Origin of the sequence: Bradyrhizobium sp. AZCC 1678, from assembly GCF_036924765.1 — a bacterium.
GTDB classification, from domain to species: Bacteria; Pseudomonadota; Alphaproteobacteria; order Rhizobiales; family Xanthobacteraceae; genus Bradyrhizobium; species Bradyrhizobium algeriense.
Window position 1 is genome coordinate 1,924,599 of the sequence record NZ_JAZHSE010000001.1, and the last position, 113,893, is coordinate 2,038,491.

The 113,893-nt window shown below is 63.5% G+C and carries 103 protein-coding genes (1 of these 103 running past the window's edge); 52 read left to right on the forward strand and 51 right to left on the reverse strand.

The window, feature by feature from the left end; all coding sequences use genetic code 11:
- From V1294_RS09180 to V1294_RS09190, 3 genes are all read right to left on the reverse strand, one after another.
- On the reverse strand, window positions 1-130 hold the beginning of the coding sequence (locus V1294_RS09180) for a TRAP transporter large permease (protein WP_334496500.1). Its footprint begins 1,178 nt before the window's first position; 130 of the gene's 1,308 nt are visible here — the first part of the coding sequence; it begins with the start codon at window positions 128-130; the stop codon falls past the left edge of the window.
- Window position 131: 1 nt separating this feature from the next.
- Entirely contained in the window at window positions 132-677 is a 546-nt protein-coding gene (locus tag V1294_RS09185) for a TRAP transporter small permease (protein ID WP_108520340.1), read from the reverse strand.
- A 205-nt stretch (window positions 678-882) separates the two neighbouring features.
- Window positions 883-1,662, reverse strand: coding sequence for a DNA-binding transcriptional regulator (locus V1294_RS09190; protein WP_334496501.1), 780 nt, complete (start codon window positions 1,660-1,662; stop codon window positions 883-885).
- A gap of 135 nt (window positions 1,663-1,797) precedes the next feature.
- Between V1294_RS09190 and V1294_RS09195 the strand changes: the two genes are divergently transcribed.
- Genes V1294_RS09195 through V1294_RS09225 form a run of 7 tightly spaced genes read left to right on the forward strand, consistent with a single transcriptional unit; the run spans window position 1,798 to window position 8,923 of the window.
- Window positions 1,798-2,616 (forward strand): HpcH/HpaI aldolase family protein, encoded by an 819-nt coding sequence (locus tag V1294_RS09195; protein ID WP_334496503.1) that lies wholly within the window; start codon window positions 1,798-1,800, stop codon window positions 2,614-2,616.
- Window positions 2,600-3,532: a hypothetical protein gene (locus V1294_RS09200; protein ID WP_334496505.1), complete on the forward strand. Its 933-nt coding sequence runs from the start codon at window positions 2,600-2,602 to the stop codon at window positions 3,530-3,532. The genes V1294_RS09195 and V1294_RS09200 overlap by 17 nt, the downstream gene beginning before the upstream one ends.
- A 28-nt stretch (window positions 3,533-3,560) precedes the next feature.
- On the forward strand, window positions 3,561-4,532 hold the full coding sequence (locus V1294_RS09205; protein ID WP_334496507.1) for a DUF6282 family protein: 972 nt from the start codon (window positions 3,561-3,563) through the stop codon (window positions 4,530-4,532).
- 58 nt (window positions 4,533-4,590) lie between these two features.
- The gene (locus tag V1294_RS09210) at window positions 4,591-5,670 is read left to right on the forward strand and encodes an alpha/beta hydrolase (RefSeq protein WP_334496509.1); all 1,080 of its coding nucleotides are present in this window, start codon (window positions 4,591-4,593) and stop codon (window positions 5,668-5,670) included.
- A gap of 42 nt (window positions 5,671-5,712) precedes the next feature.
- Complete coding sequence (locus V1294_RS09215; RefSeq protein WP_334477297.1) at window positions 5,713-6,681, forward strand: Bug family tripartite tricarboxylate transporter substrate binding protein; 969 nt, start codon at window positions 5,713-5,715, stop codon at window positions 6,679-6,681.
- An 11-nt stretch (window positions 6,682-6,692) separates the two neighbouring features.
- Complete coding sequence (locus V1294_RS09220; protein WP_334496512.1) at window positions 6,693-7,454, forward strand: SDR family NAD(P)-dependent oxidoreductase; 762 nt, start codon at window positions 6,693-6,695, stop codon at window positions 7,452-7,454.
- Window positions 7,455-7,504: 50 nt separating this feature from the next.
- A complete protein-coding gene (locus V1294_RS09225; protein ID WP_334496514.1) occupies window positions 7,505-8,923 on the forward strand; it encodes an aldehyde dehydrogenase family protein in 1,419 nt (472 codons plus the stop codon).
- Window positions 8,924-8,949: 26 nt separating this feature from the next.
- Here V1294_RS09225 and V1294_RS09230 read toward each other — a convergent pair whose 3' ends face one another.
- Entirely contained in the window at window positions 8,950-9,879 is a 930-nt protein-coding gene (locus V1294_RS09230) for a GlxA family transcriptional regulator (RefSeq protein ID WP_334496516.1), read from the reverse strand.
- Between the two features lie 163 nt (window positions 9,880-10,042).
- On the opposite strand from V1294_RS09230, the gene V1294_RS09235 reads away from it, so the two are divergent.
- Complete coding sequence (locus V1294_RS09235) at window positions 10,043-10,873, forward strand: dienelactone hydrolase family protein (RefSeq protein ID WP_334496517.1); 831 nt, start codon at window positions 10,043-10,045, stop codon at window positions 10,871-10,873.
- A 1-nt stretch (window position 10,874) separates the two neighbouring features.
- On the opposite strand, the gene V1294_RS09240 is transcribed toward V1294_RS09235, so the two are convergent.
- From V1294_RS09240 to V1294_RS09270, 7 genes are read right to left on the reverse strand one after another with little or no spacing between them, the layout of a single operon-like run.
- Window positions 10,875-11,402 (reverse strand): MarR family winged helix-turn-helix transcriptional regulator, encoded by a 528-nt coding sequence (locus tag V1294_RS09240; protein WP_334477303.1) that lies wholly within the window; start codon window positions 11,400-11,402, stop codon window positions 10,875-10,877.
- A gap of 18 nt (window positions 11,403-11,420) precedes the next feature.
- Window positions 11,421-12,149 carry an SDR family NAD(P)-dependent oxidoreductase gene (locus V1294_RS09245; RefSeq protein ID WP_442895328.1) on the reverse strand — a complete coding sequence of 243 codons (729 nt, stop codon included), beginning with the start codon at window positions 12,147-12,149 and terminating at the stop codon, window positions 11,421-11,423.
- A 12-nt stretch (window positions 12,150-12,161) separates the two neighbouring features.
- Window positions 12,162-12,674 (reverse strand): aromatic-ring-hydroxylating dioxygenase subunit beta, encoded by a 513-nt coding sequence (locus tag V1294_RS09250; RefSeq protein WP_334477305.1) that lies wholly within the window; start codon window positions 12,672-12,674, stop codon window positions 12,162-12,164.
- A gap of 1 nt (window position 12,675) precedes the next feature.
- On the reverse strand, window positions 12,676-13,989 hold the full coding sequence (locus V1294_RS09255) for an aromatic ring-hydroxylating dioxygenase subunit alpha (RefSeq protein ID WP_334496519.1): 1,314 nt from the start codon (window positions 13,987-13,989) through the stop codon (window positions 12,676-12,678).
- Between the two features lie 11 nt (window positions 13,990-14,000).
- Window positions 14,001-14,966: a PDR/VanB family oxidoreductase gene (locus V1294_RS09260; RefSeq protein WP_334496520.1), complete on the reverse strand. Its 966-nt coding sequence runs from the start codon at window positions 14,964-14,966 to the stop codon at window positions 14,001-14,003.
- Window positions 14,967-14,968: 2 nt separating this feature from the next.
- Window positions 14,969-16,513 carry an indolepyruvate oxidoreductase subunit beta family protein gene (locus V1294_RS09265; protein WP_334496522.1) on the reverse strand — a complete coding sequence of 515 codons (1,545 nt, stop codon included), beginning with the start codon at window positions 16,511-16,513 and terminating at the stop codon, window positions 14,969-14,971.
- Window positions 16,510-18,672, reverse strand: coding sequence for an indolepyruvate ferredoxin oxidoreductase subunit alpha (locus V1294_RS09270; RefSeq protein WP_334496524.1), 2,163 nt, complete (start codon window positions 18,670-18,672; stop codon window positions 16,510-16,512). The genes V1294_RS09265 and V1294_RS09270 overlap by 4 nt, the downstream gene beginning before the upstream one ends.
- Window positions 18,673-18,950: 278 nt before the next feature.
- On the opposite strand from V1294_RS09270, the gene V1294_RS09275 reads away from it, so the two are divergent.
- The 7 genes from V1294_RS09275 to V1294_RS09305 all read left to right on the forward strand — a co-directional run bounded on the left by V1294_RS09275 (window position 18,951) and on the right by V1294_RS09305 (window position 25,507).
- Entirely contained in the window at window positions 18,951-20,123 is a 1,173-nt protein-coding gene (locus V1294_RS09275) for an acyl-CoA dehydrogenase family protein (RefSeq protein ID WP_334496526.1), read from the forward strand.
- Between the two features lie 40 nt (window positions 20,124-20,163).
- Window positions 20,164-20,568 (forward strand): RidA family protein, encoded by a 405-nt coding sequence (locus V1294_RS09280; RefSeq protein ID WP_334496528.1) that lies wholly within the window; start codon window positions 20,164-20,166, stop codon window positions 20,566-20,568.
- Window positions 20,569-20,608: 40 nt separating this feature from the next.
- Complete coding sequence (locus tag V1294_RS09285; RefSeq protein ID WP_334496529.1) at window positions 20,609-21,736, forward strand: cupin domain-containing protein; 1,128 nt, start codon at window positions 20,609-20,611, stop codon at window positions 21,734-21,736.
- Between the two features lie 113 nt (window positions 21,737-21,849).
- Window positions 21,850-22,761: a fumarylacetoacetate hydrolase family protein gene (locus V1294_RS09290; protein WP_334496531.1), complete on the forward strand. Its 912-nt coding sequence runs from the start codon at window positions 21,850-21,852 to the stop codon at window positions 22,759-22,761.
- A gap of 9 nt (window positions 22,762-22,770) precedes the next feature.
- Window positions 22,771-23,418, forward strand: a complete 648-nt coding sequence (locus tag V1294_RS09295; RefSeq protein WP_334496532.1) for a flavin reductase family protein — start codon at window positions 22,771-22,773, stop codon at window positions 23,416-23,418.
- Between the two features lie 23 nt (window positions 23,419-23,441).
- Window positions 23,442-24,533, forward strand: a complete 1,092-nt coding sequence (locus V1294_RS09300; RefSeq protein ID WP_334496534.1) for an NAD/NADP-dependent octopine/nopaline dehydrogenase family protein — start codon at window positions 23,442-23,444, stop codon at window positions 24,531-24,533.
- Entirely contained in the window at window positions 24,530-25,507 is a 978-nt protein-coding gene (locus tag V1294_RS09305) for a 3-hydroxybutyryl-CoA dehydrogenase (RefSeq protein WP_334496536.1), read from the forward strand. The genes V1294_RS09300 and V1294_RS09305 overlap by 4 nt, the downstream gene beginning before the upstream one ends.
- Window positions 25,508-25,601: 94 nt before the next feature.
- Here V1294_RS09305 and V1294_RS09310 read toward each other — a convergent pair whose 3' ends face one another.
- Genes V1294_RS09310 through V1294_RS09325 form a run of 4 tightly spaced genes read right to left on the reverse strand, consistent with a single transcriptional unit; the run spans window position 25,602 to window position 30,308 of the window.
- Entirely contained in the window at window positions 25,602-26,315 is a 714-nt protein-coding gene (locus V1294_RS09310; RefSeq protein WP_334477319.1) for an ABC transporter ATP-binding protein, read from the reverse strand.
- Window positions 26,312-28,081, reverse strand: coding sequence for a branched-chain amino acid ABC transporter ATP-binding protein/permease (locus tag V1294_RS09315; protein WP_334496538.1), 1,770 nt, complete (start codon window positions 28,079-28,081; stop codon window positions 26,312-26,314). The genes V1294_RS09310 and V1294_RS09315 overlap by 4 nt, the downstream gene beginning before the upstream one ends.
- Window positions 28,078-29,121, reverse strand: a complete 1,044-nt coding sequence (locus V1294_RS09320; protein WP_334496541.1) for a branched-chain amino acid ABC transporter permease — start codon at window positions 29,119-29,121, stop codon at window positions 28,078-28,080. Before V1294_RS09320 ends, V1294_RS09315 begins: the two co-directional genes overlap by 4 nt.
- A gap of 38 nt (window positions 29,122-29,159) precedes the next feature.
- Window positions 29,160-30,308, reverse strand: a complete 1,149-nt coding sequence (locus tag V1294_RS09325) for an ABC transporter substrate-binding protein (RefSeq protein WP_108520542.1) — start codon at window positions 30,306-30,308, stop codon at window positions 29,160-29,162.
- 140 nt (window positions 30,309-30,448) lie between these two features.
- Between V1294_RS09325 and V1294_RS09330 the strand changes: the two genes are divergently transcribed.
- From V1294_RS09330 to V1294_RS09360, 7 genes are all read left to right on the forward strand, one after another.
- Window positions 30,449-31,288, forward strand: a complete 840-nt coding sequence (locus V1294_RS09330; RefSeq protein WP_334477323.1) for an alpha/beta fold hydrolase — start codon at window positions 30,449-30,451, stop codon at window positions 31,286-31,288.
- Window positions 31,289-31,794: 506 nt separating this feature from the next.
- A complete protein-coding gene (locus tag V1294_RS09335) occupies window positions 31,795-32,595 on the forward strand; it encodes an aspartate/glutamate racemase family protein (RefSeq protein WP_334496543.1) in 801 nt (266 codons plus the stop codon).
- Window positions 32,596-32,604: 9 nt separating this feature from the next.
- Window positions 32,605-33,033: an organic hydroperoxide resistance protein gene (locus V1294_RS09340; RefSeq protein ID WP_334496545.1), complete on the forward strand. Its 429-nt coding sequence runs from the start codon at window positions 32,605-32,607 to the stop codon at window positions 33,031-33,033.
- A 26-nt stretch (window positions 33,034-33,059) separates the two neighbouring features.
- The gene (locus tag V1294_RS09345; RefSeq protein ID WP_334496547.1) at window positions 33,060-34,238 is read left to right on the forward strand and encodes a thiolase family protein; all 1,179 of its coding nucleotides are present in this window, start codon (window positions 33,060-33,062) and stop codon (window positions 34,236-34,238) included.
- Window positions 34,235-35,476 (forward strand): SDR family NAD(P)-dependent oxidoreductase, encoded by a 1,242-nt coding sequence (locus V1294_RS09350; protein WP_334496549.1) that lies wholly within the window; start codon window positions 34,235-34,237, stop codon window positions 35,474-35,476. The genes V1294_RS09345 and V1294_RS09350 overlap by 4 nt, the downstream gene beginning before the upstream one ends.
- Window positions 35,477-35,505: 29 nt before the next feature.
- On the forward strand, window positions 35,506-36,291 hold the full coding sequence (locus V1294_RS09355; RefSeq protein WP_334496551.1) for a cyclase family protein: 786 nt from the start codon (window positions 35,506-35,508) through the stop codon (window positions 36,289-36,291).
- Between the two features lie 27 nt (window positions 36,292-36,318).
- Window positions 36,319-37,476: an ABC transporter substrate-binding protein gene (locus tag V1294_RS09360; protein ID WP_334477332.1), complete on the forward strand. Its 1,158-nt coding sequence runs from the start codon at window positions 36,319-36,321 to the stop codon at window positions 37,474-37,476.
- An 18-nt stretch (window positions 37,477-37,494) separates the two neighbouring features.
- Here V1294_RS09360 and V1294_RS09365 read toward each other — a convergent pair whose 3' ends face one another.
- Window positions 37,495-39,114, reverse strand: coding sequence for an AMP-binding protein (locus V1294_RS09365; RefSeq protein ID WP_334496553.1), 1,620 nt, complete (start codon window positions 39,112-39,114; stop codon window positions 37,495-37,497).
- Window positions 39,115-39,287: 173 nt separating this feature from the next.
- Here V1294_RS09365 and V1294_RS09370 point away from each other — a divergent pair, with 173 nt between their 5' ends.
- Window positions 39,288-40,931 (forward strand): ATP-dependent acyl-CoA ligase, encoded by a 1,644-nt coding sequence (locus V1294_RS09370; protein WP_334496555.1) that lies wholly within the window; start codon window positions 39,288-39,290, stop codon window positions 40,929-40,931.
- Window positions 40,932-40,948: 17 nt separating this feature from the next.
- On the opposite strand, the gene V1294_RS09375 is transcribed toward V1294_RS09370, so the two are convergent.
- Window positions 40,949-41,467, reverse strand: a complete 519-nt coding sequence (locus V1294_RS09375) for a MarR family winged helix-turn-helix transcriptional regulator (protein ID WP_334496557.1) — start codon at window positions 41,465-41,467, stop codon at window positions 40,949-40,951.
- A 339-nt stretch (window positions 41,468-41,806) separates the two neighbouring features.
- Here V1294_RS09375 and V1294_RS09380 point away from each other — a divergent pair, with 339 nt between their 5' ends.
- From V1294_RS09380 to V1294_RS37920, 5 genes are all read left to right on the forward strand, one after another.
- The gene (locus V1294_RS09380) at window positions 41,807-42,322 is read left to right on the forward strand and encodes an acyl-CoA thioesterase (RefSeq protein WP_334496559.1); all 516 of its coding nucleotides are present in this window, start codon (window positions 41,807-41,809) and stop codon (window positions 42,320-42,322) included.
- 225 nt (window positions 42,323-42,547) lie between these two features.
- Window positions 42,548-42,802, forward strand: a complete 255-nt coding sequence (locus V1294_RS09385) for a DUF3551 domain-containing protein (RefSeq protein WP_334477342.1) — start codon at window positions 42,548-42,550, stop codon at window positions 42,800-42,802.
- Between the two features lie 101 nt (window positions 42,803-42,903).
- Window positions 42,904-44,544, forward strand: coding sequence for a phosphoglucomutase (alpha-D-glucose-1,6-bisphosphate-dependent) (gene pgm / locus V1294_RS09390; protein WP_334496561.1), 1,641 nt, complete (start codon window positions 42,904-42,906; stop codon window positions 44,542-44,544).
- Between the two features lie 269 nt (window positions 44,545-44,813).
- The gene (locus V1294_RS09395) at window positions 44,814-45,140 is read left to right on the forward strand and encodes a hypothetical protein (protein WP_108520433.1); all 327 of its coding nucleotides are present in this window, start codon (window positions 44,814-44,816) and stop codon (window positions 45,138-45,140) included.
- Window positions 45,141-45,231: 91 nt separating this feature from the next.
- Window positions 45,232-45,648 (forward strand): helix-turn-helix domain-containing protein, encoded by a 417-nt coding sequence (locus tag V1294_RS37920; protein WP_442895435.1) that lies wholly within the window; start codon window positions 45,232-45,234, stop codon window positions 45,646-45,648.
- Window positions 45,649-45,706: 58 nt separating this feature from the next.
- Here V1294_RS37920 and V1294_RS09400 read toward each other — a convergent pair whose 3' ends face one another.
- On the reverse strand, window positions 45,707-46,261 hold the full coding sequence (locus V1294_RS09400; RefSeq protein ID WP_145963705.1) for a hypothetical protein: 555 nt from the start codon (window positions 46,259-46,261) through the stop codon (window positions 45,707-45,709).
- A 68-nt stretch (window positions 46,262-46,329) separates the two neighbouring features.
- On the opposite strand from V1294_RS09400, the gene V1294_RS09405 reads away from it, so the two are divergent.
- Together V1294_RS09405 and V1294_RS09410 are read left to right on the forward strand one after the other, a co-directional pair.
- A complete protein-coding gene (locus V1294_RS09405; RefSeq protein WP_334496563.1) occupies window positions 46,330-47,691 on the forward strand; it encodes a YcaO-like family protein in 1,362 nt (453 codons plus the stop codon).
- Window positions 47,692-47,728: 37 nt separating this feature from the next.
- Window positions 47,729-49,837, forward strand: a complete 2,109-nt coding sequence (locus V1294_RS09410) for a BTAD domain-containing putative transcriptional regulator (RefSeq protein ID WP_334496565.1) — start codon at window positions 47,729-47,731, stop codon at window positions 49,835-49,837.
- Window positions 49,838-49,855: 18 nt separating this feature from the next.
- Here the strand turns inward: V1294_RS09410 and V1294_RS09415 are convergent, their stop codons facing one another.
- The gene (locus tag V1294_RS09415; protein WP_334477352.1) at window positions 49,856-50,269 is read right to left on the reverse strand and encodes a hypothetical protein; all 414 of its coding nucleotides are present in this window, start codon (window positions 50,267-50,269) and stop codon (window positions 49,856-49,858) included.
- A gap of 42 nt (window positions 50,270-50,311) precedes the next feature.
- Window positions 50,312-51,871, reverse strand: a complete 1,560-nt coding sequence (locus V1294_RS09420) for a hypothetical protein (RefSeq protein WP_334496567.1) — start codon at window positions 51,869-51,871, stop codon at window positions 50,312-50,314.
- A 388-nt stretch (window positions 51,872-52,259) separates the two neighbouring features.
- On the opposite strand from V1294_RS09420, the gene V1294_RS09425 reads away from it, so the two are divergent.
- Together V1294_RS09425 and V1294_RS09430 are read left to right on the forward strand one after the other, a co-directional pair.
- Complete coding sequence (locus tag V1294_RS09425; protein ID WP_334496568.1) at window positions 52,260-54,917, forward strand: M1 family metallopeptidase; 2,658 nt, start codon at window positions 52,260-52,262, stop codon at window positions 54,915-54,917.
- Between the two features lie 102 nt (window positions 54,918-55,019).
- Window positions 55,020-55,895 carry a dihydrodipicolinate synthase family protein gene (locus tag V1294_RS09430; protein WP_334496569.1) on the forward strand — a complete coding sequence of 292 codons (876 nt, stop codon included), beginning with the start codon at window positions 55,020-55,022 and terminating at the stop codon, window positions 55,893-55,895.
- A 2-nt stretch (window positions 55,896-55,897) separates the two neighbouring features.
- Here the strand turns inward: V1294_RS09430 and ftsH are convergent, their stop codons facing one another.
- A complete protein-coding gene (gene ftsH, locus V1294_RS09435; RefSeq protein ID WP_334496571.1) occupies window positions 55,898-57,739 on the reverse strand; it encodes an ATP-dependent zinc metalloprotease FtsH in 1,842 nt (613 codons plus the stop codon).
- 321 nt (window positions 57,740-58,060) lie between these two features.
- Here ftsH and V1294_RS09440 point away from each other — a divergent pair, with 321 nt between their 5' ends.
- Together V1294_RS09440 and V1294_RS09445 are read left to right on the forward strand one after the other, a co-directional pair.
- Window positions 58,061-59,164: a S1C family serine protease gene (locus tag V1294_RS09440; protein ID WP_334496573.1), complete on the forward strand. Its 1,104-nt coding sequence runs from the start codon at window positions 58,061-58,063 to the stop codon at window positions 59,162-59,164.
- A gap of 148 nt (window positions 59,165-59,312) precedes the next feature.
- Window positions 59,313-61,634: a xanthine dehydrogenase family protein molybdopterin-binding subunit gene (locus tag V1294_RS09445; RefSeq protein ID WP_334496575.1), complete on the forward strand. Its 2,322-nt coding sequence runs from the start codon at window positions 59,313-59,315 to the stop codon at window positions 61,632-61,634.
- 206 nt (window positions 61,635-61,840) lie between these two features.
- Here the strand turns inward: V1294_RS09445 and V1294_RS09450 are convergent, their stop codons facing one another.
- Genes V1294_RS09450 through V1294_RS09460 form a run of 3 tightly spaced genes read right to left on the reverse strand, consistent with a single transcriptional unit; the run spans window position 61,841 to window position 65,066 of the window.
- The gene (locus V1294_RS09450) at window positions 61,841-63,037 is read right to left on the reverse strand and encodes an acyl-CoA dehydrogenase family protein (protein WP_334496577.1); all 1,197 of its coding nucleotides are present in this window, start codon (window positions 63,035-63,037) and stop codon (window positions 61,841-61,843) included.
- A 12-nt stretch (window positions 63,038-63,049) separates the two neighbouring features.
- Complete coding sequence (locus V1294_RS09455; RefSeq protein ID WP_334496579.1) at window positions 63,050-64,198, reverse strand: acyl-CoA dehydrogenase family protein; 1,149 nt, start codon at window positions 64,196-64,198, stop codon at window positions 63,050-63,052.
- A gap of 19 nt (window positions 64,199-64,217) precedes the next feature.
- Complete coding sequence (locus tag V1294_RS09460) at window positions 64,218-65,066, reverse strand: enoyl-CoA hydratase (RefSeq protein WP_334496581.1); 849 nt, start codon at window positions 65,064-65,066, stop codon at window positions 64,218-64,220.
- 161 nt (window positions 65,067-65,227) lie between these two features.
- Here V1294_RS09460 and V1294_RS09465 point away from each other — a divergent pair, with 161 nt between their 5' ends.
- Genes V1294_RS09465 through V1294_RS09475 form a run of 3 tightly spaced genes read left to right on the forward strand, consistent with a single transcriptional unit; the run spans window position 65,228 to window position 67,248 of the window.
- Window positions 65,228-65,836 carry a LemA family protein gene (locus V1294_RS09465; protein ID WP_108520460.1) on the forward strand — a complete coding sequence of 203 codons (609 nt, stop codon included), beginning with the start codon at window positions 65,228-65,230 and terminating at the stop codon, window positions 65,834-65,836.
- 21 nt (window positions 65,837-65,857) lie between these two features.
- The gene (locus V1294_RS09470) at window positions 65,858-66,748 is read left to right on the forward strand and encodes a TPM domain-containing protein (protein WP_334496583.1); all 891 of its coding nucleotides are present in this window, start codon (window positions 65,858-65,860) and stop codon (window positions 66,746-66,748) included.
- 2 nt (window positions 66,749-66,750) lie between these two features.
- Window positions 66,751-67,248, forward strand: a complete 498-nt coding sequence (locus V1294_RS09475; protein ID WP_334496585.1) for a TPM domain-containing protein — start codon at window positions 66,751-66,753, stop codon at window positions 67,246-67,248.
- Between the two features lie 246 nt (window positions 67,249-67,494).
- Here V1294_RS09475 and V1294_RS09480 read toward each other — a convergent pair whose 3' ends face one another.
- The 3 genes from V1294_RS09480 to V1294_RS09490 all read right to left on the reverse strand — a co-directional run bounded on the left by V1294_RS09480 (window position 67,495) and on the right by V1294_RS09490 (window position 69,772).
- Complete coding sequence (locus V1294_RS09480) at window positions 67,495-68,109, reverse strand: glutathione S-transferase family protein (protein WP_334496586.1); 615 nt, start codon at window positions 68,107-68,109, stop codon at window positions 67,495-67,497.
- 242 nt (window positions 68,110-68,351) lie between these two features.
- Window positions 68,352-69,164, reverse strand: coding sequence for an MBL fold metallo-hydrolase (locus V1294_RS09485; protein ID WP_108520469.1), 813 nt, complete (start codon window positions 69,162-69,164; stop codon window positions 68,352-68,354).
- A complete protein-coding gene (locus V1294_RS09490; protein ID WP_334496587.1) occupies window positions 69,161-69,772 on the reverse strand; it encodes a Crp/Fnr family transcriptional regulator in 612 nt (203 codons plus the stop codon). The genes V1294_RS09485 and V1294_RS09490 overlap by 4 nt, the downstream gene beginning before the upstream one ends.
- A 1-nt stretch (window position 69,773) precedes the next feature.
- On the opposite strand from V1294_RS09490, the gene V1294_RS09495 reads away from it, so the two are divergent.
- Together V1294_RS09495 and V1294_RS09500 are read left to right on the forward strand one after the other, a co-directional pair.
- On the forward strand, window positions 69,774-70,817 hold the full coding sequence (locus V1294_RS09495) for a hypothetical protein (RefSeq protein ID WP_442895329.1): 1,044 nt from the start codon (window positions 69,774-69,776) through the stop codon (window positions 70,815-70,817).
- A 90-nt stretch (window positions 70,818-70,907) separates the two neighbouring features.
- Window positions 70,908-72,422 (forward strand): hypothetical protein, encoded by a 1,515-nt coding sequence (locus tag V1294_RS09500; RefSeq protein ID WP_334496588.1) that lies wholly within the window; start codon window positions 70,908-70,910, stop codon window positions 72,420-72,422.
- 13 nt (window positions 72,423-72,435) lie between these two features.
- Here V1294_RS09500 and V1294_RS09505 read toward each other — a convergent pair whose 3' ends face one another.
- On the reverse strand, window positions 72,436-73,083 hold the full coding sequence (locus tag V1294_RS09505; RefSeq protein ID WP_334496590.1) for a glutathione S-transferase family protein: 648 nt from the start codon (window positions 73,081-73,083) through the stop codon (window positions 72,436-72,438).
- A 107-nt stretch (window positions 73,084-73,190) separates the two neighbouring features.
- Between V1294_RS09505 and V1294_RS09510 the strand changes: the two genes are divergently transcribed.
- Window positions 73,191-73,787 (forward strand): TetR/AcrR family transcriptional regulator, encoded by a 597-nt coding sequence (locus tag V1294_RS09510; protein ID WP_334496592.1) that lies wholly within the window; start codon window positions 73,191-73,193, stop codon window positions 73,785-73,787.
- Window positions 73,788-73,842: 55 nt separating this feature from the next.
- On the opposite strand, the gene V1294_RS09515 is transcribed toward V1294_RS09510, so the two are convergent.
- On the reverse strand, window positions 73,843-75,048 hold the full coding sequence (locus V1294_RS09515) for a CaiB/BaiF CoA transferase family protein (protein ID WP_334496593.1): 1,206 nt from the start codon (window positions 75,046-75,048) through the stop codon (window positions 73,843-73,845).
- Window positions 75,049-75,144: 96 nt separating this feature from the next.
- Complete coding sequence (gene putA, locus V1294_RS09520; protein WP_334504569.1) at window positions 75,145-78,150, reverse strand: bifunctional proline dehydrogenase/L-glutamate gamma-semialdehyde dehydrogenase PutA; 3,006 nt, start codon at window positions 78,148-78,150, stop codon at window positions 75,145-75,147.
- Window positions 78,151-78,405: 255 nt separating this feature from the next.
- Between putA and V1294_RS09525 the strand changes: the two genes are divergently transcribed.
- Window positions 78,406-79,065 carry a hypothetical protein gene (locus tag V1294_RS09525; RefSeq protein WP_442895330.1) on the forward strand — a complete coding sequence of 220 codons (660 nt, stop codon included), beginning with the start codon at window positions 78,406-78,408 and terminating at the stop codon, window positions 79,063-79,065.
- A gap of 146 nt (window positions 79,066-79,211) precedes the next feature.
- Here the strand turns inward: V1294_RS09525 and V1294_RS09530 are convergent, their stop codons facing one another.
- From V1294_RS09530 to V1294_RS09540, 3 genes are all read right to left on the reverse strand, one after another.
- Window positions 79,212-79,412 (reverse strand): cold-shock protein, encoded by a 201-nt coding sequence (locus V1294_RS09530; RefSeq protein ID WP_028351035.1) that lies wholly within the window; start codon window positions 79,410-79,412, stop codon window positions 79,212-79,214.
- A gap of 362 nt (window positions 79,413-79,774) precedes the next feature.
- Complete coding sequence (locus tag V1294_RS09535) at window positions 79,775-80,014, reverse strand: hypothetical protein (protein WP_334496595.1); 240 nt, start codon at window positions 80,012-80,014, stop codon at window positions 79,775-79,777.
- A gap of 199 nt (window positions 80,015-80,213) precedes the next feature.
- The gene (locus V1294_RS09540; protein ID WP_334496596.1) at window positions 80,214-81,947 is read right to left on the reverse strand and encodes an adenylate/guanylate cyclase domain-containing protein; all 1,734 of its coding nucleotides are present in this window, start codon (window positions 81,945-81,947) and stop codon (window positions 80,214-80,216) included.
- 260 nt (window positions 81,948-82,207) lie between these two features.
- Here V1294_RS09540 and V1294_RS09545 point away from each other — a divergent pair, with 260 nt between their 5' ends.
- Window positions 82,208-83,713, forward strand: a complete 1,506-nt coding sequence (locus V1294_RS09545; RefSeq protein ID WP_334504574.1) for a glycosyltransferase family 39 protein — start codon at window positions 82,208-82,210, stop codon at window positions 83,711-83,713.
- 592 nt (window positions 83,714-84,305) lie between these two features.
- Here V1294_RS09545 and V1294_RS09550 read toward each other — a convergent pair.
- Window positions 84,306-84,632, reverse strand: coding sequence for a hypothetical protein (locus V1294_RS09550; RefSeq protein ID WP_334496597.1), 327 nt, complete (start codon window positions 84,630-84,632; stop codon window positions 84,306-84,308).
- 145 nt (window positions 84,633-84,777) lie between these two features.
- On the opposite strand from V1294_RS09550, the gene V1294_RS09555 reads away from it, so the two are divergent.
- Window positions 84,778-85,377 carry a LabA-like NYN domain-containing protein gene (locus V1294_RS09555; protein WP_334477379.1) on the forward strand — a complete coding sequence of 200 codons (600 nt, stop codon included), beginning with the start codon at window positions 84,778-84,780 and terminating at the stop codon, window positions 85,375-85,377.
- A 140-nt stretch (window positions 85,378-85,517) separates the two neighbouring features.
- Here the strand turns inward: V1294_RS09555 and V1294_RS09560 are convergent, their stop codons facing one another.
- The 3 genes from V1294_RS09560 to V1294_RS09570 all read right to left on the reverse strand — a co-directional run bounded on the left by V1294_RS09560 (window position 85,518) and on the right by V1294_RS09570 (window position 88,160).
- Complete coding sequence (locus V1294_RS09560) at window positions 85,518-86,861, reverse strand: sensor histidine kinase (RefSeq protein ID WP_334496599.1); 1,344 nt, start codon at window positions 86,859-86,861, stop codon at window positions 85,518-85,520.
- Complete coding sequence (locus tag V1294_RS09565) at window positions 86,858-87,538, reverse strand: response regulator transcription factor (RefSeq protein ID WP_334496601.1); 681 nt, start codon at window positions 87,536-87,538, stop codon at window positions 86,858-86,860. Before V1294_RS09565 ends, V1294_RS09560 begins: the two co-directional genes overlap by 4 nt.
- 196 nt (window positions 87,539-87,734) lie before the next feature.
- Window positions 87,735-88,160: a hypothetical protein gene (locus tag V1294_RS09570; protein WP_334496603.1), complete on the reverse strand. Its 426-nt coding sequence runs from the start codon at window positions 88,158-88,160 to the stop codon at window positions 87,735-87,737.
- Here V1294_RS09570 and V1294_RS09575 point away from each other — a divergent pair.
- Complete coding sequence (locus V1294_RS09575; RefSeq protein WP_334496605.1) at window positions 88,132-88,779, forward strand: MipA/OmpV family protein; 648 nt, start codon at window positions 88,132-88,134, stop codon at window positions 88,777-88,779. The two genes, V1294_RS09570 and V1294_RS09575, sit on opposite strands and share 29 nt — an antisense overlap.
- A gap of 8 nt (window positions 88,780-88,787) precedes the next feature.
- Complete coding sequence (locus V1294_RS09580) at window positions 88,788-89,558, forward strand: hypothetical protein (RefSeq protein ID WP_334496606.1); 771 nt, start codon at window positions 88,788-88,790, stop codon at window positions 89,556-89,558.
- Window positions 89,559-89,680: 122 nt separating this feature from the next.
- On the opposite strand, the gene V1294_RS09585 is transcribed toward V1294_RS09580, so the two are convergent.
- The gene (locus V1294_RS09585; RefSeq protein WP_334496608.1) at window positions 89,681-90,712 is read right to left on the reverse strand and encodes a YcjF family protein; all 1,032 of its coding nucleotides are present in this window, start codon (window positions 90,710-90,712) and stop codon (window positions 89,681-89,683) included.
- Window positions 90,709-92,172: a YcjX family protein gene (locus V1294_RS09590; RefSeq protein WP_334496610.1), complete on the reverse strand. Its 1,464-nt coding sequence runs from the start codon at window positions 92,170-92,172 to the stop codon at window positions 90,709-90,711. The genes V1294_RS09585 and V1294_RS09590 overlap by 4 nt, the downstream gene beginning before the upstream one ends.
- Before the next feature lie 272 nt (window positions 92,173-92,444).
- Between V1294_RS09590 and trhA the strand changes: the two genes are divergently transcribed.
- Entirely contained in the window at window positions 92,445-93,143 is a 699-nt protein-coding gene (gene trhA / locus V1294_RS09595) for a PAQR family membrane homeostasis protein TrhA (RefSeq protein WP_334496612.1), read from the forward strand.
- 27 nt (window positions 93,144-93,170) lie between these two features.
- A complete protein-coding gene (locus V1294_RS09600; RefSeq protein WP_334477390.1) occupies window positions 93,171-93,965 on the forward strand; it encodes an SDR family oxidoreductase in 795 nt (264 codons plus the stop codon).
- 120 nt (window positions 93,966-94,085) lie between these two features.
- Here the strand turns inward: V1294_RS09600 and V1294_RS09605 are convergent, their stop codons facing one another.
- A complete protein-coding gene (locus tag V1294_RS09605) occupies window positions 94,086-94,535 on the reverse strand; it encodes a hypothetical protein (RefSeq protein WP_334496613.1) in 450 nt (149 codons plus the stop codon).
- A 120-nt stretch (window positions 94,536-94,655) separates the two neighbouring features.
- Here V1294_RS09605 and V1294_RS09610 point away from each other — a divergent pair, with 120 nt between their 5' ends.
- A complete protein-coding gene (locus V1294_RS09610) occupies window positions 94,656-95,270 on the forward strand; it encodes a hypothetical protein (protein ID WP_334496615.1) in 615 nt (204 codons plus the stop codon).
- Between the two features lie 66 nt (window positions 95,271-95,336).
- Here V1294_RS09610 and mdlC read toward each other — a convergent pair whose 3' ends face one another.
- From mdlC to V1294_RS09630, 4 genes are all read right to left on the reverse strand, one after another.
- Window positions 95,337-96,959, reverse strand: a complete 1,623-nt coding sequence (gene mdlC / locus V1294_RS09615; protein ID WP_334496617.1) for a benzoylformate decarboxylase — start codon at window positions 96,957-96,959, stop codon at window positions 95,337-95,339.
- Between the two features lie 223 nt (window positions 96,960-97,182).
- A complete protein-coding gene (locus V1294_RS09620; protein WP_334496619.1) occupies window positions 97,183-98,037 on the reverse strand; it encodes an FAS1-like dehydratase domain-containing protein in 855 nt (284 codons plus the stop codon).
- On the reverse strand, window positions 98,034-99,164 hold the full coding sequence (locus tag V1294_RS09625) for a CaiB/BaiF CoA transferase family protein (RefSeq protein WP_334496620.1): 1,131 nt from the start codon (window positions 99,162-99,164) through the stop codon (window positions 98,034-98,036). The genes V1294_RS09620 and V1294_RS09625 overlap by 4 nt, the downstream gene beginning before the upstream one ends.
- A gap of 10 nt (window positions 99,165-99,174) precedes the next feature.
- Window positions 99,175-100,341, reverse strand: a complete 1,167-nt coding sequence (locus tag V1294_RS09630; RefSeq protein ID WP_057855345.1) for an acyl-CoA dehydrogenase family protein — start codon at window positions 100,339-100,341, stop codon at window positions 99,175-99,177.
- 127 nt (window positions 100,342-100,468) lie between these two features.
- Between V1294_RS09630 and V1294_RS09635 the strand changes: the two genes are divergently transcribed.
- Entirely contained in the window at window positions 100,469-101,392 is a 924-nt protein-coding gene (locus tag V1294_RS09635; RefSeq protein ID WP_334477401.1) for a LysR family transcriptional regulator, read from the forward strand.
- Window positions 101,393-101,808: 416 nt separating this feature from the next.
- Here V1294_RS09635 and V1294_RS09640 read toward each other — a convergent pair whose 3' ends face one another.
- The 6 genes from V1294_RS09640 to V1294_RS09665 form a co-directional block, all read right to left on the reverse strand.
- Window positions 101,809-103,449 carry an acetolactate synthase large subunit gene (locus V1294_RS09640; protein WP_334496622.1) on the reverse strand — a complete coding sequence of 547 codons (1,641 nt, stop codon included), beginning with the start codon at window positions 103,447-103,449 and terminating at the stop codon, window positions 101,809-101,811.
- Window positions 103,446-103,991, reverse strand: coding sequence for a peptide-methionine (S)-S-oxide reductase MsrA (msrA, locus tag V1294_RS09645; RefSeq protein WP_334496624.1), 546 nt, complete (start codon window positions 103,989-103,991; stop codon window positions 103,446-103,448). The genes V1294_RS09640 and msrA overlap by 4 nt, the downstream gene beginning before the upstream one ends.
- A 215-nt stretch (window positions 103,992-104,206) precedes the next feature.
- Window positions 104,207-105,406, reverse strand: coding sequence for an adenylate/guanylate cyclase domain-containing protein (locus tag V1294_RS09650; protein WP_334496626.1), 1,200 nt, complete (start codon window positions 105,404-105,406; stop codon window positions 104,207-104,209).
- Window positions 105,407-105,630: 224 nt separating this feature from the next.
- Window positions 105,631-106,074: a PaaI family thioesterase gene (locus tag V1294_RS09655; RefSeq protein ID WP_334477406.1), complete on the reverse strand. Its 444-nt coding sequence runs from the start codon at window positions 106,072-106,074 to the stop codon at window positions 105,631-105,633.
- The gene (locus V1294_RS09660; protein ID WP_334477407.1) at window positions 106,071-107,345 is read right to left on the reverse strand and encodes a cytochrome P450; all 1,275 of its coding nucleotides are present in this window, start codon (window positions 107,343-107,345) and stop codon (window positions 106,071-106,073) included. The genes V1294_RS09655 and V1294_RS09660 overlap by 4 nt, the downstream gene beginning before the upstream one ends.
- A 39-nt stretch (window positions 107,346-107,384) precedes the next feature.
- Window positions 107,385-108,656 carry a cytochrome P450 gene (locus V1294_RS09665; protein ID WP_334496628.1) on the reverse strand — a complete coding sequence of 424 codons (1,272 nt, stop codon included), beginning with the start codon at window positions 108,654-108,656 and terminating at the stop codon, window positions 107,385-107,387.
- Between the two features lie 210 nt (window positions 108,657-108,866).
- Between V1294_RS09665 and V1294_RS09670 the strand changes: the two genes are divergently transcribed.
- The 3 genes from V1294_RS09670 (at window position 108,867) to V1294_RS09680 (ending at window position 112,598) form a co-directional block, all read left to right on the forward strand.
- Window positions 108,867-110,039, forward strand: a complete 1,173-nt coding sequence (locus tag V1294_RS09670; protein WP_334496630.1) for an isovaleryl-CoA dehydrogenase — start codon at window positions 108,867-108,869, stop codon at window positions 110,037-110,039.
- 146 nt (window positions 110,040-110,185) lie between these two features.
- Window positions 110,186-111,343: a DUF898 family protein gene (locus V1294_RS09675; RefSeq protein ID WP_334496632.1), complete on the forward strand. Its 1,158-nt coding sequence runs from the start codon at window positions 110,186-110,188 to the stop codon at window positions 111,341-111,343.
- 121 nt (window positions 111,344-111,464) lie between these two features.
- Entirely contained in the window at window positions 111,465-112,598 is a 1,134-nt protein-coding gene (locus V1294_RS09680; protein WP_334504576.1) for a M48 family metallopeptidase, read from the forward strand.
- Between the two features lie 11 nt (window positions 112,599-112,609).
- On the opposite strand, the gene V1294_RS09685 is transcribed toward V1294_RS09680, so the two are convergent.
- Window positions 112,610-113,608, reverse strand: coding sequence for a LysR family transcriptional regulator (locus V1294_RS09685; RefSeq protein WP_334496634.1), 999 nt, complete (start codon window positions 113,606-113,608; stop codon window positions 112,610-112,612).
- Window positions 113,609-113,893 lie beyond the last annotated feature (285 nt).

Here is a 113,893-nt window from a genome sequence, read left to right on the forward strand (position 1 = left end):
GAATGGCGCCGCCGGCGAACTGCATGCCGGCCCATCCAGTCGCCATCAAGGCGACGCCGATCCAGACGCCGGCACCGAGCAGCAGCGCAAGAAATCCGAGCAGGATAGCGGCGATGGAGAGAAGCTCCATGTCAGACCCCACTCTGCATGGCGCGTTCGACGATCTCCTCGGCACTCGTCGGCTTCGGCAATTCGTAGCGCGGCGCGAAGCCGCGCAGGACATGGACCAGCTCATCCACGAAAGCGATGAAGAGTATCACCAGCCCGCCACTGTAGCCGAGCTGCGGAATCCACAGCGGCACCGCGATGACGCCTTGCGAAATGTCGGAAAATTTAAGGGATTGCCAGGTCATGATCGCAGCATGCCACGCGAAAAAGCCGATGAAGCCGACGCCGACGAGGAGCGCTGCGATCTCGACATAGTGGCGGACGTTGTCGTTGAGGCGATCGATCAAGAGGCCGACGCGGATCATCTCGCCGTGCTTGAAGGTATGCGCGAGCCCGAGGAAGGCCGTCGCCGCCATGCACCAGGAGATGAAATCATCGCCCGCCGGAATATTGACGCCGAGCGGCCGGCCGCCCGACAACAGCAGCATCAGCACAAAAATCGCAATCAGGAAAAGTCCGGCGAGATAGCCGGAGAAAAGGTAGATTCGATCAAGAAACACGCGGATCATACTGTGTCCTTCTCCTCGCACGCCTATTGCCCGCAAGCAATAGTGGTGCCACTTCCGGTAACCGTCCGCTTCCGGAAAGAGTCTATCGATCCTGGCCGTGGGCGAAAGCGGACACCGAAATCAGTCCCCGGAAGACGCGACAGGGTTTCGGAATTGCTCCGGGCCGTCAAGGCCGACTCACGACGGATACGGTCAAGCGCAGCCTCTATTGCTGCAGCGACGAAACACTTGCGGCGATGTTGTCGGCCAGCGCCTTCACAAGAGGCACGTAGCGCTGGACGACGTCCGCGCGGTCGAGCGCCGAGGTGAAATAGGTCATGCCGACGGTGGCGAGCACGCGCTGGTTGACGATGATGGGAAGTGCGATCGTGCCGGACGAGCGCGGCTCCACCATCGGGTCGCGTTCGGCGAAACCTTGCTTGCGGATAGCGGCCAGCAAGGACAACGCCCGCTTTCGCTCCGTGGCGAGTTTGTCTTCGCTCTCCTGCGAGCGTGTGAGCATGTCGAGCAGCATTGACCGCTCGCTCATGGGGCAGAATGCCAGGTAGGCGCGCCCCAGCGCCCGCCCGAGCAGGCTGAGGTGCATGTTGAGGGTGCCGTGAAACGGCGAGACCGGGCTGTCGGGAATGGTGCTGAAGCGGACCACGACAGAACTCCTGTCGAGGACGGCGATGGCGATTGGCCAGTGATATTGTCGCGTGAAGGCGAGCGCCCATGCGCGCGCGGCCTCGACCACCAGCGGATCGCCGTGAAAGCCGTTGCTCAGCGATTTTACCCGGGAAGCTACCGCGTAACCGCCCTGCCGCCGGTCGTTGGCGGCATAGCCCATCGCGCATAGCGACTTCATCAACCGCACCACCGTCGACTTCGGCAACCCGGTCGCCTTGTGCAGGCGGTCGATCGAGGTGACGCGGTGGCGATTGAGTTCCTCCAGCAGCAGGAGCGTGCGGGAGGCGGCTTCGACGATGTCGGATTTGAGCGGCATTTTGAAATTCCACCTGGTGGAACGCATTGAATTAGCTATGGCCCACCGCCGCCCGCGCTGCAATGGTTTTCGCCAAGCCACGTCGGAATCCGTCTTCTGAGGACGGCCCCGAGCAGATGGCGGGGAGGAACAGCCGTGTCCGGAGACGTCGTCAGGCCGCATTTTTCGTCATTCCGCCACCGCTTTTCCGCGCGGCAGACCGTCGTCGGCACGTTCATCAAGACGCCGACCACGCATGCTACCGAGATTTTTGGCGCGCTCGGCTACGATTTCGTCGTGATCGACGAGGAACACGCGCCGATCGACCGCGCGATGACCGATATCATGCTGCTCGCCGCGCGCGCCAGCAACCTCGCCGGCATCGTGCGGGTGTCGTCGGACGATCCGGCCAAGATCCTGTCGTGCCTCGACTGCGGCGCAACTGGCGTGCTGGTGCCCCACGTTGCGACGGTCGAGAAGGCGCGCGCGGTTGCGGCCGCCGCGCGATACCGCGGCGGACGGCGCGGCTATTCCGGCTCGGCCCGCGCCGGCGCATATGGCGGCACCCCGATGTGGTCCCTTGTCGATGAACAGGATGCATCGGTCTGCGCGATCGCGATGATAGAGGATCCTGAAGCGCTCGATCACATCGACGCCATCGCTGCCGTCGACGGAATCCACGGGCTCTTCATCGGCCGTGGCGATCTCACCGTTGCGCTTGGCGCCAAGTCGTCGGCCGACGCGTCCGTGAAGGATGCGGTTATCAGGATCATCGCGGCGGCAAAGAAAGCCGCCAAGCCGGTTTGCGTGATGGTGGCGAGCGCGGCGCAAGCCAAGGATTTCGCCGGCCTCGGCGCCAGCGCCTTCATCATCTCGTCGGATCAGGGCCAGATGCGCCGGGCCGCGGCGCAAACGCTGACCGATTTCAAAACCCTCGTTCAAACCACGGATGGCTCACATGTATCACAGCTCTGATCCCCGCGCGGCGCTCGCCGCTGCTCCGGTCGGCACCAAACCCGCCGCCACCCACTTTGCGGGCGCGGAATATGCGAAATTCTACGAAACGCCGCCAACTGAGAATCAAAACGGCGCGCGTACCTGGTACGCCCGCGGCCAGAATTTCATCATCGCCTATAGCGACGCCGACAAGGGCGCCTTGCTGAGCCGGACCAACCAGCCCGACGAATATGTCGTGCTGCTTCCTGATCCAGGTGCGGGCGCCGAGATCGTGTGGGGCAACGAGCGTAAGGTCGTCGGCGGTCACTCCATCAGTTTCGTGCCGGCGGGCGCAAGCTCCGTCACGCTGCTAGGCGCTGCCAAGGTGGTGCGCATGGTGACGACGCGATCGGAAGATCTCGCAATGCTGTGCTCCAACGCCGCGTCCTACGCGACGCCGCATCCCAATCTGCCGCCGTTCGAGCCGTGGCCGGAGGCGACGGGGGGTCCTAAAATCCGTACCTACAGCCTCGACGTCGCGGCAACGCCGGGCCGGTTCGGGCGGATCTTCCGCTGTTCGACCTTCATGGTGAACTTCCTCGAGCCGAGAAAAGGCCCGCGCGATCCGAGCAAGATGTCGCCGCACCACCATGACGATTTCGAGCAATGCTCGCTGGCGCTGGCCGGCACCTTCATTCATCACCTGCGCTGGCCATGGACGACCGACATGGCCCAGTGGCGCGACGACGATCACGAGAGCTGCGGATCGCCTTCGATCGCCGTGATTCCGCCGCCCTCCATTCACACCTCGCAGGCCGTCGATCCCAAGCTCAATGTTCTCGTCGACATCTTCTGCCCGCCGCGCATGGATTTTTCGGCCAAGCCGGGCTGGGTGCTGAACGAGGACGATTATCCGATGCCCGTGCAAGGCCCCGCCGGCAAATCCGCTGCCTGATACGTTTTCAATCGAAAGGGCCCCCACCATGGCCGACAAGCAAGTGTCCTATCCAACCACCGTGCCGTTGCCGACGCTGTCGCGGGCGGCTGAGGTCGCCGAGCTTCTGGTCGGTGCGATCGATCTGCACTGCCATAGCGGTCCGGCGGCCATGCCACGCATTCTCGATCATCATGAGGAACTGCTCGATGCGGCGGCCGCGAAATTCCGTGCCGTGCTCTACAAGGATCACTTCTACGCCGGCATGGCGCATGCGATCCTCTTGGAGAAGTTGTTTCCCGAAACCAATGTGAAGCTGTTTTCAGGCATTGTGCTGAACAATGCGTCGGGCGGCATCAACCCTCACGCCGTCGACCATGCCATCAAGCTGGGCGCCAAGATCGTCTGGATGCCGACGCTCTCGGCGGCGAACCATATCAACGCCATGGCGGCCGGAAACTCGACCTTTCCAAAGACCGCGCAGAAGATGCTTGATCCGATCCCGCTTTCCGCGCTCGATGCGAACGGCAAGCTCACGGATGACACAAAGAAGGTCATCGACCTCATTGCCGAGGCGGACATCATCCTGGCTGGCGGTCATCTGCCGGCCAGCGAGTTGCATATCCTGTTCGACGAGGCGGCGCGGCGCGGCGTCAAGAAGATGATGGTCAACCACCCGACCTATATTGTCGGCTGCAACGACACCGATATCCGCCAGTTGGTCGCGCGCGGCGTCAAGATGGAACATTCGATCTGCATGTTCATCGAGGGTAAATCCTTAAAATACAGCCCGGATGATCTCGCGCACCTGATCGAAGTGGCCGGTGTCGACAATACGATCCTGTCGTCCGACCTCGGGCTGCAGGGGTCGCAGCGTCCGGTGGATGGCTTTCGCAGCATCACGCAGATCCTGCTTGATCTGCAAATGCCGAGCACCGCCATCAGGAAGCTCGTCAGCGACAACGCCGCACGGTTCCTGAATCTTCCGATGAGCCAGTCGGCCGCGCAGAACGCCGCATAGCAAGACAAGCGCAAAGACCGCGAGAAGCGGCGCGCACCATTTGGGGAGGAGGCAGATCATGAGTTGCGGTGGACGCCGTTTGAAAGGCTGGAAGCAGTTGCAGCCGTTTGCTGCGGCATTGCTGTTCGCTGGACTAAGCAACGCGACCGTCGCCGAAGAGGGGCGCAAACCACCGAAGCCGCCGATCATCCTGGAATCGACCGGCGCGTATGAAGTGGGCGGCAAGGTCGTCGCCAAGCCCGGTGATCCCAGCCAGACGCTCTCCTGCGACCACGGCTACGTCGAGTATTTCATCCCCGCGAAGAGGCGCAGCGTCGGCCTGATCATGTGGCACAGTTCCAGCACGAAGGTGTGGGAAAATCGCTGGGACGGCGGTGAAGGCTACAAGAGCATTTTCCTGCGCAGGGGATATCCGGTTTACCTGTGGGACGGTCCGCGCGTCGGTCGCGCGAACTGGAGCTGCGAGCCGATCACCTACACGCCTGATTATTTCGATCAACGCAACTTTGCCGCCTGGCGTTTCGGCCTGACCCACCTCAACTGGCATCCGGGCCTGCAGTTTCCGACCGCCGACAAGGAAGCCTGGAATCAGGCGACGCGCGCCCGTTACGACGAGTTCGATACACTCGAGAATGCATTGCTGCAGGCGGAGGCCGGCGGCCAGGCCATCGACAAGATCGGCCACGTCATTGCCGTCACCAATTCCGCGGGCGGCTGGCGCGCGTTGTTGTCGGCACTGAAGGCAAAAAGCGACAACATGAAGGGCATCGTTGCCTACGAAACCCCGGGCTTCGTCTTCCCGGAGGGCGAGGGGCCCGCGCCCAAGCCGGATGCGCCATATGGTCCCAATGCCGTGCCGCTGGCCGAGTTCATGAAGCTGACGAAGTTTCCGATCCAGATGGTGTTCGGCGACTACACCGACACGCGACCCATCTGGAAAACCTCAGTCGAGGTGGCGAAGACCTTCTGCGATATCGTCAATCGTCACGGCGGAGATTGCGAGGTTTCGCTGCTGCCCGACGCGGGCCTGCGTGGCAACACGCACATCGCCTTTGCCGATCTCAATAACGAAGCCGTTGCGGACGAATTATCCAAATGGTTGGGCCGCAAGGGCCTGGACAAGTTTGCTGCAGAATAAGCGCTGGTGCCAACGCGAGCCCGTACGCAATTCGGAGGAAACATGCGCCTGCTCTCTTTCGGCCTCGTCGGCCTCGCATTAGCCATTGCGCCATGTCACCACGCCGTCGCGCAGGAGTGGCCGAACCGTCCGGTTACCATGGTGGTGCCGTTCCCGGCCGGCGCCGCCGTCGACACGCTGGCGCGCGCCGTCGCGCACGCGCTGAGCGAAGATTTCGGCAAGCAGTTCATCGTCGAAAACCGTGCGGGTGCGGGCGGCAATCTCGGCGGGACGGCGGTCGCCAAAGCGGCTGCCGACGGCCATACGTGGCTGTTCGGGACTCCGGCGCCGATCGCGCTCAACAAGTTCATGTACAAGGGCCTGGCTTACGATTCCGAGCGCGATTTCATGCCGGTCGTGCTCGTCGCCAAGTCTCCGTTGATTATCGCGGCGACATCAGACTTTCCGGCGAAGACGCTTCCCGACCTGATAGCCTATGCCAAGCAGAACCCGGGCAAGGTCAATGTCGGCCATCCCGGCAACGGCACGCTCGGGCACATTACCTCGGCGCTGATCCAGCAGTTCGCCGGCGTGGAGATGACACATGTGCCTTATCGCGGCTCGGCGCCGCTGATCACGGATCTGCTGGGCGGACAAGTCAACGTCGCCATGGATTTCATGCCGACCTATCTGCCGCTGGTGGCTAGCGGCAAGGTCCGCGCGCTGGCCGTGACGACGAGCCAGCGCGTCGCGCAACTGCCCGATGTGCCGACGGTGCAGGAAGCGGGATTCAGGGGATTCGAGGCGACGGCGTGGTACGCGATCGTAGCTCCCACCGGAACGCCGCAGGACATCGTGGGCAAGGTGAACAATGCGGTGAACGGCTTCCTCAGGAGCGACAAGGGCAAGACCATCCTCGAACAAAACTCGCTGCAAGGCGTCGGGGGCTCTCCCGACGACCTCAAGGCATTCATCGACGGCGAGCGCACCAAATGGCGTCCCGTGATCGAGGCTGCAAAGATCACGATGTGAGGCCGCCATAGATGACTGCTATTGAAATTCCTGCGCTGTCGATTCCGAAAGTTGCGCTCGTCACGGGCGGCAACAGTGGCATCGGCAAGGCGACGGCGGCGCGGCTTGCCGCCATGGGGTCGGCTGTCGTGGTCGGCTACAACAGCCGCCGCGGGCAGGCCGAAGAGGTGGTCGGGGGCTTGCAAGGCCGCGGGCATCTCGCGATGCGCATCGCGATCGACGATCCGGCTTCCATCTCCGAGGCCGCGGCGGTCGTGGACAAGCAGTACGGGCGGCTCGATGTGCTGGTCAATTGCGGAGGCGCCACCACCCCTGTGCCCGCCGCCGATCTTGACGGACTGACGGACGATATCTTCGACCGGACTGTTTCGCTCAATCTGCGCGGGCCATTCGCCATGGTTCGCGCCTTTCGTCCGCTGCTGGAACGCGGCAGCGGAGCGGCCATCGTGAACATCTCGTCGATTGCGGCGCGCACGGGTTTGGGCAGCAGCCTGGCCTATCTGGCGGCAAAAGCGGGCGTCGACGCGCTCACGATCGCGCTCGCGAAAGTACTCGCGCCGAAGATCCGCGTGTTCTCGGTTTCGCCGGCCGGTGTGGATACGGATTTTGTCGCCGGCCGGAGCCGCGAACAGTTGCAGAAGATTGCGGAAAAATTGCCGCTGGCCCACGTCACCACGCCCGATGATGTCGCAAGGGCGACGGTAGCCTGCATCGTCAACCTGACCAGCTCGACGGGAATTGTGGTGCCGGTGGACGAGGGTAGGCACCTTTAGAGCGGAAACACCAATCACGCCGCAGTGGCTGATGTCACGGATAGGGGACGATGGAAAAATTGAAATTCTACATCGACGGCGCCTGGGTCGATCCAGCCACGCCCTCAACCCTCGGAATAGTCAACCCTGCGACGGAGGAGACATTCGCGCAGATCAGCCTGGGCTCGAGGCTGGACGTGGATCGGGCCGCCAAGGCGGCGCGCCGCGCTTTCGCGACGTATTCCGTAACTGATGTCAAAGGGCGTCTGTTCTGGCTTCAGAAGATCATCGAGGGCTTTAGGGCGCGTCTGCCGGAGCTGGCGCGGATGATGACCCTGGAGATGGGCGCGCCCATCACGTTTGCCACCGAGCGCCAGGCGACCGTCGCGCTGTTTCATTTCGAAGAGGCTGCGCGCGTGCTTGCGAACTACAGGTTTGAGGAGCGGATGGGGAACGGGATCGTCCGCCGCGAACCGATCGGTGTCTGCGGATTGATCACGCCGTGGAACTGGCCGTTGAACCAGGTTGCCTCCAAGGTCGCGCCGGCGCTCGCCACCGGTTGCACCGTCGTCCTGAAACCCAGCGAGATCGCGCCGCTCAGCGCGATGATGTTTGCGGAGATCGTCGACGCCGCGGGTGTCCCGGCGGGCGTCTTCAATCTCGTTAACGGAGACGGGCCTACGGTAGGCGAGGCGATTGCCGCCCACCCCGAGATCGACATGGTGTCGTTCACTGGGTCGACAACGGCCGGCGTAAGGGTGGCCAAGCTTGCGGCGGATACGGTCAAGCGCGTCGCGCAGGAACTGGGCGGCAAATCCGCCAATATCATCCTGGCCGATGCCGACGTGAAAGCTGCCGTGACCCAGGGCGTTCACGCCTGTTACACGAACGGCGGCCAAAATTGCCAATCTCCGACGCGCATGCTTATCCCTCGCGCGCAGCGGGACGCGGCATTCGCGGCGGCGCGTGAGGCTGTCGACACGATCCGCTTAGGCGACCCGCTCGATCCGGCGTCCACCATGGGGCCGCTGGTGAACCAGGCGCAGTTCGAGAAAGTGCAGGACCTCATCCAGTCCGGCGTTGACGAAGGGGCGACGCTGGTGGCCGGCGGAACGGGGCGGCCATCCGACGTCAACCGCGGATACTATGTTCGCCCGACGGTGTTCGGTGACGTGACGCCGCACATGAAGATTGCACGCGAGGAGATCTTTGGCCCGGTGCTATCGATCATGAGTTACGACACCGAGGACGAGGCGATCGAGATCGCCAATGACACGCCGTTCGGATTGGCGGGTTTTGTGCAGTCCAGCGATCCTGATCGCGCTCGCACCGTCGCCAACCGCATCCGCGCCGGGCGCGTCTATCTCAACGGCGCGCCGTTCGACCGCAGCCTGCCGTTCGGTGGCTACAAGCAGTCCGGCAATGGGCGTGAGTTTGGAGTCTTCGGGTTTGAGGAATATCTCGAGGTGAAGGCCATACTCGGCTACTGAGGCTGGCGCATCGCGAGCGAAGGCACTCAGGCGGCGGGACGGAAATGTCCGGGCGGGTGTTTCGTATCGCGCCGGATCAGCCGGCGAAGCGTGGAAGGCTCCGCATAACCGACCTGCCGCGCGATCTGCCCGACAGACAGGCGCGTGGTCTCAAGCAGGAATCGTGCGGTCTCCAGCCTGATCCGTTGCACGAACTGAATCGGTGAGACGCCGCATGTCGCTGCAACTCGCCGGGCAAATGTCCGTGGCGCCAACGCGACGGCTTCGGCGAGTTCCTCTATCGCAAAGTCGCGCGCGATGTTGTCGCGCACCCATTTCTCGGCCTTGGCAATCCTGGGGTCCTGGCTCGCCAGATAGTTGATCGCCATGAACGGCGCCTGCGAGCGCCGCCCGTCCAGCAGAAGATAGTTGGCGCAGGCTTTCGCCAGGCTTGGTCCTGCAAACCGGCCGACGACCGCAAGCATCAGGTCCATCTGCGCCATGGCTGCGCCGCCGGTTGCGATCGGCCAATCGGCGACCACCATCTGCTCCGTCAGCAGTTCGACGGCGGGATAGCGCTGCCGGAACAACGGCGCGAACCACCACGTTGTGGTTGCCCGCCGGCCGTCGAGCAAGCCCGTCTCCGCCAGCAGGAAGGTGCTCGCGCAGGACGCGGCGAGCATGGCACCCCGTCCGTGCGCCCGCCTCAGCATGTCGCCCGCGTGGCGGCACGCCGGGCTCTTCAACTTCACGTCCAGTGCGTCCGCCGTCGCCGTGCCAAGACCGGGGACGATGACGAGTTCGATTCCGCGCAGGTCGACGCTGCTGCGGCGGGATCCGCAACTCACCGTCGTAACCTTGAAGGGCGGAACGCGCTTCGCAGCACTGATGCGGTTGGCCGTTGCCATCACATCGTGGGTGATCGCCGCGCTCGAGGCCATGCACCCCTCGATCTCGACAACCGCGATTTTGGTCATGTCAAAAAATACCCGATTAATGTCAATTTTGACACTAGCCTGCCGACCTCGAAATCGCAATGATATCCGTGAAGACATCGCCCGGAGAGCATTGGCTGCAGGCACTTTCAGCCCTGCGCTATGGCCCTGTCCGGTATTAATCGACCAACAAGGAATTGCGCCGATGCCGAAACGGTCCATGAAGCAGGACGATCCGCTTGAGGATTTCACGCGCCGCGATATCACGCTCGATGGCGTCAGCAAGGTCGTCTACGTGGCCGGCGCAGGGCCTGCCGTCATCGTGATGACGGAGATGCCGGGCATCAGCCCGCACGTCGCGCGGTTTGCCCGCTGGGTCCGCGACGCCGGCTTCACCGTCTACATGCCGTCGCTGTTCGGCCGCGATGGTGCCGTTCCAGGCGCGGAGGAAGGCGCCGCGATCTTTCAGCGCGCCTGTGTGAGTGCCGAGTTTCGCGCTTTGGCCGCAAACGAATCCAGTCCGGTGACAAAATGGCTGCGTTCGTTGGCGCATTTTGCGCATGGCGAGTGCGGCGGCCCCGGCGTCGGCGCCATCGGGATGTGCTTTACGGGAAATTTTGCGCTGACCATGATGCTCGAACCGTCGATGCTGGCGCCGGTGCTCTCGCAGCCGTCGCTGCCGCTGAACAATCCGGCAGGTATTGAAATCGCACCCGACGAAGTCAGGGCCGTTCGCGAACGGCTCGACAGGGAAGATCTGACGGTGCTGGCCTATCGCTTCGCGGGCGACAAGTTCTGCATGGCGCAACGCTTTGCGGCCTATGCGGAGGCGCTCGGTGATCGCTTCATCGGGCGGGTGCTTCCGGACAGCGCGGCGAATACCGATCTTGCGCCGTTCTTCGAGCGCCACGTCACGACCCCGCATAGCGTCGTCACCGCACACCTGATCGATGAGGCCAGCCAACCGACGATCGCGGCCCGCGATGAAATTCTGGCGTTCTTCAAGCGCAGGCTCGCGCCTTCGCCTGGGGTCTAAGTCAGGAATGCTTGTCGAGGCGCCGCTTGAGCAGCGTCAGATGTTGCAACAGATCCGACTGCGCGACGTGTGACAGTTCGCCGATCAGGGCAATCACCCATTCCTCATGCCGGCGCGCCATCCGGCTGAATTCCCTGGCGCCTTCCTGCGACAGGCGCAGGCGGAAGGTGCGGCGGTCCTCGGAATCGACCTCGCGATGGATGAAGCCATCAGCTTCCAGCTTCTGCACCAGCGCGGTGATCGCACCGTTTGAAACCATCAGGAGGTCCGAAACCTCGGACATGGTCGCGCCTTCAGGCTTGCGCGTGAGCTGTGCCAGCAGGTCGAAGCGGGCCAGCGTGGTGTTGAACTCCTTGCGTAGCCGGGCGTTCAGCGCCTTCTCGATGCGGGTGGCGCAGGACAGCAGCCGCAGCCAGATCCGCAATTCCAGATGCGCGCCGTCGGATTCGTGCGCCGGCTCGACCGGCCGCAACGCTTGCCCGCGTGCGCTCTTCGGGGATCGGGCCTTTCGTTTGACTGTGGCATCCATGGCTTAGGTCTCACCGGGCTAGATGGAAATCGATCCGATGCTGGCTCCGCCGCAGACATACAGCGTCTGCCCGGTGATGAAGTCGGCATCAGGTGAACTGAAGAAACTGACCGCGCGCGCGACGTCGGCCGATTTGCCGAGGCGGCCAAGCGGAATCGACTGTGCCAGCTTCCTGGCGCGCTCGGATTCCGGCGACATCACGCTTTCGAACATCTCGGTATCGCCGATCGGGCCGGGTGCGACGACATTGACGGTGATTCCAAAAGGGGCGAGTTCCAGCGCCCAGGTCCGCGCCATGCCGATGATGCCGGCCTTGGTCGCCGAATAGACCGTGCGCGTGGCGGCCCCCAGCGCGGCGCGCGACGACAGCAGCACGATGCGGCCGAAGCGAGCCTGTTTCATGCCCGGCAGCGCCGCCTGCGCCAGCGCAATCGCGGCGCCGAAATGCAGTTGCGCTAATGCGCCGACGTCCTCGTCGGCGACCTCTTCCAGCAGCTTGGCGCGGATCGCGCCGGCATTGTGCACGACGTGGGTGATCGCAACCTTCGCAGCGATCTCGTTCGCTGCCTGCCGCGTCGCAGCCGCATCGAGCAGGTCGACCTCGCGCGAGGAGAGTTTTGGATGGCTCCAGTCGGGCTTGCGCCGCGACAGCGAGATCACGTCATAGCCCTCGGCCAGGAGTCCGCGCGCGATCGCAGCGCCAATGCCGGTATTGCCGCCGCTTACGATCGCCGTGTGGTGGACCACGCTCATTCTCCGTCACATAAAGAGCTGGATGTTGCCGAAGGCAGCATCGCAATTGATCAGGTCGACGCGCTTCAGCTTGATCCTCAGCTTGCCGTCTTCGACGCTCAGATGATGCGTCGCCCAGGCCGCATAGAGCGTCTGCTCTTCCAGGCGAGTCTCCACATAATGCATCGCCGTCCAGGTGACATAGCTGTTGGCGGCGGCGTCGCGCGAGTCGACCTGCGGCGTCTGCAGCACGTGATGGCAGCGGCTCTTCGGCTTCTGGCTGAAGGTCCGCGCGCCCTTGAGCCGTTCGACCCGGATCGAGAGCAGCAGCTTGTCCTCGTACATCAGCGAGCAGGTCAACCGCGGATCGGTTTGATTCCATTCCAGCGGCATCCAGTAGAAGGCGTCGTCGGCGTACATGTCGAGCCATTCGTCGAAACGCTGCTGGTCGATCAGCCGCGCCTCGCGAACCACGAAGTCGATCAACTCCTGATCGGTGGGGACCGCATTCTTAAGTGGAGCCTCGGCGAGCATGCTCATGTCACATCCCCATCGTCATGAACTTGGACCAGGCCCGGAACTGATGGCGCATCGGCCACTCGCTGGTCCCGTTGACCGCCACGTTGGTCTGTCCGGCTTCGTCGGGGCTGTAGAGGCGCTGCAGGTTCACCCACTCGTTGCCGTTCGAGTGCAGGCCTTCCTGCGCCCGTTCATACATTTCGAGGTCGTCATGGCCGACGATGGAGGTCGGCGCATTGATCAGCCGGTTGTACATCAGCGTGCGTTCGAGCAGCATGTCGGGCGCATCGACGAGCTGGAACGTCCAGGACTCGACTAGCGTCTTGTTGGCCGCGATCGGCTTGAAGTGCCGCAACAACTGGATCGGTCCCTTGATCATGATGTTGGGGAAATAGACGGTGTTGTGCCGGTTCTCGCCGAGGATAGCCTTGGCGCGTTCCTCGCCATAGGCGGCTGTCATCTTCTCGAAATAGCCGGGCACTGCCGAATAATCGGAGTGGATCGAGTGGTGCACGCCGGTATGGCCGTGGCCGTTGTCCCAGATCCGGATACCCATGTTCTCGAAGAACTCGTACGGACTCATGAAGGGGGCGATGATCTCGACCGCCATCGGCTTTTTGGTGCCGGGCGGCGCCTTCTTCCAGACCTCGACCACGGTGCCGGCGGAGGATTCGTGCGCGACCATCGGATGGCAGGTGTCGGTCTGGTTTTCGACCAGCATCTTCCAATTGCAATTGTGCATGTAACGCAGCACGCCGCCGGCGACCTTGAGCTGGCCGGCCGGCGAACGGTCGATCATGTTGTCGAAGCTCGACAGGCTTTCGCCGAAGAACTCCTCGAAATCGACGCCGCCGTCGTTGATCTTGGCGAACACGAAGCCGCGATAGTTGCGGACGTGGCGCACTGGCGCCATGCCAGGCGCGGCGTGGCTTTGCTCGAAGCCGGTGTTCTCGTAGCCCTTCTTCAGGGGGATCGCGAGCAGCGAGCCGTCGGTCTTGAAGCTCCAGGCGTGGTAGGGGCAGCGGAAGAATTTTCCGGTGTTGCCGCAGGTCTCGGACGTGATGCGCGTGCCCTTGTGCGGGCAGCGGTTGTGCAGCACGTGCACCTTGCCGTCGGTATGGCGGACCAGCAGCACCGGCTGCGTGCCGATCGTGGTGCCGAAATAGTCGCCGGCATTGGGGACCTGGCTGTCATGGCCGACATAGACCCAGCTGTTCGGGAACATATGCTCCATTTCGAGCTGGAACACCTCTTCGCTGACATAGACGTCGCGGTGAACCTCCTGCTCGCGGACCAGCGCGCGAAGCGCAGCGGCGTTGCCGGCGTATCGGGTCATGCGTTCCTCCTTCACAGGTCGAGCACGAGTCGCTTGGTTTTCGCGCGCGAAACACAGATCTGCATCACCTTGTTCGACGCCTTCTCGCTTTCGCTCAAGATGTAATCGCGATGATCGGGAATACCCTCGATGACCGTGGTCTGGCAGATGCCGCAATCGCCGCGCTTGCAGTCATGCATCGGGTCTTCGCCGGCCTCGAGCAGCACGTCGAGGATGGTCTTGCCGGCAGGAATCTCGTAGACGCGACCGCTGCTCTTGAGTTCGACCTCGAAACCGGCATCGCCGGACTTCTCCTCGGGCGCGGTGAAGATTTCAAAATGCAGCCGCCCTTGCGGCCAGTTCAGTCGCTTCGCCAGCGCGATGGACGCTTCGATCATCGGCAGCGGCCCACAAAGATAGAGCGGCACGTCGGGCGCGAGCCGCGTCATCAGGCTCTCGAGGTCGAAGAAGCGTCCGGCTTCGTCGTCGGCGTGGATGGTCGCGCTTGCGCTGGCCAGTCGCTCGATGTCGCCCAGAAAGGCGAGCTCGCTGCGGCTGCGTCCGGCGTAATAGAACGAGAATGGCCGCTTCGCCGCGCAGAGTTCGCAGGCCATCGCGAGCAGCGGCGTCACGCCGATGCCGCCCGCGACAAGCGCGACTTCGCCCGCACCCACGCCGAGCGGAAAGTTATTCGCAGGCGGCGAGATCGTCAGGCGATCGCCGGTCTTGAGACCGTGCATGAAGGTCGAGCCGCCATGGCTTTTGCTTTCCTGTAGCACGGCGATGCGATAGGCGGCGGGATGTTCGGCGGCCGCGCGCGGTGAATTCGTCTCGATCAGCGAATAGGAGCGCCGGCCGACATCGGGCAGATGGACGTCGATATGGGCGCCCGCGGACCAGCCCGGCATCGGGGCGCCGTTGGCGCGCGCGAGCACGAATTCACGTATACGCGGCGTGAGCGCTTCGGCCTTCGACACCACGACTTCGAATTGATCCATCCTCAGGCGTCCTCGAACAGCGTATCGACGGTGCGCAACGCGCCGTCGAGCTCAGTGCCATCGGCGTCCTTCAGCGCGACCTTGGTCAACCGCTGCACCCATTCGGCCGCATCAGACCGGCCGGCCAGGCGCTCGGACGCCAGCATGACCTTGTCGAATTTCGATTCACCGCGGGAATGCGTGTCCGAGTAGCCGCCGACGAGGCGGCGGGCCTCGCAAACGGCGGTCGCGAGCGCTGTATCACTCGCGGCGAACTTCCGGACGCGTTGCGCCCATTGATCGAGATGGCGCATCTCTCGCGAATGCCGCAGCATGCGCCGACGGAATCGCCGCAGGCCGGCCACGCAGTACAGCATTAGAAATGCCGACGGCGCCGTCGTGCGGAGTTTGCGTCCACGATCGATCAGCCGGGCGAGCCGCTGGCTGCGCTCGAGTTTTTCGCCAATTAGCGGTGGTAAGAGCCCTGCCATTTCCTCGATCCGTGGATGGAAGAATTCGGTGATCCCGAGGATCTGGTCGTCGCCGGCCCGCGCCTCGCGGCGCACCCGGTCAAACCGTCCTGCACGCGTCTTGAGATCGGCTACGCGGATGACGTCGTCATAGGCCATCGCGATGGCAAGATACTTCGCAAAGGCCTGCATCAGTCCGATCGCGTCGCGCGGCATCGCTTCCAGCCGGTCGAGATATTCGCTGCCGTAGGCGACGTCCTGATAATCGACCACCCGCTGCAGGCCGGCCGCGACGATGCCGTGTATCTCAACCGGCAACTGCCGCGCCCGCGCGACCAGCGCGTCGTAATCGGTATGGCCGATCGGTTCGAGGCGCGGAAAGCGTTTGGCGAGCGGCGGTTTTGCCGTCGGTTTGATCTTGGGATCCTGCTTGAGCGTGGCAACCGCCCGCTCGCGGCCGGCGGTGAAGGCGCGCAGGCTGGCATCGACGCCGACACCGGCTGAGCGGATCGTGGCCTCAAAATCCTCGGTCGTAAAGGGCAGGGCGCCGGAGCCCGCGAGCGCACCGAACAACACCGAGGAGACCACGCTGCCGGTGGCATCCGCAATCTCGGACATGTCGAACGCGATGAAGCGGTTGGCGGCGACATTGGCCGCCTCATAGACCTGCGACGCGTCGGCGGTGCCGTCGCCGGGCGCGGTCTTCTCGCTCACGGCCAGCGAGCGGTGCGAGGAGCCGATCAAAAGCGTGCGGTCGGGCGAGACCAGCCCGCGCAGGATGGCGCGGCCGGCCTCCATCAATTCGGCGCCGATCACGATGTCGACCTTGCCCGGCGCCGGCATCATCGACAGCACGGGGTAACGATCCGGCTTGCCGGCGTCGGGCGCGATCATCTCGATGTAATAGATGGTGGCGCCGGTGCGCTGGGCGACGCCGGGCACCGACGTCGATTGCGCGAACCAGCCGCGCCGCTCGGCCAGCGCTACGATCCAGTCGACCAGCACGCCGCCGCCCTGGCCGCCCATCGCGAGCACCGCGACGGTGATGGGGCGAGCCTGACTGAGCGCGATGGAGGAGGGGGCGACCGAGACGTTCATGCCGCCTCCTGCTCGAACATGACCCGCCGTCCCGCCCGCCAGCGCTGCAACGCGCCGATCATCCGTTGCCAGATGCGGTCGAGCCGCGCTTCGAAGGCGGTCGGATTGGAAACGACGTCGGCCCGGTAGAAGGAGGGACACAAGACGGCAGCGTCCGCGACCTCGCCGCAATGGCCGCAGCCGACACAGCTATTGTCGACGGCGGCGACCGGATTGTCCTTCAGGGGATCGCTGGTCGGCTTCACCGACAGCGACGGGCAGCCGGACAGGCGGATGCAGGCGTGGTCGCCGGAGCAGGTGTCTTCGTCGACGCCGAAGCGCTCGCGCACGATGCGCTCGCCGCGCTTGGCGGCGGCCGCCACCAGCGGCTTCACGCGCCGCTGCTTGTTCAGCATGCATTCCGACGAGGCGACGATGATCTTCGGTCCCTTCTCGTCCGTCGTCAGCGCCTCGCGCAGGGTGTCGCGCATGCGCGTGACGTCATAGGTGCGGTCGATCTGGCGCACCCACTTGGCGCCGACGCCCTTCACCGCTTCGACGATCGGATGCTTGGTCGAGCGCGAACGGTTGTCGGCGCGCGAGGACGGGATGTCCTGGCCGCCGGTCGCGGCCGAATAGTAATTGTCGACCACGACGATCACGCCGTCATGCTGGTTGAAGACGGCGTTGCCGACGCCGCTGGTCAGGCCGTTATGCCAGAAGCCGCCGTCGCCCATCATCGAGATCGAGCGCTTGCTCGCCGGAACGTTGAAAGCCGAGGCCGATGCAGGACCGAGTCCGTATCCCATGGTGGTGGCGCCGATATTGAACGGCGGCAGGATCGAGAACAAATGGCAGCCGATATCAGCGGCGATATGATGCGGGCCGAGCTCCTTTTCCACGAGTTTCATCGCGGAAAAGATCGGCCGCTCCGGACAGCCGGTGCAGAAGCCCGGCGGTCGCGGCGGCACCACGTCGGCCAGCGCGCGGATCTTGTCGTCGACCTCGACGCGGTCGATGTTCGGCGCACGCGCGGAATCCGGCAGCGCATCGGAGCGCCAGCGGCGGATGAAGGCGCCGATCGCTGCGCCCATGACTTGCGCGGTGTATTCGCCGGCCATCGGAAACAGATCCTTGCCGTGCAGCTTGGCCGGAATGTCGGCGTTGCGCAGGATCTTGTGCAGCGCCTGCTCGATGAACTCGGGCTGGCCTTCCTCGACCATCAGCACCGCCTTCTTGCCGCGGCAGAAGTCGATCACCTCGCGGTCGACAATCGGGTAGGTCACGTTCATCACATAGAGCGGCACCCGCGTCTCGCCCCAGATATCGGCAAGGCCAGCCTCACGCAGCGCGGTGATGACGCCGTTATACATGCCGCCCTGCATGATGATGCCGATATCGTCGATATCGCCGTCAAACGTCTCGTTCATGCCGCGGGCGTGGATGAATTCGACCGCCGCAGGCCAGCGCTGCTCGATCTTCTCCTTTTCGTGCAGGAACGAGGCGGGCGGCAGCACGATACGGTTGGTGTCGCGCGACGGCGCATCGAGCGCGCGGGAAAGCGGAAAGGCAGGGCGGACGTTGTCGCGGGTGGCGAAGCGGCCATGGACATGGCAGGCACGTATCCGCACCTCCAGCATGACGGGCGTATTCGACGCCTCGGATAGTTCGAAGGAATCGTGCACGGCCTTGACGATCGACGCCACGTTGGGCCGCGGATCGACCAGCCAGAGCTGCGACTTCATCGCAAAGGCGTGCGAACGCTCCTGCATGATGGAGGAGCCTTCGCCGTAATCCTCGCCGATGATGATGAGCGCGCCGCCGGTCACGCCGCCCGAGGACAGGTTGGCGAGCGCATCGGACGCGACGTTGATGCCGACCGGCGCCTTGAACGTGACCGCGCCGCGGATCGGATACATCACCGAGGCGGCAAGGGTGGCCGCCGCCGTCGCCTCGCTGGCGCTCGATTCAAAATGCACGCCGAGGTCGGAAAGGATGTCCTGCGCGTCGGACAGCACGTCCATCAGATGCGAGATCGGCGCGCCCTGGTAGCCGGCGACATAGCTGACGCCGCATTCGAGCAGTGCCTTGGTGATCGCCAGGATGCCTTCGCCGCGAAATTCCTGGCCGGCGCCGAGCTTCAGGTCCTCCACCTCGCGCGCGAAAGAGCGTTCTGCCATGCTCGCCTCCTCGGCCTTGCGGGGAACTCCGGACGACCGAATATAATTTTAGACATCAAACAAAAATGATGTCAATCAAACTTGCGGGTTTGGGCACGGCAAAACATCCTTCGCGCATCTATCTGCAGTTTTGCAGCCTATTTCGCAGGCTTTGTGCACAGCCGGCCGGCTCAGGCGCCAGATCGGCTCGCTTGACATGATATTTTAGCCATGAAACATTATTGGCACGCGTCGCGCTTGGTGGCGTACGCTAAAAGCGGCCTTTGCGGGAGACTGACATGACCCCGGTTTCGCAGTTGCGCGGGCCGTCTCGCGAACATCTCGCGTGGCCGTTCTTCGATTCCCGTCACGGCGAATATGCGGCAGTGCTCGATGCATTTGCGGCCGGTCTTGGCGATACGCACGGCGGCGACGTCGATGGGACTTGCCGTTCGCTGGTTCGTAGCCTTGGCGCTGCAGGATTGCTGGAGGCGTCGGTCGCGGACGATCGGCCCGATGCGGTGATCGATTCCCGGCTGATCTGTCTGGCCCGCGAGACGCTGGCCTGGCACAGCGGGCTCGCTGATTTCGCCTTTGCGATGCAGGGACTTGGCACCGGGGCGGTGGCGATTGCAGGCTCGCCTGAATTGCGCGCGCTGGTGCTGCCGAAGGCGCGGCGCGGCGACTGGGTCGCGGCCTTTGCCCTGTCGGAGAAGGAAGCCGGTTCCGACGTTGCCGCGATGGCCTGCAGCGCGCGGCGCGAGGGCGACCACTATATCCTGGATGGCGAGAAGACCTGGATTTCCAACGGCGGCATCGCCGATGTCTATACGCTGTTTGCGCGAACCGGCGAGGCGCCGGGCGCGCGGGGCATTTCGGCTTTTGTGGTGCTGCCGGATGATCCCGGGTTCTCGATTGCCGACCGCATCGACGTGATGGCGCCGCACCCGCTGGCGACGCTGCGTTTCGATTCGTGCCGGATTCCGGCGGCGCGGCTGTTGGGCTCGCCGGGCGAAGGTTTCAAGATCGCGATGCGTACCCTCGATATCTTCCGCGCGTCGGTCGCAGCCGCAGCACTTGGCTTTGCCCGCCGCGCGCTCGATGAGGCGACAGCGCATGCGCGGAGCCGGCGGATGTTCGGCGGCGTGCTGGGCGACCAGCAATTGACGCAGGCAGCGCTCGGCGACATGGCGGCGGGTGTCGACGCCAGTGCGCTTCTCACCTATCGGGCGGCCTGGCGGCGCGACGTGCAGAAAGCTTCCACGACGCGCGAAGCGGCGATGGCGAAGATGGTCGCGACCGAAACCGCGCAAGAAGTGATCGACCGCGCCGTGCAGATGTTCGGCGGCCGCGGCGTGCGCTCCGGCGAGATGGTCGAGCAGCTCTATCGCGAGATACGCGCGTTGCGCATCTATGAAGGCGCGACCGAAGTCCAGAAACTCATTATCGGACGCGACGTCCTGAAAGCCTAGCTGCGGGCGTCCAGTCGCGTCCTGCTACGGGAGTTAAGAAATGTTCGAGTTCTTGCAGCCGCCCGGTTGGGCCAAGCCGAGCGGTTATGCGAACGGCATCGCCGCCCGCGGCAAGATGATCTTCGTCGCAGGCCAGATCGGCTGGAACGAACAATGCAAGTTCGAGTCCGACGATCTGGTGGCTCAGATCGGCCAGACCCTGAAGAACGTCGATGCGGTGGTGCGTGCCGGCGGCGCCGGGCCCGAGCATATCGTGTCGATGACGTGGTTCCTGCTCGATCGTAAGGAATATTCGGCGCGCCTGAAGGAAATCGGCATGGTCTATCGTGACGTGATAGGCCGGAACTTTCCGGCCATGACGGCGCTGCAGGTATCGGGGCTGATCGAGGATCGCGCCAAGGTCGAAATCCAGGCGATCGCGATGATACCTGATCAGATGAACTGACAACGCGACGCCGGACAAGGCGCCAGTACAGGAGGGCGACATGGCAACGAAAGCTCGTGAAAACCACCGGGAAGACGTGGCCGGACGGGCCAATGTCGAGGATACGCCTGAATTGCTCGCCTACTATGACCAGCTCGAAAAGCTGGAAGCGGGCGCGCTCTGGACGGTCGCGAACAAGATCGAGCCCTGGCAGCCCAAATCGTCTTCCGTTCCGGTCTTGTGGCGCTACGAGGACCTCCGCGCGCACGTGTTGCGCTCCGTCGAACTGGTGTCGCCCGAAAAGGCCGGGCGGCGCGTCATCTACCTGAACAATCCCGGCCGGCGTGAGCACGCCGCCGCGGTCGGCTGGCTCTATTCCGGCCTGCAGGTCATGCATCCGGGCGAGGTCGCGTCCGCCCACGCCCATTCGGCGTCCGCCCTTCGCTTCATCATGGAAGGCGAGGGCGCCTACACCATCGTCGACGGCCACAAGATGACGCTCGGCGCCAACGACTTCGTGCTGACGCCGAACGGCACCTGGCATGAACACGGCGTCTCCAGCGACGGCACGCCCTGCATCTGGCAGGACGGTCTCGACATCCCGCTGGTCAATACGCTCGAAGCCAACTTTTACGTGGTCCATCCCGATCTGCAGCAGAGCGTCGGCTATCCCGTCGACGACATGACGCACACCTGGGGCAATCCCGGCCTGCGTCCGGCAGGCGCCGAATGGTCCAAGGGATATTCGCCACTATTGAAATATGAGTGGGGTCCGACCTACGAGGCGCTGCAGCGCTACGGCAAGGCCACCGACGGTTCGCCGTATGACGGCGTGCTCATGAACTATGTGAACCCGGTGACCGGCGGTCCGGTGATGCAGACGATCGGCGCGTCGATGCAGATGCTGCGGCCGGGCGAGAGCACGCGCGCGCATCGTCACACCGGCAGCTTCATCTATCAGGTCGCCAAGGGACGCGGTCACTCGATCATCGACGGCAAGCGCTTCGACTGGAAGGAGCGCGACATCTTCTGTGTTCCGTCATGGGCCTGGCATGAACATGTGAATGCCTCCGCCAGCGAGGACGCCTGCCTCTTCACCTTCAACGACCTGCCGGTCATGCACGCGCTCGGGCTCTACCGCGAGGAAGCCTTTGGCGACAATGGCGGGCGGCAGCCCCTCGTATCCTAGAGCTTCGGTTCTGATTGAATCAGAACCGAAGCTCTAGATTCTTGTTTTGACGCGTTTTCTTCACGCGAACCGGTATCCACTTCGCTTGAAAACGCTACAGGAGGAGAGAAACAGTGCGCCTCGTTACCTATCGCAGCACAGTTGAGGCTGCAGCCCGTCTTGGCGCCGTCGTCGGCGATCTGGTCGTCGACGTTGAGAAGGCTGGCCAGCATGCCGGGGCTTCCCTTCCGTCATCGATGCTCGACTTTATCGATCTTGGGCCGCCCGCGCTGGCAGCGCTCAAGAAGATATTGAACGAGGGCAAGGATAACTGGCCGGTAGGCGCCGCTTTGCCGCTGGCGAATGTCAGGCTGCTGGCGCCGATCCCGCGTCCCCGCAAGAACATTTTTGGTATCGGTCTCAATTATGTCGAGCACGTCGCGGAGTCGTCCCGCGCCCTCGACACGGCAAAGGACCTGCCCAAGCAACCCATCATCTTCTCGAAGCCGCCAACCAGCGTGATCGGGCCTGACGAGGCCATCCATCACAACAAGGCGATCACGCAGCAACTCGACTGGGAAGTCGAGCTTGCCGTCGTGATGGGACGAACCGCACGGCGGGTGTCGGAGGCGGAAGCACTCAGCTTCGTGTTCGGCTACAGCGTGATGATCGACATCAGCGCCCGCGACAATCGCCGCGCCGGTCAATGGATCTACTCCAAGGGACAGGACACCTACGCGCCGTTCGGGCCGTGCATCGTTACGGCAGACGAAATCACCGATCCGCACGCGCTCGATCTCTGGCTGACGGTGAACGGTGTCGAGAAGCAGCGCTCCAACACGCGCCACATGCTGTTCAAGGTGCCGCTCCTGATCGCGGATATTTCCGCCGCGATGACGCTGGAGCCGGGAGACATCATCGCAACGGGCACGCCCGAGGGCGTCGGCGCCGGGCGCTCTCCGCAGGAATGGCTGTGGCCGGGCGACGTGGTGGAAGCGGAAGTCACGGGCATCGGCCGGCTGCGCCATCCGGTGGTGGCGATCTGAGAGGCCGGCATGATCTTCGACATGGAGACGCTGGAAGCGCAGAACCGCTACAAGATCCTGACGGCCACGGTGACGCCGCGGCCGATCGCCTGGATCACCACGCTCTCCGCGAGCGGCGTGATCAATGCCGCGCCTTTCAGCTTCTTCAACGTGATGGGGCATGAGCCGCCGACGGTCGCGATCGGGCTTCTGGCGGGCTCGGAGCGGTTCAAGGACACGGCGGCCAATATTCTCGATACCGGGGAATTCGTCGTGAACCTCGTTGGCGAAGCCAACGCCGAGGCCATGAACATAACCTGTATCGACGCGCCGCCCGAGATCGATGAACTGACGCTGGCCGGACTGACGCCGGCTGCCTCGCAGGCGGTGCGCCCGCCGCGTATCGCTGAATCGCCAGTGTCGTTCGAATGCCGGGTCCTGACCTCGCTGGTGACGGGGCCACGGCAAACCGCCGTCATCGGCCGCGTGGTCCGCGCCCATGTCGATGACACGGTGATTTTGGACAAGGAGCGCTGTCACATCGATACCCAGGCGCTGCGCCTGATCGCCCGCATGCACGGCAGCGGCTGGTATGCGCGCTCCTCCGACCTGTTCCAGATCGATCGGCCGACCTGGGCGGCGTGGCAGGAAAAGAACGTCAAGGCGGAACCGGCGTAAAGGGTCTGAAGGGGAGAACAATCTTGAAGATCGCAGTGTTGGGCGGAGGGAACGGTTCGTTCGCGGCCGCCGGCGACTTCGCATTGGCCGGTCACGAAGTCCGGCTGTGGCGGCGAAATCCCGGGGATGTCGAGGCGCATCGCGCGCAGGGCGGCACCATAACGGTCATCGATCGGTCGGGGCGGCGTGATGCCCGGCTGGCTATGATCACGTCGTCGATTGCGGAAGCCATTGACGCCGCGGATCTCATCCTCTGCCCGGCGCCGGCCTTCGCGCAGCCTGCGATCGCCGAACTGGCCGCGTCGCATTTGCGCGACGGCCAGGTCGTGTTCCTGCCGCCCGGCACATTCGGCTCCTACATCTTTGCCCGCGCCGCGCGGGATGCAGGCAACCGCGCCGAGATCGCAACCGCGGAGACCGGGACCCTGCCGTGGCTTGCGCGCAAGCAGGGTCCTTATGCGGTCCGCATCTCGGGCCGGGGCGCGCGGTTGCCGACCGGCGTATTTCCATTACGCCTCGAACCGCATGCGCTGGGCGTGATCGAACGCGCGTTTCCGAACGCGATCGAGCCATGCGGCGATGCGCTCTCGGGCTCGCTGATGAATGCCGGTCCGATCATCCATCCGCCGCTGATCACCATGAACGCCGGCCCGATCGAACATTTCGACAAGTGGGACATCCACAAGGAAGGAACGCAGCCGGCCATACGCCGTGTTACGGACGCACTCGATGCCGAACGCATCGCCATCCGCGAGGCGCTTGGCTACAGAGGGCCGCATTTTCCGTTGGCCGACCATTATGCGAAGGAGGGCGAGCCCTGGATGTATGCGCGCGACGCGCACGACCAGCTTACGGATTCCGGCGATTGGTCGGAACGCCTCGTTCTCGTCGAGCATCGCTACATGCTGGAGGATTTGCGGCTCGGCCTGTCGTTCCTTGCATCGGTGGCAGGTCTTGCGGGCGTGCAAACGCCGCTCGTCAAGGCGTTCCTGGCGATCGGCTCCGCCATCACGGGGCAGGATTTCGCGACCGACGGCCGGACCTTGTCCTCGCTCGGGCTTGGCGCGCTCGACCGGACTGCGTTGCAGGGCCTGCTTAAGGAGGGCTTTCGATGAAACCGGTCATCGGCTGCCTCGGCGCCGGGCGAATGGGTCGCGGGATCGCCGTCGTGTTCGCTTTCGCCGGCCATCAGGTCGTCATCGTCGATTTCAAGCAGCGGGAAGCCGCGGCGTTCGATGTGCTCGCGGCCGAGGCGAGAGCCGAGATCCGCTCGACCCTCGAAATCCTGTCCAGGATCGATCTGCTCCCGAAAGAGCTGGTGGGCACGATTGCCGATCGGGTCACGGTCGTATCCAGGCAGGAGGCCGGTTCGGTGTTGCCGCGCTGTGACGTGGTGTTCGAGGAAATGCCCGAAATCTTGGCGCTGAAGCAGGCGGCGCTCGGCGAAGCTTCCCGCCTTGCCGGCCCCGGTCCGATCATTGCCTCGACCACGTCCACGATTCTGGTCGACGATCTCGCCGGCTCGATCGAACATCCCGCTCGCTTCCTCAATGCGCACTGGCTCAATCCTGCGTTTCTCGTGCCGCTGATCGAATTGTCCCCGGGACGGCTGACCGCACCCGAGGTCACGGCACGCCTGAAGGCGCTGCTCGAAGGGATCGGCAAGGTGCCGGTCGTGTGCGCGGCACGGCCGGGCTACATCGTGCCGAGAATCCAGTCGCTGGCGATGAATGAAGCCGCCCGTATGGTCGAAGAGGGCGTCGCATCGGCGGAGGATATCGACAAGGCGGTCATCCACGGTTTTGGATTCCGCTTTGCGATCCTCGGCTTGCTCGAATTCATCGACTGGGGCGGCGGCGACATCCTGCATCACGCCAGCAACTATCTGGTCGGGGCGCTCGGCGATAACCGCTACGCAGCGCCGCCGATCATTGCGACGAATATGCGCGAGGGACGAATTGGCATGAAGACCGGGCAGGGATTCATGAACTACGAAGGTGTCGATCTCGCCGCCTATCGCGAGCAGCGGCTCGCCGCCTTTGCCTCGGCGTTGCGCGCCATGGGTCTTGCGCGCGAACCCGTCGCGTAACGCGCGCTGTTTTTGCTACTAGTTCTGGTATGTTCGGACGATGCGAGGCCCCATTTCTACTTTGCATGGGGTTGTTTTCGTAGTTTTGGTCCCGCTAGTGCCCGCCGAGATAGGCGGCGATCAGCTTTGGATCATGGATCAACGTGTCCGCCGGCCCGGACTGGATGATCTCGCCGGTCTCCAGCACATAGCCGTAATCCGCGGTCTCCAGCGCGGCGCGGGCGTTCTGCTCGACGAGCAGGACCGAGACGCCGAGGCTTCGCAGCGAGGCGATGGTGCGGAAGATTTCGCGGACGATGAGCGGCGCGAGGCCGAGACTGGGTTCGTCGAGCACTAGCAGTTTCGGCTTCGCCATCAGCGCCCGGCCGAGCGCCAGCATCTGCCGCTCGCCGCCCGACAGCGTGCCGGCGGCCTGCTTGCTGCGCTCTTTCAGCCGGGGGAAACGGTCGAACACGTCGTCGAGGCTTTTGCGTGTCGTCGAGCGGTCGCGCAGGCTGTAGGTGCCGAGCAACAGGTTGTCGGCGACTGACATGTCGGCGAACAGCTCGCGCTTCTCGGGCACAAGGCAAAGGCCGCGCTCGACGCGGCCCTCGACATCGATCCGCGCCAGATCGGTGCCTTGGAACACCATCCGTCCCGTGGACTTCAGCAGACCGATGGCGGCCATCAGAAGGGTAGTCTTGCCGGCGCCGTTCGGGCCGATCACGGTCACGATCTGTCCTTCTTCGACCGACAGCGAGACATTGCGTACGGCTTCCACCTTGCCGTAGCCGACCGACACATCCTCAATCGAAAGCATCTGTGTCACGCGACACCTCCGAGATAGGCTTCCTGGACGCGGGCGTCGCTGCGGATCGCTGCCGGTTCGCCCTCGCAGAGCTTTGAGCCGAAATCGAGTACGACGATGCGATCAACCAGCGACATCACGAACTCCATGTCGTGCTCGACCAGGAGGATCGTCAGGTGGTCCGCGCGCAGCGACCGCAGCAGTTCGGCAAGCTTGAGCTTTTCCTGACGACGCAGGCCGGCCGCCGGCTCGTCGAGCACGAGCAGCGTCGGATCGGCGGCGAGCGCGCGGGCGATCTCGAGCACGCGCTGATTGCCGAGCGGCAGATTGCCGGCGAGTTCGAACGGCTTGTCGCCGAGCCCGACCCGTTCGAGCTGCCGCAGCGCTTCGTAGCGGGCACTGGCTTCTTCCGCCTGATTGAGGCGCAGCGCGCCGGCGAACAGGCCGGTCCGGGTGCGCGAATAGGTGCCGAGCAGCACGTTGTCGAGCAGCGTCATGCGCGGGCGCAGCTTGACGTGCTGGAAGGTGCGGGAGATTCCGGCGCGGGCGATGTGAAACTGTTGGTCGCGGGTGATCGAGCGGCCCGCGAACGCGATCTCGCCGCTGTTGGCGCGCAGCGCTCCCGTGAGCAGGTTGAACATCGTGGTCTTGCCCGCGCCGTTCGGCCCGATCAGGCCTAGAATTTCGCCGGACTTCACGTCGAAGCTGACATTGTTGACGGCGACGAGACCGCCAAATCGCCGCTGCGCGCCGCTGACCTTGAGAAGCAGCGTGCCGGGCGCGGGCTGCTCGCGGCGCGGCAATGGCGTCGCCGCTTGCGGACGGGACTGTTTCAGGTCCGGCAGAAAACCTGCGAGGAACGGGACGATGCCCTGCCGGGCGCGTTGGAGGAACAGAATGAACAGCGCCGAGAACGCCACGATCTCGAGCTGGCCGGAGGCGCCCTTTGCGATCAGCGGCAAATAGTCCTGCACGGTGTTCTTCAACAGCGTGACGATCGCCGCACCAACCACGCCGCCCAGAATGCTGCCGGCACCGCCGACCATCGCCATCATCAGATACTCGATGCCCATGCCGGCCTCGAACGGTCCGGGGCTGACGAAACGGCCGAGATGGGCATAGAGCCATCCGGACAGCGCGCCGAGGAATGCGGCGATCACGAACGTCACCAGCTTGATCTGGAATGCGCTGATCCCGAGGCTTTCGACCAGCGTATTGCCGCCACGGAGCGCGCGCATCGCCCGCCCGATGCGGGAGTCGAGAAGGTTGTAGCAGACGAAAAGGACCGCCACGACGATCGCCCAGATCAGGAAATAGATCTGCCGGCTCTCGACCAAAGCGAGCGGACCGAACGAAATCGGCGGAACGCCCGAGATGCCGTTATGTTGACCGAGGCCATCGATGTTGCCGAACAGGAACGCAATCGCCAGTCCCCAGGCAACCGTACTTAGCGACAGGAAGTGGCCGCCCAGGCGCAGCGTCACGAAGCCCAGGATCGCGGCGATGCTGCAGGTCAGGACGACGGCCAGCACGAGCCCGAGCCAGGGCGAATAGCCGTTCACCGCCGTGACCCAGGCGGTTGAGTAGGCTGCGACGCCGACGAAGGCCGCCTGGCCGAACGAGACAATGCCGCCGACCCCGGTCAGCAGCGCGAGCCCGATGGCGGCAAGCGAGTAGATGCCGATGTAGTTCAGCAAGGTGATGCTGAACGGATTGAGCACGAAGGGCGCCGCCACGAGACAGGCGATCGCCGCGGCCAAGATGAGACGGATCTGCTGCAGTGTCATTCCTCGACTTCCTCTTCGGAATGCTGCGAGGCGAGCGAGCGCCAGAGCAGGACGGGGATCAGCAGCGAGAAGACGATGACGTCCTTCAAGGTGCTGCTCTGGAACGACGCGAAGCTCTCGATGATGCCGACGCCGAACGCGCCGAGTGCCGCGCCAGGATAGCTGGCCATGCCGCCGACGATGGCGCCGACAAAGGCCTTCAGGCCGAGCAGGAATCCGGAGTCGTAGAAGATGGTGTTCACAGGCGCGATCAGGATGCCGGAGACACCGGCCATCAGCGATCCCAGGAGGTAGGCGATGGTCCCGGCGCGCGCGGGCCGGATTCCCATCAGCCGTGCGCCGGTGCGGTTCAGGGCGGTCGCGCGCAACGCCTTGCCGACCAGCGTGAAGTCGAAAAACAGAAACAGCAAGCCGCTGAACACCAGCGCCGCCGCCAGGATCAGCACCGTCTGTCCGGAAACGTGAACGCCGGCGATCTCGATCGCCATCGACGTCAACGGCTCGGTCCTGACGCCTTCGGGGCCGAAGAACAGCAAGCCAAGTCCGACCAGCGCGAAGTGAAGCGCGACCGAGACCGTCAGCAGCAGCAGAACCGAGGCGTCCGCGATCGGGCGGAACACGATCCGGTCCAGCAGCGGCGAGATGGGCATGATCAAGAGCAGCGCCAGCACGATCCGGACCGGCATCGGTGGATTGAAGCGCATCGTCAGCCAGACGATCCCGACGACAATCAATGGCAGCACGAGATAGCCGAGGACGGCCTTCGGCACCGCGCGAAACTCGCCGGCGCGCGCCAGCGAGACGACCTCCATCACGCAGGCCATGCAGGCCAGCACGACAACTAGCCCGACCGTTCCGGGAAGCTGCCTGGCATCGAGCGCCGCCAGCGTCAACGCCGTGAAGGCCGCGATGTCGCCGAACGGAATGAAGATCACCCGCGTCACGGTGAAGATCAGCACGGTTCCGATCGCCACCAGGGCGTAGACCGCCCCGGTGGCTATTCCGTCGATCGCAAGGATCGCTGCGATGTCTGCCGTCATGCTGTCGGCCGTCCTTCCGTGTTACGCTTAGGCTTCGCTCAGGGCTGGTAGGTCCAGGCGCCGTTGACCAGGCGGACGATCACCAGCGCGCGCTCGTCCACGCCGTGGTAGGCGCCGGCCTTGAAGTTGTAGACCGCGTGCACGCCCGAGAGCTCCTTGGTGTTGAGGATCTCGTCGCGCATGGCCTTGCGGAATTCGACGGTGCCGGGTTTGGCGGTCTTCAGCGCACGAGCGGCGGCGGTCGTGAAGATCATCCAGCCGTCGAAGGAATAGGCCGAGAAGCCGTCCGTGGTCGGGACGTTGTTGGCCTTCAGGAAGGCGGCACGGAATTCGAGCGCAAGCTTCTTGGCGAAATGGCTGTCGGGAAGCTGCTCGGCCACGATGACCGGGCCGGCGGAGACCTGAATGCCTTCCGCGGATTTGCCGCCGACGCGCACGAAATCGGGATTGACCAGCGCAACCGTGCCGTAGGTCTTGCCCTTGAAGCCACGCTCGCCGAGCGCGAGCAGCGGCAGCGCGCCCTGCGTACCCGATCCGCCGATCAGCACGGCATCCGGACGCACCGCGAGAACTTTAAGGATCTGGCCCGTGACTGACGTATCGACGCGCGCGTAGCGCTCATTGGTCAGCACCTTGATGCCGTCCTCGGCTTCGACAGCCTTGGCGCCGTTGTAGACGAGATCGCCCCAGGCATCGGAGAAGCCGATATAGCCGATATTCTTCATGGCATCGCGCTTCATGCGATCGGCGACGACCTTGACCAGCAGCGAGGCGGGCTGCGGAACGGAGATGCCCCACTGGTCGGCCGGGTTGGGCTGTCCGATCACCGGGGAGACGGCGATCATCGGCACCTTCAGTTCGGTCGCGACCGCCATCATCGCGATGGTCGAAGGTGCCGTTGCGGTGCCGATCAGGAGATCGACCTTTTCTTCCTCAATGAGCTTGCGCGCGTTGCGGGTGGCGGCAGAGGGATCGGAGCCGTCGTCGAGCTGGATCAGCTTGATCTTCTCGCCGTTGACCTCGCTCTTGTATTCCATGGCCGCCTGGATGCCGCGCCCATACGGGATTCCGATCGAGGCGCCGGGTCCACTGAGCGACGTCACGAATCCGATCGTGATGTCGGCCTGTGCGGTCGAGGCCGCGACGAGGCCGCCGATGAGTGCAGTCAAACTCAACATCTTGCGCATTGCATTCCCCTTGGTTGAAATCAGCCGCGACCTGAGCGAGATGTCAGCATGGATCGAGGTCGGACCAGCACGATCGATGCCGTGATTGTCGTCGAAGCCCGGCGCAGGCATGATCCCCGCGTCGGCATGGGAGTTGTGAAATGAGCGTCACCAGAACCGGTTCCAATGTCGAGCGCCGCTTCGTCACGACGCCTCTCGGTCGCATTCACGTCGCCATGGCGGGAACCGGTTTTCCTGTTCTCCTGCTGCATCAGACGCCGCGCTCGTGGGACGAGTATCGCGATGTGCTGCCGCTGCTCGGCCGCGATTTCCGCGCGATCGCGATGGACACGCTCGGCTTCGGGGATTCCGCTTCGCCCGCCGGCGACCCGTCGATTGAGCTGTGGGCCGAGGGCGCGTTCGCGCTGCTCGATGCGCTGGAAGAACCGCGCGCCGCGATCGTCGGCCATCATACCGGCGCGGTGATCGCGATCGAAATGGCTGCCTCGGTGCCAGCGCGCGTCAGCGCCTTGGTGCTCTCGGCGTGTCCTTTCGTCGATGCGGCGCGCCGGGCCAAACACCACGGCACGCGCGTCATCGACGATGTGGAAGCACGTACCGACGGCGCCCATCTCACTGAGCTCTGGGCGCGCCGGCAACCGTTCTACCCCGCTGATGATATCGATCTGCTGCAGCGCTTCGTGGTCGACGCCCTGCGGGCCGGCGAGATGGCGGCGGAAGGGCACCGGGTGGTGAATCGCTATCGGATGGAAGACCGTCTGGGGCAGATCCACTGTCCCACGCTGGTCATTGCTCCGACGGGCGATCCGCACGTTCATCCGGTGGCTCCGAAGGTCGCTGGAGCTATCGAAGGCAGCATCTTGCGCGAGCTTTCAGGAGGCATGGTGCCGCTTCCCGATCAGATGCCGGAGGCTTTCGCTGGCCTCGTCCGCGATTTCGTTGCCGCCCAGACGGCCAAGATTCAGACGGCCAAGACCTGAAGTGGATCCTGAAACGACCGGACCGGCCGCGGCGAATGCGAACCCGCCCGCAGCACTGGCCATCCCGAGGTCAATGATCTCAGCCACGATTGAAGAGCCTTTATCAACGCAACTATCAAGGCGACGTGCGTCTGCACGGCGCTCACTCCCTGTCAATTGTTTAAAGCCTAAAGTATTTCTCGGCCGCAGGTCAATACGCCAGATTCGCGCTCCGCGGAAAAAGTTTGCCGCAGCGCGTGCGGCCGCGAGAGCTGAATTCGCTTATGCAAAAGGGTAAGGCGCTATCTGCCTGTCCTTTCGGCAAACCGATCCAGTCGTGCACAGCATGCGCCGGCGCGCGGTTCAATTGACGCCAAAATTATTTTGTGGTTGAAATATTTCGGTCGATGGGACGGCGTCACGCTACAACGCGCCTCCGCAACGACAGGCTTGTGCGTGTCGTCACCCCTCCGTGACCGCGGAGGTTCGAGGCTCGGCACGGTTCGCCTGTGAAACAGGATATTGCTGTGCGCATCTTCTGGCAGAGCTTCGTCGACCAGGCTACGAGCGCGCCCTACATGGCACGGCTTGCGGCCTATCTGAACGATATCGCGGCGCCCGGCACCAGCGTCCACGTCGAGGGCATCACGCCCGCCGACCGCGACTTCGGTCGCTTGAGCGAATTTCGTTGCGCGATCCAGGCGGTCGACAACGGGCTCGCGGCGCAGGAGAACGGCTTCGACGCCTATGTCATGGGTCACTTCCAGGATCCAGGATTGTACGAACTGCGCTCGGCGCTCACGATTCCGGTGGTCGGCGCTGGCGAGGCCACGCTGCTCGCGGCCTCGCAGCTTGGGCGGCGGCTCGGCCTTGTCACGCTCGATTCAGCCTTCGAGGTCTGGCATTACGAACAGGCCGATCGTTACGGGCTTTCCGGCCGCGTGGTGCATGTCACCGGGATGGGTTGCCGTCCGGAGGATTTCAGCGCGGCGTTCGCTGGCGACGCGGCGGCGAGGGCGCGCATGCTGGCCGACTTCGCTGCCTGCGCGCAGCCGCTGGTCGATCGCGGCGCCGATGTCATCATTCCGGCAGGCGTGTTGCCCGGCCTCCTGATTGCGAGCGAGCATGGCTTCAAGATAGGTCATGCGCCCGTGGTGAACTGCGCAGCGGTTGCGCTCAAGAGCGCCGAGATGTGGGTGCAGTTGCAGCGCCTCAACGGCACCGAGCCGAGCCGGGGGCCGAGCTTCGCGCTGGCCAATGATCGCGCCCGCCAGGATTTCCGCGCCACCGTGGCGCGCTCGCAAGCCGACAAACCAAAGACCTCTTGAGGGCAAGACATGCTGCAGCCAGACAAGATTCTGTATGAAGCCGAAGTAACCGCGACCGGCGGGCGCGACGGCAAGGCCGCGAGCGACGACGGGCTTCTGTCGGTGTCGCTGTCGGTACCGAAATCACTGGGCGGGCCGGGTGGACCGGGAACCAATCCGGAGCAGCTTTTCGCCGCCGGTTATGCCGCGTGCTTCCTCGGCGCGGTAAAACTCGTCGCGCGCACGCGCAAGATCACGCCGTCGGCGGAGCCGACCGTTGCCGCCAAGGTCGGCATGGGGCCGGTCGCGGTTGGCTACGCGCTCACCGTCGAGCTCAAGGTACTGTTGCCCGGGCTGGAGAAATCCGTCGCCGAGGAAGTCGTTGCCGGCGCCCACGAGCGTTGCCCTTATTCCAACGCAACGCGCGGCAATATCGACGTCAAGCTGACCGTACTCTAAGCGGCTCACAGGAACCCGGCAGTCCGATGCAGAACTCCATCCGAACACCTTATGATCGGGTCCTGATGGCGGTTCCGGTAACGATTCCCTATACGCGCTACTCGATCGAGAGCGCGCAATGGTGGATCGGCCGCGCGCTGAAATCGCTGGTCGATGGGGCCGGGATCACGCCGCGCGACATCGACGGCTTCTGTGTTTCGAGTTTCACGGCGGGGCTCGATAGCGGGATCAGCCTCACCCAGCACTTCGGACTGTGCGTGCGATGGATCGACACCATTCCGCTCGGGGGCGCGAGCGCGATTGCCGCGCTCCGGAAAGCCGCGCGGGCAGTGCAGGCGGGCGACGCCCGCATCGTGGCGTGCGTGGCGGGTGATACCAACCACGTCGACTCCTTCCGCTACACGCTGGAGAATTTCTCGCGCTTCAATCAGGATGCCGTCTATCCCTATGGCGCCGGTGGCGCCAATGCGAGCTTTGCGCTTATCGCACGCAACTACATGCGGACGTTCGGTGCGCGGCGCGAGGATTTCGGCAAGATCGCGGTGGCCCAGCGCAGCAACGCGCTTCGTAATCCCCATGCCCTGATGAAAGCGCCGCTCACGATCGAGCAATACATGTCGGCGCGCCCGATCGCCGATCCGATCCATCTGTTCGACTGCGTGATGCCGTGCGCGGGCGCGGAGGCCTTCCTGGTGATGAGCGAGGACGTCGCCGCATCCCTGAACCTGCCCGCAGCCAAAATTCTCTCTACGATCGAGCGTCACAATGCGTTCAGCGACGATCCCGTTCAGGTGCGCGGTGGATGGGCGATGGACGTCGACGAGCTCTACGCGATGGCCGGCGTCAAGCCTGACGATCTCGACTTCGTCCAGACCTATGACGATTACCCGGTCATTTCGATGATGCAGTTCGAGGACCTCGGCTTCTGTCGCAAAGGTGAAGGGCCTGACTTCGTGCGGCAGCATGACCTTACGATCGACGGCAGCTTCCCGCACAATACCTCCGGCGGCCAGCTCTCGGTCGGGCAGGCCGGCGCGGGCGGCGCCTATCTTGGGGTGGTCGAGGCATTGCGGCAGGTGCTCGGGCAGGCCGGTCCGACGCAGGTGAGCGATGCGCGCATCGGGTTGGCGTCAGGCTTTGGAATGATCAACTATGATCGCGGCCTCGCCTCGGGCGCGGCGATCCTCGCGGGACCAGGCTCATGATCGAACCGATCGTAAAACCGCGCCGGAAGAATCCGCTGTTGCGGACGCGGTTGCCGACGTCGCCGCCGCGCGCGCGCAGCCGCGCGTCGCACGGCTTTACGCGGGCCGCCGCCGAAGGCCGTTTCATGCTGCAGCGCTGCGGCGGTTGCGGGGCGTTCTGCTATCCGGCGCGTGATGCGTGCCCCGCATGCCTTTCCGCCGATCTTATTTTCACGGACGCGCCGCGGGGCGGCACGCTCTTGAGCGAAACCACGCTGCACGTCCCGGCCGATGTACACTTCCGCGAGCGCGCGCCGTGGCGCGTCGGCCTGGTTGCGATGGAATGCGGGCCGAAACTGGTGACGCACCTGCATGCCGATTGCGAAGAGGGGCAGCCGGTCGTGATGTCGTTTCAATTGGACAAGAGCGGGCAGGCAGTGGCCTTCGCGCACCCCGAACGTGAGACCCCCAACATGACGGATGACAGGCAGTGGCGTGAGATGACCGCCGATCCAAAATTCCGGCGCGTTCTGGTGACGAACGGGCGGAGCATCGTCGGTCAGGAAGTGGTGGCCGGGCTGAAGGCAGCCGGGGCATCGATCGTATTCGTCGGCGTCGCCGAGCCGTGGAAGCCGTTCCGCGGCGAGGATGCGCTGCGCGCGCTGGAGGGCGTCGAGATCGTGCCGCTCGATATCGGCGACGAGAAGTCCGTCGCGGATCTCGCGGCTGATATCGGCGGCAAGGTCGATATCCTCATCAACACTTCCGAGCATGTCCGCGCCGGCGGGCTGCTCGATCGTCAGGGCACCAGCGTCCTGCGCGACGAGATCGACCAGAGCTACCTCGGCTTCGTGCATCTGGCGCAGGCGTTTGGGCCGGCGATGCGGATGCGGGGCTCCGATGGCGTCAACAGCGCAGCTGCCTGGGTCAATATCCTGTCGGTCTATGCGCTGGCGAACTGGCCGGTGTTCGGTGCGTATTCAGCGTCGCAGGCAGCTTGTCTCTCATTGTCGCACTGCCTGCGGGCGGAGCTTCGCCCGGGCGGCGTCAAGGTGGTCAACGTGTTCACAGGGCCGCTCGATATCGAATGGTTCCAGACGGTGCCGCCGCCGAAGGTCGCGCCCCGTGCGGTTGCGAGCGCGATCGTGTCGGCGCTCAAGCGCGGACTGGAAGATGTGTTCGTGGGCGATGTCGCCGAGGACATTCGCCAGCGCCTTGCGGCCAACCCCAAGGCGGTCGAGCGTGAACTCGGGGCGTAGGCGGATTTGCTGGAAACGGGAGAAGCGCAATGGACAGCAATGGTCTCATGCAATTTGCCGGCGCGGTCGCATCCGGCGCGGTGCGCGTCGTCGATCTGACGTTTACGCTCAGCCCGGACTTCCCCGTCATCGTACTGCCGCCGGAATTCGGCCAGGCCGCGCCTGTGCGCATCCAGCAGATTTCGCGCTACGACGCGAGTGGTCCTGCCTGGTACTGGAACAACCTGACCTTCGGCGAGCACACCGGTACGCATTTCGACGCGCCGATCCACTGGTTCACCGGCAAGGATCTGCCGAACAACGCAGTCGACACGCTCCCGGTGCGCGACATGATCGCGCCGGCCTGCGTGATCGATTGCTCGGCGCAAGCTGCAAAGGATGCGGATTTCCTTTTGACGATTCCGGTGGTCGAGGCCTGGGAAAAAAGCCACGGGCGGATTCCGGAACGGCACTGGGTGCTGCTGCGCACCGACTGGTCGAAGAAGGGCTGGCGCGACTACGCTAATCTGAAGGACGACGGCGCGCACACGCCCGGGCCGGATGCCGCCGTGATGCGCTGGCTGGTCGAGGAGCGCGGCATCATCGGCCTTGGCACCGAGACGATCGGGACCGATGCCGGCCAGGCCGGTCATCTCGAGCCGCCTTATCCGGCGCACCATTTTCTTCACGGTGGCGGGCGTTACGGCCTGCAATGCCTGTGCAATCTCGATCAGCTCCCGCCGACCGGTGCTGTGATCGTGGCCGCGCCGCTCAAGATCCAGAACGGCTCCGGCAGTCCGCTGCGTGTCCTTGCGCTGGTACCCGGGCAGGGTTGAGCCCATTCGTCCACATCGAGTGAGATCATGAAAAACAACAAGACTCTGTTGATCAGCGCCGCGCTTCTGCTCGGCGCTATGGCACCGGCGCGTGCCGACATCCTCGTCGGTTTCGTCACCGGCCTGAGCGGACCGGTGTCCTCGATCGGCGTGCCGAACGCCAAAGGATTGGCCGCGGGCCAGACCTATATCGGCGAGGTCGATGGCGAAAAAGTTCGCGTCATCCAGCTCGACGACGGCTCTGACCCGGCCGCTTCGACGCGCATCGCCCGCAAGCTGGTCGAACAGGAGAAGGTCGACTTCCTGATCGGCACGTCCGGCGCACCGCAGACGCTGGCGATGGCCACGGCTGCGATCGAGATGAAGGTCCCGATGGTGGCGGTCTCGCCGATCGCGCCGGTGCCTGCCGGGGAGGGCGGGCCGTGGGTGGTGCAAACGCCACAGCCGATGCCGCTCCTCGTTCAGGGCATCGTCGATCACATGAAGAGCCGCGGCGTGAAGACCGTCGCCTTTATCGGCTTCTCCGACGCTCTCGGCGATCTGTTCTATAACGCCCTGCTGCAAACTGCTGAAGCGGCCAATATCAAGGTCGTCGCGAATGAGCGCTATGCGCGTTCCGACAACTCAGTCACCGCGCAGGTGCTGCGTGCGGTCTCGGCGCGGCCCGACGCGATCATGCTGGGTGGCACCGGGACGCCGGGCGCGCTGCCGGTGATCACGTTGTCCGAGCGTGGCTACAAGGGACCGCTCTACGGCAACAATGGGATGATCAGCGCCGACTTGCTGCGGCTTGCCGGCAAATCGGCCGAGGGCATCATCTGTCCGACCGGGCCGATAACGGCAGCCGAGCAGCTTCCCGAGAGCAATCCGATCCGCAAGGTCGGGCTGGCGTTCCGCGCCGCCTATGAGAAGGCCAATGGCGAGGCGCCGACCGATGGGTTTTCGCCCTATGCCTTCGATGGCTGGCTGGTGTTCATGGATGCCGCCAAGCGCGCCAAGGCGACGGGTGCGGTGCCCGGCACGCCGGCATTCCGCAACGCGCTGCGCGAAGCGCTGTTCACGACCAAGGAAGTCGTGGGTACACATGGCGTTTACACCTATACGCCGGCCGATCGTCACGGCGTGGACAGCCGCTCACGTATTCTGGTCCAGATCGAAAACGGCAAGTACAAGCTGCTGCCGTGACGGCGGCAGGCCCGCGGCTCAGGCGTGGCGCAGCCTGGCCTTGAGCGCGCGCATGTCGATCGCGCGCTTGTCATTGACGGAAGCCGCCGCGAGCGTCTTGATCTCGCCCCGGGCGAGCTTGCGCGTCGACGATAGCGGCAGTTCGTCGACGAAAGCGATATAGCCGGGCACCTTGTGATAGGCGAGGCGCTCGGCGCAGGTCTTGACGATCGAGGCCGCGAGCGCATCTGCGTCGTCGATCTCAGCATTCGGCACGATGAAAGCAAAGACCTCTTCGCCGCGGATGTCGTCGGGAACGGGCGTCACCGCGCAGCCGCCGATACGCGCGTCCATGTAAAGCGCGCTTTCGACCTCGAGCACGCCGATGTTCTCGCCACTGCGCCGCACGATGGTCTTCTTGCGATCGAAGAAATACATCAGCCCGTCTTCGTCGGCGAAGACGAGGTCTCCGGTATGGAACCAGCCGTCCTGCCACGCGGCTTCGGTGGCTTCCTCGTCCTTTAGATAGCCGCTGAAGAATCCGGCCCTGATATCATCGCCCTTGGCGCGGACCAGCAATTCGCCGGGTTTTCCAGGCGCGACATCGGCGCCCTGATCGTCAACAAGGCGATACTCCATGCCTTCAGATGGCCGGCCGACGCAGCGCGCGCCAAAGCCTGCCGGTTCGCGCGACGTGGTCGTGGCCGCCGCGCCGCCGGTCTCGGTCATCGCCCAGGCCTCGACGATCGGGATGCGATAGCGTTCCTCGAAGGTGGCGCGGTGGCGGACATCGACGCCGGGCGCAAAGGCGAAACGCACGCGGTGCTGCCGTTCCACCTCGGTCACCGGCAGTTGCAGCAGAATGGCGGGGATGACGCCGAGACAATGCACGACGGTTGCGCCGCTATCGGCCACGCATTGCCACCATCGGTTGGCGTGAAATCGGTCGAGCGGCACCACGGCGCCGCCGAGCACCATCATGCCGACCGCGCTGCAGCCGAGCGCGTTCATGTGAAACATCGGCAGCGGCGTCAGGTTGATCTCGCGGTCCGGCTGCAGCTCGGCGACGCCGCCCTGTGCGAGGTACCAGTCGGCGACCTGCAGGAAATAGCGGTTCGAGAGCATGCAGCCTTTTGGCTTGCCGGTGCTGCCTGAAGTAAACAGCAGCGCGCATTCGGCGTTGAACTCGGCATCCTGCGCGACGACGTCCGTCCGGCATGGGGGAATGCGGCTGTCGGTATCGATCAGGCGGGCGCGCCCGAGTGCCGCCCCCTTCGTCACCTGCATGCGATCCGGCGTCGCCACCAGCAGGTCGGCCTGTGACAGCTCTAGCTGAAAGGACAATTCGTCGGGCCGGACGTCCGGGTTGATCGGAACGATCGAAACCCCGAGCGCATTGAGAGCGAGCCAATGCAGGAAGAAGACCGGGCGATTTTCAAGCAGCAAGGCAACCCGCGCCCCGCGTCCGTAGCCGGCAGCCGCGTATTCGGCGCGCAGCCGATCTACTTCGGTCTTGAACGCGCCGTATTCGATCTTGAATCCTTCCGGCGCGTAGGGCAGTCCCGCGCTTGCAGGCGCCAGCAGGAATGGCGCGTCCGGCCGCCTTGCGGCCGTGGCTGCGAAGGCATCGGATGGCGATCGATACGTGTCGAGGCTCATTGTGGACGTCGCTCCTGTTCGTGCCTCCAGCCGCCGAAACGGATGGCCGCCGGAACCCGCGTGCTGCCCCTTGCTGCGGCGGCAGCTTTCGTGAATAGTTTAAGCCTAAACTATCTCGTCGGCCAAGAGCGATCTATCGCAGACCAGCCCGGCGAAACCTTTGGGAGGCGCGTGTGCAGGCAGGTGAGAGCAGCGCGGCCAGGCAGCGGCAGGGTACGCCGATCTGGTCGCAGGCGGTCGAGCGCTTCCCGCCGGCGGACCGGGTTCTCTCAACCATTCTGACGCGGCAGGCCGCGCAATACCGCGACCGCACGCTGTTTGTCTTCGGCGAAACACGATGGAGCTATGCCGAGACGGCTGCGATCGCCGCCGCATCCGCGGCCCGCCTGATGCGCGCCGGAATTCAGGCCGACGACCGTGTCGCGCTGATGTGTTCGAATCGGCCGGAATTTCTGGAAGTCTATCTTGGCTGTGCCTGGATGGGCGCCGTGACCGTGCCGATCAACACCGCGCTGCGCGGCATCCAGCTCAGCCACATCCTGCGCAATTCCACGCCGAAACTGCTGGTGATCGAGCAAGGCTTCATGCCGGCGATCGAAACGCTGGAGCCTGACGTCGCGCCGCCGGATCTTGTCTGGACGATTGGAGAAGGCGCCGCGCTTCCGGCCATATCAGGATCGATCACGCCGCTGCCCGCGCTCGGCGAGGGGGCATCGCCCGCGCCGGTGCAGCCGGACGACACGGTCGCGATCCTCTATACGTCGGGCACCACGGGGCCTTCAAAAGGCGTCTGCTGCCCGCAGGCACAGATGTTTTGGTGGGGCGTCTACTCGGCGCGCGCGCTCGGCATCCGCGAGGGCGACGTGCTGTTCACGACGCTGCCGCTGTTCCACACCAATGCGCTGAATGCGTTCTATCAGGCGGTGCTGAACGGCTGCACCTACGCGCTGGAGCCGAAATTCTCCGCCTCCGGTTTCTGGGCCGCGGCGCGACGGCATCAGGCAACCGTCGGCTATCTCCTCGGCGCGATGGCCGTGATGCTGCTGGCGCAGCCAAAATCCGCCGACGACACCGCGCATTTCCTGCGGGTCGCGCTCGGCGGCGGCGTCCCCGGTCAGTTTCACGGTCCGTTTCTCGAACGTTTTGGCGTGCCGCTGCTCGACGGCTACGGCTCGACCGAAACGAATTTCGTGTTCGCGGGCACGATCCCGTCCGATCGCCCCGGCACGATGGGCCATCTCGTCGAGGGCGTGGAGGCCTGCATCGTCGATCCCCTCGACGGGCCTCTCCCTGACGGTGAGGCCGGTGAGTTGCTGCTGCGCTCGCGCGAGCCGCTCGCATTCTCGACGGGCTATTTCGGAATGCCGGACAAGACGGCCGAAGCGTGGCGAAATTTCTGGTTTCACACCGGCGACCGCGTCGTGCGCGATGCGGATGGCCATTACCGCTTCGTCGACCGGATGAAGGATTCCATCCGCCGGCGCGGCGAAAATGTTTCATCCTGGGAGGTCGAGCAGGTGCTGCTGAAGCATCCGGCGATCGCTGCCTGCGCCGTCTATCCGCTGCCGTCCGAACTCGGCGAGGACGAGCTTGCGGCGGCCGTTCAGCTCGAACCCGGCCATGCACTGGAGCCGATCGATGTCGTCAGGCATTGCGAGGGCAAGATGGCCTATTTCGCCGTTCCGCGGTTTGTCCGGATCGTCGCCGAAATGCCGCTCACCGAGAACGGCAAGATCCGAAAGGTCGCGCTGCGCGAGGCCGGGAGGACTCCCGATACGTGGGACCGCGATGCCGCAGGATACAGACTGCGCCGCTAGCCTTGCGGCGCGCGCGATCAAGCGCGGGCCTGCTCCGTCGCGCGCTTCACGGCGTTCTTCAGGTCGTCGAGCTCCTTGACCAATCCGTCAAGCCGCCCTTTCGGAACCTCGGCCAACAGCGAAGCCAGCCAGAGGCCGTGCTTCTTCGCCATCCGCCTGAACGCCTTCCTGCCCGCGGACGTCATGCAGACGATCTGCACGCGGCGGTCGAGCGGCGACGGCGACCGCGTGATGAAGCCGTCTTCGACCAGGCGATCCACGATCGGGGTCAGATTCCCGGCCGTGACCATCAACCGCTTTGGCAGCTCGCCCAGCACCAGCCCGACAGGCTCGCGATCGAGCTGCGCCAGCACGTCAAAGCGCGGCATCGTGAAGTCGAACTCTTCGCGGAACTGACGGCGAAGCTCGGCACCGATCAAGGACGTACAGGCAAGCAGGCGAAGCCATACCCTGACCTGGGCGCGGTTGTCCGTGTCGTCCTCGGCCATGTTCTCTTCGTCGATCAGCGCGATCTCCTTGCCGGCCATCAAATCCATGTCTCCCACGTTCCCTGTGCAGCCGAGCGGATCGGCACAAAGGCTCTGAAATGAACGTGTAAATCCTTTGGGACCAAATCAAGTGCCTGGCCCGAACGATCCCGGTTCGGTTGCCTGCAGCACCCACGACCGTAGTAGAGGATATCGTGGCGAAGCAAGCGGGGCGGGCCTCCGCCACGCTGGAAACCGCTTAAATTTCTGAAAAGGCGCCTGTGCGCCTCGACACGGAATCGCCGATTGAGGGGCGTGGCACGGCGTCCGGAGACTTCAATGCTCGACTCTGCGCGCCGGCCCGGCTATAAAATAATGCTTTAGGCCTAAACTAAATGAGCCCACCGCATGGCCCGTTTTGAATCCCTGACATTCTCCGAGTTGCAGAGCGGCGTCTGGCGCACGCGCCTGCGGGTACGCTTCGGCTCGTGCGATCCGGCCGGAATCGTCTACACGCCGGAATATCTCAATTTGTTCAACGGCGTGATCGAGGACTGGTACGGCGATGCGCTGGGACTGCCCTATCATGAACTGGTCGGAACACGGCGGACCGGCCTCGGCTATGCGCACGTCTCGGCGGATTTCGCCAAGCCCAGCAGCATGGGCGACGTGCTCGACGTCGCCGTCATCGTGCGCGACATCGGACGCACCTCGATGAAGCTCACGGTTCACGCGTTCAAGGATGGCACCGAGTGCGTCCGCGCCACCTTCGTAACCGTGACGACCTCGCTGGTGGATCACAAATCGATTGCGTTGCCGGATGACATGCGTCTCGCGTTGAAGAATTACCAGGCGCGTTGCGAGGAGCCGGCCAGCCCTGCCTCAACAAGCCTCAGATACGGACCGAGCAGCCTGCCGGCGTGATGGCGGTCCCCCAAGCTGAACGCCCGGAGCGCATACCGACTACGAGGGGCCGCTGAACACGACACAGACGGGGCATCCGATTGCCCGACCGCATCTGTCCGAGAGCGCCAGGCGAGCGACCCTTTTGCGCGTGGCTGATTTTCTATTACTTCCTATCTGTTTGTGGATGGGAAGTAGCCAAGCTCCCCCATTGGCTTGTCCCCCCTGTCCTGAAGGAGCCCCCAAATGCGCGTATTGGCTTGCACGATTCTGACGATCGGAACGATGCTGGTCGCGGCGCCCGCGCGCGCCCAGACCTATGATCCAAGCTTCCCGGTTTGCCTGCAAACCTACGGCATTGACGGCAACTACATCGACTGCAGCTTTACTTCGCTGGCGCAGTGCGCCGCGTCCGCGTCGGGCCGCGCGGCGCAATGCCTGAACAACCCTTATTTCGCGCACGGCGACAGGAAACCCTACCGGCAACGCAACGTTTACTAGAGGCTGCTGCATCGGCTTGCGTCAGAGGCGCCATGCTCAACTTTGCCCACGTCATCGCTTCTACGTATAGTCAGGCGAAACCACCCATTCCGTGAGGTCTCGTGACTGCTCCCAATCCCGCTGCCGGCAAACCGGCCGATCCCGCCTCCCTTGTCAATGTGCCGCAGCTGGTAACGGCCTATTTCACGTCGAAACCGGATCCCTCCGATCCCACCCAGCGCGTTGCCTTCGGAACCTCGGGGCACCGCGGGACTTCGCTGAAGAACTCGTTCAACGAAAACCATATCCTGGCGACGACTCAGGCGATCTGCGACCACCGACGCGAAACCGGGCTCACCGGTCCGCTGTTCGTCGGCATCGATACCCATGCGCTCGCCGAGCCGGCGCTGGTGAGTGCGCTGGAAGTGTTTGCCGCCAACGGCGTCGACATCATGATCGACGAGCGCGGCGGTTACACGCCGACGCCTGTGATCTCGCATGCGATCCTGAGCTACAATAAAGGCCGAACGAGCGGACTTGCCGATGGCGTCGTCATCTCGCCGTCGCATAATCCGCCCGAGGATGGTGGCTACAAATACAACCCGCCGCATGGTGGCCCGGCCGACACGGATGTGACGGCCAGGGTCGAAAAGGCCGCCAACGCCTACATGGAAGCCGACATGAAGGGCGTTGTGCGGGTGTCGTATGAGCGCGCCCGCAAGGCGCCTTCGACACATCTGCACGACTATGTCAGTCCCTATGTCGCCGATCTCGGCAATGCCGTGGACATGGCGCTGATCAAATCATCGGGCGTGAAAATCGGGATCGATCCGCTGGGCGGCGCCGCCGTTAACTACTGGGCGCCGCTGATCGAGCGTTATGGGATAGATGCGACCATCGTCAACGATGCCGTCGATCCGACGTTTCGGTTCATGACGGCGGACTGGGATGGAAAAATCCGCATGGATTGTTCCTCGCCGTTCGCGATGGCGAGCCTGATTGCGATGCGCGACAGGTTCGACGTCGCCTTTGCCAACGATACCGACGCCGACCGGCACGGCATCGTGACGCGCACGGGCGGTCTGATGAACCCGAACCATTTTCTCGCCGCGGCAATCGCCTATCTGTTCGAGCATCGGCCGCAATGGGGCAGCGAGGCCGCGATCGGCAAGACCATCGTCTCCAGCTCGATCATCGACCGTGTCGCAGGCAAGCTGAAACGCAAGCTGGTCGAAACCCCGGTCGGCTTCAAATGGTTCGTCGAAGGCCTCGGCACCGGTGCGTTCGGATTCGCCGGCGAGGAAAGCGCCGGTGCTTCGTTCCTCAAGCGCGACGGCTCGGTCTGGACGACCGACAAGGACGGCATGGTGATGGGGCTGCTCGCCGCCGAAATCCTCGGGCGCACCGGCCGCGACCCGAGCCAGTTGTTTGCCACCCTCACGGCCGAACTCGGCGTACCCTATTACGAGCGGATCGACGTGCCGGCGACGCCGAAACAGAAGAGTGCGCTGAAGGCGCTCGGGCCGGAGCAGCTTGATATGCGCCAGCTTGCCGGTGAACCGGTCAGTGCGATTCGGACCCGGGCGCCGGGTAACGATCAATCCTTCGGCGGCATCAAGGTCGAATCCGAGGCGGGATGGTTTGCCGCGCGGCCATCGGGCACCGAAGACGTCTACAAGATCTACGCCGAGAGTTTCCGGGACCGGAACCATCTGAAGGCGATTCAGCAGGACGCGCAGCGCGCCATCGCGAAAGCCTTCTGATTCCGCGGTGAGGCGATTAGGTTTTTGCAATGGGAAGTCCCGAATCGCTACCGAACGGCGGAAGAATCTTGCGCCAGGCAGCACCCAGCTGCGCCAGTTCGGCACAGCCCTGACCAGGCTGGAGCTGTGGAACTGAAGTTCGGGCGCCGTCGTGCTCGCGATCACGCTGAAATCACGAAGGCCCAAGCAGTGTTAGGCTCGGGAGTTAGCTGCCAGAATGCCGACCGGGAGCGGGGGGCCTGGGAGCTATCGAGGTACCGGGGGATGAAATGAGTGCGGAATCGGTTGTCTACTATCTGAATCGCGTGCCTGAGAGCGATCCGAATGACCAAACCGAATGGCTTTTGACGGCACTGGGGCAATATACCGGCGCGGAGCTGCGCGAACTGCTCTATGTAGCGGAAGAACCGGGATTCTTTGAATTGATGCGTGGGCTGTTTGCGCTCTCGGACGAGAGCCGTGCCGTCCTGCAGCAATTTCTCGAAACCGGCCGCCCGCCGGCCATGAAGGCGGCGATCGACCCCAACGGGCGGTTGACGATTGACCACGTCAATGTCGAGCAGCGCGTAAAAATGCTTCCTGTGATCGCAAATTAGTATCCTGAGCTCCCTGAGGTTGTGCTAAGGTTCCAGCTTGAACAGTTGGGAGCCGCACATGGCGACGAGGAAGTCTGGCCCGCTCGATGAGATGGTGGGTGCCAGGATTCGTATGTTGCGGATCAACCGCGGCATCAGCCAAACCGGACTCGCAGAACGAATCGGCGTTACCTTTCAACAGGTGCAGAAATACGAACGAGGCGCCAACCGGGTTGGCGCGAGCCGGTTGGCGCAAATCGCTTCCGTGCTGGACGTCTCGGTTGGCGAGTTTTTTGAATCTTCCCAGGCTGGATCTCCCGGCATGAATTCAGCGGTTCGCTTGCTTGCCGAGCCGGGCGCCTTGCGCGTTCTCAAGGCCTATGCGCGAACGCCCAGTCCGCGCGTCCGGTCTTGCATCGCGAAGCTGGTTGAAAGCATCGCCGATCGAACTTCCGGGACCAAGGCCACGGTTGCACGACTGAATACTGTCGATCTTGGTGAGCGGCGGAAGTTTCCCTCGCGAGGATAGTCTTCCGCAGGAAGACGAGCAGCAATCCTGTGCCGCTCCGCAAATCCGGTTGGAGGCGTCAGCCCGTCGCGCGAATCGCAAGCCGCTCCGGCGGCCTGCTGCCGGGAATGAACTCGCCGATCCAGTCACGGCGCGTCGCTTCGATATGCCAGGACATTGCCTCGGCCGAATAGGGTGCCGGATCGGGAATGTCCTTGCGGATCTCCTTGCCGTCGAGCCAGCCGCAGCTGTGCGAATAGCGCGCCTTGCAGACGAGATGGATATCGCCGTGGTCCTGCAGCAGCACGTAGCCATCAGCCGGAAAAAATGTACCGGCGAGCTCGATCGCACCAGGCAACTGACGCACCAACAGGAATGTGCTGGTGGATTGCGATTCCGATTCGGAAACCAGTACGCCGACCAGGCAGTGGATCGGCGCGATTACCTGCGGTGCAACCAGCGCGAGAGGCTCCGTGATCGGGCCGGCCGTCGCGATCGAAAGATATTCGCCCTCTGGTCCCCAACGGCAGGCGATCAGCCACTCGCGGCTACGGCTACGAATCAAGGTCGGCTTGGCATAGTCTGATCGGGCAATATCTGCTGCCATGGCTATGACTAAGGCTTTCGCGAGCATAAATTCCTCCAGGGCGAGGGCGGGCTGGCCTCTCGTCCGGAGCCTGCCCGTCAAGTCGTGAGGTCACCGTGAGCGGTACCGAAAATTCGATACAGGAATTGTTTGCACGCGCGGCATCGTTGCTTCTCGGCAACGGAGTGGACGCCGCCGGCGATCACGATGCCGGACGTATCCTGCAGGCGCTGGAATATGCCTCGGAATCCAGCAACCGGATTGATTCGGAGGCCGCGAATCGTGCCGATTTGCTGATCGCTGCTTCCCGATTTGCGCGGGTGTTCGAACTGGCCTCACCCGATGCACCCGGCCTGTTCAGCTTTGGTGCGCAATTCGATCCAGCGCTTGCTGATCCCTTGCATGACGGAAGCCCGATGGTCGGCGTTTCCGGCGTCGGTCTGACGTTGCGGGATGCATTTCAGGGCTGCGTCGGCGAGGGAATCGAGTATCTCTCTCAATTGCAGACCGGGCGCGACGTGTTGCTCAAACCCGGCGTCGACGACTGGGCCGGAAAACTCGGTCCGAACGCGCTGGAGCTGGTCGCTGCCGTTTCGGAACGCTGCATACAACCAGAGCGGGCGCTTTCCTGGTGTCGTGCAACGCGGCTGACCGACGGTAGCGAAGTGTGGCTTCCCGCCGACATCTGCCTGCGGCGTCCGCCGGCGCAGCGCGACTTCGCGCCGCCATTCCCCTTGAGCATCGGATCGGCCGCCGGTCCGTCACGGGATGCCGCAGCACTGCACGGCCTGCTGGAATTGATCGAGCGCGATGCGGCCAGCCTGTGGTGGCGGGGCGGTCAACTGGCCCGATCGATTCCGCCGCAGCATGAAGCCGGCATGGTGGTGGAAGGTCTGTTGCGGCAGCTCCGGCATGGCGCATCGGTGCAGCGCCGGACATGGCTGCTCGATATCACGACGGATATCGGCGTGCCCTGCGTCGCGGCCGTCTCGTGCCGGGCGGACGGTTCCGGTTTTGCTTTCGGCCTCGCCGCGCGGCCGGCGCTCGAGGCCGCGGTCCGCTCGGCAACGCTCGAAATGTGTCAGTTCGAACTGGCCGATGCTGTCGTCGCAACCAAACGCAGCGAGCGCGGCGATGACGCGCTCAACGCCCAGGATCGCACCCACCTGCGGCGCGCGGCGATCAATGCCGATCAGTGCAGACTGTTGCAGCCGGTCGCGGAGTACGCGGCTCATCTTCCCCTTCACGCAACTGAAGCGAGCGCGATATTTGGATTGATCGTACAGCGTTTGGAGAAACTGGGAATCGAGACATTTTGCCTTGATCTGACGCGCCAGCGCTTCGCCGTTCCGGTGGTCCGCGTGATTGCCCCAGGGCTGCAACTCGAGCCATCCGAAATCGTCACGGCCAGGCTGCAGGATACGATTGCGCGAACCGGAGGCGGCGCAACCTATACCGGAGGTGTTTCTTTGATATAGACTGGCTGGAATTAACCAACCGGTTCCGGAACCCTGCATGCCGGCCAGCACAAACGCCATGACAGCGGACAAGGCCACGGCGGCGCCCGAAAGCGCGCCGCGCCTTTCGGTGTCGCTGGTTGGACGGCTCGGCGTGCGGTTCAACGGCCGGGCGGTCGACCTGCGAACCCGCAAGGCCGGCGCGGTCCTTAGTTACCTCGCGCTGTCGGAGATGAAGCAGGAGAGCCGCGAGCGGCTGGTCGGCCTGCTCTGGAGTCGTTCGGACGAAGAAAAGGCGCGCGCTTCGCTGCGCCAGGTCGTTCGCGAGCTGCGGTCGATGCTGGAGGAGGCCGGATATGACGGCTTCGTCGCGGAGCGGCTGATGATCGGCATCGACGTCGGACGAATCGAAGTCGATATCGAAAGTGTGATCCAGCTCGCCGAAAGCGGGCGCGTTCACCCGCTGCTGCTCGATACGCCACAGCTCGACGGGCGGCTGCTCGAAGGGATGGACGATCTCGATCCGTCGTTCCGGGTCTGGGTACTGGCCAAGCGGCAGACCATCCATGAACGGCTGATGCGAAATCTCGATGAGGGTCTGACCTCCGCAAGCGTTCCCGCCGATTCCAAAAAAAGGATTGCAGCCGCGATCGTCAATCTCGACCCGACCCATGAATATGCCTGCCGCTATCTGATGCGGGCGCATGCGGAAGAGGGCGACACGGCCGGTGCGTTGCGCATCTACAAGGCGCTGTGGGATCTCTTGGACCGCGACTACGCGATGGAGCCGTCGTCGGCCACTGAAGAACTCGTCGCGAACATCAAGCTCGGCATTCTGGAGCGCGCGCCGGTCGATCGGGCCGCGTCGGCAGCGAATGACGAAGTCGCTGTCAGGATGGTCAGGGGTACCGCTCTCCAGCCGGTGGCCCCGATGTCGCCATCGGTCAATGCATCGGCCAGGATGCGCCTGGTGCTGCTGCCCTTTGCGATGCATGGCGTCGACGAGGACCACAGCCATCTGGTGCAGGGGTTCTCCCAGCATCTCGCCGCCTGTCTCGTGCGCTTCCGCGAATGGAGCGTGGTTGATCGTCCGCCCGCGGCCGTCGTGCTTCCCGCCTCGGGCACGGCGCCGCAATACTGCATCGAGACCACCGCCTACCAGGCGGGCGCCGAAATCAACATCGTGATGGTGTTGCGGGACGATACCTCCGGGATTTACGTCTGGAGCGAGAGCTTCCGGCTCGGCCTCGGCAACTGGTTTGAAACCCAGCAGCGCATCATCCGCCGCATCGCGACTTCCTTGAACGTGCAGTTGTCGACCGAGCGGCTGATGCGGCTGGCAGGCGAGCCCGACGTTTCACTCGATCTTCACGACCGCTGGCTGCGCGGCCAGAATCTCATCACGAAGTTCGACAAGGAAAGCTGGCAGCGGGCGGTCGTGATCTTTCGCGACTCGATCCGGGAAAATCCTGCTTTCTCGCCGTTCTACAGCAGCCTTGTGCAGATGAACAACATCGAGCATTTCGTGCATCCCGGGGTCCTTCGCAATCCCGACAAGGCAAAGGCGACCCTTGAACTGGCGAAAATCGCCGTTGAACTCGATCCGGTCGATTCCAGGGCGCATCTCTGTTGCGGCTGGTCCTATACGTTTGCGTTGCGTGAGGCCGAGGCGGCGCCGCACATGGACCTCGCTTGCGAGCTGAACGACAACGATCCGTGGACGCTGCTGTCCAGCGCCCACTATTGCGCTTTCTGCGGCTCGATCGAACAAGCTCAACTACGCGCCAGCCAATCGCTTGCCCTTTCGCTGGCGCCCTCACGCCTCGAATGGGGCTATCACTGCATCATTCACTTCCTGTGCGGCGACTATGCGGGCGCCATAGAGGCCTGCGACCGCGCCTACAATGTCATTCAGACGCTGCCCGCATGGCGTGCGGCCGCGCTGTTCGAACTGGGGCAGCCCGAGTTGGCGCGCGAGGAAGCGCAGCGATTTCTGAACGGCATTCGCTCGTTTTGGGTTGGGTCAGACGCGCCGACCGACGTGGCCATCACACGCTGGCTCCTGCAAGCGCACCCCATCACCATCAGGGCGCGGTGGGAAACCCTGCGCCGCAGCTTGCGCGGCGCCGGGTTCCCGGTCGAAGGCATTGCGCCATTGTGCTGGTGACAAGGCCGCTTGTGGACTTCAGGCGCAGGCGCTTATGGTGTAGTCGCCGATACGTTCGGCATGCACCCTGAACTTCTCGCTCTCCGGGATCACGGGATCCATACCGTTGAACAGGCGCTTGTAGAACGGCGGAAGCGGATAGGTGGCTCCGGGCTGGTTGAGCAGCGCCTCGGAATCCTCGATCATCACCTTGGGCGGCAACTTTACCGTGATCGTGTCCTGTTCCTGCTTCACGAACGTGATGTGCTTGAAGCGATCCGGCACGGTGGCGAATACCTGGGCCTTGGCGAGCTGCTCCTTGAACTCGTCGATCGTCTCCGGCAGCGGATAGACGTTGTCGTCGTCGAGGTAGTTCGTGCCGGTCGCCCAGGTCTTCACCAATTTGCCCCAACGCTCATGGTTGGTCACCTGTAGCCTTTCGATGCGCTGCATGGTCTTAGTCCTCCGGGTTGGGTGAGACGGAACAATTCCGCTTCACAAGAATGCAGGCACGGCCTGCTGTAGTTCGGCGATTTCGGTGGTGAACTTCACCAACTGCGCCATGCTTGAGATGTCGGGAATTTCCTGGAAAAAATTCGCCGGATAGTATTCGCGAGACAAATCGGCAAGCTGGCCTGCGAGCGTGTCGCCGCCGGATGAGCGCGGATCGCCTGCGAGCGCGCCGAAAATCACCTCCGATACGATGATCGAGCCGAGCGGTCCAAGACGCTGGCCCTCCGCCTGCGGTTGCTGCATCGCTTCGAACAGGATGAAGAAGGGCAGCGGCGGATCGTTCGAAAGGGTTTCGATGTCTTCGGCCGTCAGCGCGCCATACGCCGGCGCGGCGACCAGCCAATCGCGGAGCTGGCTGACGCGATAGGCGCGGTCGGCAAGCAAGCGTGACATGGCGATGAACTGCGGTTTCCGGGTCGCGATCTCGGCAATCAGCGCGTCCACCGACCACATGCCGGCGATCCCGGCGCCGAGCAGATCACGGTAGAGCAGGCCAACCCGCTCGGTCTCGTCGAACGCCGGAAAGATCTGATCGTTGCCCAACCCGTCGCTGAGATACGGTCCGATGCGCCGGCTGAAGTTCGGCTTGGTTTCATTGATCTCGAAGAAGCGCGACCACTGCACCATCCAGGTTTCATCGAGCGGCATGTTGACCGGATCGTTTGCAGAAGTCTTTTCAAGCGTACTGTAGAGGTCCTGAATCGACAGATCATTGATGCAGTATTCGTGTCGCACCATGGCGTGACCGAAGCGAAACGCGCCGTGCGAGAACTCGAACGGAATTTCCCAGTCGCCGTTCGCAAGACCCTGGCTGGATTCATCAGGCCGATCGATGAAATGCGGAGCCGGTCCACTATAGGCCGCATAGATCGCCGGGTGAATGACCCGCCGCATCAGATCGTTGCGGAGAATGTTGTGGTAGATCAGCGTAACGGCCTCGCGGGCGCACAGGAAGCGCTTATAGGCGGCGCCGAACCGGCCGTTCGGCCCGCTATTGCGTTCCTGCCGGCGTATGAGATCGATCAGGGCGTTGTGCAGCAGCGCGAACAGCGCGGTCAGCTGCGACATCACGGCGTGATCGTCATTGCGCGGATCGGCGACCAGGGCTTCGGTGAGGGCAACCCGGACGCCTGCAATGCTGCGGTCGATCCCCGTCACATTCTCGGCCCGGGTCCGTGCGATGTCGCGAAACGGGCAGCCGGTCACGGGTTCGTTCTCTTTCCAGCGCATTCGCCCGAGCCGCAGCTTGGTGCGCCGGTCGTCACTCGGCGCGTCGAGCGCGTAAATATGCGGCGATCCGACAGGACCGCTTCCGAACAAGGTTTCCAGCCGAAGCGGCGCACGGCGTGCATTGGCGGTGCCGGCGCCCAGGCCCCCCGAAACTGAAAGCGGGATCGCCGAATGAACCAGATCGTGCGCCACAAATTGCAGCAGATAGGTGTAACCTGAGGGGATCAGCGGGTTTTCCCAGTGCTCCGCCGATCCACTGCGGTGGGGCGGCCAGTGTATTTCGGCATCCATCCGGCGCGACAGGCGATGCATCAGTGCCCGGAGTTTCGGCAGATGTTCAGGTGAAGTGAGCGGGTCGATCCCGAACGCGCGGAAGCGCTGCGATGGGTTTGGAGTCCCAAGGAAGTGACGAAAACCGGGAGCTGCTGTTGCTCGAGCAGAGTCGCGCGTATTGAGCTCGGAAGTTCGGAAAGAGGCTGCGTCAGCGACTGTCTGCAGAGCCATAAAAAATACTCTCGCGCTTGGCCAATGCAGCGAGATTGGGAAGGAAGTCGTGAAATAATCGTGAGTTAAATCGTTAGAACCTGTGAACATCTGTGGACATCTTTTGGTCTTTCTAGCGGCCGCTCACGTCTGTTTCACGATCGGCGACGCGGCGGTATGATTTGTCCTTGTAGCGGCGACTGCGACAGGAGCGCGCGTGAAGCTTAAAGTGACGGCACCCTTGGCGCGCTATTGCGGCGCAATGATCGTGATGATGATCGTCGTAACAGGCGCGGTGCGAGCCGAGCCGGTTTTCTCGTTCGACGCCACGCCGGGCAAACTGTCGAAGACAGTCGTTCCGATCAACTATTCAATCGAGCTGAGACCTGACGCCGAGAGCCTCACGCTTCCCGGCGTCGAAGTGATCGACATCGACGTGCGCGAACCGACAGCACGGCTGACGCTCAACGCCGTCAACACGACGTTTGCTTCCGTTACCGCCGACGATAGCCTCGAGCGCGCCGACGTCGCGCTCGATGCCGCGGCCGAGACGGCCACGTTCACTTTCGCGCAGCCGCTCGCAGCGGGCGCGCATCGGCTGCGGATCGAGTTTACGGCGCGGATCAACAAATTCGATCGCGGTTTCTTCTTCGTCGACTATCCGACCGACAGCGGCGTGAAGCGGCTATTGACGAGCAAGCTCGAGCCGGCGGACGCGCGGCGGATATTTCCGTGCTGGGACGAGCCGGCGTTCAAGGCGAGCTTCAAGTTGACGGTCGTGATCCCGCGCCATTTGCTCGCCGTCGGCAACATGCCGATCACGAAAGAGGAGTGGCTGGAGCCGAACCTGAAGCAGGTCGCTTTCGCGGCTACGCCAAAAATGTCGACCTATCTGTTCGTGCTGACGGTAGGTGAACTGGAGCGCATCACGGCGGAAGCGGACGGCGTGACGATCGGCGTCGTCGCCACCACCGGCAAGGCTGCGCAAGGGCAGTTCGCGCTCGACAGTGCGGTGAAACTGCTCGCCTGGTTCAACGACTATTTCGGTGTCAAATATCCGCTGCCCAAGCTCGACCTGATCGCGGTGCCCGGCGGCTTTGGCGGCGCCATGGAGAACTGGGGCGGCATCACCTTCTTCGAGAGCCGGCTGCTGTTCGATCCCGCGACAAATCCGGACAGCGCGCGGCGCGGCATCTTTTCCATCATCGCGCATGAGATGGCGCATCAATGGTTCGGTGATCTCGTCACCATGGCGTGGTGGGACAATCTCTGGCTCAACGAGGGCTTTGCGACCTGGATGGCGACGAAGGCTGCGGAGCAGTTTTATCCGCAATGGCAAAGCTGGCTGAACGGATACGGGGCGAAGCAGTTCGCCATGGGGCTCGACGCCCGGCGCACCTCGCACCCGATCCAGCAGCCGATCGCCAACGAGAGTGAGGCCATGATCGCGTTCGACGCCATTACCTACAACAAGGGGCAGGCGCTGATCCGCATGCTGGAAAATTACCTCGGCGAAGCGGCGTTCCGCGACGGCATCCGCGCCTACATGTCCGCGCATGCCTATGGCAACACCACCACGGCGGATCTCTGGCGGGCGCTGGAGCGCGCGGGCCACAAGCCGGTGACCGATATCGCTGCGTCCTTTACCGAACAGGATGGTGTGCCGCTGATATCAGCCGAAACCGCCTGCAACGGCGATGCGCAGCGGCTGACATTGCGGCAGGGCCGTTTCGTGATCGCGCCGGCGCGGGCGACTGCCTTGCCGCCGCGCAACTGGCAAATACCGGTTGCGGTCGGGCCGGTAGGCACGGCGCAATCGGCCGATGTCGTGCTGCTGCACGGCTCGACCGAAGTCCCGGCCGGATCCTGTGGCGAGGCGACCAAGGTCAATCTCGGCGACATCGGTTACTACCGGGTCGAGTACGGGCCGGCGAGCATGGCCGCGCTGGCAAAGGCGCTGCCGCAGATGTCGCCGGCAGACCGCGTCAATTTCCTCGCCGACGGCTGGGCGATGGTGCAGGCCGGCCGCGCCGAGCCGTCATCCTATCTCGGCCTGGTCGAGAATATCGGCGTCGATGACCGCCGCCCGGTGTGGGATCAGATCATCACGGCATTCTCTGCGCTCAACCGTCTGTCGCGCGATCGGCCCGAGCGTCCGGCGCTGCAGCGTTACTTCAGCGCCAAATTGCGCACCGTTTTCGACCGGCTCGGCTGGGACGGCAGCGGCTCGGGCGACGACGACAACACCCTGCTACGCGGCAGCCTGATCTGGACACTCGGCGAACTTGGCGACGAAGCGATCATTGCGGAGGCGAAGCGGCGGTTCGCCGGATTCCTCAGCGATCCGCAATCGCTGCCGGGGGCCTTGCGCGATTCCGTTACCCATGTCGTCGGCATCACGGCGGATCGCGCGACCTACGACACGCTGCTGACGCTGGCGCGCAAGAGCACCGTCACCAATGAGCGACTGCGCTATTACTATGCGGCGGCCGCCGCGCGCGATCCGGCGCTGGCGCATGCGACACTGGCGCTGACACTGACCGACGAAGTGCCGGGCACGATTCTCACCGGCCTGATCGGTTCTGTCGCTTCCTCCGGGGAGCAGCCTGATCTGGCCTGGGATTTTCTGCAGAAGAACTACGATACCTTGTTCGCAAAGCAGGGACCGCAATTCCGCGACCAGTTCATTGCGAACTTCATGACAAACTTCAGCGACGAGCGCCATGCCGCCGAACTCGCCGCCTTTGCGCCGGTGCAGGCGACGTCGGGCGGGCGGGCGATGGTGGGCCGGGCGCAGGAAGTGATCGCAATCTCTGCCGACCTCAAAGCCCGCGCGCTGCCGGCGGTCGATGCCTGGATCAAGGCGCGCAAATGATGGAGCGCTTCGCATGTTTCCTGCGAAGCGTTGCCTTGCGCCGGCATTCCGGATAGCCATGGCTAGTCAAGATTATGGGTGGTCAAGAGGCATTTTTCTTCGATGGCTGATTTCCACGGCGTCTTTCCCTATCTGGTCTCGCCCATCGATGCGTCGGGCCAGATCCGCACGGCGGTGCTGGGCCGGCTCTGCGATGACCTTATCAAGGCGGGCGTGCATGGACTAACGCCGCTCGGTTCGACCGGCGAGTTCGCCTATCTCGATCAGGCGCAGCGCGCGACCGTCGTGCAAGCCACCATCGAAGCCGCAAAGGGGCGCGTGCCCGTGATCGCCGGCGTCGCCTCGACGTCGACAGCGGACGCGGTGGCGCAGGCAAAGACGCATCAAAAGCTTGGCGCCCACGGCATTCTCGCGATCATGGAGGCGTATTTCCCGGTCGCCGACGCGCAGGTCGAGTCTTACTTCCGCGCCATTGCCGACGCCGTCGACATTCCCGTCGTGATCTACACCAACCCGCAATTCCAGCGCTCCGATCTGACGCTCGATGTGATCGCCCGCCTCGCGACCCATCCGCGCATCGGCTACATCAAGGATGCCTCGACCAACACCGGCCGGCTGCTGTCGATCATGAACCGCTGCGGCGACAGCATCAAAGTGTTCTCCGCGTCCGCCCATATCCCGGCGGCGGTGATGCTGATCGGCGGGTTGGGCTGGATGGCCGGTCCGGCCTGCATCATTCCGCGGCAAAGCGTCGAACTCTATAACCTCTGCAAGGCGGCGCGCTGGGATGAGGCGATGGCGCTGCAACGCAGGCTGTGGCGCATCAACGAGGCCTTCGCGCGGTTCAATTTGGCGGCCTGCATCAAGGCGGGCCTCGACATTCAGGGCTACGCGGTCGGCGATCCCGTTCCGCCGCAGGCGGCGCTGACGGCTGACCAGCGCAAGGTGGTCGAGGCGGCACTGCGCGATCTGGCATAAGCCTAAATGGCCCGCAGCGTCTCTTTCGGCGTTTCGCGGATCAATGCCTCGAGATCGCTCTGCTCCAAGGTCTCCTTCTCCAAGAGTTTTTTCGCCGCCCGATCAAGGATCGTGCGTCGCGCTTTCAGGATGCCCTGCGCGCGCTCGAACACCCGATCGACGATTGCGCGGACCTCTTCGTCGACGGAAGCGGCAGTCTCGTCGGCATATTCGCGCTCGCGCATGGGGTAGGGACGGTCGGCGCCCGCGAGGAAATTGCCGGGGTCGCGCTCATAGGCGACGCTGCCGAGCTTTTCCGACATGCCGTAACGCGTCACCATGCTGCGGGCGATGTCGGTGATGCGGCGCAGGTCGTCGGCGGCACCGGTGGACAGATGATTGAACACGATCAATTCCGCCGCGCGGCCGCCAAGCAGCACCGCCATCTTGTTCTCCAGTTCCTCCCTGGTCATCAGGAAGCGATCTTCGATCGGGCGCTGGATGGTATAGCCGAGCGCGCCGACGCCTCTGGGAATGATCGACACCTTGTGCACGGGATCGACACCGGGCAGCGACAGCGCAATCAGAGCGTGGCCCATCTCGTGATAGGCGACGATCTCGCGCTCTTTCGGATTGAGCAGCCGGTTTCGCTTCTCCAGTCCCGCAACCATGCGCTCGACCGCATTGTTGAAGTCGGTCATCGCGACCGCTTTGGCGCCGCGGCGTGTTGCGAGCAGGGCTGCTTCATTGACCAGGTTGGCGAGGTCGGCGCCCGTGAAACCCGGTGTCAGCGCCGCAACCGCCTCAGGGTCGACGTCGGCATCTAACTGCACCTTTTTCATGTGAACCTTAAGGATCTCGGTGCGCCCCTTCTTGTCGGGGCGATCTACCAGCACCTGCCGGTCGAAGCGGCCCGCACGCAGCAGCGCGGGATCGAGGATTTCAGGCCGGTTGGTGGCGGCCAGAATGACCAGGCGCGACCGCGAGTCGAAGCCGTCAAGTTCGACCAGCAATTGATTGAGTGTCTGCTCTTTTTCATCGTGCCCGCCTGCAAAGGGCCCAATGCCGCGGGCGCGTCCCAGCGCATCGAGCTCGTCGATGAAGATGATCGCCGGAGCTTTCTGGTGCGCCTGCTGAAACAGGTCGCGTACCCGCGCCGCGCCAACGCCGACAAACATCTCGACAAACTCCGAACCGGATATCGAGAAGAACGGCACCTTGGCTTCGCCGGCGACAGCCTTGGCGAGCAAGGTCTTGCCGGTACCGGGTGGACCGACCAGCAACACGCCCTTGGGCATCCGGCCCCCGAGCCGCCCGTAGTCGGTCGGGTTTTTCAGGAAGTCGACGACCTCGCGCAGTTCGTCCTTGGCTTCGTCGACGCCGGCAACATCGGAAAAGTTCACGCCAGTATCGGCCTCGACATAGATCTTGGCCTTGCTCTTGCCGATCGCCATCAGGCCGCCGCCAAGGCCGCCACCTTCTGCGGCGCGTCTGGCGATGTACCACCACAAGCCGAAGAACAGCAGCACCGGCATCACCCATGACAACAGGTCTCGCAGGAACGTGCTCTCGATCTGGCCGGTGAATTTTACGTTGTATTTCTCGAGCTCCTGCGCGGTCTCCTGATCGACGCGCGTGGTGACGAATTGCTTTTGTCCGCCGGACAGCGGCTCCTTCAAGGTGCCCTGCACGGTGCGGTCGGAGATGCCGACGGTCGCGACCTTTCCCTGCTTCAACAACTGCTGATATTCGCTGTAGGGAATGATGGCGATCTGGCTGGCCGCGGAAATGAAATACTGAATCACAAAAACGGCAAAGATCGCGGCGATCGCATAGCCGACATTGAAACGCATTTTGTTGTTCATGATCGAACTCCGGTCGCAGATCCTCACGGAAAGCCGGGTCGGGGCACTCGCCTGATCCAAAGGGACCTGCGGCGAGACATGGATTGCGCCTCCATGACAATGGGAACGGGGAGGTTTAGTTTCAATGGACGCGGCTTGCGGGGCAAATCGCGCTACCTAAATCACTGCGGGAAAGCCGATTTCAGCGCGCCAGCAAGTCTCTGAAAACCGGAAACTTTCGGCCGGTGTGGGCGTTTGATGTGCTGACACTTCAAACGGCCGAATAGCCCGTTGCTTCCCATTGCCCTTCGCACGCGAGCGGCATTACCAGGTGAGTGATCGATGAACCGGCGCTTCATGCTCTTTGCAGCCATTGTCGCAGGCGTGTTGGTGGCGCTGACCGTCTCCAATATCAATATTCGCTATGGCCCATGGACCAACTCGACCGCCCGGACCGTCGATCAGCGGGGACCGCTGTCCGAGGCTGAGCGCGCCAACATAGAGCTCTTCGAGCGCGTCTCGCCGTCGGTGGTGCAGGTCGCGGCGCGATCCGCTGTCACCAATCCATTCGCCGAGGACGAAGGCGCGGAAGCCGGCGCGGCGGCCTCGGGGACCGGCTTTGTCTGGGACAATAACGGCCACGTCGTCACCAACAATCACGTCGTCCAAAATGGCCGCGAGGTTGCCGTTCGCTTCGCCTCAGGCGAGGTTGCCCAAGCTTCAATCGTCGGCGTGGCGCCGAACTACGACCTCGCGGTGCTGCGGATCAGGAATCCCCGCCAACTGCCACCGCCGGTAGCGCTTGGCAGTTCGAACGATCTCAAGGTCGGTCAAATTGCGTTTGCGATCGGCAACCCGTTCGGTCTCGACCAGTCGCTGACCAGCGGCATCATCAGCGCGCTCAAACGCCGGCTGCCGACTAGCAGTGGCCGTGAGATCACCAACGTGATCCAGACCGATACGGCGATCAATCCCGGCAATTCGGGCGGCCCGCTGCTGGATTCGGCGGGGCGGTTGATCGGCGTCAACACCGCTATCATCTCGCCCTCGGGCTCCAGCGCCGGTATCGGATTCGCGGTCCCGGTCGATATCGTCAATCGCGTGGTCCCCGATCTCATCAATAACGGCCGCGTGCCGACGCCGGGGATCGGCATTGTCGCCGCCAGCGAGGCCGTTTCGACCAGGTTAGGTGTCGAAGGGGTGATTATCGTGCGCACCGCACCCGGAAGCCCTGCCGAGCGCGCCGGCATCCGCGGTGTCGATTTCGGCTCGGGTGCACTCGGCGACATCATTGTCCAGGTCGACGGCAAGCCGGTGCACCGGCTTTCCGACCTGACCGACCAGATCGAGCAGGTCGGCGCCGGCAAGAGCATCCGCATCAGCCTGAAACGCGGTTCACAGACGCGCGATATCAACATCGACATCGTGGACATCGGCCGCAGCTGATCCCCTATTGGACGGCAGGATCATACCCGCCCGTGGCGGTCAGCGCCGCGGGCGTTGGCGCATTTATTGCAGCGAATTGAATGAGTTGTCTCAGGCGAAAAAAACGCTAAAACCCCGCCCGATCCGACAAGAAGCTAAGGACAAACTGATGAACATTCTTCCCGGCAATATGCGTTTTGGTGCGGGCCAGCCGGTCAAGCGTTTGGAAGACCAGAGACTGCTCACCGGGAAGGGGCAGTTCATCGACGACAAGCCCGAGGAGGGCGCGCTGTGGCTCTATGTGCTGCGCTCGCCCCATGCCCACGCTAGGATCAAGTCGATCGACACCAGGGCCGCGCTTGATATGGCCGGGGTGGAGGCCGTCTACACCGGTGCGGATTTGGTGAAGGACGATATCGGCACCCTGCCTACTCTCGCGATCTTCAAGCGGCCGGACGGCAAGCCGATGACGGTGCCGCCGCGGCGGCTGCTGGCCCATGAAATCGTGCGCTATGCCGGCGAGGCGGTGGCGGCAGTGGTCGCGTCATCGCGGGTGCTGGCGCAGACGGCGGCCGAGGCGATCGAAATCGACTACGAGGTGTTACCGTCGGTGGTCGATCCCGTCGAGGCGGTGAAATCAGGTGCACCCGCGGTGTGGCCCGAGGCGCCCGACAACATCGTGGCCGCCATGAGCTACGGCGATGCCGCCAAGGTCGAAGAAGCGTTTGCAAACGCGGCTCATAAAGTCTCGCTCGATCTGGTCAGCCAGCGGCTGGTGCCCTCGGCGATGGAGCCACGCTCGACGATCGCCGAGATCGAGAAGAAAACCGGCCGGTTGATCCTGCATGTGCAGTCGCAAACCCCGGGCTCAACCCGTGATCTGCTCGCCGAATCCATCCTGAAGCGGCCGAAGGAGAGTGTCCGCGTGCTGGTCGGCGATATCGGCGGCGGCTTTGGCCAGAAGACGAGCCTCTATCCCGAGGACGGCATCGTCGCTTACGCCGCCACCAAGCTGAACAGGAAGGTCCGCTGGCGCGGCGACCGCACCGACGAGTTCGTCGGCGGCACCCATGGCCGCGATCTCACTTCGACCGGCGAATTCGCGCTCGACGCCAAAGGCCGCGTGCTCGCCTATCGGGTGCGCTCGATCGGCGGCACCGGAGCCTACTCGTCGGGGACCGCGAACATCATTCCGCTGGTGCTCGGCCCGTTCGTGCAGACCGGCGTCTACGACCTGCCGCTGGTGCATTTCGAAGTGAAGTCGGTGATGACCAACACCGCGCCGGTCGGCGCCTATCGCGGCGCCGGGCGGCCCGAGGCGGTGTTCATCGTCGAGCGGCTGATGGATGCCGCCGCGCGGCAGATCGGCATGGACCCGCGCACCATCCGCAAGGTGAACTACATCAAGCCTGCGCAACTGCCTTACACCAATGCGGTCGGCCAAGTGTACGATTCCGGCGCCTTCGCGCACATGCTGTCGCGCGCCTCGGAGCTTTCGGACTGGGACGGCTTTGCCGCGCGCAAGAAGGCGGCGAAGAAGAAGGGCCTGCTCTATGGCCGCGGCCTCACCAGCTACATCGAATGGACCGGCGGGCGCGCGCACACCGAAAAGGTCAGCCTGCATGCCACTGCAGAAGGCCGCATCATCCTGCATTCCGGCACCATGGCGATGGGGCAGGGCCTGCAGACCACCTACACCCAGATGGTGTCCGACACGCTCGGCATCCCCATGGACAAGATCGACGTGGTGCAGGGCGACACCGATCTGGCGACTGGCTTCGGCAGCGTCGGTTCGCGCTCGCTGTTCGTCGGCGGCACGGCGGTCGCGGTTTCGAGCAATGACATGATCAACAAGGCGCGCGAGAAGGCCTCGAACGTGCTCGAAACCTCCATCGAGGATATTGAGTATCGCGACGGCTGGCTGACGGTGGTCGGCACCGACAAGCGCATCAGCCTGTTCGAAATCGCGAAGAATGAAAACGGCGCGCGACTGTCCGTCGATTCCGAAGGCGAAGTCGACGGGCCAAGCTGGCCCAACGGCACGCATATCTGCGAAGTCGAGATCGATCCCGAAACCGGCGTCAGCAAGGTGGTGCGCTACACTACCGTCGACGACGTCGGCATCGCGGTCAACCCGATGCTGGTGACCGGCCAGGTGCATGGCGGCGTCGCCCAGGGCATTGGGCAGGCGCTCTATGAGGGCGTCGCCTACAGCGAGGAAGGCCAGCTATTAACCGCGAGCTACCAGGATTACTGCGTGCCGCGCGCCGACGACATCCCGCCGATTATCGTGACGCTGGATGATTCCGCGCCGTGCCGCACCAATCCGCTCGGCGCCAAGGGTTGCGGCGAGTCCGGCGCGATCGGCGGCCCGCCTTGCGTCACCAACGGTGTGATGGATGCCTTGAGCGAACTCGGCATCAAGCAGCTCAATACCCCGCTGACCCCCGCCAAGGTCTGGCAGGCGATCCGGGATGCGAGGGCGGGGTAAAGGTCGGAGCCGTCCTTTCACCCTCCCCTGGAGGGGGAGGGTCGGCACGCATCGCGAGATGCGTGACGGGGTGGGGTGATCTCTCAACTCGGGCACTGATGGATGTGGAGGCACCGTCACCCCACCCCGCCGCTCACTTCGTGAGCGTCGACCCTCCCCCTCCAGGGGAGGGTAAGAAGGAGCTGCCGCGAGTCCGGGTCCGGCCGCTACAACCCCAACACCATCTTCGCCACGATATCCCGCTGGATCTCCGACGAGCCGCCGAAGATCGTATACGCCCGGCCGTTGAGATATTCCGGCACGACGGGGAGCAATTCCGCGGGGATGCCTGGCGCCTCGTTGAGCCGGTAAAGCGGCCGCACCGGCTCGACATAGAGGCCGTCATTGCCGATCACGTCGACGCCCAGCCGCGTCACGGCCTGGCGGATTTCGCTGACGCGCAGTTTTAGCAGTGACGACACGGCGCCGGGATTTTGTCCGGTCTGCAACGCCGACAGCACCCGCAGTTCGGTCATTTCAAGCGTATCGATATCGACCTCGATCTCGGACATCCGCACCGCGATATCGGGATCGTCGATGGCGCAGCCGGTGGCGTCGGATTCGGCAAGATCGGAAATCGTCTTCAGCGCGTCGCGCAATTTGGCCGAGGCGATGCCGGCGCCACGCTCGAACTCGAGCAGATATTTGCCGTAGGTCCAGCCTTTGCCTTCCTCGCCGACGCGGTTCGCGACAGGCACGCGCACATCGTCGAAGAACACCTGGTTGACCTCATGGTCGCCGCCGATAGTGAGAATTGGCCGCGTGGTGATGCCCGGGGTCTTCATGTCGATCAGGATGAAAGAGATGCCGTCCTGCTGCCGCTCGGTCTCGCTGGTGCGCACCAGCGCGAACATGCGGTTGGCGTAATGGGCATGCGTGGTCCAGATCTTGGTGCCGTTGACGATGTAGTCGTCGCCATCGCGCACGGCGCGGGTCTTCAGCGACGACAGGTCGGAGCCGGAGCCCGGCTCGGAATAGCCCTGGCACCAATAGTCCTCGCCGGAGAGAATTCGCGGCAGGTAAAAGTTCTTCTGCTCGGGCGAACCGAAGCCGATGATGACGGGGCCGACCATCTTGACGCCCATCACGTTCACATTGGGCACGCCGGCGCGGGCGCATTCGGCCTCAAAGATCCAGCGCTGCGACGGGGTCCAGTCGGGGCCGCCATGGTCGACCGGCCAACCCGGCGCGCCCCAACCCTTCTTGTGCAGCGCGCGCTGCCAGGCCATGCCGATGTCAGGATCGGAGAATACCGACGGCGTCAGCGCGGTGGCGCGTTTCATTTCCGACGTGAGATTGGCCGCGATGAATTCGCGCACCTCCTGCTCGAAGGCGCGCTCTTCAGCGTTGAAAGCAAGATCCATGGTGCGCTCCTTTCAGGCCTGGATGGCACGGCCGCCGAGGGCGGCGTGACGGCGATAATGATGGGCGCTGCCGCCGAACAACGTGTCGAAGGCGAGCAGCCGCTTGAAATAGGAGCCGATGTCGAGCTCCTCCGTGACGCCCATGGCGCCGTGAAGCTGCACCGACTGTTCGGCGACAAAGCGCGCGCACTTGCCGATCTTGGCTTTCGCGCCCGACGCTGCGCGGCTGCGCGCTACCGGTTCGGCGTTGGCCATCAGCGCCGCGCGCAATGCCATCGAGCGGGCCTCGTCGCACTGCATCGCCATGTCGGCGAGGCGATGCCGGATCACCTGATTGGCGGACAGCGGTCGTCCGAACTGTTTTCGGATTTTGGTGTATTCGAGCGTCTGGTCGAGCAGCGTTTGCATGATGCCGACGGCCTCGGCGCCAAGTGCGGCCATAGCGCGGTCGATTGCGGCTTCGATCGCTGGTAGTGCGTCGCTACCATCGCCTAGCAGGGCGTCGGCAGAGAGTTGGACGCTGTTGAGTTCGAGATTGCAGGCCCGCCCGCCGCCAAGCCGGGGAAAGTCGCGTGAGGTGAGGCCGCGCGTGCATTGCGGTACGAGGAACAGGCAAAGCTTACCTGGCTTGCCATTGCCGTCATCGACGCGGGCCGAGACGATGATCTGTCCGGCGGCGCTGCCGTCGAGGACGGCGGTCTTTTGTCCGTCGAGGCGCCAACCGTCAGGCGTTTTCATCGCCGTGGTCCGGACGTCGGCGAGATCGAAGCGCGCCTGGCGTTCCGAATGCGCGAACGCCAGAACCAGCGATCCATCGGCGATATCAGGCAGCAACGCGTGCTTCTGCGCCTCCGTGCCGCATTCAGATATCAACGACGCGCCGATCACGACCGTCGAGAGATACGGCTCGGAGATGAGGCCGCGGCCGAACGCTTCCATCAGGATGCCAATCTCGATGGCGCCGCCACCGAGCCCGCCATGGGCCTCGGCGATCGGCAGCGCCAGCCAGCCGAGTTCGGCGAACTGCTTCCAGATGTCGGCGCTGAACCCGAGCGGATCGTTCACGATCCGGCGGCGGTGATCGGCGGTATAGGTCTCGCTGACGAAGCGGTCGGCACTTTCGCGCAGCAACCGCTGCTCGTCACTTGGGGTAAGGTCCATCTGATCTACTTTGCTCGTTCTATTTTGCCTGTGCCGGTTTTCTGACGGAAGGGTGCAGGCCTGTGGGATCCACGATCATTCCGAATTCCTGTAGGTTATGCGCGTGGCAGAGCTGATGCAGCGCGAACGCCTGCTCGATCGCCGCCGGTTGCCCCATCACGTCGATCGAGCGATTGACGGCTTCTTTTGTCAGCTTCAGCGCGAACGAAGGTTTTGCTGCGATCCTTTCGGCAAGCTTCATGACGAAGGAAGAAAGCTCTGGCCTCGGCACGACATGATTGACCATACCGAGCCGGTGCGCTTCCTCCGCGCTCCAGACGTCAGCGGTGAACAGCAATTCCTTGGCCTTGCGTGGGCCGAGCTCCCAAGGATGCACGAACCATTCGACGCCGCAGACGCCCATGGTCACCACGGGATCGCAGAACTCTGCATCATGGCTTGCGACAATGAGGTCGCATGCCCAGGCCAGCATCAATCCGCCGGCGATACACTTGCCGTGCACTTCGGCGATCGTAGGTTTCGCCAGATTGCGCCAGCGCCGCGTAATCTGCAGATAGATTTCCTGCTCGCGCGCGAAACGCCCGTGCGCATTGGGTTCGGCGAACCCGCCCCAATTTCCGACTGGCGGAAAATCTACGCCGGCGTTGTTCTTAGCCCCGGGGCGCAAATCATGCCCTGACGAAAAATGCGGACCGTTGCCTGCGAGGATGATGACCTTGATGGCATCGTCCTGCACCGCCTGGTCGAAGGCGGCGTTGAGGTCGTAAGTCATCTGCAGGTTCTGCGCGTTGCGCGCCTCGGGCCGGTTCATCACGATCCGCGCGATGCGCGGCTCCGGCCGCTCCACGACGATGGTCTCGAACTCCATGACGCCCTCGCGTTTCCCTTATCGTTGGTGGCCATGTTGTTATTTCAGCAAATGATACGCAAGGGCCATCGGGCTGCGAAATGGAACGGGAACGGCTTTGGGCGCTTATTTGATGCGGCCATTCTGATGCCGCGCGCCGGAAATAACAGCGGGAGAGCCCAATGCGCAGATTTTGGACCGTGCTGGCGGCGCTGGCGACGCTGAGCCTGACCAATTGCGGTTACAACGCGATCCAGACCAACGACGAGCAGGTCAAGTCGGGCTGGTCGGAAGTGGTCAACCAGTACCAGCGCCGCGCCGATCTGGTGCCAAACCTCGTCAATTCGGTGAAGGGTTTTGCGCAGCAGGAAAAGGACGTGCTGCTCGGCGTTACCAATGCGCGCGCCAAAGTCGGCAGCGTCCAGGCGACGCCGGAAGTGCTGAACGATCCCGCCGCATTCCAGAAATTCCAGGCCGCCCAGAGCGAGCTCACGAGCGCGCTGTCGCGGCTGTTGGTGGTGACCGAGAACTATCCGCAGCTCAAATCCGACGCCCTGTTTCGCGATTTGATGGCGCAGCTCGAAGGCACCGAAAACCGCATCACCGTGGCGCGCAACCGCTACATCAAGGCGGTGCAGGACTACAATGTGGGCATCCGCACCTTCCCGAACAATCTGACGGCGATGGCCTTTGGCTACAAGGAGAAGCCGGGCTTCACGGTCGATAACGAGAAGGCGATCTCGACTGCGCCGAAGGTGGACTTCAACCCGACGCCGGCGCCCGCAAAGTAGCGGCCGAAAAAGACAAACGCGATGAACGCTGCAAGAGCCCCCCTTCTTGCGCTGCTCGTGTGCTGGGCTTGTTCGGCACTGGCGCTCGTCGCGGTGCCGGCTTTGAGCGGGCAGGTGGTCGATCAGACGGGCACGCTCGGTAGCAGCGACATTGCAGCGCTGACCCAGACGCTGAAAGATCTCGAGACGCGAAAGGGCAGCCAGATCGCGGTGCTGATCGTGCCGACGACGGACGGCGAGGCGATCGAGCAATTTTCGCTTCGGGTCGCGGAAGCCTGGAAGATCGGCCGCAAGAAGATCGACGACGGCGCGCTGCTCGTCATCGCCAAGAACGATCGCCGGCTCCGTATCGAAGTCGGCTATGGCCTCGAAGGCGCGCTGACCGATGTCACCACGAAGCGTATCATCGACGAAGACATCACGCCGAAGTTCAAGGCCGGCGATTTCGCCGGCGGCGTCTCTGCCGGGATCAACCGGATGGTCCGGGTCGCTGAGGGCGAGAAGCTGCCGGAACCGGCGCCGCCGCATTGGGAGACGTCTGAACTCCTCAATTACCTCAACCCGGGCAATCCGCTTGTCATCTTTGGGCTGATCGTCCTCGCGGCCGTGCTGCGCAGTCTTCTTGGCCGGTTCATCGGCGCGCTGGCGATCGGCGGCATTGTTGGTGTTGTCGCCTGGTTTGTTGCGGGATCGCTCGCGGTTGCAATGCTGGTGGGCTTCGTCGCTTTCGTCGTCACCTTCCTGTTCCAGAACATGGGCTCGACCGGCCCAAGCGTGGGGCGCCGCCGATACGGCCGGGACAACGGCGGATGGGTCATGGGCGGCAGCGGCTCCAGTGGCTCCAGTGGTAGTGGTGGGTTCAGCGGTGGCGGCGGCAACTTTGGCGGCGGCGGCGCCTCAGGGAGCTGGTAGACATGAGCATCCGACGCATTACCAGACATCTTCTGCAGCACCACTGGCGGCGCCGTCTCGCATTCCCGCCGGACGTGTTGGCGCGGATCGAGCGCGTCATCAAAGCTGGCGAGAGCGCGCATGCGGGACAGCTTCGCTTCGTGGTCGAAGGCGCACTCGACGGCGCGCCGCTGTTTCGCAATCAGTCGGCGCGGGAGCGGGCGCTGGATATCTTTTCGCAATTGCGGATCTGGGACACTGCGCACAATAACGGCGTGCTGATCTATCTTCTGCTCGCCGATCGCGATGTCGAAATCGTCGCCGACCGCGGCATCAACGCGAGGGTGGGCACAGCGGGCTGGGAAAGAATATGCCGGGAGATGGAAACGGACTTCAGAGCAGGGAATTTCGAACGCGGCGTGATCAAGGGGATAGAAGCCGTGTCGCGCGAATTGGCCACGTATTTTCCGAGGAGCGGTGGCGGCTCGAACGAACTGCCGGATGCGCCCGTTGTGATGTAGCTCACAGCCATCACCTTAAACCAATGGATAATCGGCCCATCCGTTTCCATGGGTGTGAGCGTACCTTGGTACGGTTCGGCAATACCTGCGCGCAATGGCGTCAGCCGGCACTGAGTGCTACTGATTAAAATAGTTGTAGTAACCGGAATGCAAAGCAACGGAACCGGACTCCCGAGCCGGCAGTTGCAAGACAAGGTCGGCGGCGTAACGCCCGCCGGCCTTTTTCTTGAGCGAGCGGTGAGCTGATCACGCTTTCGCCGAAGGCCGTTCCGCCACACGCGCCATCCATGCGACGATATTGGCATTGGCGGGATCGAGCGGCTGGCCAACCTGGCCGGCGAAATCGAGCCAGCCATAGAGCAGGATGTCGGCCAGCGTGAAGCGTTTGCCGCAGAGATAGTCGCGGCCGTCGGCCATCTGGCCGTTGAGCCATTGCAGGCGGTTGGCAGCGATCATCTTCAGCCCGGGCGAGGCCTCAGGCGCGCAGGGAATTCGTTTTTCGAAAAACTTGAGACCTTCGCCGAAGCGAAAGCCGTTGCCGAGATGCTCGCAGATGTTGAGGTCGACGCGGCGGGTCCACATCCGGCATTCGGCGCGCTGCTCCGGTGTCGTCCCGATCATCGCGGGGGCCGGGTGCTTCTCTTCGAGGTATTCGCAGATCGCGGTGATCTCGGACAGATAGTTGCCGTCGTCGAGTTCGAGCGTCGGCATCTGGCCGTGCGGATTGCGCTTCAAATGCTCGGCTTCACGGTTCTCGCCCTTGCGCAGATCGACGGTCTGCTTCGGCACCTCGATGCCCTTTTCCGCCATGAACATGCGGACGATGCGCGGGTTCGGTCCGACCGAGTCGTAGAACTTCATGATGCAGTCTCTCCCTTATTTTTCTTGTGGTTGTGGGAGCTGTTGAACATTCCGCCGCAGCGTTTGTCAAATGGCGCGCTATTGTCGGCCTGGCACCGCAGAGCCGAGACCGAGCGTAGCCCGGATGGAGCCAACGGGTCGCGCGAATGCGCGCCCGATGACAGGCTCCGCGTAATCCGGAGCTGTCCTGAATTGTTGGATGCTGTTCCCGCATTGCGCTCCGCTCCATCCGGGCTACAGGCCTAGCTGTCGTCGAGCTTGTTGAGGTCGCGGACCGATTGCATGATCGGTTCGAAATTCGCCCGCGCATCCAGCGCGTCGAACAATTGCGCGGTGTCCGACAACAATCCGTGCGAGCGCTGGATCGCGATCCGCACGTCGTCCTGCGGGGTGTCGGACAGTCGCCCGTGGCCCGACAGCAGAATCTTCGAATTCAGGCCCTTCAGCCGCTCCAGCGACTGGATGTAATCGGCGATGCTGCCCGAGCCGAACACGCCGCCCATCACGCCGCCCGGCATCAGCGTATCGGAGGCGAACAGCAATCCCTTGTCCGGTTCGAATAGCGTGATGCAGGCGGAGGTGTGTCCCGGCGTGTACATCACGCTGAGGCGGAAATTGCCGAGGTCGATCAGGTTGCCTTCTTCCAGCCAGAGATCGATGTTGATCGGCACGTTCGGCTCGTTGAACATCTTGCGCAGCATCGAGAAGTCGTCGCGCAGCATGATCTTGTTGGCGGCCAGCCGATGTGCGGCGATGAAGGCGCGGCCGTGGAAATGATAGGCCGCGCCGATGTGGTCGAGGTGCTCGTGGCTCAGCACCACCATGTCGATCTTCTCGGGCGGGCAGTCGAGGTGCTCGAGGCATTTCACGAGATGCGGATAGTTCGACGACAGCCCGGCATCAATCATGATGGTGCGCGAACTGCCGCGCACCAGATAAGCGTTTGCCGCGCGGTTCTTGAAACGGATCTGATAGACGTCTTCGGCGGCCTGGATCAGCGTGCAGACCTCGGTCTCGAACAGCGTCTTGAATGGGCTCGGCTTCCGCTCGCTCATGAATTGGCCGCGGCTCTGAAGGTGACAGCGTTCGACGCGCGCAACCGTTTACTGAGCGCATCCATGATCATCAGCGCAAAAGCCGGCTGCTGGCTGACCAGGTAAACGAAGCGGGCATGGTTGATCCGCATCACGCGGGTGTTTGGGGCGGCCGCAATGGCGGTTGCCGAACGGGACGAGCCGTCGATGACCGCCATCTCGCCGAAGAACTCGCCCTTGCCGAGCGTGACGATCACCGTCTTGCTGGGGCCGTTCATCTTGGCGATCTCGACCTGGCCGTCGAGCACCACGAACAGTTCCCGCCCGGTCGAGCCTTCCTCAAAAATGACGTCATCTACATCAAACTCGTTGATGCATTTCTCGATGGTCATGATGGCCACCTGCCTTTCTGGCTGGTTGGTCCATGTTAGTCGGGAAACAGACCGGCGCAAACGGAACCAGCAAGGATGCCGCGGGGCAGCATTAGGGGGCTCGGGACCGGGCCAGCCGATATTTGCGGCCCAAAACCGGGCCGGATGAGTTCCTAAAATTTCGGTAAGGCCGCCACCGGTAAGGATTTGGCAAGTAATAAAAGTTACCAAATGGTCAATCAATTCTGGAGAATGCAACGTGAGCGATCAGCAACCCCAGCCCGCCAGCGGTGAAACCGGAACTCTTGGCGCCTGGCCGGCCACTCCCGACATGCCTGCGCCAGGCGAGCCGGTGACGGCCGCGGCGGAGGTCGAGGCGGCAAAACTGGCGCCCGAGCAGGAAGAGACCTCGCCGAAGCCCGATGCGGCCAAGGACGCCCCCAAGGTGGACGCGCCCAAGGTGGACGCCGTCAAGATGGAAGCGCCAAAGGTCGAGGCCTCAAGGGCTGAGCCTCCCAAGATCGACGCCGTGAAGCCGGAAGCGCCGCGCTTTCCCGGCAACGTGACGATCATGTCGCCCGGCGACCGCGTCGGAGCCGATGCGAAGGCTGCGCCGGCGGAAGGATCGTCCGGCAAGCGCCGATTCGGGGCGATGGCCGCCGTGGTCGCGCTGGCGACGGTGGCGGGTGCGCTTGGTGGCGCGCTCGCAACCGCGGGGTTTGGAAAGCTGATGGCCCGAGATTCGGCTCAAGCATCAGTCCAGGCGCCGGCCAAGGACAGCGCGCTCGAAGCCTCGGTGGCACGGATCGATGCCGAGATCGTCGCGCTGAAATCTAGCCTGGAGCATAATTCCAAGACCACGACGGGCCAACTCAACAAGGCCAGCGACCGCCTCGACAAGGTCGAGAAGGCGCAGGCCGAACCCGCCGCGAAACTCGCCAAGCTCAGCGAGACCGTCGACAAGCTTCGCGCCGCCCAGGCGTCCACGACGGCTGCCGCTGCGCCGGCTCCTGCGAAGGAAGTCACGGGGTCGATACCGCAGCAAGCCACAGCCGCCGCGCCGCCTGCGGCTCCTCCTGCCTCTGGAGCTCCGCCCAAGCCCGAGGTTGCCCGGCTGCCGACCGTCGAAGGCTGGGTATTGCGGGACGTCGCCAACGGCAGCGCCTTGATCGAGGGCCGCCGCGGCATGTACGAGGTCTATGCCGGCGATCCCATTCCCGGTCTCGGCCGTGTCGACGCCATTCGCAAGCAGGACGGCCGCTGGGTGGTCGTGACCAGCAAGGGTCTGATCGTCGCGCGCTGACGGGACGACACATGAACAGGAAGGCGCTTCACGGCGACGTGAAGCGCCTTTTTTCTTGAATAGGTCTCATTGCGCGGTGTTAGGTGGAACATGAGCCGCGTGCCAGGATTTCTCGCCATCGTATTTGCTCTGCTGTGCGGCGCCTTGCCGGCGCGTGCCGCACAGGATGCGGCGCTGGAACGCGGAACAGCCATCACCGATCCCGCGACGTTGCGCGAACTCGACGGCGGAAAATTTCGCCTCGACCGCATGCTGCTGCCGGAGCGGCCGGCTGATATTCCGCTCGCCAATAGCGAGCTGTTCGCCGTGCCGTCGATGGCGCCAGTCCGGCAGGCGATCGATGGCGAGTTCGATCGCTATGTCGCGCGGCACCGAGCGAACCTGCCGAAGGAGACGATCGGCGTCGGGGAGGGCTTTGATTTCCAATTGTTCGACCGCGCGCTGCTTTATTCGGCAGAGACGCGGTTCATGCTGGCCGGCATCGTTAACCGGATGGACCGCACTTACGTTTCCGAAGCAAGCTGCGGCGAGATCCGCCTGATCTACCGGCTGACGCGGATGAACAAAGCGGCCGGCGACAACGCTTCGCCGCCGCGGCTGCCGATGACGTTGAATCTCGTGCTGAAGGCGAAAGGCGAGGGATCCACGATCACCTGTTCCAAAATCGCCAATCGCTGGCTCGCCGCGCCGCTCGGTGGGACACCGGCGGCAAAGGATGGCCCGCTCGACCTGATCGACCATCAGAATATCGACCGCATCGAAACCAATCTCCAGATCGTGCACGCGCCGAAATCATCGGTTCGCGATTTCCGCACCGATTATCTGTTGAAGGTGTTTCGCTACGATCGGCAAGCGCGCGTATTTGCGGAAGCGCCAATGGAAAACCAGATCGACCGCGCGCGCCTTCTGGCGGCCGATGGCCTCAAGCGCGAGTTCAGGGCATGGCTGCTCGACCCCGCCAATCTCGTCGCGTTCGATCGCGGCACGGCGCTGATCCCGGAAAAATTCCTCGCCACCGGCGCGATTGCGCCGACGCCGGTCGGGTTCGATCCATCGGATCTGGAGCCCGAATTCGGGCTGGTGCAAGGCGAGGGCGCCGTGTTCAGCGAGGCTGACGTCGTGGCTGCGCTCAGGAAGGCCACGGAAGGGGGCGCAAAGCTGCAGAACATCCGCTCGCCTGCCGGGTTTGAACGCAGGCTCAATGATGTGACCTGTTCCGGTTGCCACCAGACCCGCGGCATCGGCGGATTTCACTTCCCCGGCGTCGACTGGATGGCGGAAAAGCCGTCGAATTCGACCGTAGTGCCGGCATCGCCGCATTTCTTCGGCGATCAGATCCGCCGCCGCGATATTCTCGCAAGCCTGCGCGACGGCAAGGCGCCGGATTACTCGCGCGGGTTCGCCAGCCGTCCGCAATTGCGCGGCAGCACCGAACTCGCCGGCACCAATCACTACGACGGCTGGGGCGCGCATTGTTATGTGCCGGACAAGCAGGCCGCCGGCAATGATGCAAGCTTTCGCGATTGGACCTGCGCAGAGGGCCTGACCTGTCAGGCCGCCGGCAAGACTTCCCGCATCGGGATGTGTTTCGTCAAAAGCCGCTAGCGATACGGCTCGGTCACTTGGCGTAATGCGTCAGGCGTTTGCCGGGCAGCAGATCATAGGCCGATTTCCAGCCCGGCAGTTGCGCCATCCGTCCGAGCCAGGCGTCGATCGCGGGATGGCTCGTCGCGAGGTCATAGCCGGTCTCGTCGGCGGGGTAGTGCAGATAAGCCATCATCGAAATGTCGGCCACCGTCGGCCGTTCACCGATGGCGAATGCATTCTTCTGCATATGCTGCTCGAGAATGGACAGGAAATCATCAAGGCGCCTGCGGAAATGCTTCAGCACGTGCTCGTCCGGTGATGGCGTGAAGGTCCGTAAATAGCGGTAGGTTGCCATGTAGCCGGTGAGCTTGTGGTTGTCCCAGAACAGCCAGCGCAGCAGTTCGAACTGCTCCTGCTCGGTCTCGCCGCTGAACCGGCCGAATTGCTTTGCCAGCTTAAGCAGGATCGGCGCGGTCTGTGTCAGGCGTTCGCCGTCAACCTCGAGCACTGGAATTTCACCCATCTCGTTGACGTCGCGCCGCCATTCCGGTGTTCGCGTCATGCCGCCGCCGAAATCGGTCCAGACCGGCTCGAAAGTTTGGCCGCACAGGGTAAGCATCAGCGCGAGTTTGTAGCTGTTTCCCGATTCCGGGAAGTAATGCAGGCGATAGGTCGACATGGAGCGCTCCCTGCGCGTTCGCGGCTTGCCAACACGAATGGCGATACGTATAGTCCGCAAAACAAAACATTTGTTCTGTTTTATGTGCAATCAATAGTCGTGTCAACATGACCCGGGAAATCGAACGCAAGGCCAGCGAGCGCGAGCGTCCCTTGATGGAGGCGACGCTTCGCATTGTCGGCCGCAAGGGCATCGACGGCGTGACGCATCGCGCCGTCGCGACCGAGGCCGGGATGTCGGTCGGCGCCGTCACGCATCACTTTGCAACGCGTGATACCCTTGTGGACGCGGCGCTCCGCTTTGCCCTGACACGCGAAGTCGGACGGCTCCGCGCGCTGGCGCTCAGTCTGCAAAGCAAGGCGTTCGACACGGAAGCCTGGATGGATTCGCTGGTGGCTTGGTATTCACAGGAACTCAAGACCCAGCCCGAGATTCACATCGCCTGCTACGAGGCGTTTCTCGCCTCGGCGCGAAATGAACGTCATCGGCCGATCGTCGCAGAATGGTTCGATACGTGGCGACAGAGCGCTGAGCTTGCCTTGCGGGCCGCCGGTTCGTCCGACCCTCGCGGTCATGCCGCGCTGTTTGTCTCGACCCTGATCGGAATGCTGCTGCAGCAACTCGCGGTGCCCCGCCGCAGTTTCCGGCAGGAGACCAGGACGGAGCTGCTGGAGCTGGTCAACAATCTGCTGGCGAAGAGGTAATCTCTCTCAGGCTGGAGAGAGGCTTCTGATGGCCAAGAACAGCCTGACGCGACCCTCACGCCACCGCGCCGGCCGCGCGCAGCTTGCCGATTGCGGCTTCGTCATAGCCTGCGTTGCGCAGGATTTCGTCGCTGTGTTCGCCGATCGCGGGCGGCTTGCGCGGCTGCACCTTCTTGCTGCCATCCACCCAGATCGGGCTGGAGATCGTCAGCATGGTGTCGTTCTCGAACGGCACCAGCACCTCGTTCTCGATCATCTGCTTGTCGTTCGGAATGTCGTCGAGGATGCCGACGACGCCGAACACCAGGCCGTTGCCGTCGAGGATCTTGCGCCATTCGGCAAGGTCCCTGGTCGCAAAGGTCTCGTCGAAGATCTTGATCAGTTCGAGCGATCGCGCATGGCGGTCTTTCTTGGTTTCGAATCTCGAATCGGTGATGAGGTCCTCGCGGCCGAGGCAGCGCGCCAGCGTCGGCCATTGCCGGTCCTCGTTGAGCAGCGACAGGATCAGCCAGCGTCCGTCCTTGCACTGGTAGTGGTTGGTGACCGCGTTGAGCGCGCGCTCGCGTGGGCGGCGTTCGCCGAACTTCGCGCCGACCAGTTTTGCTTGCGCCAGCACCGAGGCGGCCCAGACGCCGTTGGCCATCAAATTGGAGCTGACATGCGAGCCCTTGCCGGTGCGCTCGCGCTTGTAGAGCGCGGTGACGATCGCGCCGTAAAACGCCATCGCGCAGGGGTGGTCGCCCATGCCCGCGATCGATCGCGCCGGTGTCGTGTGTTCGTCCGCTCGCACCAGGTCCATCAGGCCCGAGCGCGCCCAGTAGGCATTGGAATCGAAGCCGGGCTTATTGGCTTCCTCGCCCTTTTCGCCGTAACCGGTGAAGGAGGCGTAGATCAGGCGTTCGTTGAGGGGCGCCAGATGGTTGTGGGTGATGCCGAGCCGCTCGCGCACCTGCGGCGGATAATTGGTGATGAAGACGTCGGCTTGGGCGGCCAGCCGATGCAGCACCGCCTGACCCTCGGGCTTCGAGAGATCGAGCGCGAGGCTCTTCTTGTTGCGGGCTTCCAGCATCCACGCGAAATTATGCTCGCTATGCGGGTAGCCCGGCAAATTCGGCAGGTTGCGATAGGGATCGCCGGCGCCGGGCGGCTCGATCTTGATGACGTCGGCGCCGAAATCCGACAGCACGGTGGCGGCCGCAGGCGCTGCGATAAAACTCGCGCAGTCCAGAACCTTGAGGCCTTCGAAAATACCCTTTTCCATCGTGGCGCCGCTCCGTGACGTTTGTTGTTCCTGTTGAATTATCGCTGTGCGATCAGGTTCAAAACGTCATTTGGCCCATCTTGAAGGGTGATGCAACTACTCCCCATCAGACATCAGCGCTGCATTTCCGCCGGCCGCCGCCGTATTGATCGTCACCGTCTGCTCGGTTGCAAAACGCGCGAGATAATGCGGCCCGCCGGCCTTGGGCCCGGTGCCCGATAACCCATGGCCGCCGAACGGCTGCACGCCGACGACGGCGCCGATCATGTTGCGGTTGACATAGATGTTGCCGACCTGGAGCCCTTCGATCGTGTCTTCCACTGTATCGTCGATCCGCGAATGGATGCCGAGCGTCAGCCCATAGCCGGAGCGTTCGATCGACTGCAGCATCTGGTCGAACCGGTCGGCGCGGTAGCGCACCACATGCAGCACCGGGCCGAATACTTCTTCCGTGAGCCGGCCGGCATCGGACAATTCAAAAATGTGCGGCGCGACATAATTGCCGTGTGGTGCGTCACCCGCGAAGTGCACCCGCGCTTCCTTCTTCATGCGTTCGATATGCGCGTCCAGCCGCTGCCTGGCCTCGGCGTCGATCACCGGGCCGATATGGGTGGCGGGATCGGAGGGCTCGCCTATGACGAGTTCGCGCGCCGCGCCCGCTATCATCTCGATCATGCGGTCGGCGACGTCGTCCTGCAGGAACAACAATCGCAGCGCCGAGCAGCGCTGGCCGGCGGAGCGGAACGCCGAGGTCACGACGTCGTCGGCGACCTGTTCGGGCAGCGCGGTGGCATCGACGATCATCGCATTGATGCCGCCGGTTTCGGCGATCAACGGCACGATCGGCCCATCCTTGGCGGCGAGCGCGCGGTTGATCGTTCGCGCCACTTCCGTCGAGCCCGTGAAGACGATGCCGGCGATATCCGGATGCGCCACCAGCACGCCGCCGATCCGGCCGTCGCCCGCCACCAGATGCAGCGCTGATGCCGGCACGCCGGCTTCATGCAACAGCCGTACAGCCTCAGCCGCAATCAGCGGCGTTTGCTCGGCCGGTTTCGCAACGACTGCGTTACCCGCCATCAAGGCCGCGGTGACCTGGCCCAGGAAGATCGCCAGCGGAAAATTCCACGGCGAGATCGCGACGAAGACGCCGCGGCCGCGCAGGCGGAGCATGTTGCTCTCGCCCGTCGGTCCCGGCATCGCCTTGCCGTCGCCGAATAACTCGCGTCCCTGCGCGGCATAGTAACGGCAGAAATCCACGGCCTCGCGGACTTCCGAGATCGAATCATCGAGTGTCTTGCCGCCCTCGCGTTGCAGTAACGCGACGAAATGCGCCGCGCGCCGCTCCAGCAGATCGGCGGCCTGCTCCAGCGCCGCCGCGCGCGTCTCGGCTGGCGTTCGGGTCCAGTGCTTGAAACCGTCGCGCGCGGCCGCGATCGCTGCATTGGCCTCCGCCTCCGTTGCGTCGGCCATGCTGCCCGCTGCGGGTGTTGGTTCGGTGGCGATGGCCGAAACGAGTTGCTCCAGCGCCGCGCGCTCGCCGAATTCGATCCCGCGTGAATTTTTCCGCGCCAGCCCATAGAGGTCGCGCGGCAACGGAATGTTCGGATGGCTGGCATTGTCGGCACGGCCGATGATATCGGCCGGACGCCGCAGCAATTGCGAGACCGGCATCGCCTCGTCGGCGGCGAGCGCAACAAAGGATGAGTTGGCGCCATTCTCCAGCAATCGCCGCACCAGATAGGCCAGCAGATCGCGGTGGCTGCCGACCGGGGCGTAGGTGCGATGGGTGATGTCGGGGCGGTCCTCGCCGAGCTTTGCGTAGAGCGCTTCGCCCATGCCGTGCAGGCGCTGGAATTCGAATCCGCTCTGGTCCGTTGCCAGTTCGAGGATGGTCGCGACCGTCAGCGCATTATGCGTGGCGAACTGCGGAAAAATTCGGGGGCGCAGCGCCAGCAATTGCTGCGCGCAGGCGACGTAGTTCAAATCCGTCATCGCCTTGCGGGTGAACACGGGATAGCCGTCGAGCCCGCGTTCCTGCGCGCGCTTGATCTCGGTGTCCCAATAAGCGCCCTTCACCAGCCGCACCATCATTTTGCGGTCGAGGCTGCGTGCAAGACGATCGACGTAATCGATCACGTCGGAGGCGCGCTTCTGGTAGGCCTGGATCGCCAGGCCAAAGCCGTCCCAGCCTCCCAGCGAGGAATCACCGACCGCTGCCGCTATCACATCGAGCGACAATTCCAGCCGGTCCGCTTCCTCGGCATCAACCGTGAAATTGAGGTCATAGGATTTGGCTTGCCGGGCGAGATCGATCAGGCGCGGGACCAGTTCGCTCATCACCCGTGCGCGGCTCACGGCCTCGAATCGCGGATGCAATGCCGAGAGCTTGACCGAGATGCCGGGCCGGTCGGGCAGGGGACGCTCGCCAGCCGTGCGGCCGATCGCCTCGATCGCGCTTGAATAAGAATTGAAATAGCGCGCGGCGTCGTCGGCCGTGCGCGCGCCTTCGCCGAGCATGTCGAAGGAGTAGCGTTGATGGCGCGCGGAATGCGGCTGCGCCCGCGACAGCGCGGCTTCAATGGTTTCGCCGAGCACGAAATGATTGCCCATCAGCCGCATCGCCTGCCGCGTCGCCGCCCGCACGGCCGGCGCGCCCAGCCGCTTGGTCAGCCGGCCGATGGTCCCCTGCGGAGTCTCGCCGGGCTGGATCACGCGGGCCGACATGCCGAGCGCCCACGCCGACGCGTTGACCAGGAACGCGCTCGACCTGGTTTCGTGATGGATGAAGTCGCCCTGCGCGAGCTTGTCTTCGATGAACTGGTCGGCGGTGCGGGCGTCCGGCACCCGAAGCAACGCTTCCGCCAGCACCATCAGCGCCAGCCCCTCCTTGGTCGACAGCGCGAATTCGCGCAGCATGTCCTCGACGCCGCCGAGCGGATCGTCGTTGGCCCTGATGGCCTCGATCAGCCGCCTCGCCGTGCGGTCGATGCGCTTCTCCTGCGCCGGCTCAAGCGGCACGGCCCGAAGCAGGCGATTGGCCATGGCACGGTCGTCGGGCGCGTAGGGCGCGCTGAAGGGCGGGAGGGGCGACTGAGGAATCAGCATAGGATTCTCTTGGCTCCAGCCAGCTTACCGGGGCCGCGATTGACAGAACAGGGCGCAAATTTTCCCAATTTTCCAGGGGATGGCTGGATCGCTGAGGCCGGAATGGTGTGCGAGCGGAACCAACTGGCGCACGGAAAACACAGCAGACGGAATTTCGGCGGCGGGATCTACGGATTGCCGGCTTGCTGGTTGGCAGCGTGATGGAGCCGCGCTAATCGTCAGGCTCGTCGCATGGGAACAGCAGGGATCATGAGAGACGCCGGACAGCCCACATTTGGACGCCAGTCGCGCGCGGGACTAGCGGCCGCGTTTGGCATTTTCCTCGCGACGCTGCTTGGCGTCTCCGCGGCGAAGGCCATCGAGATGAGTGCTGAGGTCGCCAACCTCTACAGCTCGGTTTCGATCTATCCGCCGTCGGCCAAATCCATGACCGTCTGCTACGGCTTCGTCTGCCGGCGCCGCGAGATCCTCGACTTTACGGCCGCCGACCGCAGCGCGATCACACAAATCATGGCGGCGGGGCGCGCCTCGGCCGCGGCCGAGCGCGCCGCGGTGCAGAAGGTGGTGGTGTGGTTCGATCGCCGCATGGGGCCGATCCTCGGCACCAACAAGCGCGTGGCGAAAGCGGATTTCCGCTACTTCGACGACAAGCACAATTACGATTGCTGGGACACGACGCGTAACACCACCAGCCTGTTGCTGGTGCTGCGGGAGTGGGGGCTCTTGAAGCATCACGCGATTGGCGATCCCAAATATCGCGGCAATACGCTGGTGCTGCAGACACCGCACAACACGGCGGTGCTGGTCGATCGCGCTACCAAGATCGACTGGGTCGTCGATCTCTGGCCGCGCGGCTATCTGCAGCCACCCGACGTGATGACGGTCCAGAAATGGGTCACAGAAGATTGAGCGGCCGGTTGTCGCGCACGATTTAACTATCGCACGTGCAGAAGCGGTGCCCGCTCCGCCGAACGCTCACAGTTTTGAGAAGTTTTTTAAGCCCTACTCCCGGATTTTGCGTCCGAGAGCGCGCCGTTGCCGATCGCGCGTTTGCGCTAAACCTTGAGGTTCTCGGCCGAAGTCTTGCCCCGATTGGCGATCTCTTCGTATTCGACGGTCTGCCCTTCATTGAGTGTCGAAAGACCAGCTTTCTCAACTGCCGAAATATGAACGAACACGTCCTTGCCGCCGCTCGAGGGTTGGATGAACCCATAACCCTTGGTCGGATTGAACCACTTCACCGTACCTTTAGCCATTCACGTCGTCTCCGCGGAATCAAAAAAAGTAAACGAGCCGCCGGTCCCCGCACTAACCGGCATGCCCGAGGCATCAGGATACGCGGGTTGGGGCGGACTGGGTAGCGCAAACGGACCGGCCGTTTCGGCAAAAAAGTGCCCATTCGCACCCGATTTCCGCCGTTTTCCCGGTTTCGCGCTCATTTGACGCGGCCGGGGGCGGTGATTCGAAAAATCGGGCAATCGGTTCGACCCGCGGCGCGCTGACGTCATTCTCCCGCTTGCGGGGAGGTGGCGGCGGGCCTCCTGCCTGGCATATCGCATACGGAAAACCCCGGCCGCGCGAGCGACCGGGGCTTCCGAACGAAACGTCTGCGGCCGGATCAGTAGCAGACGTTCACCGTCCGCCAGCGGAAGCCATAGGGTGTCAGCACGCGGCGGGTCACGTAGCAGCCATCATAGCCGCCACCGACGAAGCCGATCCTGAAGCCATGGCCATGGCCGAAGTGGTGATGATGATGGTGATGCGGCCAGAACCCGCCCGCCGAAGCGGTGGTGGGCGCCAGCGCCATGGCGCTGAGGGAAGCGACGGCAACAAGGGCGAGAGTCACTTTGCGAAGCATGGTCGTTCTCCTGAATGTGCGCGTTCGACGTTTTGTCTTGGCGCGGGTTTAAGTTTCAGTCTTACCCATCGCCAATCTGTCGTGCGCCCCGAGATGCGGGTTCGAGGAATTTGCGCCGCGTTCGCCGACAATTTTCTGAACGATTATTCAGGTGTGAAAAACATCACACAGGCTTCGAAACGCTATCACTGTAGTGGTTTCAGGCTGCGGCGCTTTGCTCTTCGTTAACCGGCGCCGGCAGCATCCGCGCATCGGCAACGGTGCGCACGATCATCGGTTCGTTGCGTCCACGAATCTCGACTTCCTGCGCCGGCAGCGCATCTTCTGCCAGTCCTGCCGTTGCGCGAACTTCATCCGAGATGACAACCTCGCATGCAAGAATCTTGGTCATGTCCTGCAATCGTGCTGCGACATTAACGGGATCGCCGAGCGCGGTGAACACCATGTGATCGCGATAGCCGATGTCGCCGACGATGACTTCGCCGCCATTGATGCCGATACCGAAGCGGATGGGTTCGCGCAGATCGTGTTCGAGAAACTTGTTCAGCTCGTCGACATTGACGGCGATTAGGGTGGCTGCCCTCAACACCTGGCGGCACGCCTCCTGCCGGCTGCAGGCGAGCCCGAACAACGCCAGCATGCCGTCGCCGACGAACTGGTTCGGTCGGCCGCCGCTTTCGATCACCGCCTGCGACACCGCGCCGAGGAAACGGTTGACGATGAACACCGTGTCGAACGGCAGCCGCTTCTCGGCGAGTTTGGTCGAGCCGCGCATGTCCACGAACAGGCTGACAAGGTAGCGCTCCTGACCGATACGCGTCGGATTGGACTCGTGGCCGTCGGCCGACATCGTGTGCGGCAGGAAAAGCTGGAAGAACGAGATATCGGAGTCCGGCCTCAGCTGACAGGCAAGGCGGATGGAAGGATCCGACGTGCCGACCCGGCCAAGCACGAACGCCTCGCGCTGTGAGGGCTCTGGCAGGTCGCTGTGGTCGCCAATGATGCGGATGCGGCAGGTCGAGCAGCGCGCCCGCCCGCCGCAGACGCTGGCATGAGGCACGTTGTTGCGCAGGCTCGCCTCGAGCACGCTGAGGCCCCGGGGCACCCGCACGGTCCGGCCGTTGCCATAGGAGAGGTTGATCATGCCGCGGCGGCGCTCGTTGATGGCGCGGGCGCCGCGGGCCAACAGCGCGATGCCGATCAGGCCGAAATAACCGAACAGGAAATAGTCCGTGATGCGGTCGAGCGCCTGCGCTTCGGCGCGGGTGCCGATCAGGCGCTGCGACTGGGTCTCCGCGCGCCATTCCTCGCTGTCATTGTCGATGACCATGCGCCCGCTCTGATAGAAGCCCAGCATGGCGAGCGTCGGAACCAGCACCGCCGCAGCGAGCAGGAACGGCGCGGCGCGTTTGTAAAACGCTTTCATCCGAAGCCAGAGATATAGCCCGATGCAGCCGTGCACCCAGGCAATGGTCATCACCGCAAGCATCATCGGAATTCGGTATGGCGCCCAGACCCAGTACAGGAACAGCACCTGCGGATAGAGCTTCTCATGCCCGAACAGCGTCTGGCCAAGCCGGACGCCGATGATATGCGCGATGATCAGCATCGGTATGCTGAGGCCAAGTGCAAGCTGCAGCGGCTCGATCGCCTTCCAGCGGAATTGCCGGCGCTCATAGAGCGCCCAGATGCCGAGCGCGGTGTGCACCAGGCACGCGGTGTAGAACAGGATCGTGACGGGGAGGAATTGCCAGAACGCGGTGTGCAGATGGACGCCGCCCGCCAGCGCCTCCAGCGAGATGTTGCCGAGTGCGTGGTTGAGGAAATGGCTGACCAGATAGGCGAACAGGATCACGCCGCTGACGAGGCGGACCTGCCGGAGGCTGATGCCGCGGATGGATACCGTCAGTTGTTCTCGGGAAAGGGCGGCCATGCGATCCATAGGGTCAATACTGGGCGATACTAATGCCTAATTCCAGCGGTGGATACCATCTACCGTCGTTCCTGCGTTCGCAGGGACGACGATGAAGTTTTTCCGTCGCGGAACGTTGACACTCCGGGGGTAGTCGAAGAGAAAGCGCCGTGACGATAGCCCCGCCCGATATCAGCCAGTCCAAACCGGACCGCTCCGCCGCGCCATGGTTTGCAGCGCCCTGGCTTGCCGTGGCGTTGCTGATTGCCGCGTTGACGGTGATGCGGCTGGTCTATGCCGGCGTGCTCGATCTGCGTACCGACGAGGCCTATTACTGGACCTGGTCGAAGGAGAGCGCGCTTTCCTTCCTCGATCATCCGCCCGGCATCGCCTGGCTGATCCGGTTCGGCACCGCGATTTTCGGCGATACGAATCTCGGCGTCCGGTTCGGCGGCATCGTCGCGATGCTGGTGACGCAGTTGCTGCTCGCCGACATCGTCCGCCGCGTGACGCATGATGTGCGCGCGGTGATCTTCGCGGTGCTGTTGCCGGAAGCGGCGCTGTATTACGGGTTGTTGATGGCGAAGGTCGCGCCCGACACCGCAATGATCCCCTGTGCGGTCGCAATGCTGTGGTCGCTGGTGCGGCTGCACGAGAGCGGCAATCCGCGCTGGTGGCTCGCAGCGGGACTTTTTGCTGGCCTCGCGCTGTTGTCGAAGTTCACTGCGATCCTGCTGCTGCCGGCGGTCGCGGCGTTCGCGCTGGTGCCGGACTGGCGGCGGCGCTGGCTGCTCAGCCCCTGGCCGTGGCTGGCGACGCTGATTGCGGCGATTGTGTTTCTGCCGGTGCTGATCTGGAATGCAGAGCACGATTGGGCGTCGTTCCGCTTCCAGTTCGTCCGCGCGGTTGCGACCCATCCATTGTCGCTCCGCACCGTCGGTGAATTCATCGGGCTGCAGTTCGGCCTCGTCGGCTTCGTGCTGCTGCCAGTGGTGCTGTCCGGCGTGACGCTGACCGCTTGGCGCGGCTATCGCAGCCGCGAGCCGGTCGCGATCCTGCTGTCGACCGCCGTACTGGTGCCCTTCCTCTATTTTATCTGGAAGTCGCTGACCTTGCGCGTCGGCGACACCTGGCCGATGTTCATGTGGCCCGCCGGCTTTGCCGCGACCGCCATCAATCTCGTCATGCTGCCGCGGGAGGGTTTTTCGGACCGGATCGTGAAATCGACATTCTGGTGGGCGAGGGTGGCCGTGATCTCCGGCATCGCCTTCGTGGTCGGCGTGTTCTTCTATTACGTTGCAGCGCCGTGGAATCTGATCGGCAGGACCGATCCCGTGGGCGGCGAGGCCGGCTATGAACAGGTCGCGGCGCGCGCGCGCGAGCAGTTGCGAGCGACCGGCGCGACCTGGATCGCGACGTCGGATTATCGCACGTACGCGATGCTGCGCTGGCATTTCAACGGGCAGGTACCCGTCATCCAGATCAACGAGCGCGGCCGGTTCCAGGGCTTTGGCGATCCCGGCATGAAGGCGATCAAGGATCATCCCGGCCTCTATGTCGCGCGCGAGCCAGACAACCGCCTGCCGCTGTGGGATCTCACGACCGCCAAACGGCAGCCGCTGGCGCGGGTCGAGCGCGTCTGGCGCGGCGTGGTGATGGATACCTACGCATTGGAAAAATTGACGGGCTGGACACCCGAACTGTCGCCGCCGCCGGACTCGCCGCTGTTCCGCTGGCGTGTGCTGGCGGGGATTTTTGGGGTTGATACGGTTTCGTTGCCCGGATGAGCGCAGCGATATCCAGGGCGGTGTTAGAGTGGTCCCGGATATCGCTGCGCTCATCCGGGCTACGGGCCTTCGGCTTAAGCTGCTTCCCCGGCCGTCATTGCGAGCGGAGCGAAGCAATCCATCTTTCCGTGCGTGAGGTGACAATGGATTGCTTCGCTCCGCTCGCAATGACGGTAGATATAGGATCGCGTTCTCGCGGCGCCGGTCGCCCGAGGTTTGCATATTCGTTTGGCCCTCTTCGAAATAGAGGGCGCAGGGAAGACCGGGTGCTTGCTGCACCCGCGGTCTCGCGTGCGATTTGCACAAACAAAAGTGCACACGAGCATACAGGGCAGCGGGAACACTCCGGCCTTCCCTGCGCAATGGCTTTACGGCTTACTTCGTGCTCTTCCCGGTGAACGGCTTTCTTGCCACCGTCGCCCCCAAGAAGCTTGCTTCTCAAGAACTTGACGCCAGCACCGCGGCGTCAGAACCACACGACTTCGCCGTACGCTCAAGCTGCACACGTCAGTCGCAGCTCTCGCGTCCATCGCATCTCACCGCGCGTTCGTGACGATGGCCAACGCCCCTCAATCGGGTGAGACGGGCGGAGTTATGGGACTGATTTGGCCTGCGGCGGAAGCGGAATATTTTTACGTGAATGGCTGGACAGGCTTTGACTGATTTGCCCGTCGTGTTGATTTGTCGCAGTCGTGCGCCGAGATTGTGCTTGCGCGCAAAGCAAATCAGTTCGCAGGCCGCCGTAACGACTACAAACCTTCGTATAGGTGCTGCATCCGTTTGTATCTACGCCGTTAACCAACGGACAATTGAGCGCCTGTGCCGCGCGCCTTATCGTCTCTGCAATCGGGTTCGGCTGCCGCAGGAAAATTTCACGGTCAAAGCGATCGAGTACAGCAGCAATATTAGAGCTGTCCATGGCGACGAGTCCCACTCTTTTCTACGAGTTGACGGTGAGTGCGGCCAGAGATGCCCGCAGGCGAATTTGTTGTGCCGCGCATCCAGACAGTAACCTGAAGTGACGTCTTCGTTTTCCTGCTATCCAATTTTGGGGTCATTGCTGAATGTCATCCTCCCTCGGCAAGATTGCGGTCCTGATCGATGGCGCCAATCTCTATGCGACTGCCAAAACGCTTGGTTTCGATATCGATTACAAGCGGCTACTCAAGGAATTCCAGAGCAGAGGCACGTTGCTTCGCGCGATCTACTACACCGCGATCATCGAGGATCAGGAATATTCGTCGATCCGGCCCTTGATCGACTGGCTCGATTATAATGGCTACACCGTGGTCACCAAGGCGACCAAGGAATACATCGACGCCAGCGGCCGCCGCAAGGTGAGGGGCAACATGGATATCGAACTCGCGGTCGATGCCCTGGAGCTCGCAGAACACGTCGACCAGATCGTGCTGTTCTCCGGCGATGGCGATTTCCGCTGCCTGGTCGAGGCGTTGCAGCGTCGTGGGGTCCGGGTGACCGTCGTTTCGACGATTTCGTGCCAGCCGCCGTTGATTGCCGACGAATTGCGCCGCCAGGCCGACGTCTTCACCGATCTGATGGAGTTGAAATCCAAGATAGGCCGCGACCCGTCCGAGCGACCGCCCCCGCGCGAGCTGCGTCAGCAGATGCCGGAGTTCCTGCAGCGCGCCACGAATAATGCGTGATCACGGCGATGGGGCTGTTCTCAAAGAGTGGAGGAGGCAGCAATGCGTGAACCAAACCTAAGGACAAGTAGCTGTCCACCACTGCTCCCAAACCATTAGCTCGGGTGAATCAGGCCGTCCCTACACTGACGGATCTGGTTTCACTCGGGCGTTCCAGCCGTCGCTTCCGGAAAGCGCAAGCTAGCGGTCGTCCCGCCGCCCGGGGTGGAGGTGATGATGAACTCCCCGCCATGGGCCGCCATGATCTCCTGGACGATCGAGAGGCCGAGCCCTGCGCCGTCTTCTGCGGCGTTGCCGGTCTGAAAGGGCTCGATGAACTTGCGCTCATCCCCCGGAGAGATTCCGGCTCCGTCATCGCGTATCGACACGCTACCGCGGCCGAGCATCGCCGTGATGCGCTTGGCGCCCTCCGCGTGGATCAACGCATTGCCGACTAGATTGGCCAAGGCGCTGCGGACGGCAGCCTCGACACCCTGCACGACCGCGGCATCCTCCTCGGCCTGCTCTAGCGACAATTCGATCCCCGCATCCAGCGCCGACGGGCTGAAATCGGCAAGCACGTCCAGCGTCACGACCGCAAGGTCAATCGGCCGTTTTTCAATCGCATGATTTTGCAGCCGTGCCAGGTCCAGCATGGCCGAGACCAGCGACGTCAGGCGACGCACATCGCGCACAAGCGCGATCTTCAATTGGGGGTCGGCCACATCCTCGATCCTGGCACGCAGCAGCGTCAGCGGCGTCCGCAGCTGATGGGCTGCATTACCGAGGAAACGGCGCTGCATCTTGATGTAGGTGTTGATCTCGTCGAAGGCGCGGTTCAGCGCCTCGACCAAAGGCTTGAGCTCGATCGGGACCTCATCAAGCGAAATCGACCCCGGCGGCGCCGCTGGGTCGATCGCGAGCGCGCGCCGCGTCACGCGATCGATGCCACGCGCTACGAACCGCCCCGACAACCACGCGCCGATCATCACCATCAACGCGAAGGCGAAGGCCAAAATAGAAAGGGGGAAGATGTTGCGACCGACGAGCGACCTCAGAACCTGGCCGAAGCGGACTTGCGCCCCGCCGATCATCATCACCAGATCGGACGGGCCCCATGGGATGACGGCCAAGCAGAACGTAGAGTTCTGGTCCAGCGTATTGAGGACCGAGAAACCGATCGGCCCGCTATAGGGAAGCGAGAACGGCAGGGCCGGCCTGTGCTCACCCCCGAACTCGGTGATCAACTTCTCGTAGGACACGACGTACCACAGGTTTGGGCTGAAGGATTGCAGCTCCTTGACACGGCGCGTGGACTGGGTGGTCAGCGCTCGGCCGGGATCGACGACCGCGGCGTCGTATAGAATGCCTGCAGCAACGCGGCACACGACCGGCTCGTATTCGCGTAGCTGGGACTGCCAGACGGTAATGGTGATCATAGCGAGGAAGATGGCCGTTGCAGCGAGGCCGAGCGAAAGCGCAAACGTCCGGGCAATCGACTTCATCGGCTCTGCGCCATCCGGAGCACATAGCCGATGCCGCGCATGCTGCGGATCTCGACATTGCCGCCAAGCTCGTACAGCTTCTTGCGAAGCCGCGAGACCTGCGCCTCCAGCGTGTTGGATTCGATCTCGTCATCGAAGCCATAGATCTCCTCGATCAAGGCAGCGCGGGTGACGACGCGGTCGCGGCGCATCAACAATGCGCCAAGGATCAGGGCTTCGCGCCGCCGCAACAAGACCTTCTTGTCGGCCACGACGGCGTCGTTGCTGCCGAGGTGCAGCTCCACGTTTCCGAACGACAACACCGGCTGAACGAGGAGCCGCGGCCGCCGCAGCACGGCGCGCACGCGGGCGATGAATTCATCCGGCTCGAACGGCTTGCTAAGATAATCATCCGCTCCGCCGTTGAGGCCTTCGATCACGTCTTCCTTGGTATCCTTTGCGGTCAGCATGATGATAGCCGGCCGTTCGGGCAACTGGCTTAACGCCGTGACGATCGCAAGTGCGTCCCCATCGGGCAACATGCGGTCGACGATCGCCAGATCGTATTTGAAGTTTTTCAGCGCGTGCCACGCGTCCGAAACCGATTCGACCGTATCGACCACACCGTGCAGTTGCGTCAGCAAGCGACTGAGATAGGCGCCGATCTGCGGTTCGTCTTCGATCACGAGGGAGCGCACAATGATCTTCCTTGCAGCAGGCGGCCAATAAAACCAGGGATCGTGACACTCCCTCTTTGGCCCGATTGTGGCGCTTCGGGCCAGGCGGACACTGTCTCTTACGGCAGGCGGACCGGCGAAGACAAGCTACGGGCAGATTGGGCATATCTCCCGGTCCTGCATAAAGAAAAACGTTCGGCTTCGGCTTAGGCAATGTTCAGGCAATATTTATCTGCTGCTCGATTTCGTCATCGTTGGACGTCGCGGGCGGCAATCTTGGGGCAATGTTGGCCAGCGATTTGGAGCGGGCTCGAATCCACACCAGCTGGCCCTGACAAAGAGGCCCGCCATCAGAGGCCCCTTTAATGAAGCATGCCATCGAAGCCGCCCTCCGCTTTCCCACAAGCGGAGCGCACCGAACTTTTTTCGCTACAACGCTCGCAGCCCTCAGCGCGACGGTGGCCGTCTTCGACCGCGCATCTGCCCAGACTGCATTCACGTTGCCGGCGCCCCCTTTTGAGCTGCCGTTGCTGCCGCCGGTGTCCGGAAACTGGACCGTCATGATCGGCGCGGAGGGCCGGTACAGGCCGGACTTTGTAGGAGCAAACCACAGCTTGTTCAGCCCGGTCCCGATCTTCTCCATCCGGCGCGCCGGTTCGGTAGATCAGTTTCGCAGCCCGCGCGACAACGCAAGCATCGCACTGATCGATTTCGGCGATCTGCGCGCGGGCCCTGCGGGCAAGTTCGTGTCGTCGCGAAAGGCAAGCAGCCATTCCGAGCTCTACGGTCTCGGCGACGTCAAGAGTGCATTCGAGCTCGGCGGCTTCATCGAATATTTTCCTGTCGACTGGTTTCGCGTGCGCAACGAGACCCGCCAGGGCTTTCGCGGCCATCAGGGCGTCGTCTCCGACTTCTCGGCGGATTTCATCGTGCCGGTAACGCGGGCGATCACTGTTTCGGCCGGCCCGCGCTTCACATGGGAAAGCGCGAAGGCCGTCTCGCCCTATTTCAGCGTCGACGCCGTTCAAGCGATGGCGACGGGGCTTCCGGTGTTCGACGCCAAGGGCGGTGCACACTCGGTCGGCGTGGGCGCACAGGTGAAGTATCGGATCAATCCGCAATGGGAGGTGCATTCCTACGTCGAATACGATCGGCTGCTCGGCGACGCGGCAAAAAGCCCGCTCGTGACGGCGCGCGGGTCGGTGAACCAGACGACGGTCGGCATCGGCGCGTCCTACTCCTTCGACTTCAAGATCCGGTAGGGAACGCGATGCGCACCACCAGTCGATACGCTTGGACCGCGATGGTCATCCTCCTTTGTATCCCGATGGCCATCCTTGCTGTCCTGAGCAGCGGCGCTCATGCATTGTTCGAGACCCGGGACGCAAAGCTCAAGTCGGTCAAGACCGTCGGCATCGTTTCGGCGATCGGCGATCAATTCACTTTAGCAAAGGCGGGGCTCACCGGTCTCAACAACGGCCCTCGAACCGTGCCGATCGCCTCCTGGAGTCTCGACGACCTGATCGTGCAGCAGGTGGCGGAGGCGCTGAGCATCCGCTTCCAGGTGCAGCCGGTCACCTATCCGCGCGCCAGCTTCGCGACGACCCAGGAATCGGCGATTACCGCCGTCAATCTCGTTCGCGGCGATCGGTTCAAGAAGCTCGTTCAGACCGAAGTGTCCCCGCAAGGGCTCGACGCCTACATCGTCATCACCAAGGCCAAAGCCTATTTCGGCGGCGGCAACCGAAAGGTGGAAGGCCTGGGCCTGATCACTTACAGCACGGTTCTGGAATCATTCCGCCTACTCCATGCGCTTTACGAGATCAGAGTTGTCGACGGCAAGACGTTCGACATCATCGAAAAGCTGGCCGCCGGGCCGCTCGACGAAGCATCGAGCGTCCGGCTCCCCGGCCCTAGCCTGGTGATCGACGCGAGTTTCGATGAGCGAGACGAGAACCTGCGTCGAGCGATCGTTGATCTCGTCATCCGCAGCCTTCCGAACACGCTGAGCGATATGCATCTGGTCAATCAGAAGCAGTAACCAGGAGAAATTGATCACACGGCGTTGCTGTTGGCGGCAAAGCCCGTCAACTCCGCGAGCGGCTGATGCCTGCACGATCAATCAGTTGCCGAGCAACATGGCGTCCTTGGCGGAATCGAATCTCACTCCTCCCCGTCACGCTTGCGTAAGAGATCCTTCGCGAGATCGGCGAGGGCGGGCCGCGGCAATGCGGTGAACGGCAGCGGGCGCGTCACGTCGATCGCGGCTAACCCCAGCCGCGCGGTGAGCAGGCCGTTCAGCACGCCTTCGCCGAGCCGTTGCGAGAGTTTTGCGGCGATGCCGTGGCCGAGCATCTGCTGCACCAGGCTGTCGCCGACCGCCATGCCGCCGGTGATGGCGAGGTGGCCGATGACGTGGCGCAGCAGGCTGATCATGCCGAGCGTGCCGGGCCGGCCGCCATAGAGCCGCGCCAGTTGCCGGATCAGTCGCATCGCGGCGACGAATACGAACAGCACGTCGATCAGCGCGCGCGGAGACACGGCCGTGACGACCGAGACGCGTTGCGCGGCCGTTGAAACCAGCCTGCGCGCCTCTTCATCCAGCGGCGCCAACAATTCGCGCTCGGCGAGCTTGATCATGTCGGCGCCGTCGATGATGTCGTCGGCATGGCTCACCAGCGTGGCGCGCGCGCGGGCCAGTTGCGGGTTCTGATGCGCGAGCTTGAGCAGGTCGTTGACGACAGCGCGGCTCTCGGCGCGGTCGTCGCTGCGCAGCACTTCAGTGGCGCGCTGATGCAGTTTTTCGATCGCCGCCAGCCGCGCCAGCCCGAAGGCTTCGCGCCCTATCACAACCGCCAGCGCCAGCGCCGCGGCGGCCGCGAATGCCAGCGCGACGTAGCCCAATGTCTGGCTACGCGCAAACAGGTCCTCGATCAGGTTGACGATGCCAAGTCCGAGACCGAGCAGCACCAGCCCGCCGGCGGCAGACCAGAACAGCGTGCCCCAGCGAAAGCCGCGGCGTGCCGGGACACGCGGCGCATCGATCGGCACCGGCAGGGTCGCAGGATCGGCTTCGGGCGTGATGTGCACGGTGCCGCGCGCGGGGCGTCCGGTTTCATCCGGGCCCATCACGGTCACGCCGGGATCGTCGAGCTTGAACGTCGCCGGCCGCCGGTGCGGCGTCTTCTCGCTCATTGCAGTCGGTCTCCGATCAGGAACTGGAGGGCGCGGTCAAGGCGGATGTGAGGCAGCGCGGGCTCGTCGCCGGCCGTGTGCTCCAGCAGCGGCGGCCGGAAGCGCAGGAAGCGGAAATCGGCGTGTTCGGAAGCGGTGCTGGAAAGGCCGCGAAAGCCGCCGTTGAACAATTCCTCAGGGTCCGCGGGCAGGTCGCCCGGAAAGGTCGCGACTTCGGTCTCGCCATCGAAGGCCTCGCCATTGGCGCTCTCGCCGGGCGCGGGCGTGCCGATGATGGACGGCAGCTTTTCGCGGCCACGCGCGACCTGCGCCTCGCGGGTGGCGCGCACCGCCGATAGCGCGACCACGTCGATGGCAGCCCCCGCATATTCGGCACGCTCAGTCGCCTTGGCGACCGCCCGCCGCAGCACGGCTTCCAGCCGGTCATGGCTCTGGTGGTGCAGGTGATCGGCCTTGGTGGCTGCAAACAGAATGCGATCGATCCGGGGACGAAAGAGGCTGCTCAGGATCGTGCTGCGGCCGATGCGGAAGCAATCGAGAATGCCCGACAGCGCGGCTTCGAGATCGTGCAGCGCTTCCGGCCCGGCATTGAAGGCTGCGAGCGCATCGACCAGCACGATCTGGCGGTCGAGGCGGGAAAAATGATCGCGGAAGAACGGGCGCACCACGACATCCTTGTAGGCCTCGTAACGCCGGCGCATCATCGCCCACAGCGAGCCGTCGGGCGCGCTGCCGTCGGCCGCGACATCGAGCGGCGCAAAGGTCAGCGCCGGCGAGCCTGCGAGATTACCCGGCATCAGGAAGCGCCCGGGCGGCAGCAGGCTCATTGCAAAACGTTCGTCGCGGCAGGCGCGCAAGTAATCCGTGAACAATTTCGCCGCGGCGAGTGCCGCCTGTTCGTTCTCGCGGCCCTCTGCATCAAGCGTCTTCAGATGTTCGTGCCACGGCGCAGCGAGTTTCGCGCGCGGGCCCTCGCGCGACAGGGCGAGGCTCTCGGCCGACCATTGCTCAAAACTCTTGTTGAGCAGCGGGAGATCCAGCAGCCATTCGCCGGGGTAATCGACGATGTCGATGGTAAGCGTGCGGTCGGCGCCATTCTGCCGCTGGTAGTCAATGACGAGGCGCAGTTCGCTGATATCAGTGGTCGAACTCGGCCAGCACCGCTCCTCGATCAGGGTGCGGACATGGTTCTCATAATCGAAGCGCGGCACCGCATCGTCCGGCTGTGGCTCCAGCCGGGCGCGGGCGATCCGGCCCGTGGCATAGGGCTCGAAGACCGGAAACCTGCCGCCGCGGGTCAGGCCGTGGATCAATGCGGTGATGAACACGGTCTTGCCGGCGCGCGACAGGCCTGTGACGCCGAGCCGCACGGTGGGATTGAAAAAGCTGTCGCCGTAGTCCAGCAGCGCCCGCGCCGACAGGCGCGCTTCCTCGACGATGTCTGAAAAACTGGGGGCCATGCGGGCGTGGAAGGCTCGAAACAAGCGTTGGTGGGCGATGTCAGGAAAGTGGCGATTGGCGGGTCAAAATCAAGCGTCCGTGATCGCCTGAGGACGGGATCCTCGGGGATATCCGGCCGTCACCGGCAGCACGAAAATGCCACGGCGGTGGAATACTGGCATCATTCGCGAATGCGAAGGATGACGGCCTTCAGGGCGGTGGCGTTGAACGGCTCGTTGACCTCGGAAGACCCACGTCTTAATCGCTCCCTCACCAGCTTCGGTGGACCTGCATGACCATATTCAGACTGAAACAATTCGCCTCGACATCCTTCCATGCGGCGGCCGACGCCATGCACTGGAACTACGACCGCGCCGAGCTGATCGCCGATGGCGTCGTGCATATCGTAGGCGTCTGTCTGGGGCTTGTCGCCGCCACCGCGCTGATCGTGCTGACTGCTGTCTATGCCAGCGGGTTCGAGGTTGCGGTGGTATCGGTCTACGTCGTGGGCCTGCTCGCGATGCTGACATTGTCGGCGGTCTATAATCTCTGGCCGGTGTCGCGCGCCAAATGGGTGCTGCGCCGCTTCGATCATTCGGCGATCTATCTCTTGATCGCCGCCACCTATACGCCGTTCATCGTGACGCTGAAGGAGAGCTATCTCGCGATAGCGATGCTGATCGGGGTGTGGTGCGTTGCGATCGGGGGCGTGGTGTTGAAGCTGGCGTTGCCGGGGCGATACGATCGATTGGCCGTGGGGCTCTATCTCGCGCTGGGCTGGAGCGGCGTGATGCTCGGCGATGCCGTGATGAAGGCGGTGCCGCCGCTGGCGCTGGGCTTCGTGGTGGCGGGCGGCGTGCTCTATAGCCTCGGCGTGATCTTCCATGCCTGGCAGCGGCTGCGCTTCCAGAACGCGATCTGGCATGGCTTCGTCTTGCTCGGCGCGGCGTGCCATTATACGGCTATTCTCGATATGATGATCTTGACGTAAAATAATAACAAACGGGAGGAGCGGGCCATGCAGGTGACGGGCAAAGTCGTGGTTGTCACCGGTGGCGGCAACGGCATCGGGAAGGCGATGTGCGAGGCCTTCCATCGCGCAGGCGCGGCCAAGGTTGTTGTCGCCGATATCGATCCCGATGGCGCGCGAGCCGTCGCCACCCCGATCGGTGGGGCGGCCTTCAAATGCGATGTCGGAAAGGAGAAGGACGTCCATCACGTCATCGAGGAGACCGAGCATCAATTCGGCCCGATCGCGCTGTTCTGCTCCAATGCCGGCATCGGCGGCGGCTTCGATCCATTGTCGGTCAACGCCGGCGGAAACTCCGACGAACCGTGGCAGCGAAGCTGGGCCGTTCATGTTATGGCGCATGTCTATGCGGCGCGGCACCTGATTCCGCGCATGAAGGCACGCGGCGGCGGCTATTTCCTCAACACGATTTCGGCGGCGGGCTTGCTGTCGCAGGTCGGCAGCCCGGCCTATTCGACCACCAAGCATGCGGCGGTCGGCTTTGCCGAGAATCTTGCGATCTCGCACAAGGCCGACAACATCAAGGTATCGATCCTGTGCCCGCAAGGCGTCGACACCAACATGCTGCGCTCGATTCCGAAGGGCCCGCAATCCGGCGACGGCGATCTTTCGCCGGAACAGGTGGCGCAGGACGTGCTGAAGGGACTGGAAGAGGAAACCTTTGTGATCCTGCCGCACCCCCAGGTGCTCGGCTACATGCGCAAGAAGACCGAGAATTACGACCGCTGGATCGCAGGCATGGCGAAGATCCAGGCGAAGATGCGGGAAAGTTACGGGAAGTGAGAACGTAGCCCGGATGGAGCCAACGGGTCGCGCGAATGCGCGCCCGATGGCTCCATCCGGGCTACGAATTTTCTCAATTGAGAAGGGCGGTCCTTCGGCCGCCGTTCCCGACAATCTCTCTTACTGGCACCTGTGCATCTGGCCGTCTTCCAGGCGGACCATTGTGCCGGGCTGGCAGATGATGCCGTTGCGCGCCGCGTAGTCCTGGCTCCATACGCCCGGGCCGCCGTAATAGGCGCCGCCATAATAGGCTTGGGGGGCGCCGCCGCCCGCGTAGGGGCCGCCGCCGTAATAGGCGTAGGGACCGCCGCCGGCATAGTAAGCCGCCGTCGTTCCGGCTGCGACGGCACCGGCGCCCACCGCGGCCGCATTGGCCGCGGCCCGCCGCGGCTGCCGCCGGGTAACGCGCGGGGTCGATGGATCGGCCGCCGCTGGATCACCCACCTGTGCCTGCGCGCGCTCGATCGACAGCGAAACGCCCTTTTGTTCGCTCCAGTCAAACGAAAGCATGGTCGCGCATGCCAAGACGGAGACCGCGAGGGCAGCTTTTCCGAGACTTGTCTTACTCATGACGTTCACTCCAGGGTTGCCCCATACCGAATTCTCGTGCGAGCGTAGAGGGCCGTCAAGTGGTGCCGCGTGCGGAACTTGCAGACGAATTGTCGAGCCTTTGAATCAAGCAGGGGTTTCATGAGCTGGCGTGCCTGGCCATTCGGAAAAGCTCCACCGGCGCCGGATGCTCCGCATGCGCTGCTGGCTGACATCGAGAAGCAGGGCAAACAATATCTCGACGACGTCGATAACGGAAAATGGGTCTATCCGGCCTGCAAGCGGGCGTCGTCGGATGCCGGCGCCGACAAGGAGCAGATCTGCAACCACACGCGGCTGGAAGCCGTGCGTTATCTGCTGACGGTGCCGCGGGGCGAATTCAGGCTGCTCGCCGAGCCGGATTCACAACCGGCGATACTGGACGGCTATCTTCGCCAGTTGCCGCACGATGAAACGGTGATCGAATTCACCGGCAACACGATGAGCGATCTGGCGATCGCCGTCATCGCCGGATTCAACTGGCTCAATCATTGCGCCGGCCTTGCCGGGGCCGACCGCAGGAAGTTTTCCGGAACGCTCAACCACTTTCGAAGGGTTGCGATGTCGGCTCAGAAATGGTGGGAGATGAAGGGCGCGAAAGAGCGCTACGCGCAACTGTTGCAGGCGCAGCAGGAGCCGCCGCTGTTTCTGTATCTGGTCTGGGCGGATTATGGCCGGCTTGCCACGGAGATCGCCGCGGCGCGAAGAACACCGTAGCCCGGATGGAGCCAACGGGTCGCGCGAATGCGCGCCCCGTTGGCTCCATCCGGGCTACGAAGTCACTCAGCCCTTCTGCGCGTAGAGCAGCGGCACGGCGGAATCCACCATCACCTCGATCAGGCTGGTGCCATCGTGCGCGAGACCATGCTTGAGCGCGCCTGCGAGTTCGGATGATTTCGTCACCCGCACGGCGTGGCAGCCCATGCCTTCGGCGAGTTTGACGAAATCGATGCCCGGCAGTTCGAGGCCCGGCACGTTGCGCACCTGCATCACCTGGCTGAACGAACGCATCGCGCCATAGCCGGCGTTGTTGATGACGACGACCGTGAGCGGCAGCTTGCGTTGCGCCGCGGTCCACAGCGCCTGGATCGAATACATCGCTGAGCCGTCGCCGATCAGGCAGACGGTGCGTGTCGCCGGTCGTCCCAGTGCCATGCCGACGGCGGCGGGCAGGCTGTAGCCGAGACCGCCGCTCGACATGGTGTAAAAGCTGTCCTGGCCGCGCATCGGCATAAATTTTTGTATCGCCGGCCGATGCGAGGGCGCTTCCTCCACCAGCACCGCATCGGCGGGCATGGCTTGCGACAGCGAATGCAGCAGGAATTCGACCGGAAGCGGATCGGCGGCTGATGGCGCGGGCGGCAGCGTGCGACCTGTCGGCATCGCGCGCGTCGATTCCGGAAGCAGGTCGAGCAGCGTTGCCAGCGCCGGCTTCATGGTCGCGATGATGCTGGCGCCGGATGGCGTGACGGCAGCGGCGTCCGGATCGTCGGTAATCTGGAAGATCGTGGTCGCGCCATCGAAGATCGCGGCATGGCCCTCGACATGGAAGGTGAACACCGGCGCGCCGATCACTACCACGAGGTCATGATCGCGCAGCGCCTCCGATAGCTCTCCCGGCGAGGCGTGCAGGAAACCTGCGAACTGCGGATGACGTTCCGGGAATGAGCAGCGCGCCGAAAACGGGCTGACCCAGACCGCCGCCTTCGTCTTCTCCGCGACCTGCACCATCAGGTCGACGGCCGCCGCGCGATCGACGCCAGGGCCGACGACGAGGGCAGGGCGCTTGCTCGCCGACAGCGCGACAACCAGCGCCTTCATCGCCTCCGGATCGGGGCCGAGTTCGCGGCTGACGCGGCGGGCTTCGATCGGCTGCGTCGGGCGCGTCCAGTCGTCGATCGGGATCGAGACAAAGGTCGGCCCGCACGGCGGCTGCATCGCAACGTAATAGGCCCGCGCGATCGCCGCCGGCACGTCTTCGGCGCGCGCCGGCTCGACGCTGTATTTGACATAGGGCCGCGGAAATTCGGAAGCGCGCTCGGCGTAGAGAAAGGCCTGCAGCGGCAGGATCGAACGCGCCTGCTGCCCGGCGGTGATTACCAGCGGGGTCTGGTTGCGGTGGGCGGTGTAGATATTGCCGAGCGCATTGCCGACGCCGGCGCCGGAATGCAAATTGACGAAGCCGGCGTTGCGGGTCGCCTGCGCATAGCCGTCGGCCATGCCGACGACGGAGGCTTCCTGCAGGCCGAGCACGTAATCGATGTCGTCGGGCCAGTCGCTGAGGAATGGCAGTTCGGTCGAGCCGGGATTGCCGAATACGCGCTTGATGCCGAACGCGCGGAGCAGGCCGAAGGTGGCGTCCTTGACGGTGGTGGTGGCGGGTTTGGCTGGTTTGCGGGACGACATTAGGTGACTCCCAACTTGATCTAGAGCGTTTTCCAGCGAAGTGGAAACCGGTTCGCGTTAAGAAAACGCGTCAAAACAAAAATCTAGAGCCCCCGTTCCGATTCTATCGGAACGGAAAAGGCTCTAGCGTTCCGTCATTGCGAGGAGCGAAGCAACGAAGCAATCCATACTTCCCGCACGGAGGTATGGATTGCTTCGCTTCGCTCGCAATGACGGTGAAAAATCACCACGTCGCCGTGCCCTTCATCGTGGGCTGCCCTTCGGCATTTGCGATCCACAGCTCCATGCCGGCGCTGGTTTCGTTGCCGTTGATCGTAAACTCGCCGCCCTCGAACAGCGGCTGCACGCCGCGATAGCTGAACTTTTTCGGCGCGCTGTCGCCGTGAAGTCTTGCGGCGAATTCGACAATCAGCGCCGCCTGCAGCGGGCCGTGGAAGATCAGGCCGGGATAGCCCTCGATCCTGGTGACGTAGTCGCGGTCGTAATGGATGCGGTGGCCGTTGAAGGTCAGCGCCGAATAGCGAAACAGCAGCACGGGATCGCTGACATGGCTTTCGCGATGCTTTGCGATCGGCGGCGGAGGAGGCGCCTTGGCTGATGCGACTGGCGCCGCGCCGCCCATGTCGCGATAGACGATGTCCTGCCGCTCGCGGATCGCAACCCCGCGCGGCGTCGTGATCGTGTGTTCGACGGAGACGAAGCAGAGCACGCCGGTGGAGCCGGTCTTCATCGTCACGTCTGAAATGCGGGAGACTCGCGTCGATTCATCGCCGACGCGCAGGGGCTCGATGAATTCGATTTCGCCGCCGGCCCACATCCGGCGCGGCAGCGGCACCGGCGGCAGAAAACCGCCGCGGGTCGGGTGGCCGTCGGGGCCGAGCTGCGACATCGGAAACACCGGCTGCGCCAGGCACCAATGCGTGGTCCACGGCGCTGCGTCGCCTGTCTTCGGCTCGCCGATGTCCTGGAACAGCGTCGCGCGCAGGCCCTTCACAAGCTGTGCGGTGACAATGTCTGACGCTTCCGTGCTGCGGCCGATCCACTGGCGCAGATGGTCGAGGTTCAGAGCTGCTGTCATGACTGGTGGCTCCTGATGCGCGGAGCGGTGGGAATTTCGACATGGTCGCCGATCCCTGGCACGGCGCCATAGTGCCTGTTCTCACCGACGAAGATTGCGGCGGGCGCGGCATAGCTCACCTTGCCGTTCGGCGTATCGACCTCGATCCGGCGAAGATGCGGGTGCACGGCGAGGTCGGCCATGGTGTTCACTTCGGCGAACGCAATATCGGCGTCGGCGAGGCGTTTCAACAGATCGACGCGCGTCATGGTCGCAAAACTGTCGGCCACCGTCTTGTCGGTGAGTGAGCGGTTGCGCACGCGCTCGACCATGTTGGCAAACCTGGGATCGTTGGGCAGGTCGGGTTGATCCAAGACTTCCGCGCAAAGCTTCTTCCATTCGCGCTCGCTCTGGATCGAGATCAAAATGCCCTTGCCATCCCTGGAATTGAACACGCCATAGGGCGCGATCGAGGGATGGGCCAGCGCCATCCGCTTCGGCGGATTGCCGGCTTCCGCATTGATCAGCGGCACCGCCATCCAGTCGGCCATCACGTCGAACATCGAGATCCGGATGTCCGCGCCCTTGCCGGTGCGTCCGCGCGCGATCAGCGCTTCGAGGATCGATGCATGCGCGGTGGCGCCGGTCGCGATATCGACCACCGATATGCCGACCCGCGACGGGCCTTCGGGGCCGCCGGTGATCGAGGCAAGGCCACTCTCGGCCTGGATCAGGAGATCGTAAGCCTTGCGATCGGCATAAGGGCCGTCGTCGCCATAGCCCGAGATGGTGCAGCAGATCAGCGCCGGATAATCCTTTCGAAGCCGCTCCAGCGAGAAGCCGAGCTTGTCCATCGAGCCGGGCTTGAGGTTTTGCAGCAAGACATCAGCGCTCGCGATCAGCTCTTCGAGCGCGGCGCGGCCTTCCTTGGTGGCGAGATCGATCACCACGGAATTCTTGCCGCGGTTGAGCCAGACGAAATAGCTGCTCTGGCCTTTTGCGGCGGCGTCATAGCCGCGGGCGAAATCGCCCTCGGGGCGCTCGACCTTGACGACATGCGCGCCGGCGTCCGCCAGCCTGGAACTGCAGAACGGTGCGGCAACCGCCTGTTCGACGGAGACGACGATCAATCCTTCCAATGGCAGCATCGCATCTCACTCAGTAGGAGCGGGGCAGGCCGAGCACGTGCTCGGCGACGTAGGACAAGATCAGATTGGTCGAGATCGGCGCAACTTGATACAGCCGCGTTTCACGGAACTTGCGCTCGACGTCGTATTCTTCCGCGAAGCCGAACCCGCCATGGGTCTGCACGCAGGCATTGGCCGCTTCCCAGGAGGCATCCGCCGCCAGCATCTTGGCCATGTTGGCCTCGGCGCCGCAATCGAGCCCCGCCTCATATTTGCGGGTGGCTTCCTTCACCATCAGTTCGGCCGCGCGCATCGCGGCGTAGGCCTTCGCGATCGGAAACTGGATGCCCTGGTTCTGGCCGATCGGACGGCCGAACACGGCGCGCTCCTTGGCGTAGGCGGTGGCTTTCGCGATGAACCATTTGGCGTCGCCGATGCATTCGGCCGCAATGAGGATGCGCTCGGCGTTCATGCCTGACAGGATGTAGCGGAACCCCTTGCCTTCATCGCCGATCAGGTTTTCGGCCGGCACCCGCATGTCCGTAAAAAACACTTCCGTGGTGGCGTGGTTCATCATGGTGCGGATCGGGCGGATCTCGAGGCCCTTGCCCTTGACCTCGCGCATGTCGACGATGAACACCGAAAGCCCATCGGTGCGCTTCTTGGCCTGCTCCTTCGGCGTGGTGCGCGCGAGCAGGATCATCAGGTCGGAATGTTCGGCGCGGCTGGTCCAGATCTTCTGGCCGTTGACGATGTAGTGGTCGCCGTCACGCTTGGCGACGGTCTTCAGCGAGGAGGTGTCGGTGCCGCTGGTCGGCTCGGTGACGCCGAAGGCCTGCAGCCGCAATTTGCCGCTGGCGATCCCGGGCAGGTATTTTGCTTTCTGGGCGTCGTTGCCGTGCCGCAGCACGGTGCCCATCGTGTACATCTGGGCGTGGCAGCCGCCGCCGTTGCACCCCGCCCGCTGGATCTCCTCCAGGATCGCCGCCGCCGCCGAAAGCTTCAGCCCGGAGCCGCCATATTCCTCGGGGATCAAGACCGAGAGGTAACCGGCCTCCGTCAGCGCGTCGACGAACTCCTTCGGGTACGCCATCTGGCGGTCCAGCTTGCGCCAGTATTCGCCGGGGAACTGGGCACAGAGCTTTGCGACGGCGTCGCGGATGTCGTGGAATTCGTCTTGTTGTTCTTGTGCGGTCATTTGATTTTCTGGCGATGGATGCGGGTTGATGTCAATTGCCGAGGTGGCGGGCCGTTGTGAAATCGCGGCCGGTCTCCTATGCTGAATTGTTATAGCGTATGAACCTGCCTTCGAAGATTGGCAAGCAATGGATATCAGGCAGCTCAGGACCTTCAGTTGCGTGGCGGAGCTCGGCAGCCTTAGCAAAGCCTCCGATACGCTGCGGGTGGCACAGCCGGCGCTGAGCCGCCAGATCAAGCTGCTCGAGCATGAATTGCGGGCCGAGCTGTTTACCCGGAACGGCCGCGGCATGGTGCTGACCGATGCCGGCCGCCTGCTGCTGGCGCGGACGGCGGGCATCGTCCGGCAGATCGACCAGGTGCGCGACGAGATCCAGTCCGCCGGCGGTCCGCCGTCGGGCCGCGTGGTGCTCGGGCTGGTGCCGACCGTGAGCTGCGTGATTTCGGCGCGGCTCGCCCGGCGCACTGTCGACAGATATCCGGGCATTTCGCTCTGCATCGTCGAAAGCTACAGCGGGCATCTGATGGAATGGCTGCACCGCGGCGAGATGGATCTGGCGCTGATCTACGGGCCGTCGAGCGATTTGCATCTCACCGTACAAAGTCTTGGCCGCGATCCCATCGTCGCCGTGGGGCCGCGCGGCAGCGGGTTGTCGCAAAAGAAGCAGGTCGATATCGGCTGGCTGCTGAAACAGCGCCTCGTGCTGCCGAGTCATTCGCACGGTCTCCGGGCGCTGATCGAGCAGGCGGCGGCGAAGAAGAAACTGAAGCTCGACGTCAAGCTGGAAGCGGATTCGTTTCGGGTGCTGACCAGCCTGGTCGAGGAAGGGTTGGGATACACGCTGTTGCCACCTTCCTCGGTGCGCCACGAAGTGGCCAGCGGCCGGCTGGAAACAGCTGCGATCGCAAAACCGTCGCCGATGCGCGAACTGACCCTTGCTTCTCCCATCGATCATCCCGGCTCGACTGCCATCACGCTTGTGACCGAGCTGCTCCGCGACGAACTCACCGCCTGCCGCGAAGAAGGCCTCTGGGACATCAGGCTCGCCTGAGCCGATGTAAGGGCCTGCGGACTGGCTTAGAACAAAACGATCCAGCCGGGCATTCTCATCTGGCTACAGCAGTCATGCCGCAATTGTATAGGGCGGGGCTGGGCTTGCCGCCGAACCTGACTTCGCATCTTGCGTTGGCTCCCGACACGAGGTGTGCCTCTGCAAGAGGACAGATCCAGCCAAGGCATCCTGCTCGATGAAAAATCGCAGGAGTTGCCGAAGAATAAAGAGCCGGCCCAGACAGCACGGCATCGATAGAAATCTGCGGACGGCGCGCAAGCCAAGCGAGAGGACAAGCAATGGCCAAGAGCTTTCCGGATAGCCGTATCCTGGCCGGGCTCGGTCGTCTGGGGAGCGAGACGACCCGCACCACGCCACGGGGAAATGCCGCGACGTGGCGACCGACGCAGGGCCATTCACTTGGCCTGGACTACTGGGTGTAACTCGTTGACGAGCACGCGCATGTTCTCACTGTAGTCGATGGGCACCACGACGAGATGCACGCCGCCTTCCTCGAAGGCAGCTTCCAGCATGGTCGAGAGTTCGGAGGCCTTGCCGACGGGGGAGCCCTTGGCGCCGTATGACTTCGCATAGGCAACGAAATCAGGGTTGCCGAATTCGAGGCCGAAGTCCGGAAACGTATCGACTTCCTGTTTCCAGCGGATCATGCCGTAGGCGCGATCCTCAAGCACGAGCACGACGAGGTTCAGCTTGAGCCGCACCGCCGTTTCCAGCTCCTGCGAATTCATCATGAAGCCGCCGTCGCCGCAGACGGCGAGCACGCGCCTGTCCGGATGGATCAGCGACGCTGCGATCGCCGACGGAAGACCCGCACCCATGGTCGCAAGCGCGTTGTCGAGCAGCAGCGTGTTGGCGACGCTGGTGCGATAGTTGCGGGCGAACCAGATCTTGTACATGCCGTTGTCGAGGGCAACGATGCCGTCCGGCGGGATGACCTGGCGGACGTCGTGCACGATGCGCTGCGGCGTCAGCGGAAACCGATCCTCCGTCGACCGCTCGGCGAGGTGGGCAAGGATCCCTTCCCGCAAACCCAGCAATGCCTGACCATTGGGGAGCTTGCCTTCCAGGCTATCGGCGAGGCTTGCGAGGCCCGCACCGACGTCTCCGACGATCTCCGCCTGCGGGAAGTAGACCTGTTCCACCGTCGCCGGCGTGGCGCCGACATGGATAACCTGCGGTCCATCATGGCCCATCAGGAAAGGCGGCTTCTCGACGGTGTCATGGCCGATCGAAATAATCAGATCGGCCTGGTCGATGGCCTCGTGAACCCAATCCCGCTCCGACAGCGCGGCCGTGCCTATATAGAGATTCGAGCCGGCATTGACCGCGCCCTTCCCCATTTGGGTGTTGAAGAATGGAATCCCGCATCGTCGCACGAACGCCGACAGCGGCTCGGCGAGTTGCGGGCGGCTCGCCGCGGCGCCCAGCATGACCAGCGGCCTGCGGGCAGCCATGATCATGGCTGCGGCGCGCTCGATGGCCGCTGCAGGCGCGACCGGAAGCTCGACGAGATGCGGAGGAATGATTTCGGCCGCGGCTTCGTCGGCCGCGATGTCCTCGGGCAGTTCGAGATGCACGGGGCCCGGCCGCTCCTGCTGCGCGACCCGGAAGGCGTCGCGAACCAGGGTCGGAATACTCTGCGCGGAGACGATCTGGGTCGCCATCTTGGTGAGCGGCCGCATGGTCGCGACGATGTCGACTATTTGGAAGCGCGCCTGGCGGCTGCTTCGGATCGCCTTCTGTCCTGTGATCATGACCATCGGCATCGCGCCCAGATGCGCGTAGGCCGCAGCCGTCGTCAAATTGAGCGCACCGGGACCCAGCGTCGTCAGGCAGACGCCCGCACGCCCGGTGAGACGCCCGTAGGTGGCCGCCATGAAGCCGGCGGCCTGTTCGTGCCGGGTCAGCACAAGCTTGATCTTCGAGCGCCGCAGCGATTCCAGCACATCGAGATTCTCCTCGCCGGGAATGGCGAAGATGTACCCGACACCCTCGTTCTCAAGGGCGGCCACCAGCAGATCGGAGGCTTTTGTCATGCGGCCGAAACTCCGCTCGGGCCTGTTGCAGCTTTCTCCGCCCGATGCGGCAGCGTCCATTCCGGCCGAATGAAGTGACAGGTGTAGCCGTCAGGATATTTTTCCAGATAATCCTGATGCTCGGGCTCGGCCTCCCAGAACGGTCCGGCAGGGGCCAGCTCTGTGACAACCTTGCCCGGCCAAAGGCCGGAAGCATCGACATCGGCGATGGTGTCTTCCGCGATCCGCTTCTGCACGTCGCTGGTAAAGAAGATGGCCGACCGATAGCTCGCGCCCCGGTCGTTGCCCTGGCGGTTCAGCGTCGAGGGATCATGGATCTGGAAAAAGAACTCCAGCAGCTTGCGATAGCTGATGGTCTGCGGATCGAAGGTGATCTCAATGGCTTCGGCGTGATTGCCGTGGTTACGATAGGTCGCGTTTGGCACCTCGCCGCCGGTGTAGCCCACCCTGGTCGAAATCACGCCGGGATACCGGCGTAGCAGATCCTGCATCCCCCAGAAGCAACCGCCGGCCAGGACTGCGCGTTCCGCCGAAACTGTCATGTCTGTTCTCCCTGGTTTGCTGCTGTCGTCCGTCCCCAGCTCTATCAAGGTCGCATATTGAGGCCGAACGATGCAAAAGCGCAAATATCAATGAAACCTCTGGTTTGCCGAAAAGTCGCGGACGAGAAATCACCGAAACCGACATTCGCTGATAGTAGTCGTTTGACGAGTTCGATCCCTTGGGAGCGGCTCGGCATCTGACGACAGATCGGCATTCAGCCGTGATACGCAAACAGCTCGATCGGGTCGTTGAAGCCGCGCACCGGATGTTCGCCGACGCGTTCGAGATCGAAATCGCGTTCGACGAAGTCGGCAAACGCGCGGGACAGCAGCACGGTTCTGCCCAATTGTTTGGTGAGGGCTTCGAGACGCGAAGCCATGTTGACCGCAGGACCGATGACGGTGAAGTCAAGCCGGGTGCGCGACCCGATATTGCCATACATGACGTCTCCGACGTGAACGCCGATGCCGTAATTCAGCGGCGCACGACCGGTTTCGCCGTTCTTTTCGTTCAGGGCAACCATGGCCTGACGGGCCTCAGTCACGGCGTGCAGTAGATTTGCGCAGGCCTGCGGCTGGCTGAGCGGAAAAATGGCGAGCAGGCCGTCGCCGATGAATTTCAGAATTTCTCCGCCATGTCGCGCAATCGGCTCCGACATCGCGTCGAAATAGCCGTTCAAGAGATCAATGACGTCATCGCGCGGCCAGTTGTCGGAAATCCGGGTGAAATCACGTAAGTCGCAGATCATGATGGCGGCGCGTACCGTCGTTCCGCTTCCGCGCCTGGTGGCGCCGGCCAGGATCAACTCGCCGGCGTGCGACCCGACATAGGTTTCCAGCAGCGTTCGCGCCAGCCGGTTCTTCATGCGGATTTCGCTGACCAGCGCCAGAACCGGCAACAGTTTTAACAGGCGGGCAATATGCGCGTCGTCGAAACCACCGGGCCGGTCGGTTGCAAAGGTCACGATATGCCGCTTGCCGAGCGTATGGTACAGCGGCCACGCCACATAGTCGGTCAGGCCTTTCGCCCGCATCTCGTCATAGACGGCGTGCTTGCGGCCGAGCGAGGGATCGCGTTCGAGATTCTCGCGCACCTCGGCGGCACCATCAAGGATTTCGTTGGCGGGACTACCGATGTATTCGGATCGCTCCCTGACATCGTAATCGACTCTCGCAAGCTCGGCCTCGCGCATCCCGTCGGCCCAAATGATCCGGGCGCCAAGCCATTGCGGATGGTAGATCAGGAGATGAAGCGTCGCCCGCTTGACGGGAATGCCCGCTCGCTGGAGCCGGACACACAGCTCGGCGAAAATATTGTCAATGAAGCGCTCATCGCGCGTGTCGTTTGTCAGCCAGTGCACGACGTCGCTGTCGGAATGCGCGGGGACGGGATCGATGTTTGGCGGCGCGTTCATATCTTGCTCCCGGGCAGTGACCTTGATCGACGGTACGGGATATGTCGTGTCCCTGCTCGACGGCGTCAATGGCGTCCGCCGCAGCCTGTTTGCGCGCATCTGGCACGGGGTTAACGCCACGAGTCTCTGATCCGAACACAGGCGAACCCGCCAGGCGCATCAATCGCCAGGCGGGTCATTCCTGGCCTCGACGGACGTCCGCCGACCATTCAGGATTTACGGGGTCACGCCCGGAGCTCGCCCGGCAGATCCATGGCGCGCATCGTGGCGGTGCCGAATGCGCAGAGTGTCTCGGACGTCTGGCTCTTGGAGAAGACCTCGACGGTGGCAACGCCGATCGACCCCGACATCTTCAGGGTTTTGGCGCGGGCGATAAGCTCGATGCCGTCGGCAGGGCTGAGGAAGTTGACCTTGATCTCGACGGTGACGCCGATCTTGCCCCTGGGCAGGCTTGACGTGATAGCGATCCCGGCGGCGTGATCGGCCAGGGCCGTGATGATGCCGCCGTGAAAATGGCCGAAGAACTGCAGGAGGTCGTCGCGGCGCGCCAAAGCGATTTCGGCATGCCCGGGCTTGATGGCCACGATGCGGAAGCCCGCCGCGCCCATGAAGCCCTTGGCGTTGATCGCCTCCGCGAGCTCAGGCGGATTGAGGTCGCTGCCGCTCACGCGGGAATGCGGACCGGCAGCTGCTCAATGCCGCGCACGAAGGAGGAATAGACCCGCTTCGGCTCGCCGACCACTTCGATGCGGTCGAAGCGCTTGAGCATTTCCTGCCACACGATCTTGAGCTGCAGCTCGGCGAGCCGCATGCCGACGCAGCGGTGAATGCCGAAGCCGAACGACAGATGGGTGCGCGGGCGGGCGCGGTCGATGATGAACTCGTCGGGACGTTCGATGCCTTCCTCGTCGCGGTTGCCCGAGACGTACCACATCACGACGCGGTCGCCCTTGCTGATCTTCTTGCCGCCGATCTCGGTGTCGACCAGCGCGGTGCGGCGCATATGGGCGAGCGGCGTCTGCCAGCGGATCACTTCCGGCACCATGGAATCGATCAGGGCCGGATTGTCGCGCAGCTTCTGGTATTGATCCGGGTGCTCATTCAGCGCCAGCACCGAGCCGCTCATGGTGTTGCGGGTGGTGTCGTTGCCGCCGACGATCAACAGGATGATGTTGCCCATCAGATTGTCGGGATCCATGTGCCGCGTCGCATCGCTGTGCGCCATCATCGACAGCAAGTCGTTGCGCGGCGGCGCGTTGACGCGCTCGTTCCAGAGCTTTGAGAAATAGGCGTAGCACTCGTCCATCTCCTGGCGCCGCTGCTCGGGCGATTCCACGACGCCGCTCTTGGGCAGCGCGGTCGAGACGTCGGACCAGCGCGTCAGCTTGCGCCGCTCCTCCCAGGGGAAATCGAACAACGTCGCCAGCATCTGCGTGGTCAGTTCGATCGAGACGCGCTCGACGAAGTTGAAGGTCTCGTTGCGCGGCAAATTGTCCAGCACCTTTTGCGAGCGCTCGCGGATCAGTTTTGCCAGCTCATCCAGATGCGTCGGTGTGAACATCGGCGACACCGTCTTGCGCTGCGCCGAATGCCGCGGCTGATCCATCGCGATGAAGCTCGGATAGTCATAGCCGGGCGGCACGTCGCGGATCGAGATGCCGCCGAGTGTCGAGTCGGAAGAGAACATGCCGTGGTTGGTATCGACATGCATGATGTCGTTGTACTTGGTGACCGACCAATACGGCTCGATCGGCGAGTTGGTGCAGTAATGCACCGGCTCTTCCTTGCGCAGCCGCTCGAACCACGGCCACAGCGTGTCGTTCTGGAACAGCCTTGGCGCACCGGGATGAAAATCCCTGAGCGGCGTCGAATAGGCCTCTTCACGCGCGGCGCGCAGAAGCTCTTTCTTGTCGGCTCTGATGGCGGTCTGGACGTTCATTTTTCGATCATCCCGGGTGATGGGGCCAAGTGCCAAGGTTTAGCCGGCGATCCGGACCGGCAGGGTCTCGTAGCCTTTGACAAAACTCGAATACACCCGCTTGGGTTCGGCGACCACCTCAATATTCTCGAATCGCTTGAGAATCTCTTCCCAGATAATCTTTAGTTGTAGCTCGGCCAGCCGGATTCCGACGCAACGGTGGATGCCAAAGCCGAAGGAAACGTGGGTGCGCGGCCGGGCACGGTCGATGATGAAGTCATAGGGACGTTCGATCACGTCCTCGTCGCGGTTGCCCGAGACGTACCACATCACGACCTTGTCACCCTTCTTGATCTGTTTGCCGCGGAACTCGATGTCTTCGAGCGCGGTGCGGCGCATATGCGCCAGCGGCGTCTGCCAGCGGATCACCTCCGGCACGAAACTGTCGATCAGGTCCGGATTGTCGCGCAGCTTGCGGTACTGGTCCGGATTCTTGTTGAGCGCATAGATGCTGCCCGACAGCGTGTTGCGGGTGGTGTCGTTGCCGCCGACGATCAGCAGGATCAGATTGCCGAGGAAGTTCTTCGGGTCCATGTCGCGCGTAGCATCGCTATGCGCCATCATCGACAGCAGGTCGCTCTTCGGCGGCTGGCTGATACGCTCCTTCCAGAGGCGGGCGAAATAGGTCGCGCATTCCATCAGTTCGGCCTGGCGTTCTTCCTCTGACGCGACGAGGCCGCCGGGGCCGGGAAGGGTGGTGGCGATATCGGACCAGCGCGTCAGCTTGCGGCGGTCTTCCCAGGGGAAGTCGAACAGCACCGCGAGCATCTGCGTGGTGAGCTCGATCGAAACCTGGTCGACCCAGTCGAACACCTCGTTCTTTGGAAGGTTGTCGAGGCATTCGGCGGAGCGCTTGCGGATGTTGATCGCGAGCTGATCGAGATGCGTCGGCGTGAACATCGGCGCCACCGTCTTGCGCTGCGCGGAATGGCGCGGCTGGTCCATGGCGATGAAGCTTTCGCGGCGCAGGTCCGGCGCGATGTCGCGGATGGTGATGCCGCCGAGCGAGGCCGCCGATGAGAACACCGCGTGGTTGGTCTCGATGTCCATGATGTCGTTGTATTTGGTCACCGACCAATACGGCCCGAACATGCTGTCCTTGCAGTAGTGCACCGGGTCTTCCCGGCGCAGCCGGTCGAAATACGGCCAGAACGAGTCGGTCTTGAACAGCTCCGGATGGCTGACGTCGAAATCACCGAGCGGAATCGACTGAGCCCGCTCGCGCGCGGCACGCAGATGGGAATCTCCGGCGAGATCGATGGTTCCGTGCATGAGCACCTCCCTGACTGTTCCCCCGCCGAAGCATGCCGGAGGGTGATGTTTTACCCTATTACATCCCGAGCCGTGCGCCGGCGCAAGGACGAGTTGGGTGCATTTGGCCGCATCGACACCGGCCCGGGCGCCGGCCATTCGCCTCGTGACAAGCGCATTTCCGAAGATTAAGTCTGTTTGAAACAACGTTTAATTCGCCGGGAGGCGACCATGATCCCCAACGCCCATCGGATGTTCAACTTCGATCTCGGCGAGACCGCGGATGCGATCCGCGAGACGGTACATGCGTTTTCGCAGAACGAAATCGCGCCGCGCGCGGCCGAAATCGACCGCAGCAACCAGTTTCCGCGCGACCTCTGGCCCAAAATAGGATCGCTCGGCCTGCATGGGATTACGGTCGAGGAGGAGTATGGCGGCACGGGCTTAGGTTATCTCGAGCACTGCATTGCGGTAGAGGAGATGTCGCGGGCGTCAGCCTCGGTCGGCCTGTCGTATGGGGCGCATTCCAACCTCTGCGTCAACCAGATCCGCCGCAACGGCAGCGAGGCACAGAAGCGGAAATACCTGCCAAAACTGATCTCGGGCGAACACGTCGGCTCGCTGGCGATGTCGGAGCCCGGCGCCGGCTCTGACGTGGTGTCGATGAAGACCCGCGCCGACAAGAAGGGCGACCGCTTTGTGCTGAACGGCAACAAGATGTGGATCACCAACGGACCGGAGGCCGATACGCTGGTGGTCTACGCCAAGACCAATCCCGAGGCCGGCCCGCGCGGCATGACCGCCTTCATCATCGAAAAGGGCATGAAGGGATTTTCCACCGCGCAAAAGCTCGACAAGCTCGGCATGCGCGGCTCCGACACCTGCGAACTCGTATTCGAGGATTGCGAAGTCCCGGAAGAGAACGTGCTCAGTGAGGTCGGCCGCGGCGTCAACGTGCTGATGAGCGGCCTCGACTACGAGCGCGCGGTGCTGGCGGCAGGCCCGATCGGCATCATGCAGGCCTGCATGGACGTGGTGCTGCCTTACGTGCACGAGCGCAAGCAGTTCGGCGAGCCGATCGGCAGCTTCCAACTGGTGCAGGGCAAGATCGCCGACATGTACACCACCATGAACGCCTCGCGCGCCTATGTGTATGCAGTGGCAAAGGCCTGCGACCGCGGCGAGACCACGCGCGAGGACGCGGCCGGCGCCATCCTGTACGCGGCGGAAAAAGCCACCCAATGCGCGCTCGACGCCATCCAGCTGCTCGGCGGCAACGGCTATATCAACGACTACCCGACAGGCCGGCTGTTGCGCGACGCCAAACTCTACGAGATCGGCGCCGGCACCAGCGAAATCCGCCGCATGCTGATCGGGCGGGAATTGTTCGAGAAAACGGCGTAGAGCACCGGTTCTGGTTGAATCAGAGCCGGAGCTCTCGATTCCTGATTATCCAATCCGTTCGAAAACGCTCCACGTGTGGGACCTGGGTCACACATCCGCCGACAAATTTGTGGTCTGATCCGCCACCCTCGCGCCGGAGTTGAACCATGAACGAGATGAGCTGGCCCCCGCAGGTGCCGCCACCGCCGCCTTCACCGGTGCCGCCGCCGATGCCGGTGGCGTTTTCCGGCAAACGCGGCGAGTTCTTCGATCTGGCCAAGCGCGGTGCGGCGTTGGAGCTCGTCACTCTCGGCTTCTATCGGTTCTGGCTTCTCACCGACATCCGCCGCCATCTCTGGTCCAACACGCTGGTCGACGGCGATGCCGCCGAATATACCGGCCGCGGCAAAGAGCTGCTGATCGGATTCCTGGTCGCGCTCGCGATCCTGGTGCCGATCTATCTCGGTTATTTTCTCATCGGCCTCGAGGCCGAGCATTATCAGGCGTTCGCCAGCATTCCGCTGATCGCCTTCTTCTATCTGTTCGGGCAGTTTGCGATCTACCGCGCGCGGCGCTACCGCCTGACGCGAACGGTATGGCGCGGCGTGCGTTTCTGGATGACCGGCTCGGGCTGGCTCTATGCCTTGCAGGCCTCGCTGTGGGGCCTGCTGATGATCCTCACGCTCGGGCTGATCCTGCCATGGCGGGCAGCGGCACTCGAACGCTACAAGATGCGCCATTCCCATTACGGCGACCTGCAGGGCAGTTTTGAGGGGCGCGGCTGGGAGTTCTTCAAGCGCGGCTGGTGGCTGTGGCTGCTCACCCCGATCGCACTCTATGTCAGCCCGATCGCCCCCTTTGTTTACGCAGGCTACAAGGCCATCGAATGGCGCTGGTGGCTGTCCGGCATCCGGTTCGGCGGCGTGCGCGTGGAATCGTCGTTGCCGAAGAGCGCGTTGATTGGGCTGTACTGGAAAATGATCGGCTGGATGGCCCTGCTCGGGCTTGTCTTCGCGGTCTATCTGGCCCTGTGCGCGGTGCTGGTCGCCAGCATGAGCGGCGAGGGATTGATGGAGTTTTTCAAGACGCCGGAATTGATGAGGAGCATTCCGCTGCTGGTGCTGGCGGGTCTGGGCTATCTGGTATTCGCGATGGCGCTCAATGTGGTGATGCGGGTCTATCTGACGCGTGATCTCTGGGTGACCGTGCTGGGTTCGGTCAATATCAGCGGTATCGAGGCTGCCGCCAATGTTGCGGCGCGGGGCGATCTGGCCAACGCGCTCGGCGAAGGATTTGCCGACGGTCTCGATGTCGGCGGATTCTAGAGCGGGATGACGTTTCTTCGAAACGTCATCCCGCTCTACCTCTTTGATTTGAGCATGATCTTTTCGGAAAACCGGCATCCACTTTTCCGGATCATGCTCTAACCGTAAGGCGTAGATGACCATGGACAGCGACGCGCCAGAGATTTCGAAAACACCGCCGGCCAATGCGGCGGCCTATTTCGACGGGGCGTCGAGCCGGCGCCGCGCGGTTGCGCTGCATTTCTCCGACCGGCTCGAAATCAGCGAAGACGAACAAACGCTGGCGGCATGGGACTATGCCGACATCCGCCGCGCCGACAGCCCCTCGGGCATGTTGCGCCTCGGTTGCCTCAGCGCGCCTGCGCTGGCGCGGCTCGAGGTTCGCGACAACGCGCTTGCGGCCGAGCTGGTCTCACGCTGCGCCAAACTGGATGAAAACACGCCCGGCCGCCGCGGCGTGGCCATCATTGTCGGCTGGTCGCTCGCGGCCGCGGCTTCGATCGTGGCCGTGGTGCTGTTCGGACTTCCGCTGATCGCCGATCGTCTCACGCCGCTGGTGCCCGAAGCGTTCGAACGGCGGCTCGGCGAGGTCGCCGACAGCCAGATCAAGACGATGTTCAATGCCAAGGTTTGCGACAATGCTGCCGGGCAGAAGGCTTTCGTCAAGCTCGTCACTTCAATTCGCGAATCCGCCGGCTTCGACACCTCGGTGCAGGCGGGCGTGCTGTCGAGCCCGATTCCCAATGCCTTCGCGCTGCCGGGCGGCAAGGTCTATCTGTTCGATGGATTGCTGGCGAAGGCCGACAACGCCGACGAAATCGCGGGCGTGCTGGCCCATGAACTCGGCCATCTCAAGCATCGCGACAGCATGCGTGGACTGATCCGCGACGGCAGCACCTCGTTCCTGATCGGACTGCTGTTCGGCGACATCACCGGCTCCAGCGCGCTGATCTTCGGCTCGCGCACGCTGGTGACGTCGTCGCATTCGCGGGAGGCTGAGACCAATGCCGACGATTTTGCCATCGACGTCATGCACCGGCTGGGACGGCCGGCGAAGCCGACCGGGGAATTGCTGCTTCGGGTCACCGGAAAGGGGAGCAAGGGCCTCTCCATCATCTCCACCCATCCCCTGAGCGAGGACCGGCTGGCGCGGATGGGCCGGGAAGACCGGCAGGCCAGCGGGCCGCCGCTGCTGACATCAGAGGAATGGCGATCGCTGAAATCGATCTGCGATGGCAAATCTGACCCGGCCAAATCTGACCCGGCCAAAATCTGAGCCGATCCGGGCTACCTCCGGGCGCTTTTCCGCGATCTTGCCGCGTCGATCGGCGCAGGCGCCGCGCCGCCCGGCTTCAGGTCCCATACCGCCTGCATGGCCGCGAAGGCCTGCGCGATCATCGGCTCGTGACGCCGCGACGTCAGGCAGGCGAAGCTGAGGTCGCAGGTCAGCGCCACCTTGTCGGCAATCACAAAATTCCGGGTGCGCGTGATGCGGTCGAGCACGCAGTCGCGGGCGAGGCTGAGGCCGTTGCCGGCTTCGACGAACTCGATCATGGCGTCTTCGTGTTCGGCGAAGGCGACGCGTTTCGGCAATGACCCCAGTGGCCGGAAGACGTCGTCGATCAGCCTGCGATGCGCCGAGGCATGCGGCGTCGTAATCCAGGGCAGGTCGATGAGGTCGGCCCAATCCTTTCCGAGCACCTTGTCGCTCCATTGGCGAGGAGCGATCACGCGGTAGTCGTAGCGCGTCAGTGCGGTGAGCCGGAACTTGCCATCGTCGATGGTGCGTTCGGGCAGTATCCCCGATGCAAGGCATTCGGGGGGCGTGGCATCGATATAGTATCCGACGTCGAGTTCCCCCTTGCCGATCTGCGTCAGCACGTCGTCGCTCAGGCCGTAGCGGAGGAAGACTTCGGTCTTCTTTGAGGAAGTGGCGAGGCTTCGCACGAACGGACCCAGCCGGATCGACTCCGGATCCAGGATCGTGCCGACGCGCAGCGTTGTCCGCAGCGATTCTCGCAACGAATCTGCCGCCGTCCTGAACTCCGCCGAGGCCGATACCGTCCGGTGCGCCAGCGGCAGCAAGGCGGCGCCCGCTTCGGTCAGGGTAAAACCGCCTGGCGTACGGTTGAAAAGCAGCAAGCCGGTGCTTTCCTCCAGCCCCTTCAATTGCAGGCTGACGGCGGGCTGGGTCAGATGCAGCAAGGTGGCCGCGCGAGAAACCGTGCCCTCGCGGGCCACGGTGATGAAGCAGCGCAGGGCCTGGATACGTGGCAGGTCGTTCATTTGAAAGACTTATAGGAAGCGCCCATAAATCCTATTAGACAGGATTTGCTCCCGGAAGTCACAATGTTTTGCAAATAAAACTTTGCGTTGTTGTTGGGAAAAGGTGGATAGCGAGGGGCGCCGGACCTTCAGCTGTCACGCAAGGGGCGCTCGCGGAGAGCGGCGAAGGATGTCGCCAAGGCTGCCCGACAGGAAATTCTCCGCCGTCATTGCGAGCCAACGGGTCGCGCGAATGCGCGCCCGATGACAGGCTCCGCGAAGCAATCCATCTGTCCGCGTACGCTG

Bases quoted from the DNA above. Each gene is read 5' to 3' on its own strand.
- V1294_RS09185 (WP_108520340.1), bottom strand. From the start codon at position 677: ATGATCCGCGTGTTTCTTGATCGAATCTACCTTTTCTCCGGCTATCTC.
- V1294_RS09190 (WP_334496501.1), bottom strand. From the start codon at position 1,662: ATGCCGCTCAAATCCGACATCGTCGAAGCCGCCTCCCGCACGCTCCTG.
- V1294_RS09200 (WP_334496505.1), top strand. From the start codon at position 2,600: ATGTATCACAGCTCTGATCCCCGCGCGGCGCTCGCCGCTGCTCCGGTC.
- V1294_RS09205 (WP_334496507.1), top strand. From the start codon at position 3,561: ATGGCCGACAAGCAAGTGTCCTATCCAACCACCGTGCCGTTGCCGACG.
- V1294_RS09210 (WP_334496509.1), top strand. From the start codon at position 4,591: ATGAGTTGCGGTGGACGCCGTTTGAAAGGCTGGAAGCAGTTGCAGCCG.
- V1294_RS09215 (WP_334477297.1), top strand. From the start codon at position 5,713: ATGCGCCTGCTCTCTTTCGGCCTCGTCGGCCTCGCATTAGCCATTGCG.
- V1294_RS09220 (WP_334496512.1), top strand. From the start codon at position 6,693: ATGACTGCTATTGAAATTCCTGCGCTGTCGATTCCGAAAGTTGCGCTC.
- V1294_RS09225 (WP_334496514.1), top strand. From the start codon at position 7,505: ATGGAAAAATTGAAATTCTACATCGACGGCGCCTGGGTCGATCCAGCC.
- V1294_RS09230 (WP_334496516.1), bottom strand. From the start codon at position 9,879: ATGACCAAAATCGCGGTTGTCGAGATCGAGGGGTGCATGGCCTCGAGC.
- V1294_RS09235 (WP_334496517.1), top strand. From the start codon at position 10,043: ATGCCGAAACGGTCCATGAAGCAGGACGATCCGCTTGAGGATTTCACG.
- V1294_RS09240 (WP_334477303.1), bottom strand. From the start codon at position 11,402: ATGGATGCCACAGTCAAACGAAAGGCCCGATCCCCGAAGAGCGCACGC.
- V1294_RS09250 (WP_334477305.1), bottom strand. From the start codon at position 12,674: ATGAGCATGCTCGCCGAGGCTCCACTTAAGAATGCGGTCCCCACCGAT.
- V1294_RS09255 (WP_334496519.1), bottom strand. From the start codon at position 13,989: ATGACCCGATACGCCGGCAACGCCGCTGCGCTTCGCGCGCTGGTCCGC.
- V1294_RS09260 (WP_334496520.1), bottom strand. From the start codon at position 14,966: ATGGATCAATTCGAAGTCGTGGTGTCGAAGGCCGAAGCGCTCACGCCG.
- V1294_RS09265 (WP_334496522.1), bottom strand. From the start codon at position 16,513: ATGAACGTCTCGGTCGCCCCCTCCTCCATCGCGCTCAGTCAGGCTCGC.
- V1294_RS09270 (WP_334496524.1), bottom strand. From the start codon at position 18,672: ATGGCAGAACGCTCTTTCGCGCGCGAGGTGGAGGACCTGAAGCTCGGC.
- V1294_RS09275 (WP_334496526.1), top strand. From the start codon at position 18,951: ATGACCCCGGTTTCGCAGTTGCGCGGGCCGTCTCGCGAACATCTCGCG.
- V1294_RS09280 (WP_334496528.1), top strand. From the start codon at position 20,164: ATGTTCGAGTTCTTGCAGCCGCCCGGTTGGGCCAAGCCGAGCGGTTAT.
- V1294_RS09285 (WP_334496529.1), top strand. From the start codon at position 20,609: ATGGCAACGAAAGCTCGTGAAAACCACCGGGAAGACGTGGCCGGACGG.
- V1294_RS09295 (WP_334496532.1), top strand. From the start codon at position 22,771: ATGATCTTCGACATGGAGACGCTGGAAGCGCAGAACCGCTACAAGATC.
- V1294_RS09305 (WP_334496536.1), top strand. From the start codon at position 24,530: ATGAAACCGGTCATCGGCTGCCTCGGCGCCGGGCGAATGGGTCGCGGG.
- V1294_RS09315 (WP_334496538.1), bottom strand. From the start codon at position 28,081: ATGACACTGCAGCAGATCCGTCTCATCTTGGCCGCGGCGATCGCCTGT.
- V1294_RS09320 (WP_334496541.1), bottom strand. From the start codon at position 29,121: ATGACGGCAGACATCGCAGCGATCCTTGCGATCGACGGAATAGCCACC.
- V1294_RS09325 (WP_108520542.1), bottom strand. From the start codon at position 30,308: ATGCGCAAGATGTTGAGTTTGACTGCACTCATCGGCGGCCTCGTCGCG.
- V1294_RS09330 (WP_334477323.1), top strand. From the start codon at position 30,449: ATGAGCGTCACCAGAACCGGTTCCAATGTCGAGCGCCGCTTCGTCACG.
- V1294_RS09340 (WP_334496545.1), top strand. From the start codon at position 32,605: ATGCTGCAGCCAGACAAGATTCTGTATGAAGCCGAAGTAACCGCGACC.
- V1294_RS09345 (WP_334496547.1), top strand. From the start codon at position 33,060: ATGCAGAACTCCATCCGAACACCTTATGATCGGGTCCTGATGGCGGTT.
- V1294_RS09350 (WP_334496549.1), top strand. From the start codon at position 34,235: ATGATCGAACCGATCGTAAAACCGCGCCGGAAGAATCCGCTGTTGCGG.
- V1294_RS09355 (WP_334496551.1), top strand. From the start codon at position 35,506: ATGGACAGCAATGGTCTCATGCAATTTGCCGGCGCGGTCGCATCCGGC.
- V1294_RS09360 (WP_334477332.1), top strand. From the start codon at position 36,319: ATGAAAAACAACAAGACTCTGTTGATCAGCGCCGCGCTTCTGCTCGGC.
- V1294_RS09365 (WP_334496553.1), bottom strand. From the start codon at position 39,114: ATGAGCCTCGACACGTATCGATCGCCATCCGATGCCTTCGCAGCCACG.
- V1294_RS09375 (WP_334496557.1), bottom strand. From the start codon at position 41,467: ATGGATTTGATGGCCGGCAAGGAGATCGCGCTGATCGACGAAGAGAAC.
- V1294_RS09380 (WP_334496559.1), top strand. From the start codon at position 41,807: ATGGCCCGTTTTGAATCCCTGACATTCTCCGAGTTGCAGAGCGGCGTC.
- V1294_RS09385 (WP_334477342.1), top strand. From the start codon at position 42,548: ATGCGCGTATTGGCTTGCACGATTCTGACGATCGGAACGATGCTGGTC.
- V1294_RS09395 (WP_108520433.1), top strand. From the start codon at position 44,814: ATGAGTGCGGAATCGGTTGTCTACTATCTGAATCGCGTGCCTGAGAGC.
- V1294_RS37920 (WP_442895435.1), top strand. From the start codon at position 45,232: ATGGTGGGTGCCAGGATTCGTATGTTGCGGATCAACCGCGGCATCAGC.
- V1294_RS09400 (WP_145963705.1), bottom strand. From the start codon at position 46,261: ATGCTCGCGAAAGCCTTAGTCATAGCCATGGCAGCAGATATTGCCCGA.
- V1294_RS09410 (WP_334496565.1), top strand. From the start codon at position 47,729: ATGCCGGCCAGCACAAACGCCATGACAGCGGACAAGGCCACGGCGGCG.
- V1294_RS09415 (WP_334477352.1), bottom strand. From the start codon at position 50,269: ATGCAGCGCATCGAAAGGCTACAGGTGACCAACCATGAGCGTTGGGGC.
- V1294_RS09420 (WP_334496567.1), bottom strand. From the start codon at position 51,871: ATGCATCGCCTGTCGCGCCGGATGGATGCCGAAATACACTGGCCGCCC.
- V1294_RS09430 (WP_334496569.1), top strand. From the start codon at position 55,020: ATGGCTGATTTCCACGGCGTCTTTCCCTATCTGGTCTCGCCCATCGAT.
- ftsH (WP_334496571.1), bottom strand. From the start codon at position 57,739: ATGAACAACAAAATGCGTTTCAATGTCGGCTATGCGATCGCCGCGATC.
- V1294_RS09440 (WP_334496573.1), top strand. From the start codon at position 58,061: ATGAACCGGCGCTTCATGCTCTTTGCAGCCATTGTCGCAGGCGTGTTG.
- V1294_RS09445 (WP_334496575.1), top strand. From the start codon at position 59,313: ATGAACATTCTTCCCGGCAATATGCGTTTTGGTGCGGGCCAGCCGGTC.
- V1294_RS09450 (WP_334496577.1), bottom strand. From the start codon at position 63,037: ATGGATCTTGCTTTCAACGCTGAAGAGCGCGCCTTCGAGCAGGAGGTG.
- V1294_RS09455 (WP_334496579.1), bottom strand. From the start codon at position 64,198: ATGGACCTTACCCCAAGTGACGAGCAGCGGTTGCTGCGCGAAAGTGCC.
- V1294_RS09460 (WP_334496581.1), bottom strand. From the start codon at position 65,066: ATGGAGTTCGAGACCATCGTCGTGGAGCGGCCGGAGCCGCGCATCGCG.
- V1294_RS09465 (WP_108520460.1), top strand. From the start codon at position 65,228: ATGCGCAGATTTTGGACCGTGCTGGCGGCGCTGGCGACGCTGAGCCTG.
- V1294_RS09470 (WP_334496583.1), top strand. From the start codon at position 65,858: ATGAACGCTGCAAGAGCCCCCCTTCTTGCGCTGCTCGTGTGCTGGGCT.
- V1294_RS09475 (WP_334496585.1), top strand. From the start codon at position 66,751: ATGAGCATCCGACGCATTACCAGACATCTTCTGCAGCACCACTGGCGG.
- V1294_RS09480 (WP_334496586.1), bottom strand. From the start codon at position 68,109: ATGAAGTTCTACGACTCGGTCGGACCGAACCCGCGCATCGTCCGCATG.
- V1294_RS09485 (WP_108520469.1), bottom strand. From the start codon at position 69,164: ATGAGCGAGCGGAAGCCGAGCCCATTCAAGACGCTGTTCGAGACCGAG.
- V1294_RS09500 (WP_334496588.1), top strand. From the start codon at position 70,908: ATGAGCCGCGTGCCAGGATTTCTCGCCATCGTATTTGCTCTGCTGTGC.
- V1294_RS09505 (WP_334496590.1), bottom strand. From the start codon at position 73,083: ATGTCGACCTATCGCCTGCATTACTTCCCGGAATCGGGAAACAGCTAC.
- V1294_RS09510 (WP_334496592.1), top strand. From the start codon at position 73,191: ATGACCCGGGAAATCGAACGCAAGGCCAGCGAGCGCGAGCGTCCCTTG.
- V1294_RS09515 (WP_334496593.1), bottom strand. From the start codon at position 75,048: ATGGAAAAGGGTATTTTCGAAGGCCTCAAGGTTCTGGACTGCGCGAGT.
- V1294_RS09525 (WP_442895330.1), top strand. From the start codon at position 78,406: ATGAGAGACGCCGGACAGCCCACATTTGGACGCCAGTCGCGCGCGGGA.
- V1294_RS09530 (WP_028351035.1), bottom strand. From the start codon at position 79,412: ATGGCTAAAGGTACGGTGAAGTGGTTCAATCCGACCAAGGGTTATGGG.
- V1294_RS09535 (WP_334496595.1), bottom strand. From the start codon at position 80,014: ATGCTTCGCAAAGTGACTCTCGCCCTTGTTGCCGTCGCTTCCCTCAGC.
- V1294_RS09540 (WP_334496596.1), bottom strand. From the start codon at position 81,947: ATGGCCGCCCTTTCCCGAGAACAACTGACGGTATCCATCCGCGGCATC.
- V1294_RS09545 (WP_334504574.1), top strand. From the start codon at position 82,208: ATGCGGCTGGTCTATGCCGGCGTGCTCGATCTGCGTACCGACGAGGCC.
- V1294_RS09550 (WP_334496597.1), bottom strand. From the start codon at position 84,632: ATGGACAGCTCTAATATTGCTGCTGTACTCGATCGCTTTGACCGTGAA.
- V1294_RS09555 (WP_334477379.1), top strand. From the start codon at position 84,778: ATGTCATCCTCCCTCGGCAAGATTGCGGTCCTGATCGATGGCGCCAAT.
- V1294_RS09560 (WP_334496599.1), bottom strand. From the start codon at position 86,861: ATGAAGTCGATTGCCCGGACGTTTGCGCTTTCGCTCGGCCTCGCTGCA.
- V1294_RS09570 (WP_334496603.1), bottom strand. From the start codon at position 88,160: ATGGAGAAGATCGGGACCGGGCTGAACAAGCTGTGGTTTGCTCCTACA.
- V1294_RS09580 (WP_334496606.1), top strand. From the start codon at position 88,788: ATGCGCACCACCAGTCGATACGCTTGGACCGCGATGGTCATCCTCCTT.
- V1294_RS09585 (WP_334496608.1), bottom strand. From the start codon at position 90,712: ATGAGCGAGAAGACGCCGCACCGGCGGCCGGCGACGTTCAAGCTCGAC.
- V1294_RS09590 (WP_334496610.1), bottom strand. From the start codon at position 92,172: ATGGCCCCCAGTTTTTCAGACATCGTCGAGGAAGCGCGCCTGTCGGCG.
- trhA (WP_334496612.1), top strand. From the start codon at position 92,445: ATGACCATATTCAGACTGAAACAATTCGCCTCGACATCCTTCCATGCG.
- V1294_RS09600 (WP_334477390.1), top strand. From the start codon at position 93,171: ATGCAGGTGACGGGCAAAGTCGTGGTTGTCACCGGTGGCGGCAACGGC.
- V1294_RS09605 (WP_334496613.1), bottom strand. From the start codon at position 94,535: ATGAGTAAGACAAGTCTCGGAAAAGCTGCCCTCGCGGTCTCCGTCTTG.
- V1294_RS09610 (WP_334496615.1), top strand. From the start codon at position 94,656: ATGAGCTGGCGTGCCTGGCCATTCGGAAAAGCTCCACCGGCGCCGGAT.
- mdlC (WP_334496617.1), bottom strand. From the start codon at position 96,959: ATGTCGTCCCGCAAACCAGCCAAACCCGCCACCACCACCGTCAAGGAC.
- V1294_RS09620 (WP_334496619.1), bottom strand. From the start codon at position 98,037: ATGACAGCAGCTCTGAACCTCGACCATCTGCGCCAGTGGATCGGCCGC.
- V1294_RS09625 (WP_334496620.1), bottom strand. From the start codon at position 99,164: ATGCTGCCATTGGAAGGATTGATCGTCGTCTCCGTCGAACAGGCGGTT.
- V1294_RS09630 (WP_057855345.1), bottom strand. From the start codon at position 100,341: ATGACCGCACAAGAACAACAAGACGAATTCCACGACATCCGCGACGCC.
- V1294_RS09635 (WP_334477401.1), top strand. From the start codon at position 100,469: ATGGATATCAGGCAGCTCAGGACCTTCAGTTGCGTGGCGGAGCTCGGC.
- V1294_RS09640 (WP_334496622.1), bottom strand. From the start codon at position 103,449: ATGACAAAAGCCTCCGATCTGCTGGTGGCCGCCCTTGAGAACGAGGGT.
- msrA (WP_334496624.1), bottom strand. From the start codon at position 103,991: ATGACAGTTTCGGCGGAACGCGCAGTCCTGGCCGGCGGTTGCTTCTGG.
- V1294_RS09650 (WP_334496626.1), bottom strand. From the start codon at position 105,406: ATGAACGCGCCGCCAAACATCGATCCCGTCCCCGCGCATTCCGACAGC.
- V1294_RS09660 (WP_334477407.1), bottom strand. From the start codon at position 107,345: ATGAACGTCCAGACCGCCATCAGAGCCGACAAGAAAGAGCTTCTGCGC.
- V1294_RS09665 (WP_334496628.1), bottom strand. From the start codon at position 108,656: ATGCACGGAACCATCGATCTCGCCGGAGATTCCCATCTGCGTGCCGCG.
- V1294_RS09670 (WP_334496630.1), top strand. From the start codon at position 108,867: ATGATCCCCAACGCCCATCGGATGTTCAACTTCGATCTCGGCGAGACC.
- V1294_RS09675 (WP_334496632.1), top strand. From the start codon at position 110,186: ATGAACGAGATGAGCTGGCCCCCGCAGGTGCCGCCACCGCCGCCTTCA.
- V1294_RS09680 (WP_334504576.1), top strand. From the start codon at position 111,465: ATGGACAGCGACGCGCCAGAGATTTCGAAAACACCGCCGGCCAATGCG.
- V1294_RS09685 (WP_334496634.1), bottom strand. From the start codon at position 113,608: ATGAACGACCTGCCACGTATCCAGGCCCTGCGCTGCTTCATCACCGTG.